The sequence below is a fragment of the Tardiphaga sp. 866_E4_N1_4 genome (genome assembly GCF_052076075.1).
Lineage (GTDB): Bacteria > Pseudomonadota > Alphaproteobacteria > Rhizobiales > Xanthobacteraceae > Tardiphaga > Tardiphaga robiniae.
The window spans coordinates 2,078,357-2,193,699 of record NZ_CP197242.1 but is presented as its reverse complement, the minus strand read 5'-3'; the positions used below and the strand labels follow the sequence as shown (position 1 = coordinate 2,193,699).

At 62.1% G+C, this 115,343-nt stretch carries 102 protein-coding genes, 1 pseudogene and 1 riboswitch (1 of these 104 cut by a window edge); of the genes and pseudogenes, 55 read left to right on the top strand and 48 right to left on the bottom strand.

From position 1 onward, the window contains the following. Both cbiB and AB8B20_RS10850 read right to left on the bottom strand, forming a co-directional pair. A protein-coding gene (gene cbiB, locus AB8B20_RS10855) for an adenosylcobinamide-phosphate synthase CbiB (RefSeq protein ID WP_439072554.1) crosses the window boundary here: on the bottom strand, positions 1–444 show its 5' end (the start). It extends 525 nt beyond the left edge of the window; 444 of the gene's 969 nt are visible here — the first part of the coding sequence; the start codon lies at positions 442–444; the stop codon falls past the left edge of the window. After that, the gene (locus tag AB8B20_RS10850) at positions 444–1,307 is read right to left on the bottom strand and encodes an ABC transporter substrate-binding protein (protein ID WP_439072553.1); all 864 of its coding nucleotides are present in this window, start codon (positions 1,305–1,307) and stop codon (positions 444–446) included. The genes cbiB and AB8B20_RS10850 overlap by 1 nt, the downstream gene beginning before the upstream one ends. A gap of 9 nt (positions 1,308–1,316) precedes the next feature. Here AB8B20_RS10850 and cobD point away from each other — a divergent pair, with 9 nt between their 5' ends. Continuing rightward, complete coding sequence (gene cobD, locus AB8B20_RS10845) at positions 1,317–2,303, top strand: threonine-phosphate decarboxylase CobD (protein WP_439072552.1); 987 nt, start codon at positions 1,317–1,319, stop codon at positions 2,301–2,303. Positions 2,304–2,315: 12 nt separating this feature from the next. Here cobD and AB8B20_RS10840 read toward each other — a convergent pair whose 3' ends face one another. The 5 genes from AB8B20_RS10840 to AB8B20_RS10820 form a co-directional block, all read right to left on the bottom strand. Continuing rightward, a complete protein-coding gene (locus AB8B20_RS10840; RefSeq protein WP_439072551.1) occupies positions 2,316–3,098 on the bottom strand; it encodes an ABC transporter ATP-binding protein in 783 nt (260 codons plus the stop codon). Beyond that, positions 3,095–4,120 carry a FecCD family ABC transporter permease gene (locus AB8B20_RS10835; protein ID WP_439072550.1) on the bottom strand — a complete coding sequence of 342 codons (1,026 nt, stop codon included), beginning with the start codon at positions 4,118–4,120 and terminating at the stop codon, positions 3,095–3,097. The genes AB8B20_RS10840 and AB8B20_RS10835 overlap by 4 nt, the downstream gene beginning before the upstream one ends. Next, positions 4,114–6,090, bottom strand: a complete 1,977-nt coding sequence (locus AB8B20_RS10830) for a TonB-dependent receptor plug domain-containing protein (protein ID WP_439072549.1) — start codon at positions 6,088–6,090, stop codon at positions 4,114–4,116. The genes AB8B20_RS10835 and AB8B20_RS10830 overlap by 7 nt, the downstream gene beginning before the upstream one ends. A gap of 32 nt (positions 6,091–6,122) precedes the next feature. Next, a riboswitch (cobalamin riboswitch) is annotated at positions 6,123–6,326 on the bottom strand. 46 nt (positions 6,327–6,372) lie between these two features. Then, positions 6,373–7,161, bottom strand: coding sequence for an alpha/beta fold hydrolase (locus AB8B20_RS10825; protein WP_439072548.1), 789 nt, complete (start codon positions 7,159–7,161; stop codon positions 6,373–6,375). A 3-nt stretch (positions 7,162–7,164) separates the two neighbouring features. Continuing rightward, on the bottom strand, positions 7,165–8,460 hold the full coding sequence (locus AB8B20_RS10820) for an O-acetylhomoserine aminocarboxypropyltransferase (RefSeq protein WP_439072547.1): 1,296 nt from the start codon (positions 8,458–8,460) through the stop codon (positions 7,165–7,167). Between the two features lie 137 nt (positions 8,461–8,597). Here AB8B20_RS10820 and AB8B20_RS10815 point away from each other — a divergent pair, with 137 nt between their 5' ends. The 6 genes and pseudogenes from AB8B20_RS10815 to AB8B20_RS10790 all read left to right on the top strand — a co-directional run. After that, positions 8,598–8,840, top strand: a complete 243-nt coding sequence (locus tag AB8B20_RS10815; RefSeq protein WP_068734329.1) for a hypothetical protein — start codon at positions 8,598–8,600, stop codon at positions 8,838–8,840. Between the two features lie 219 nt (positions 8,841–9,059). Next, positions 9,060–9,230, top strand: coding sequence for a hypothetical protein (locus AB8B20_RS10810; RefSeq protein ID WP_439072546.1), 171 nt, complete (start codon positions 9,060–9,062; stop codon positions 9,228–9,230). Between the two features lie 925 nt (positions 9,231–10,155). After that, positions 10,156–10,569: a DUF3830 family protein gene (locus AB8B20_RS10805; protein ID WP_439072544.1), complete on the top strand. Its 414-nt coding sequence runs from the start codon at positions 10,156–10,158 to the stop codon at positions 10,567–10,569. Then, the gene (gene puuE, locus AB8B20_RS10800) at positions 10,569–11,504 is read left to right on the top strand and encodes an allantoinase PuuE (protein ID WP_093756689.1); all 936 of its coding nucleotides are present in this window, start codon (positions 10,569–10,571) and stop codon (positions 11,502–11,504) included. Before AB8B20_RS10805 ends, puuE begins: the two co-directional genes overlap by 1 nt. Before the next feature lie 24 nt (positions 11,505–11,528). Continuing rightward, entirely contained in the window at positions 11,529–12,416 is an 888-nt protein-coding gene (uraD, locus tag AB8B20_RS10795) for a 2-oxo-4-hydroxy-4-carboxy-5-ureidoimidazoline decarboxylase (protein ID WP_089265269.1), read from the top strand. A gap of 584 nt (positions 12,417–13,000) precedes the next feature. Then, a pseudogene (locus AB8B20_RS10790) lies at positions 13,001–13,420 on the top strand (substrate-binding domain-containing protein); the annotation flags it as partial. Between the two features lie 172 nt (positions 13,421–13,592). Here AB8B20_RS10790 and AB8B20_RS10785 read toward each other — a convergent pair. Next, a complete protein-coding gene (locus tag AB8B20_RS10785; RefSeq protein ID WP_439072542.1) occupies positions 13,593–14,987 on the bottom strand; it encodes a nucleobase:cation symporter-2 family protein in 1,395 nt (464 codons plus the stop codon). Positions 14,988–15,190: 203 nt separating this feature from the next. Between AB8B20_RS10785 and pucL the strand changes: the two genes are divergently transcribed. Next, on the top strand, positions 15,191–16,030 hold the full coding sequence (gene pucL, locus AB8B20_RS10780) for a factor-independent urate hydroxylase (protein ID WP_439072541.1): 840 nt from the start codon (positions 15,191–15,193) through the stop codon (positions 16,028–16,030). 294 nt (positions 16,031–16,324) lie between these two features. Here the strand turns inward: pucL and AB8B20_RS10775 are convergent, their stop codons facing one another. Together AB8B20_RS10775 and AB8B20_RS10770 are read right to left on the bottom strand one after the other, a co-directional pair. Next, entirely contained in the window at positions 16,325–18,931 is a 2,607-nt protein-coding gene (locus AB8B20_RS10775) for a molybdopterin-dependent oxidoreductase (RefSeq protein ID WP_439072540.1), read from the bottom strand. Beyond that, positions 18,928–19,749 (bottom strand): FAD binding domain-containing protein, encoded by an 822-nt coding sequence (locus AB8B20_RS10770; RefSeq protein WP_439072539.1) that lies wholly within the window; start codon positions 19,747–19,749, stop codon positions 18,928–18,930. Before AB8B20_RS10770 ends, AB8B20_RS10775 begins: the two co-directional genes overlap by 4 nt. Before the next feature lie 157 nt (positions 19,750–19,906). Here AB8B20_RS10770 and AB8B20_RS10765 point away from each other — a divergent pair, with 157 nt between their 5' ends. After that, entirely contained in the window at positions 19,907–21,256 is a 1,350-nt protein-coding gene (locus tag AB8B20_RS10765) for an 8-oxoguanine deaminase (protein WP_439072537.1), read from the top strand. A gap of 184 nt (positions 21,257–21,440) precedes the next feature. Here AB8B20_RS10765 and AB8B20_RS10760 read toward each other — a convergent pair whose 3' ends face one another. The 4 genes from AB8B20_RS10760 to AB8B20_RS10745 are packed head-to-tail and all read right to left on the bottom strand — an operon-like array spanning position 21,441 to position 26,108. Next, a complete protein-coding gene (locus AB8B20_RS10760; RefSeq protein ID WP_439072536.1) occupies positions 21,441–22,520 on the bottom strand; it encodes a BMP family ABC transporter substrate-binding protein in 1,080 nt (359 codons plus the stop codon). A 40-nt stretch (positions 22,521–22,560) separates the two neighbouring features. After that, on the bottom strand, positions 22,561–23,478 hold the full coding sequence (locus AB8B20_RS10755) for an ABC transporter permease (protein WP_175366616.1): 918 nt from the start codon (positions 23,476–23,478) through the stop codon (positions 22,561–22,563). After that, entirely contained in the window at positions 23,465–24,556 is a 1,092-nt protein-coding gene (locus tag AB8B20_RS10750) for an ABC transporter permease (protein ID WP_120291479.1), read from the bottom strand. Before AB8B20_RS10750 ends, AB8B20_RS10755 begins: the two co-directional genes overlap by 14 nt. After that, a complete protein-coding gene (locus tag AB8B20_RS10745) occupies positions 24,540–26,108 on the bottom strand; it encodes an ABC transporter ATP-binding protein (RefSeq protein WP_439072535.1) in 1,569 nt (522 codons plus the stop codon). The genes AB8B20_RS10750 and AB8B20_RS10745 overlap by 17 nt, the downstream gene beginning before the upstream one ends. Before the next feature lie 590 nt (positions 26,109–26,698). Between AB8B20_RS10745 and AB8B20_RS10740 the strand changes: the two genes are divergently transcribed. Then, complete coding sequence (locus tag AB8B20_RS10740) at positions 26,699–27,745, top strand: hypothetical protein (protein WP_439072534.1); 1,047 nt, start codon at positions 26,699–26,701, stop codon at positions 27,743–27,745. A 108-nt stretch (positions 27,746–27,853) separates the two neighbouring features. Here the strand turns inward: AB8B20_RS10740 and AB8B20_RS10735 are convergent, their stop codons facing one another. After that, positions 27,854–28,351 carry a nucleoside deaminase gene (locus AB8B20_RS10735; RefSeq protein ID WP_439072532.1) on the bottom strand — a complete coding sequence of 166 codons (498 nt, stop codon included), beginning with the start codon at positions 28,349–28,351 and terminating at the stop codon, positions 27,854–27,856. A 145-nt stretch (positions 28,352–28,496) separates the two neighbouring features. Between AB8B20_RS10735 and AB8B20_RS10730 the strand changes: the two genes are divergently transcribed. The 4 genes from AB8B20_RS10730 (at position 28,497) to AB8B20_RS10715 (ending at position 34,315) form a co-directional block, all read left to right on the top strand. Continuing rightward, positions 28,497–29,765: an allantoate amidohydrolase gene (locus tag AB8B20_RS10730; protein ID WP_439072531.1), complete on the top strand. Its 1,269-nt coding sequence runs from the start codon at positions 28,497–28,499 to the stop codon at positions 29,763–29,765. 4 nt (positions 29,766–29,769) lie between these two features. Next, entirely contained in the window at positions 29,770–30,645 is an 876-nt protein-coding gene (locus tag AB8B20_RS10725) for a dihydrodipicolinate synthase family protein (RefSeq protein WP_093756675.1), read from the top strand. Between the two features lie 150 nt (positions 30,646–30,795). Further along, entirely contained in the window at positions 30,796–33,123 is a 2,328-nt protein-coding gene (locus AB8B20_RS10720; protein WP_439072530.1) for a xanthine dehydrogenase family protein molybdopterin-binding subunit, read from the top strand. Positions 33,124–33,247: 124 nt separating this feature from the next. Further along, the gene (locus AB8B20_RS10715) at positions 33,248–34,315 is read left to right on the top strand and encodes an alcohol dehydrogenase (RefSeq protein WP_439072529.1); all 1,068 of its coding nucleotides are present in this window, start codon (positions 33,248–33,250) and stop codon (positions 34,313–34,315) included. 67 nt (positions 34,316–34,382) lie between these two features. Here AB8B20_RS10715 and AB8B20_RS10710 read toward each other — a convergent pair whose 3' ends face one another. The 3 genes from AB8B20_RS10710 to AB8B20_RS10700 form a co-directional block, all read right to left on the bottom strand. Beyond that, complete coding sequence (locus AB8B20_RS10710) at positions 34,383–35,705, bottom strand: dicarboxylate/amino acid:cation symporter (RefSeq protein WP_089265252.1); 1,323 nt, start codon at positions 35,703–35,705, stop codon at positions 34,383–34,385. Between the two features lie 164 nt (positions 35,706–35,869). Beyond that, complete coding sequence (locus tag AB8B20_RS10705; RefSeq protein WP_089265251.1) at positions 35,870–36,241, bottom strand: helix-turn-helix domain-containing protein; 372 nt, start codon at positions 36,239–36,241, stop codon at positions 35,870–35,872. A 619-nt stretch (positions 36,242–36,860) separates the two neighbouring features. Continuing rightward, entirely contained in the window at positions 36,861–38,117 is a 1,257-nt protein-coding gene (locus AB8B20_RS10700; protein ID WP_439072528.1) for a serine hydrolase domain-containing protein, read from the bottom strand. Between the two features lie 152 nt (positions 38,118–38,269). Here AB8B20_RS10700 and AB8B20_RS10695 point away from each other — a divergent pair, with 152 nt between their 5' ends. Then, a complete protein-coding gene (locus tag AB8B20_RS10695; RefSeq protein WP_439072527.1) occupies positions 38,270–39,181 on the top strand; it encodes an intradiol ring-cleavage dioxygenase in 912 nt (303 codons plus the stop codon). Positions 39,182–39,208: 27 nt separating this feature from the next. Here the strand turns inward: AB8B20_RS10695 and AB8B20_RS10690 are convergent, their stop codons facing one another. Then, a complete protein-coding gene (locus AB8B20_RS10690; RefSeq protein WP_439072526.1) occupies positions 39,209–39,724 on the bottom strand; it encodes a hypothetical protein in 516 nt (171 codons plus the stop codon). Positions 39,725–40,140: 416 nt separating this feature from the next. On the opposite strand from AB8B20_RS10690, the gene AB8B20_RS10685 reads away from it, so the two are divergent. From AB8B20_RS10685 to AB8B20_RS10655, 7 genes are all read left to right on the top strand, one after another. Further along, positions 40,141–41,448: a CmpA/NrtA family ABC transporter substrate-binding protein gene (locus tag AB8B20_RS10685; protein ID WP_439072525.1), complete on the top strand. Its 1,308-nt coding sequence runs from the start codon at positions 40,141–40,143 to the stop codon at positions 41,446–41,448. A gap of 43 nt (positions 41,449–41,491) precedes the next feature. After that, a complete protein-coding gene (ntrB, locus tag AB8B20_RS10680; RefSeq protein WP_439072523.1) occupies positions 41,492–42,385 on the top strand; it encodes a nitrate ABC transporter permease in 894 nt (297 codons plus the stop codon). Positions 42,386–42,397: 12 nt separating this feature from the next. Beyond that, positions 42,398–43,192, top strand: a complete 795-nt coding sequence (locus tag AB8B20_RS10675; RefSeq protein ID WP_089265245.1) for an ABC transporter ATP-binding protein — start codon at positions 42,398–42,400, stop codon at positions 43,190–43,192. A 74-nt stretch (positions 43,193–43,266) separates the two neighbouring features. Further along, positions 43,267–43,692 carry a globin family protein gene (locus AB8B20_RS10670; protein WP_089265244.1) on the top strand — a complete coding sequence of 142 codons (426 nt, stop codon included), beginning with the start codon at positions 43,267–43,269 and terminating at the stop codon, positions 43,690–43,692. 85 nt (positions 43,693–43,777) lie between these two features. After that, on the top strand, positions 43,778–44,203 hold the full coding sequence (locus AB8B20_RS10665) for a globin family protein (RefSeq protein ID WP_439072522.1): 426 nt from the start codon (positions 43,778–43,780) through the stop codon (positions 44,201–44,203). 9 nt (positions 44,204–44,212) lie between these two features. Further along, positions 44,213–45,430: an NAD(P)/FAD-dependent oxidoreductase gene (locus AB8B20_RS10660; RefSeq protein ID WP_184518887.1), complete on the top strand. Its 1,218-nt coding sequence runs from the start codon at positions 44,213–44,215 to the stop codon at positions 45,428–45,430. Then, positions 45,430–48,135, top strand: coding sequence for a molybdopterin-dependent oxidoreductase (locus tag AB8B20_RS10655; protein WP_439072521.1), 2,706 nt, complete (start codon positions 45,430–45,432; stop codon positions 48,133–48,135). The genes AB8B20_RS10660 and AB8B20_RS10655 overlap by 1 nt, the downstream gene beginning before the upstream one ends. A 4-nt stretch (positions 48,136–48,139) precedes the next feature. Here the strand turns inward: AB8B20_RS10655 and AB8B20_RS10650 are convergent, their stop codons facing one another. From AB8B20_RS10650 to AB8B20_RS10600, 11 genes are all read right to left on the bottom strand, one after another. Then, positions 48,140–48,952, bottom strand: a complete 813-nt coding sequence (locus tag AB8B20_RS10650; RefSeq protein WP_172980293.1) for a carbohydrate ABC transporter permease — start codon at positions 48,950–48,952, stop codon at positions 48,140–48,142. 2 nt (positions 48,953–48,954) lie between these two features. Beyond that, entirely contained in the window at positions 48,955–49,914 is a 960-nt protein-coding gene (locus AB8B20_RS10645) for a carbohydrate ABC transporter permease (RefSeq protein ID WP_439072520.1), read from the bottom strand. Further along, entirely contained in the window at positions 49,911–51,233 is a 1,323-nt protein-coding gene (locus tag AB8B20_RS10640) for an ABC transporter substrate-binding protein (RefSeq protein WP_089265241.1), read from the bottom strand. Before AB8B20_RS10640 ends, AB8B20_RS10645 begins: the two co-directional genes overlap by 4 nt. A gap of 239 nt (positions 51,234–51,472) precedes the next feature. Continuing rightward, positions 51,473–51,898, bottom strand: a complete 426-nt coding sequence (locus tag AB8B20_RS10635) for a helix-turn-helix domain-containing protein (RefSeq protein WP_439072519.1) — start codon at positions 51,896–51,898, stop codon at positions 51,473–51,475. After that, the gene (locus AB8B20_RS10630; protein ID WP_184518879.1) at positions 51,886–52,167 is read right to left on the bottom strand and encodes a type II toxin-antitoxin system HigB family toxin; all 282 of its coding nucleotides are present in this window, start codon (positions 52,165–52,167) and stop codon (positions 51,886–51,888) included. The genes AB8B20_RS10635 and AB8B20_RS10630 overlap by 13 nt, the downstream gene beginning before the upstream one ends. A gap of 55 nt (positions 52,168–52,222) precedes the next feature. Beyond that, entirely contained in the window at positions 52,223–53,008 is a 786-nt protein-coding gene (locus AB8B20_RS10625; RefSeq protein WP_068735508.1) for an IclR family transcriptional regulator, read from the bottom strand. A gap of 27 nt (positions 53,009–53,035) precedes the next feature. Beyond that, on the bottom strand, positions 53,036–53,803 hold the full coding sequence (locus tag AB8B20_RS10620; protein WP_439072518.1) for an SDR family NAD(P)-dependent oxidoreductase: 768 nt from the start codon (positions 53,801–53,803) through the stop codon (positions 53,036–53,038). Then, entirely contained in the window at positions 53,803–55,530 is a 1,728-nt protein-coding gene (locus tag AB8B20_RS10615) for an FAD-dependent oxidoreductase (RefSeq protein ID WP_439072516.1), read from the bottom strand. The genes AB8B20_RS10620 and AB8B20_RS10615 overlap by 1 nt, the downstream gene beginning before the upstream one ends. Before the next feature lie 6 nt (positions 55,531–55,536). Further along, complete coding sequence (locus AB8B20_RS10610) at positions 55,537–56,742, bottom strand: ABC transporter substrate-binding protein (RefSeq protein ID WP_439072514.1); 1,206 nt, start codon at positions 56,740–56,742, stop codon at positions 55,537–55,539. 196 nt (positions 56,743–56,938) lie between these two features. Next, a complete protein-coding gene (locus AB8B20_RS10605; RefSeq protein ID WP_093756660.1) occupies positions 56,939–57,862 on the bottom strand; it encodes a response regulator in 924 nt (307 codons plus the stop codon). Then, positions 57,852–61,226, bottom strand: coding sequence for a hybrid sensor histidine kinase/response regulator (locus AB8B20_RS10600; RefSeq protein ID WP_439072512.1), 3,375 nt, complete (start codon positions 61,224–61,226; stop codon positions 57,852–57,854). Before AB8B20_RS10600 ends, AB8B20_RS10605 begins: the two co-directional genes overlap by 11 nt. Positions 61,227–61,387: 161 nt before the next feature. Between AB8B20_RS10600 and urtA the strand changes: the two genes are divergently transcribed. The 10 genes from urtA (at position 61,388) to AB8B20_RS10550 (ending at position 72,879) form a co-directional block, all read left to right on the top strand. Further along, complete coding sequence (gene urtA, locus AB8B20_RS10595; RefSeq protein ID WP_089265234.1) at positions 61,388–62,647, top strand: urea ABC transporter substrate-binding protein; 1,260 nt, start codon at positions 61,388–61,390, stop codon at positions 62,645–62,647. A gap of 133 nt (positions 62,648–62,780) precedes the next feature. Continuing rightward, complete coding sequence (gene urtB / locus AB8B20_RS10590) at positions 62,781–63,707, top strand: urea ABC transporter permease subunit UrtB (RefSeq protein WP_089265233.1); 927 nt, start codon at positions 62,781–62,783, stop codon at positions 63,705–63,707. Positions 63,708–63,743: 36 nt separating this feature from the next. Next, the gene (urtC, locus tag AB8B20_RS10585; protein WP_439072511.1) at positions 63,744–64,889 is read left to right on the top strand and encodes an urea ABC transporter permease subunit UrtC; all 1,146 of its coding nucleotides are present in this window, start codon (positions 63,744–63,746) and stop codon (positions 64,887–64,889) included. Positions 64,890–64,898: 9 nt separating this feature from the next. Next, positions 64,899–65,654, top strand: coding sequence for an urea ABC transporter ATP-binding protein UrtD (urtD, locus tag AB8B20_RS10580; protein WP_068735525.1), 756 nt, complete (start codon positions 64,899–64,901; stop codon positions 65,652–65,654). Positions 65,655–65,664: 10 nt separating this feature from the next. Beyond that, positions 65,665–66,354 (top strand): urea ABC transporter ATP-binding subunit UrtE, encoded by a 690-nt coding sequence (urtE, locus tag AB8B20_RS10575; protein WP_068735526.1) that lies wholly within the window; start codon positions 65,665–65,667, stop codon positions 66,352–66,354. Positions 66,355–66,403: 49 nt separating this feature from the next. After that, complete coding sequence (gene fmdA, locus AB8B20_RS10570) at positions 66,404–67,633, top strand: formamidase (protein ID WP_093756657.1); 1,230 nt, start codon at positions 66,404–66,406, stop codon at positions 67,631–67,633. 189 nt (positions 67,634–67,822) lie between these two features. Beyond that, positions 67,823–68,164: an FmdB family zinc ribbon protein gene (locus AB8B20_RS10565; RefSeq protein ID WP_184518863.1), complete on the top strand. Its 342-nt coding sequence runs from the start codon at positions 67,823–67,825 to the stop codon at positions 68,162–68,164. 68 nt (positions 68,165–68,232) lie between these two features. Beyond that, entirely contained in the window at positions 68,233–69,072 is an 840-nt protein-coding gene (locus AB8B20_RS10560) for an aldo/keto reductase (RefSeq protein ID WP_184518860.1), read from the top strand. Positions 69,073–69,259: 187 nt separating this feature from the next. Further along, a complete protein-coding gene (locus AB8B20_RS10555; protein ID WP_374725716.1) occupies positions 69,260–70,213 on the top strand; it encodes a DMT family transporter in 954 nt (317 codons plus the stop codon). Between the two features lie 248 nt (positions 70,214–70,461). After that, positions 70,462–72,879, top strand: coding sequence for a bifunctional diguanylate cyclase/phosphodiesterase (locus AB8B20_RS10550; RefSeq protein ID WP_439072510.1), 2,418 nt, complete (start codon positions 70,462–70,464; stop codon positions 72,877–72,879). 10 nt (positions 72,880–72,889) lie between these two features. Here AB8B20_RS10550 and AB8B20_RS10545 read toward each other — a convergent pair whose 3' ends face one another. After that, a complete protein-coding gene (locus AB8B20_RS10545) occupies positions 72,890–73,351 on the bottom strand; it encodes an Lrp/AsnC family transcriptional regulator (RefSeq protein ID WP_089265228.1) in 462 nt (153 codons plus the stop codon). A gap of 152 nt (positions 73,352–73,503) precedes the next feature. Between AB8B20_RS10545 and AB8B20_RS10540 the strand changes: the two genes are divergently transcribed. After that, on the top strand, positions 73,504–75,888 hold the full coding sequence (locus AB8B20_RS10540; protein WP_439072509.1) for a transketolase: 2,385 nt from the start codon (positions 73,504–73,506) through the stop codon (positions 75,886–75,888). A 213-nt stretch (positions 75,889–76,101) separates the two neighbouring features. On the opposite strand, the gene AB8B20_RS10535 is transcribed toward AB8B20_RS10540, so the two are convergent. After that, on the bottom strand, positions 76,102–76,338 hold the full coding sequence (locus AB8B20_RS10535; RefSeq protein ID WP_068735543.1) for an Lrp/AsnC ligand binding domain-containing protein: 237 nt from the start codon (positions 76,336–76,338) through the stop codon (positions 76,102–76,104). 153 nt (positions 76,339–76,491) lie between these two features. On the opposite strand from AB8B20_RS10535, the gene thiD reads away from it, so the two are divergent. Continuing rightward, entirely contained in the window at positions 76,492–77,292 is an 801-nt protein-coding gene (gene thiD, locus AB8B20_RS10530) for a bifunctional hydroxymethylpyrimidine kinase/phosphomethylpyrimidine kinase (RefSeq protein ID WP_439072508.1), read from the top strand. Between the two features lie 113 nt (positions 77,293–77,405). Here thiD and AB8B20_RS10525 read toward each other — a convergent pair whose 3' ends face one another. From AB8B20_RS10525 to AB8B20_RS10510, 4 genes are all read right to left on the bottom strand, one after another. Next, positions 77,406–77,825 carry a DUF6647 family protein gene (locus AB8B20_RS10525; protein WP_439072507.1) on the bottom strand — a complete coding sequence of 140 codons (420 nt, stop codon included), beginning with the start codon at positions 77,823–77,825 and terminating at the stop codon, positions 77,406–77,408. A 69-nt stretch (positions 77,826–77,894) separates the two neighbouring features. After that, positions 77,895–78,074, bottom strand: coding sequence for a hypothetical protein (locus AB8B20_RS10520; protein WP_089265224.1), 180 nt, complete (start codon positions 78,072–78,074; stop codon positions 77,895–77,897). A gap of 31 nt (positions 78,075–78,105) precedes the next feature. Beyond that, positions 78,106–78,465, bottom strand: a complete 360-nt coding sequence (locus AB8B20_RS10515) for a hypothetical protein (protein ID WP_439072506.1) — start codon at positions 78,463–78,465, stop codon at positions 78,106–78,108. 188 nt (positions 78,466–78,653) lie between these two features. Further along, positions 78,654–78,845, bottom strand: coding sequence for a hypothetical protein (locus AB8B20_RS10510; RefSeq protein ID WP_116662864.1), 192 nt, complete (start codon positions 78,843–78,845; stop codon positions 78,654–78,656). Between the two features lie 192 nt (positions 78,846–79,037). Here AB8B20_RS10510 and AB8B20_RS10505 point away from each other — a divergent pair, with 192 nt between their 5' ends. Next, positions 79,038–80,981, top strand: a complete 1,944-nt coding sequence (locus AB8B20_RS10505) for a BTAD domain-containing putative transcriptional regulator (RefSeq protein WP_439072505.1) — start codon at positions 79,038–79,040, stop codon at positions 80,979–80,981. A 3-nt stretch (positions 80,982–80,984) separates the two neighbouring features. On the opposite strand, the gene AB8B20_RS10500 is transcribed toward AB8B20_RS10505, so the two are convergent. Further along, positions 80,985–81,452: an MAPEG family protein gene (locus AB8B20_RS10500; protein ID WP_439072504.1), complete on the bottom strand. Its 468-nt coding sequence runs from the start codon at positions 81,450–81,452 to the stop codon at positions 80,985–80,987. Positions 81,453–81,655: 203 nt separating this feature from the next. Beyond that, on the bottom strand, positions 81,656–81,910 hold the full coding sequence (locus tag AB8B20_RS10495) for a hypothetical protein (protein WP_439072503.1): 255 nt from the start codon (positions 81,908–81,910) through the stop codon (positions 81,656–81,658). A 388-nt stretch (positions 81,911–82,298) separates the two neighbouring features. On the opposite strand from AB8B20_RS10495, the gene AB8B20_RS10490 reads away from it, so the two are divergent. From AB8B20_RS10490 to AB8B20_RS10475, 4 genes are read left to right on the top strand one after another with little or no spacing between them, the layout of a single operon-like run. After that, positions 82,299–82,958, top strand: a complete 660-nt coding sequence (locus tag AB8B20_RS10490; RefSeq protein ID WP_093756645.1) for a class I SAM-dependent methyltransferase — start codon at positions 82,299–82,301, stop codon at positions 82,956–82,958. A 56-nt stretch (positions 82,959–83,014) separates the two neighbouring features. Beyond that, entirely contained in the window at positions 83,015–83,812 is a 798-nt protein-coding gene (locus tag AB8B20_RS10485) for a UDP-2,3-diacylglucosamine diphosphatase (protein ID WP_374725715.1), read from the top strand. Positions 83,813–83,826: 14 nt separating this feature from the next. Beyond that, entirely contained in the window at positions 83,827–84,876 is a 1,050-nt protein-coding gene (locus tag AB8B20_RS10480) for a glycosyltransferase family 4 protein (protein ID WP_439072501.1), read from the top strand. Between the two features lie 53 nt (positions 84,877–84,929). Further along, positions 84,930–85,916 carry a threonine ammonia-lyase gene (locus AB8B20_RS10475; protein WP_439072500.1) on the top strand — a complete coding sequence of 329 codons (987 nt, stop codon included), beginning with the start codon at positions 84,930–84,932 and terminating at the stop codon, positions 85,914–85,916. 10 nt (positions 85,917–85,926) lie between these two features. Here AB8B20_RS10475 and AB8B20_RS10470 read toward each other — a convergent pair whose 3' ends face one another. Next, complete coding sequence (locus tag AB8B20_RS10470; protein ID WP_439072499.1) at positions 85,927–87,168, bottom strand: hypothetical protein; 1,242 nt, start codon at positions 87,166–87,168, stop codon at positions 85,927–85,929. 76 nt (positions 87,169–87,244) lie between these two features. Between AB8B20_RS10470 and AB8B20_RS10465 the strand changes: the two genes are divergently transcribed. Beyond that, positions 87,245–88,462, top strand: coding sequence for an MFS transporter (locus AB8B20_RS10465; protein WP_439072498.1), 1,218 nt, complete (start codon positions 87,245–87,247; stop codon positions 88,460–88,462). Here AB8B20_RS10465 and dgcA read toward each other — a convergent pair. Further along, positions 88,432–89,403 (bottom strand): N-acetyl-D-Glu racemase DgcA, encoded by a 972-nt coding sequence (dgcA, locus tag AB8B20_RS10460; protein ID WP_439073060.1) that lies wholly within the window; start codon positions 89,401–89,403, stop codon positions 88,432–88,434. The two genes, AB8B20_RS10465 and dgcA, sit on opposite strands and share 31 nt — an antisense overlap. A gap of 253 nt (positions 89,404–89,656) precedes the next feature. Here dgcA and AB8B20_RS10455 point away from each other — a divergent pair, with 253 nt between their 5' ends. The 5 genes from AB8B20_RS10455 to AB8B20_RS10435 are packed head-to-tail and all read left to right on the top strand — an operon-like array spanning position 89,657 to position 93,919. Then, positions 89,657–90,787, top strand: coding sequence for an ABC transporter permease (locus AB8B20_RS10455; protein ID WP_089265213.1), 1,131 nt, complete (start codon positions 89,657–89,659; stop codon positions 90,785–90,787). Between the two features lie 5 nt (positions 90,788–90,792). Then, positions 90,793–91,605 (top strand): ABC transporter ATP-binding protein, encoded by an 813-nt coding sequence (locus AB8B20_RS10450; protein ID WP_089265212.1) that lies wholly within the window; start codon positions 90,793–90,795, stop codon positions 91,603–91,605. Between the two features lie 19 nt (positions 91,606–91,624). Beyond that, positions 91,625–92,554, top strand: a complete 930-nt coding sequence (locus AB8B20_RS10445; RefSeq protein ID WP_089265211.1) for an MlaD family protein — start codon at positions 91,625–91,627, stop codon at positions 92,552–92,554. A gap of 31 nt (positions 92,555–92,585) precedes the next feature. After that, entirely contained in the window at positions 92,586–93,461 is an 876-nt protein-coding gene (locus AB8B20_RS10440) for an aldose 1-epimerase family protein (RefSeq protein WP_439072496.1), read from the top strand. A gap of 53 nt (positions 93,462–93,514) precedes the next feature. Then, the gene (locus AB8B20_RS10435; RefSeq protein ID WP_093756638.1) at positions 93,515–93,919 is read left to right on the top strand and encodes a GFA family protein; all 405 of its coding nucleotides are present in this window, start codon (positions 93,515–93,517) and stop codon (positions 93,917–93,919) included. Between the two features lie 108 nt (positions 93,920–94,027). Here the strand turns inward: AB8B20_RS10435 and AB8B20_RS10430 are convergent, their stop codons facing one another. Continuing rightward, positions 94,028–99,442, bottom strand: a complete 5,415-nt coding sequence (locus AB8B20_RS10430) for a hypothetical protein (protein ID WP_439072494.1) — start codon at positions 99,440–99,442, stop codon at positions 94,028–94,030. Between the two features lie 424 nt (positions 99,443–99,866). Between AB8B20_RS10430 and AB8B20_RS10425 the strand changes: the two genes are divergently transcribed. Then, the gene (locus AB8B20_RS10425) at positions 99,867–100,214 is read left to right on the top strand and encodes an Hpt domain-containing protein (RefSeq protein ID WP_414716862.1); all 348 of its coding nucleotides are present in this window, start codon (positions 99,867–99,869) and stop codon (positions 100,212–100,214) included. 167 nt (positions 100,215–100,381) lie between these two features. After that, complete coding sequence (locus AB8B20_RS10420) at positions 100,382–100,702, top strand: 2Fe-2S iron-sulfur cluster-binding protein (RefSeq protein ID WP_089265206.1); 321 nt, start codon at positions 100,382–100,384, stop codon at positions 100,700–100,702. A gap of 40 nt (positions 100,703–100,742) precedes the next feature. Here AB8B20_RS10420 and AB8B20_RS10415 read toward each other — a convergent pair whose 3' ends face one another. After that, positions 100,743–101,195, bottom strand: a complete 453-nt coding sequence (locus tag AB8B20_RS10415) for an acyl-CoA thioesterase (protein WP_092147107.1) — start codon at positions 101,193–101,195, stop codon at positions 100,743–100,745. Between the two features lie 200 nt (positions 101,196–101,395). Between AB8B20_RS10415 and AB8B20_RS10410 the strand changes: the two genes are divergently transcribed. The 3 genes from AB8B20_RS10410 to AB8B20_RS10400 all read left to right on the top strand — a co-directional run bounded on the left by AB8B20_RS10410 (position 101,396) and on the right by AB8B20_RS10400 (position 104,163). Then, complete coding sequence (locus AB8B20_RS10410) at positions 101,396–102,424, top strand: NAD(P)/FAD-dependent oxidoreductase (RefSeq protein WP_089265205.1); 1,029 nt, start codon at positions 101,396–101,398, stop codon at positions 102,422–102,424. 262 nt (positions 102,425–102,686) lie between these two features. Continuing rightward, positions 102,687–103,322, top strand: coding sequence for a DUF2147 domain-containing protein (locus AB8B20_RS10405; protein ID WP_120291400.1), 636 nt, complete (start codon positions 102,687–102,689; stop codon positions 103,320–103,322). Positions 103,323–103,593: 271 nt separating this feature from the next. Beyond that, positions 103,594–104,163 (top strand): DUF4865 family protein, encoded by a 570-nt coding sequence (locus tag AB8B20_RS10400; protein WP_439072492.1) that lies wholly within the window; start codon positions 103,594–103,596, stop codon positions 104,161–104,163. Here AB8B20_RS10400 and AB8B20_RS10395 read toward each other — a convergent pair. Beyond that, entirely contained in the window at positions 104,160–105,017 is an 858-nt protein-coding gene (locus AB8B20_RS10395) for a LysR family transcriptional regulator (protein WP_068735591.1), read from the bottom strand. The genes AB8B20_RS10400 and AB8B20_RS10395 overlap by 4 nt on opposite strands. A gap of 158 nt (positions 105,018–105,175) precedes the next feature. On the opposite strand from AB8B20_RS10395, the gene AB8B20_RS10390 reads away from it, so the two are divergent. Further along, on the top strand, positions 105,176–106,720 hold the full coding sequence (locus AB8B20_RS10390; protein WP_439072491.1) for an MFS transporter: 1,545 nt from the start codon (positions 105,176–105,178) through the stop codon (positions 106,718–106,720). A 53-nt stretch (positions 106,721–106,773) separates the two neighbouring features. Here AB8B20_RS10390 and AB8B20_RS10385 read toward each other — a convergent pair whose 3' ends face one another. After that, positions 106,774–108,678, bottom strand: coding sequence for a hypothetical protein (locus tag AB8B20_RS10385; protein ID WP_439073059.1), 1,905 nt, complete (start codon positions 108,676–108,678; stop codon positions 106,774–106,776). A gap of 134 nt (positions 108,679–108,812) precedes the next feature. After that, on the bottom strand, positions 108,813–109,889 hold the full coding sequence (locus tag AB8B20_RS10380; RefSeq protein WP_439072490.1) for a lysylphosphatidylglycerol synthase transmembrane domain-containing protein: 1,077 nt from the start codon (positions 109,887–109,889) through the stop codon (positions 108,813–108,815). Positions 109,890–110,291: 402 nt separating this feature from the next. Here AB8B20_RS10380 and AB8B20_RS10375 point away from each other — a divergent pair, with 402 nt between their 5' ends. After that, on the top strand, positions 110,292–110,798 hold the full coding sequence (locus AB8B20_RS10375) for a YciE/YciF ferroxidase family protein (RefSeq protein ID WP_093756632.1): 507 nt from the start codon (positions 110,292–110,294) through the stop codon (positions 110,796–110,798). Positions 110,799–110,870: 72 nt separating this feature from the next. On the opposite strand, the gene AB8B20_RS10370 is transcribed toward AB8B20_RS10375, so the two are convergent. After that, entirely contained in the window at positions 110,871–111,305 is a 435-nt protein-coding gene (locus AB8B20_RS10370) for a hypothetical protein (protein WP_089265199.1), read from the bottom strand. Between the two features lie 70 nt (positions 111,306–111,375). Between AB8B20_RS10370 and AB8B20_RS10365 the strand changes: the two genes are divergently transcribed. After that, positions 111,376–111,990 carry a hypothetical protein gene (locus AB8B20_RS10365; protein ID WP_439072489.1) on the top strand — a complete coding sequence of 205 codons (615 nt, stop codon included), beginning with the start codon at positions 111,376–111,378 and terminating at the stop codon, positions 111,988–111,990. Here the strand turns inward: AB8B20_RS10365 and AB8B20_RS10360 are convergent, their stop codons facing one another. Both AB8B20_RS10360 and AB8B20_RS10355 read right to left on the bottom strand, forming a co-directional pair. Further along, positions 111,991–112,416 carry a universal stress protein gene (locus tag AB8B20_RS10360; protein ID WP_093757305.1) on the bottom strand — a complete coding sequence of 142 codons (426 nt, stop codon included), beginning with the start codon at positions 112,414–112,416 and terminating at the stop codon, positions 111,991–111,993. 58 nt (positions 112,417–112,474) lie between these two features. After that, positions 112,475–113,011, bottom strand: a complete 537-nt coding sequence (locus AB8B20_RS10355; RefSeq protein ID WP_439072488.1) for a SixA phosphatase family protein — start codon at positions 113,009–113,011, stop codon at positions 112,475–112,477. A gap of 135 nt (positions 113,012–113,146) precedes the next feature. Between AB8B20_RS10355 and AB8B20_RS10350 the strand changes: the two genes are divergently transcribed. Beyond that, positions 113,147–114,520, top strand: coding sequence for an NAD(P)/FAD-dependent oxidoreductase (locus AB8B20_RS10350; protein WP_439072487.1), 1,374 nt, complete (start codon positions 113,147–113,149; stop codon positions 114,518–114,520). Positions 114,521–114,649: 129 nt separating this feature from the next. Continuing rightward, complete coding sequence (msrB, locus tag AB8B20_RS10345; RefSeq protein ID WP_231079893.1) at positions 114,650–115,156, top strand: peptide-methionine (R)-S-oxide reductase MsrB; 507 nt, start codon at positions 114,650–114,652, stop codon at positions 115,154–115,156. Positions 115,157–115,343: the final 187 nt, after the last annotated feature.

Genomic DNA, 115,343 nt, shown 5'->3' with positions numbered 1-115,343 from the left:
CGCGACGCCGCCTTCATCAAGCCGCTCCGGATCGCGGCCGACGATCATTGCGACGACCTGGCGTGCTGCGGGCAATCCGCCCTCGGTGAAAGCGCGGTGCACGCGGGCCACATGCTGATACAGGCTGCGTTGGGCGATCAGCGTCGAGGCAATCAGGGCTTCGACGCCGAAACCGATCCAGTTGTCGTTGAGAAGATCGGTGAGCAGTCCGCCGACAAGTATTGCGACACTGACCAGCGCGATGATAGTGACGACGCCTGCCAGCTTGCGCTGCCGACGCGACCAGTCTTCAAGATTGAGCCAGCGTTCCAGCCAGCCGATGCCGTTGCCGATCCAGACCACGGGATGCGGTAGTCGTCGCCACAGCCAGTCGGGATCGCCGATCACGGCATCGAGCAGCAGCGCCGCGACCACCAGGAGGAGCGCGTCGCCATCCACCAGCATCAGGGGGCCACGCGGTTGATTTCGGTGGTCAATCGGTCGAGTGCTTCGACCATGGTCGGGCCACCGCAGGCGGTGAGGCGCTCGGGCAGAACCAGTCGCTTCGACGCCGGATAGAATGTCTCCAGTGCGGGATGCAGCAGGAAGGCGCGGCCTTCGTCTTCGGCGAAATCAGTATTGTCGGTGACCAGCAGCAGATCGGGCCGCAGCGTGACGATGGCCTCCAAGGAGGCGAAGCCGCCAGCCTTGAGGCCGAGCTCGCCGCCGGCATTGCGCAGCCCGACCGCTGATAGCAACGATGTGGTCAGATTTTCGCCGCCGGACACCCAGCCGCGCCGCGACACCGCCAGCACGCGCAACGGCTTGCGCTGTACGGCGGCATGGGCCTGCGCGATAGCAGTATCGAGCTTCACGATCTCGGCCTCGGCACGCTCTGGATGCTTCGCCAGCGCGCCCATTTGGCGAAGCTGCTTCTTGACGTCGTCGAGCGAGCGGGCCGGATCGAATTCGGCGACCTTCAGTCCCTTCTCTTTCAGGAGTTCGCGGGTCGCGCGCTTGGTGAAGCGGCCTGCGACGACGACATCCGGCTTCAGCGCCAGCACGTCCTCGGCCTCGCCGGACAGCAGGCGGAACGCCTTAGCCTTGTCCTTATCCCATGAGCGGAACGGATCGCGCGCATAGGGGCTGAGGCCCAAAATCTGCTCGGGATCGGCGAGGGTGACGAGCAGTTGATCGGTGCAGAGATTGATCGAAGCGATACGCGGCAGATCCGCTGCACTGGCCTGCAGCGGCGCGTATGCGAGCAGTGCGAGTGCCGTAGCCGCGAGCGGCCAAAGCCTCTCGCGCTTCGCCCGATATGATGGCATGACACAGGCATGAAACATGGTGGCGATCTCACGCAGGCGATGGCGGAATTCGGCGGCGCGCCGGACCAATGGCTCGATCTCTCGACCGGGATCAATCCATGGCCGTGGCCCATTCCTGCCAACCTGCCGAGTCATCTTTGGGAACGCTTGCCGACGCGCGCCGACGAACAGTCGCTGTTGTCCGCCGCGCGCAGCGCCTACCACGTACCCGATAACGTCGATGTCGTTGCTGCTGCCGGTACGCAGGCTCTGATCCAGTGGCTGCCGCATCTCGCCGTGCCCGGAGCCGTTGCCATCGTCGGGCCGACCTATAACGAGCATGTCGCGGCTTGGCGTGCCGGCGGACATGAGGTTGGCGTGATCGGCAGCCTTAGTGTGTTGCCTGATCATGCCAAGCATGTGGTGATCGTCAATCCCAACAATCCCGACGGGCGTGTCGCCACGCGCGATGAACTCGCCGATGTTGCGGCGATCCTGCAGCGACGCGGCGGCTGGCTGGTGATTGACGAGGCCTTCGCCGATGTCGATCCCGCGATCAGCGTGGCTGGCCTGTGTGCGACACTGCCGGTAGCGATCCTGCGCTCGTTCGGAAAATTCTACGGTCTCGCGGGCGTACGTCTCGGCTTCGCGCTCGCGGCGCCGCTGATCGCGCAGCGTATCGCGGCGGCGGTTGGTCCATGGGCGTGTTCCGGCCCGGCGCAGGTCATCGGCGCGGCCGCTTTGCGCGACGAGCGCTGGGCCACGCAGACTCGCGTCGCGCTGGTCGCGCAGGGCATCAAGCTGGACAATGTGTTGACCGATGCCGGTTTCGAGATCGTCGGCGGCACGCCGCTGTATCGGCTGGCGCGACGTGCCGATGCCTCGAAATGGCATATCGCATTGGCCCGGCAGCAGATCTGGTGTCGACACTTCGACTGGAGCCATGAGCTGCTGCGGTTCGGCCTGCCACCCGATGCGGCTGCTCTGAGCCGGCTTGCTTCTGCGCTGGCGAAATAACCGCCACATCGCTCAGACTCCCGCCCAGGGGAGGATAATCGTTTCGTTCCGGTGTTCGGCGCGATAGGCGCTGATGCGGAACACATTGGCGACGATGTCGTCAGACAGCGCCTGTTGCGGTGCGCCTTGGGCCGCGAGGCGCCCGTCGGACATCACCAGCACCGTATCGGCAAAGCGTGCTGCGAGGCCGAGATCGTGGGTCACCACGATCACCAGCACGCCGCTGTCGGCGACATCGCGGAGGTTCTTCATGACGTCGATCTGGTAACGCGGATCGAGCGATGCGGTCGGCTCATCCGCCAGCACGATCGGCGCCTCGACAGCGAGGACGCGGGCGAGCGCGACGCGGCTGCGTTCGCCGCCGGAGAGTTCGGTCACACGCCGATCGGCAAAGGCGACGACGTCGGTGGCCTGCATGGCGCGTTCGACCGCAGCCTTGTCCGACGATGTCAGCCGCGCCGGATCGGTCGCGCCATGCGGATAGCGGCCAAGGGCGACGACGTCCTTCACGTCGAGCGGCCAATGCACGACATGGCCTTGCGGCAGATAGCCGAAGCGCTTGGCGCGCTCGCGGAGCGACAAGGACGCCAGTGTGTCGCCGGCGACATGGATCGCGCCGGTGGACGATTGCAAGCCTGCCAGCGCGCGCAGCAGCGTCGTCTTGCCGGCGCCGTTCGGGCCAACCAGGGCGACGAGGTGCTGTCGGTGCAGCGAAAGCGAGACTTCGTGCAGCACCTCGCGCCCGGAGAGCGTGACGCTCAGATTGCTCGCGGTCAGTAGCGCCTGATCGGTCATGCGACGCCTCCGCCCAGAGCGCGCCGCTCGCGCATGATGAGATAGAGGAAGAATGGCACGCCGATGATCGAGGTCAACACGCCGACCTTGATGTCGGTGGTCGATGGGATCAGGCGCACGGCGATATCCGCGGCCAGCAACAGCGCCGAGCCGGTCAGGGCGCTCGGGATCAACAGGCGTGCGGGATCATGGCCGATGATCGGGCGCATCAGATGCGGCGCGATGAGGCCGATGAAGCCGATCGTGCCGGTGACGGCGACAGCGCCGCCAACGCCGAGCGCGACGCCGAGGATCACCAGCAGGCGCAGGCGGCTCACATGGACACCGAGGCTCTGTGCGGTTTCTTCGCCGAGGCTCAATGCACGAAAGGCCGAGCGCTGGCTCATCAAAATGATTGCACCGGCGATGATGAATGGCAATGCCAGCGTGACGTGACGGAAGCTGCGGTCTTCCAGCGAGCCGAGCAGCCAGAACGCGATCTCAAGTGCGGCGAAAGGATTTGGCGAGAGGTTCATCACCAGCGCCGTCGCAGCACCTGCGAGACTTGAGATCGCAAGCCCGGCGAGGATCAGCAGCAACAGGCCCGCATTGCGACCGGCGATACCGAGCAGCACGAACACCGACAGGAACGCCATCGTGATGCCGGCAACAGGCAGCGCCCATGAGCGCACATCGGCCCAGCCGAGCGAAATCATCAGCACCGCGCCGAAGGCCGCCGATTGCGGTGCGCCGAACAGTGATGGCGAGGCAAGGGGATTGCGCAGCAGGCCCTGCAGCGCGGCGCCGGACAGACCGAGGATCGCGCCGATGGCCAGCGCAAGGATCGCGCGCGGCAGGCGGATTTCGCGCACGATGATCTGATGCACATCGCTGCTGCCGCCGAACAATGCATCGAGCACCGTCAGCGGCGAGAGTTTGACAGGTCCGGTGCCGAGCGAGCCCAGCGCCAGCAGCGTCACAAGACCGACGAGCGCGATGGTCGCGATCGTCCGGCGGCGTACTGCTGGCGCTGCGGTCACCATGTGGCGTTGAAGCCTGCGTAAGCCGCAGGCCCCGTGGTGCCGAAGTTCAGCACTTCCTGATAATGCTCATTCAGGATGTTCTCGCCTCGGGCGAAGACCTTCCAGTTCGCATCGATCTTGTACTCGGTATAGAGATCGACGCGGGTATAGGCATCGACCTGACCGACCTGATTGGCACTGCTGAAGCGCTTCGACACCGTGGTTACGCGTGGCTCGATCATCCACTTGTCGGTGGGCGTGATGGTGAGCGCGAAGCGGGCGAAGTTCTTGGGCCGCCGTGCCAGCACGGTGTCGGTGCCGAGATCCTGGGCGTGCAGATAGGTGTAGGCCACGTTGAATTTCACCCAGCCCGGAATGACATCGACATTACCACCCACTTCGAGGCCGCTGGTCTCGGCGCGGGCGACGTTGTTATAGCAGCCCGTGGTCTGTCCAGCGGCGCATGCACTAGGTGTAAACGATACAAAATTGATCAGATTTCTATAGTCGCTTGCGAAGCCCGTGACCGAAAGTACCACGCGACCGTTGAACAGGCTCTGATCGATACCGGCATCATAGCCAAAGTTCGTTTCGGGCGAGAGCGACGGGGTGCCGTTGGCCTGTGAATAGAGCTGGAACAGCGTTGGTGCCTTGGCGCCCGTTCCAGCGCTGGCGTGGAATTTCGTCCCGATCTCAGCGATACTGTAGGCGGCAGTCGCGCGCCACGTTTCGAAGCGGGCGACATCGACGACGTCATCTACGCGGCCGCCGAGGGTAACGTTAAGGCGTTCGCCGATCGGTACCGACCACAACGCGAACAACGAATTTGTGTCCTGCCGCTTCGACAACGTAGGGGTCATTGCAGTCGGCGTTTGAAGAATCCCCGTGGTGAAAGTTTGTGCCGTTTCACTCTGGGTCTTGGCACCATAGATCAACGAGCCGAAAGCGCCGAGTTTCAGCGTCGCCTGGTATTCCGCGCCGAGACTATTGCCCCAATAATCCAAGGTCCTCGCGGTCGCGCCCGTTGGCGGCCGCATGCCGAGTGGATAGCTGAGTTCGTTGAACGTGCGCTCGGTATGGGTATTCGAGACAGTTATGTTGTGCGTCAACACGCCACCGAACGAATCGATCCCAACGCGCCCGTAGACGGTTTGCAGCAGGCGGTCAGTGGACGATCCTGTGTCTGGATAGGTACCGCTGGCCGCATCATAGGCCGCACGCGTGAACGAGTGGACGATGCCGGACTCCAGCCGGATGCCTTCGCCGGCATCGTAGCCGATGCGCGCAGAGCCGCCGACGCGATCGAAGCTGTCGTTTTCGAGATTCGGAAAACGTGCTTCGAGGGCAGGGATGCGATAGCCGTAACGCGAGAAGCCGTTGCTGTGCTGACCGCCGCCGGTGAAGGCATAGGACCACGGACCGTTGGAGCCGGTCAGCGATCCCTGCGTCATGACCGTGCCATAGCTGCCGGCTTCGGTGCGGACGTTGAATTGTGCCGGGCCGGAACCCTTCTTGGTGATGATGTTGACCACGCCGCTCATGGCGTCCGATCCATAGAGCGCGCTCTGCGGCCCCTTCAGAACCTCGATGCGCTCGATGGCCGAAGGCGTGAACATCGCGAATTCGAAATCGCCGGACGCCGCCGTGGGATCGTTGACGCGGATGCCGTCGATCATCACCAGCGTCTGGCCGGTGTTGCCGCCGCGCAAGCGCACATTCGCGGTGCCGCCAGGGCCGCCGTTTTCACTGATGTCGAGACCTGGCACAGTGCGCAGCGCATCGACCAGCGAGCCGGGATTGCTGGTCGCAATGGTCTCGCCTGACACCACGCTGATCGAACTGCCAGTGCGATTGAGTTGTTCGGGTGCTCTGTCCGCCGTCACCACGATTTCGGAGAGTTGCTCGGCACTGGACTGCGCATGGGCAGCACTGTGAGAGCAGGACAGAACAACAACGGCCGCAGTGCCTGCGGCCAAATTCCGGATAGTCATATAACCCCTTCCGTCGACCCACCGTCGAACGAGTGTGAAACTCGTTACCGGCCGGTCTCCTGGCTCGCGGTGGTCTCCCGGTCCGCCTTCCCGAATCTGCGATGCAAATTCAGTGGCTTTGTGGACCTGGAATGGCCGCTTACAGTTGCGGGGGCAGCCGCGGCATAGGGGATATTTCCCCGCACCGCATTCCCGTTTCACCTCCTTGCGGAGGCACCGATAACGACAGACAGGAAGCACAGCGCGCCGCGCGGTGCAACAGCCATCGCCGCGTTGTGGACTCTATTGCTCGTGCTGTAGCGCGGCGAGCACGTCGTCGGGGCGCTCGACCATCATCATGTGGCCTGTACCCGGCAGAATCACCGTGCGGGCATTTTTCAATGCGGCCGCCAGGGCCTTGCCGGCTTTGGCGGGAGTCATCATGTCCCGCTCGCCGAGGATGAGCGTGACAGGGATATCAAGCTGGGCCGCAGCAGTCAGCGCATTCTGGTATGTATTGCAGGCGTTGAGATCGGCGAACAGCACGCCCGGCTTTGTGGCTTCCAGCACGCGCTGCGCGCCGCTATGCATCCACAACCCCGGCGCGAGGCTGCCGCCGAGTTCGGCGCGAAAGCCGAGCCCCCAGATCGACACCATGTCGATGGCGGAATGCTGATTGGCTTCGGCGTCCTTGAGCAGATCCGGGCCGACGGTCATCGTCCCCGCCGTGCCCATCAGATCGAGGCGCGTGACTTTACCGGGATGCCGCGCTGCAGCCTCCAGCGCGATCAGCGAGCCCATGGAATGGCCGATCAGTCGCGCAGTCTTTGCGCCTGCAGCCTCGATCAATGCTGCTGTCCAGTCTGCGAGATCGGCGATGGTCGTGAGCGCTTCACCCTTTGAGCGACCATGGCCGGGCAGATCCGGCGCCAGCACGGCGAAGCCATGATGCGCGAACCAGCGCGTATGCAGCGCCCATGTCGAGTGATCGAAGCCGGCGCCGTGGATCATCACGACCACCGGCAGGGAAGGATCGAATGCGCGGCCGCCATTCGCGATATAGGTCTCGTGACCGTTGACGGTGAGTTGCATCGCTCAGCCCTTCTGCGAGATGCGCAGCGCCTGCGCGAGGTCATCGATGATGTCATCGGCGGCTTCGATGCCGACGGAGAGGCGGATCAGCTCCTCGCCGATGCCGGCGGCCTTGAGCTGCTCGGCGTCCATCTGTTGATGCGTGGTGCTTCCGGGATGAATGACCAGTGTCTTGGCGTCACCGACATTGGCAAGATGGCTGGTCAGCTTCAGTGCCTCGATGAATTTGCGACCGGCATTGCGGCCGCCCTTGATGCCGAAGGAGACGATGGAGCCGGCGCCGCGCGGCAGCAGGCGTTTCGCGAGTTCGTAATCCGGATGGTTCTCCAGCGACGGATGCAGCACCCAGTCGACCGCCTTGTTGGCCGTGAGCGCCGCCAGCACCGCATGCGTATTGGCCATATGGCGCTCCATGCGAATGCCCAGCGTCTCGACGCCCTGCAGCAGCTGGAATGCATTGGTCGGCGAAAGACACGCGCCGAAATCGCGCAGGCCTTCGGTGCGGGCGCGCATGATGAAGGCGGCAGTGCCGAACTGCTCGTCGAAGACGATGCCGTGATAGCCGGCATAGGGTTCGGTCAGTTGCGGGAACTTGCCGGAGGCGTGCCAGTCGAAGCGGCCGCCGTCGATAATGACGCCGCCGATAGCGATGCCGTGGCCGCCGATCCATTTGGTGGCCGAGTTCATCACGATGTCCGCGCCGAGCTCGATCGGCCGCGACAGGAACGGCGTCGCGAAGGTATTGTCGATCAGCAGCGGGATCTGTGCGGTATGGGCGATGTCGGCGACGGCGGGAATGTCGAGCACTTCGAGGCCGGGATTGCCGATGGTCTCGCCGATGATCAGTCTGGTGTTCGGCTTGATCGCCGCCTTGAAGGCGTCGAGACCGCGCGGCTTGACGAATGTCGTGGTGATGCCGAAGCGCGGCAGCGTGTGGGCCAGCAAGTTGATGGTGCCGCCATAGAGCGAGGACGACGCCACGATGTGATCGCCGGCATTGAGCAATGTGGCGATGGCGAGATGCAGTGCCGCCATGCCTGACGCGGTGCACACGGCGCCGACGCCGTTTTCGAGTGCAGCGAGGCGCTCTTCCAGCACCGCCGTCGTCGGATTTGAAATGCGCGTATAGATGTGGCCGGCACGTTCGAGATTGAACAGCGCAGCAGCGTGATCCGAATCCTGAAACACATAGGATGTGGTCTGGTAGATCGGCACGGCGCGCGCGCCGGTGATCGCGTCCGGATGCTGGCCGGCATGCAGACTCAGCGTTTCAAAAGCAGGCGGTTTGGGTGCTGGCATGGTCGTTTTATCCCTGGACGCAATTTGCGACATCTATGGCACGAATCGGATGCGAGTGTGAGTCGGCGATATTTCAACTGATGGAACGAAACGCGGGGTGACGACTTGTACGAGGTCGATCACGCGGGAGAGTTATCATGAAGAAATTGCTGCTGTGCACTGCGGTTGCCGGTCTCGCGTTTTCATCGGTTGCGGCCGAGGCGAAAGGCTGTATCAAAGGCGCGATCATTGGCGGAATCGCCGGCCACTATGCAGGACATGGCAAGGTCGGCGTCGTTGCGGGGTGCGTGATCGGACGCCACGAGGCCAACAAGGCCGATGCGGAACGGGCGCAGAAGGCGCAGCACCCACAGCCGCCGAACGAGAATGGTCGCATCTAGATCGGCGTTGTTCTCAACGCTGGACGATGTTGCTAAAATTTGATGGACTAGACCGGTTCAGTAGAGCCTCACCCTCATCAGGTTGGGGTTCTTTTCGTCTCTGTACGATACCGGACGAGATTGGGCGTAGACGTGGTGCTGCATCGGGATGTGTTTTGGCTCGGCAAACAATGGGCCGTTACCGGCTATGGAATTCAGGCTGTCAGCCAGAAGCACAATATGAAGTTCGATATCGAGGTGTCGCAGATCTGGAACGAGGATCTGGATGCGTTGATGCGCGATGAGCCGTGGTTCGATGCGCAGGATTTTGCAGAGGCCGTGGATCGCGCGAGGCAGCGTGCGATGGAATCACCGCTGACGTTCAAGCCACCGCTGAGTGATGAACGATAGCGGCAGCGCATCATTGCAGGATTTAAATTTCAAACAGCCACTGTCCTGAAAACATGCGTTCGCATTCTCGCGGCGCTTGCGCGTCCGAGCTATGAGCATTCCCACCTCGCCCCCTTCAAGAGGGCGTGCGGAACGCCGGGTGCCCGATGCACCCTTGGGCCTGATGCCGATGCGGTCTTCCGCAAGGGGTAATGCATCAGGACTTTCGGAAGCACGAGCGATTGCCCAGCTTTCCGCCTGCGGTGTTTTTTCGGTTGCTTGCACTTTGCCTCAACGAACGCTCCGATCGCGAATTAAAGTCCCAAGGCGATGGGAAGGGAGCCTCAAGCGAATAGGCTGGACACGTTTTGACTTGGTCGTCCGTCACACTGTCCAGGGGTCTTTCCATCCGAAAGCCAGCCGTCTCCTTGCCAGTGGCAGTGCTGGCGCAGATCCGTCCTGCCCGAAGACAGACGTTCCCCCATGAACCGCGTAACGCCGCATCTCCGGCGTCCACCGCATCCAGCCCCGCGAACGTGACGATCGCGCTCGCCCCTCTCATCGGGGCCGGTCAAAAGGGAATATAGTCCATGTAGGGATGTTGTCAATGGAAGATAGGAAAATATGTTTGACGTCTTCCTGCCCCCACACTCGTCATTCCCCGGCAAACCAATTGGTTTGCCTGAGGGCGTGGCCGGCGTAAGCCGGACGCGACCCCGGAATCCCAGCATGTTCAGCAAAACACCTCAAGATTCCGGGTTCGCACTACGCGGCTGTGCCGCTTCGTGCGCCCCGGAATGACGAGCAAGGAGGCCCCGGAATGACAGTGTTGGAGAGGGAACGCAGTCTACAGGCAACGCCGCCGAAAACTGCGGCTTGCTTCTTTCGCCCTCTGCTGCAATCTGGATGGATCACTGTCAGTCACTCCAATTACGAGATTCCACGGATGAGCCAGCTCAAAGTCCATGTCGGCGACTTCACCTTCGACGCGAAATTCGAGGAGAAGGACGCCCCCAAGACCGTCGCCGCCTTCAAGAAGGCGATGCCGTTTGTCAGCCAGGCGATCCATGTGCGCTGGAGCGGCGAGGGCGTCTGGATGCCGCTTGGCGATCTCGATTTCGGCGTGCCCTATGAGAACCACACCAGCTTTCCGGCGCCGGGCCACATCATCCTGTATCCGGGCGGCATCAGCGAGACCGAGATCCTGCTGGCCTATAGCGGCGTGCATTTCGCCAGCAAGATGGGCCAGCTCGCCGGCAACCATTTCATTACGCTGACCTCGAACCTCGAAAATCTGAAAGAGATGGGCAGGACCGTGCTCTGGAAGGGTGCGCAACCCGTTCGTTTCGAGATGGTCTGATGGCCGGGAGCGATTATCCCCGCGACCTCCGCGGCTACGGCCGCAATCCGCCCGATCCGAAATGGCCGGATGGGGCGCGCGTGGCGGTGCAGTTCGTGGTCAATTTCGAAGAGGGCGGCGAGAATAACATTCTGCATGGCGACCGCGCCTCGGAAGCGTTCCTCTCGGACGTACTGGGGGCACAGCCCTGGCCGGGCCAGCGCCACGCCAATATCGAATCCATGTTCGAATATGGATCGCGCGCCGGCTTCTGGCGGCTGTGGCGAATGTTCACCGAGCGCAACATGCCGACAACGGTGTTCGGCGTCGCCACCGCCCTACAGCGCAATCCGGAAATCGTCGCCGCCATGCAGGAGGCGAAGTGGGACATCGCCAGCCACAGTCTGAAGTGGATCGAGCACAAGGATATGTCGGAGCCCGAGGAGCGCTTCGAGATTGCCGAGGCGATCCGCGTGCATACCGAGGCGACCGGCGCGCGCCCGACCGGCTGGTACACCGGCCGCAGTTCGATCAACACCATTCGCCTGCTGATGGAAGCCGGTGGTTTCAAGTATCTGTGCGATAGTTATGCCGACGATCTGCCATACTGGATCAAGGGGCCCAGCGAACCGCAGCTCATCATTCCCTATACGCTCGATGCCAATGACATGCGTTTCGTCAATCCGCAGGGTTTTGGTGGCGGCGACGAGTTCTTCACCTACCTGAAGGATTCGTTCGATGTGCTGTATGCGGAAGGCGCGACGTCGCCGAAGATGATGACCGTGGGCCTGCATTGCCGCGTCGTCGGGCGGCCCGGACGTGCGGCGTCGCTGATGCGGTTCCTCGATTACATCGCGAGCCACGAGCGCGTTTGGGTGCCGACGCGTCTTGATATCGCCGAGCACTGGCACGCCAATCTGAAACATCTCGCCGCCGACGCCCGTGCCATCGGATAGACCAGGATTGGGATAGACCCTGTCATGACAGAGAAGACGCTCGACGAACTCAACGCCTGCAGCAAAGCGGATTTCGTCGCAGCGCTGGCGAATATCTTCGAATATTCGCCGTGGATTGCGGAGAAGGCCGCGGACAGCCGGCCTTTCGCGGGCGTGAAGCAGTTGTTCGCCGCGATGCGTGGGGTGGTCGAGGAGGCGGCTGCAGGCCAGCGGCTGGCCCTGATCAAGGCGCATCCGGATCTCGCCGATAAAACGCAACGCGGCGATCTCCTGACGGCGGAGTCCAATGCCGAGCAGAACAGCGTCGGGCTCGACCGGCTGTCGGAGGCCGAATATGCGGCTTTCGATCGCGTCAACAATGCCTATCGAGCGAAGTTCGGCTTCCCCTACATCGTCTGTGTCCGTCGTCACACCAAGGATTCCATCCTCGCGGATTTCGAGAAGCGGTTGCCCAACGACCCGGCCGCCGAGGTCACCGCATCGGTCGCCGAAATCTGCAAGATCGCGGCATTGCGCACCGATCTGCTGGTCGACGGGCCGGATCGCCTACAGGTGCATGGCCGGCTCTCGACCCATGTGCTGGATACCCATAGCGGCAGACCTGCGGCCGGGATTTCGGTCGAGCTTGTCGAATTGTCGAAGCTTGGCGTCAGCCGCGTGATTGCGCGCACGCTGACCAATCACGACGGCCGCACCGATGTGCCGCTGATCGGCGGCCGCCCGGTGCCGATCGGACGCTATGAATTGACCTTCAAGGTCGGCAGCTATTTTGCGGAGCGGGGCGTGCCGATGTCCGATCCGCCGTTCCTCGACGAGATCCCGCTGCGCTTTTCGGTCTATGAACCCGAAGGCCATCTCCACGTGCCGCTGCTGGTGACGCCGTGGAGCTATGGGACGTATCGGGGAAGCTAAGGTTTCCTTCTCCCCGCTTGCGGGGAGAAGGTGGCGTCGCGAAGCGACGACGGATGAGGGGGAGCCAGCGAGTAAAACACTGGCGGGGCCGCCCCCCCCCCCCCCCCCCCCGCGGGGGGGGGGGGGGGGGGGCCCCCCCCCCCCCCCCCCCCCCCCGCCGCGCATTGCTACGCAATGCTTGAGGGAGGGAGACTCCTGTGCGCCGTTGCTGATGTGAATTTCAAACAGCCAGTGCTTTTCAGACATGCGTCATCACCCCAATTGTTTGCGGCGCGGGGGCGCCGTCGTTGCTTGCATTCCCGCCCCCTGAGAGAGGGCGTGCGGAACGCCGGGTGCCCGTTGCACCCTTGGGCCTGATGCGATGCGGTCTTCCGCAATCTAGAGTGCATCAGGACTTTCGGATGCGCCGAGCAAGTGCCCGACGTTCCGCATGCGGTGTTTTTTCGGTTGCTTGCGCTTCGCCATGGCGAACGATCCCATCACCAAAATTACAGTCCCAAGGCGAAGGGACAGGGTGCCTCAAGCGAGTAAGCCGAACGCGTTTTGACTTGGTCGTCCGTCACACTGTCCGGGGGTCTTTCCATCCGAAGCCGGACCTGTCCTCGGCGGATACGCTGAAGGTGGCGCTGTTGAAGACCAGGACCGTGGCCTATTCGGACAGCGCCAGCGGTGTGTATGTCAGCAAGGAGATGTTCGAGAAGCTCGGCATTGCCGACGCCATGAAGGACAAGGCGCGCAAGATCCCGGCGACGCCGGTCGGCGAGATCGTTGCGAGGGGCGAGGCGGAGATCGGTTTTCAGCAGATCAGCGAATTGAAGCCGGTCAAGGGCATCGAGATCGTCGGCCCGCTGCCGGCGGAGCTGCAGAAGATCACCGTGTTCTCGGCGGGGCTCGCGAGCAATGCGCCGCAACCCGATGCGGGCAAGGCGCTGATCGCGTTTCTGTCCTCGAAACAGGCAGCGCCGGTGATCGTGGCCAGCGGGCTCGAGCCCAAGGTGAAGTGAGGCGGCTGTTTGCCTTCTCCCCGCTTGCGGGGAGAAGGTGGCGTCGCGAAGCGACGACGGATGAGGGGGACTCTCCGTGGCGTTCGCGGAGAGTCCCCCTCACCCGACGCCCACATGCTTCGCATGCGGACGTCGACCTCTCCCCGCAAGCGGGGAGAGGTTAAGAGGCAAACTAATGCGTCGCAGCCGCAGCCACGCCCGCTGCTTCAGCCTTTGCCGTTTCCGCGCTGCTCACGCCGTTGAAGAACGCGTTCAGGATCACGGCCACCAGCGCACAGAGCAGGATGCCCGACTCCAGCAGCGGGTGCAGGTCGTGCGGCAGCGCCTTGAAGAAATTCGGCGACACCAGCGGGATCATGCCGAAGCCGACCGAGATGGCGACCACGAACAGGTTGCGCTGGTTGGTCTTGAAGTCCACCGCGGTGAGGATGCGTGCGCCGGTGGCCGCGACCATGCCGAACATCACGAGGCCGGCGCCGCCGAGCACGACCTGCGGCACGGACTCTACCAGCGCGGCCATCTTCGGCAGCAGACCGAGCACCAGCATGATGCCGCCGCCGGCAATGGTGACCCAGCGCGAGCGCACGCCGGTGACGCCGACAAGGCCGACATTCTGCGAGAACGACGTATAGGGAAAGGTGTTGAAGATGCCGCCGAGGAACGTGCCGACGCCATCGGCGCGCAGGCCCTTGGTCAGTGCGTCCCTGTCGACTTTCCGGTCGGTCATTTCGCCGAGCGCCAGGAACATGCCGAGCGACTCGATCATCACCACGATCATCACGATGCACATGGTGACAATGGGGACGAGATGGAATTGCGGCATGCCGAAATGGAACGGCAGCACGATGTCGACCCAGCCGGCGGTGCCGACCTTGTCGAAATGCATCACGCCGAGCACGCTGGCAAGGATCGCGCCCGCGATGATGCCGAGCAGCACCGAGACGTTGGACAGAAAGCCGGTGCCCCATTTGATCAAAGCAAGGATCACGACCAGCACGAACAGCGCGATGCCGAGCCCCTGCAACTGGCCGTAAGCCGGATTGGGGAACGTGTGCGGAACGCCATCGATCATCTTTGTGAACATGGGTAGTCCGCCACCAGCCCAGTTGATACCAACGCGCATCAGGGAGATGCCGATCACCATGATGATGGTGCCGGTGACCACCGGTGGAAACAGCGGCAGCAGCCGGCTGATGAAAGGCGCGACAACGATGCCGAAGATTCCGGCAGCGATGACCGAGCCATAGATGCCGAGCAGGCCGATATCCGGGGCGGCGGCCATCGACAGCATCGGGCCGACCGAGGCGAAAGTGACGCCCATCATGACCGGCAGGCGGATGCCGACGCCGGGAAAGCCGATACACTGGACCAGGGTCGCAAGGCCGCAGGCGAACAGGTCGGCGGAGATCAGGAAGGCGACGTCCTGCGGTGGCAGCTTCAGGGCGCGGCCGATAATGAGCGGCACGGCGACCGCGCCGGCATACATGACCAGAACGTGCTGCAGGCCCAGCGCGAGCAGGCGCGGCATCGGCAGCATCTCGTCGACGGGATGGACGCTCACTGTCATTGATCTAGCCCCTTGCTTCGGTGATGAAATATCGTGGCAATATGATCGTCAGATACAAACCTCGTGCCAGACGCCGCTGAAAGCCATTTCGCCCCGGTGGTGTGGCGACCGGTGGCACGAAGGTTGCTCAAAAGTGAGCATTGCTCAATATATTGCCCGGCGACCGAAGTTCCGCGGTTGCCACTACAGACCGGAGGTCGTGCGTGCCGCTCATCAAGAACAGATATGGAAAAGGCCGTGTCCGCATCATGCGGATCCATCGCGACGGCGACAAGCAGGATGTCAGCCAGCTCAGCATCAAGGCGATGCTGGAAGGCGATTTTGGCCGGGCCTATACCGACGCCGACAACTCCACCTCGACCTCCACGGACACGATCAAGAACATCGTCAATGTGGTGGCGCGCGAGAATACTGCGCTGTCGACGGAGGAGTTCTGCCAGGTGCTGGCGAAGCGCTATCTCGACCTGTATCCGCAGGCCAGTTCCGTCAGCATCACCGCGCATGAGACCAAGTGGGCGCGCCTCGCTGTCGACGGCGAACTACACCCGCACGCATTCCTGCTCGACAGCAACGGCAAGCCGACCGTCGAGATCCATGCCACGCGCGACGGCACGGTCATGAGCTCGGGCCTCGACGGTTTCACCTTCATGAAGTCGACCCAGTCGGGCTGGGAGAATTACTACACCGACAAATATTCGACGATCCAGCCGACCAGTGATCGCATCTGCGCGACATCGATGGTGGCATCGTGGACATGGTCCGGCAAGCCGGCGAGCTATCCCGCGACCAACAAGACAATTCTGGACACGCTGCTGAAGGAATTCGCGACGACCTATAGTCCGAGCGTGCAGAACAGCCTGTATCGTATGGGTGAGAAGGTGCTGGCCGCGGTGCCGGAGATTTCCGAGATCAGCATGGCCTGTCCCAACATCCACTACATACTGATGAATCTCTCGGCGTTCGGTCTCGATAACAACAACGACGTGTTCCTGCCGACCGACGAGCCGCACGGGCAGATCGAATGCACGGTGGGGCGGGGGTAGTTCGCGGCGAAGACAAGAGCGCCGAGCGTTCTTAACCTCTCCCCGCCCTCATGCGAAGCGAAGCTTCGCTAGGCGGGGAGAGGTCGGATCGCCCTTGCGATCCGGGTGAGGGGCGGGGCACTGCCGTCTCAGGTGTCATCCCCGCCTAGCACGCCGAAGGCGTGCGCGGGGCGGGGATCCATAAACACCAGGGATCTGTTTAAAGCGATGTGGTCGTGGCTCTGCCGCTCTTACCTTGATGATCGTGGTTATGGGTCCCCGCCTTCGCGGGGACGACACGTCTACTGACGTCGACTACTTCCCAAACTTCCTCTGCAACTCCGGAAAAATCCGATCGGGCTTGAACGGCACTTGCGTGAATCGAATCCCCGTTGCGTCGAACAGCGCGTTGCCCAAGGCGGCTGCAACGGGATTATACGGGCTTTCGCTCATCGATTTCGCACCCAATGGCCCGATCGCATCATAGGTGTCGGCGAAATACACGTCGGTGCGCGGCACATCCGCGAATGACGGCAGATGATAGTCGCGGAATTTCGGATTGACGACGCGGCCGCGGTCGTCGATCACCATCTCCTCATAGAGCGTCGCCCCCAGCGATTGCGCGACGCCGCCTTCGATCTGGCCGCGCAGCTGCATCGGATTGGCGACAGCGCCAGCGTCCGCGGCCTGCACGCTCTTGAGAACCTTGATCGCGCCGGTCCCCTTGTTCACCGCCACGCGAAATCCCTGGACGTTGAAGGCGACCGAACGCGGGGTGCCGCCTGAAGTTCCAGTAGCGCTGCGTGCGTTGCTGTCCGCCTTCATCGCCGCTACCAGCTTTTGCGCCGCGTCATGGGTGGCTTTGCCAGCGACGAATGTGCCGGCGCTGCCATAGGCGCCGGTGTCGTGACCGCCGTTCCTCGTATCGGACTGGCGCAGATGAATCTGCTCGACGCTGCAGCCAAGTGTCGTGGCCGCGATCTGTCGATGCACCGTCGCGGTGCCGTTGCCGAATTCGGCGGTGCCGACCGTGAGATCGTAGTCGTCGTCGTCGCGTTTGGCGATGACGACTTCGGCGATGTGGCCTTGCGGCGGTACGGTGTCGATCATGGTGAGCGCGATGCCGTCGCCGATCAGCCAGTCGTCATCGAGGTCGTGTTTCGTCTCCGCCTGCATCGCCTGCTCGACGAGGTCGAGGCACTGGTCGAGGCCGTAGCTGCCGATTGTCACATCGTCATAATGCGTGCCAGCGGGCGACAGCATGGGATCGCCGGGTTTGATGACGTTGTTCCGGCGGAAATCATACGGGCTGATGCCGAGCTGCGCGGCGAGATCGTCGACGGCGGCTTCCACCGCGAACAGGGTTTGCGGCAGGCCGTAGCCGCGAAACGCGCCCGCAGGCACCGTGTTGGTATAGGCGACGACGGCATCGACCTTCTTGTTGGCGCAGTTATAGACGCCGAGCGATTCACCGCAGGCGTGAAACAGCACCGGGCCCGCGTGATTGCCATAGGCGCCGGTGTTGGAGAGTACGTCGAGCTGCAGCGCGGTGAGTTTGCCGTCCTTGTCCGCACCGGCCTTCACGGCGACGCGCATTGGATGCCGCGTCGATGTGGCGATGAATTGCTCCTCGCGGGTCAGTTCCCATTTCACCGGGCGGCCGGTCTTGAGCGCGGCCAGCGCCAGAATGTCCTCGACGAACATTTCCTGCTTGCCACCGAACCCGCCGCCAACGCGTTCGCAGAACACGCGGATTTTGTCGGAGGGAAGGTCATACAGTTGAGCCAGCGCGCGGCGTGTCAGGAATGGCGTCTGCGTGCTCGAGCGGACGTTCAGCACACCGTCTGCATCGAGCCAGGCCATGCCGCCATGGGTCTCGAGATGGCCGTGCTGCACGCGTTGCGTCGTGAAAGTGCCCTCATAGGTGACAGCCGACGCCGCTAGCGCCGTTGCGACATTGCCGAATTCGCCGTGGGTTTCGGCAACGATGTTGCTGATAGCATTGCTGACGCGATGCACGGGCGTCTTGTCGGGGTGAATGACCGGCGCGCCGGGCGCGATGGCGATGGCGGGATCGAACACCGCGGGCAGGATGTCATAGACGACGTCGATGCGGCGGCAGGCTTCCTCCGCGATCGCCTCGCTCTCCGCGACGACGGCGGCGACTTTCTGGCCAATGAAACGCACGGTGTCGTCGAGGATCCGCGTATCCTCGGGATCCATTGCATCGATCTCGTGACGCGCGGTCGAGAACAATGTGGCCGGCGCATCGGCATGTGTCAGTACCGCATGTACGCCCGGCATCGCCTGCGCAGCTGACGTATCGATCGACACGATGCGGGCATGCGGATGCGGCGAGCGCAGCATCTTGACATGCAGCAGGCCGTCCATGGCGATGTCGAATGTGTAGCGCGCCTTCCCTGTCACCACCTGAGGACCAGCGGGCGCGGGCAGGCTGCGGCCGAAGGCGGTGCCGGGCTCGGCGTCTTGCACATTGGACTTGCCGTCGAGTGCGTCCTCTATCGTGCGATAGCCTGTGCAGCGACACAGATTTCCCTTCAACGACGCTCCGAGATCGGCGCGCTGTGCCTGATTGAGCGACGCGCAGGTCACGATCATGCCGGATGTGCAGAAGCCGCACTGGAATCCCTGTGCGTCCAGGAACGCCTGCTGCATCGGATGGATGCCGCCTTCCGACGCGAGACCTTCGATGGTGGTGACGGCATGACCTGCGGCGCGAAATGCCGGGATGATACAGCTATGTACAGGCTCGCCATCGAGCAACACGGTGCAGGCACCGCAGTCGCCGGCATCGCAGCCCTTTTTGACGCCGAAATGGCCGAGCTGGCGCAGGAAGGTACGCAGGCATTGGCCGGCTTGCGGCTGCTCCGAAAAGCTGTGGCCGTTGATCTCGAAGCTCATGGCCTGAAGCTCCGCAGCTCGGCGCGGATTTCTTCCGCGAGCCGCAGCGTCATCTGCTTGCGCCAGGCCGGTTTGCCGTGAACATCGTCGTGATAGAGATTGTCAGGGATCCGGTCGAGGATCGCTTCCTCAAGCGTATCGGCATCGGGAAGTGCCGGAAGCACAATGCGGACAGGACGCTTCGTCGATGCGGTGATCGTCAGCCGCAAACCATCGTCATCGCTGCTTCCGATCAGCAATGCCGCCGATCGCCCGACCGGCGTCAGCGAGATCTGCCGGAACGCGGAGCGGCGTTTGAAGGAGGCAAGCGGAATGGCAATGCTGCGCAGGAGATCGCCTGAGTGCAGCACATTGCTCTGATCGCCGGTGACGAAGTCCACGACGTCGACTGTATCTACGCTGCCATCCGCCTTCCAGATCGTGCAGATGCCATCGAGCGCGGCGGTGAGCGCGATCATCGGGCCGGCCGGCAGCGACATGCAGAGATTGCCGCCGACCGTTGCCGTCTTCCAGATCTTGAAGGAGGCGAGGAAGGCGCGGCAACATTGATTGATGAGCGGCGATGCGATCCAGTCGGGCGGGCAGGCCAGCGCGTCGAGCTGTGCGACTGTGCAGGTCGCAGCGATCTGTAATTCGCTGTCGGTGACGGTGAGGGCCGGCCATTTGAGATCGGTGAGGTCGATCAGCCGCGTCAGGTGGGTCTGCGGTTCGGAAAAAAGCCAGGTGCCCCCGGCGAGCCATGCATCCCCGGCACTCCATGTCGGCAGCTGTTCCCGCGTCGTAGGGCGGGCAACGGACGTGACCGTATTCAAATCCATAGGGCGGTTATGCTTTCACTCGGCAATGACCCCTTGAAGTATCATTGTGAACCTTGCAAGACCGACGCCAAGTCGCCGACAATTGCAGAACAAATTGAAGTATTCGTGGCTGGTCCCTGAATTGCAAGGTCGGGTCCGTGACCGAAGGAGATGAGCCATGACAGAAACGCAGGCCACATGGATCAAGGATCCCCTCGGCATTTTCGCCGAAGGGGCCGAGCGCGGCATTGTCGTCAGGAATGGCCGGATTGTCGAACTGGTGCCGGCCGGCGGCCAGCCGGCCACGGCGGATATCGCGACCTATGATGCCAGCGCCCATGTGGTGCTGCCAGGGCTGATCAATACGCATCACCATTTCTATCAGACGCTGACGCGCGCCTTGCCAGCGGCGCTGGATCGCGAGCTGTTTCCCTGGCTGCAGGCGCTCTATCCGGTCTGGGCGCGGCTGACGCCCGAGAATCTCCATCTCGGCGTCAGCGTGGCGATGTCGGAATTGTTGCTGTCGGGCTGCACCACGACCACCGATCACCACTATGTCTTTCCCGCCGGCCTCGAAGCGTCGGTCGATATCGAAGTGGCGGTGGCGCAGCGGCTCGGCATGCGCGTGCTGCTGACGCGGGGATCGATGAACCGCTCGGTGAAAGACGGCGGTCTGCCCCCGGACAGTGTAGTGCAGGACGAGGACACGATCCTGGCCGACAGCGAACGGGTGGTGGCGACATTCCACCAGCGCGGCGAAGACGCCATGGTGCAGATCGCGCTGGCGCCGTGTTCGCCGTTCTCGGTGACGACATCCTTGATGACCTCGACCGCGGCGCTTGCGGACAAGCTCGATGTCCGGCTGCATACGCATCTCGGCGAGACCGAGGACGAGAACCGCTATTGCGAGGAGATTTATGGCTGCCGTCCCTTGGATTATCTGGAGCAGACCGGCTGGCTGAACAGGCGCACATGGCTGGCGCATGGCATCCATTTCAACGGGGCGGAGATGCTGCGGCTCGGCAAGGCCGGGACCACCATCAGTCATTGCTCTTGCAGCAATCAGCTATTGGCCTCTGGCTGCTGTCCGGTCTGCGAAATGGAAGACGCGGGCGTCGGTATCGGCCTCGGTGTCGATGGTTCGGCATCGAATGATGGATCGAATTTGATACAGGAAGTGCGCGCGGCATTTCTGTTGCAGCGGGCGCGTTACGGCGTCGGACGCGTCAGCCACAAGGATGCACTGCGCTGGGCGACGAAGGGCTCGGCGGCTTGTGTGGGGCGGCCGGAGCTGGGTGAGATCGCGGTCGGCAAGATGGCGGATCTCGCGCTGTTCAAGCTCGACGAGTTGCGCTTCTCCGGCCATGGCGATCCCCTGGCAGCACTCGTGCTGTGCGGTGCACATCGCGCGGACCGGGTGATGGTGGGCGGCGCGTGGCGCGTGATCGACGGCGCCATTCCGGGGCTGGATGTCGGCGATCTGATCCGCCGGCATAGCGCGGCGGCGAAGACGATGCAGGCGGGGTGATAACTTCCGCAGAGGTATTGCGCGAACGCTTCAACGCGCGGCGGCCTGCCCTCTCCCCCCTTGCGGGGGAGAGTTGGAGAGGGGGGTGCCACAAACTCTGAACGCACCTGCTGCCGCCCCCTCCCTAACCCTCCCCCGCAAGGGGGGAGGGGACGACGGCGTTCATTGTGCGGCTATTCGCTCGTTACTTCCCCGGAATCTTGTCGTCGATGCCCTTCACATAGAAGTTCATGCCGAGCACCTGGCCGGGGTCCAGCGCGTCGCCACCCTTGCATTCCACTTCCTTGCCGTCCTGTCCCATGATCGGGCATTTGAACGGCTTCAGCGTGCCGGCGATGATGGCGGCTTCGGTGTCCATCGCCATCTTCTTCACGTCATCCGGCATGTTGGTATAGGGCGCCATCACGACCATCTTCTCTTTCAGGCCCGCCCAGGTGTCTTCCGACTTCCAGGTGCCGTCGAGGGCCGCCTTGACGCGCTCGACGTAATACGGGCCCCAGTTGTTGGTGACCGCAGTGAGCTGCGTCTTCGGACCGAACTTGATCATGTCGGAGTCCTGGCCGAAGGCGAGCGCGCCGCGCTCGGAGGCGACCTGCATCGCGGCCGGCGAATCCGTGTGCTGCATGATCACGTCGGCGCCCTGATCGAGCAGCGCCTTGGCGGCATCGGCTTCCTTGCCGGGATCGAACCAGGTGTTGACCCAGATGATCTTGATCTTGATGTCCGGATTGATCTTCTGCGCGGCGAGCATGGTCGCATTGATGCCCGAGATCACTTCCGGGATCGGGAACGAGCCGATATAGCCCAGCACGCCCTTCTTCGACATCTTGGCGGCGATCAGGCCCTGGATGTAGCGGCCTTCAAAGAACCGGCCGGAATAGCTCGACATGTTCTTGTCGCGCTTGAAGCCGGTGGCGTGTTCGAACATCACCTTGGGATTGCGCTTGGCGACCTTCAGCGTCGGATCCATATAGCCGAACGATGTAGTGAAGATGAGCTGATTGCCGGCCCGGGCGAGCTGTTCGATGGAGCGCTCGGAGTCCGGGCCTTCGCTGACGTTTTCGAGATAGGTGGTCTCGATCTTGTCGCCAAATTCCTTGACGATCGTCTGGCGGCCGACTTCGTGCTGATAGGTCCAGCCGAAATCTCCGACCGGGCCGATATAGACGAAGCCGACTTTCAGCTTGTCGGCGGCGACGGCTGCACCCAATCCGAGGCCGGTGGCCAGCAGTAGGGCGGCGGCTGCAAGTGCTTTCCTGTTCATACGCGTCTCCTGTTTGCGAGATAGTCTTGCGAGAATGTCTTTAGCGGTCGGGCACGAATACCGTGCCCAATGCTGCCGGCGCCGTGGAGCCGCCGCTGCGGGTGCGCGAGATCAGCACCAGCACGACGACGGTTGCGAGATAGGGCAGTGCGGACATCAGTTGCGAGGGCACGCCGACGCCCCAGCCTTGCGCGTGCAGTTGCAAGATTGAGACCGCGCCGAACAGATAGGCGCCGATCACGAGGCGCCCCGGCAGCCATGAGGCGAACACCACCAGCGCCAGCGCGATCCAGCCGCGGCCGGCGGTCATGCCGGGGACGAAGAAGGGTGTGTAGGCCAGCGGCAGATAGGCGCCGGCCAGACCCGCGCAGCCGCCGCCGAACATCACCGCGAACATGCGGATCTTGAGCACGGGATAACCGAGCGCATGGGCGGAGACGTGATTGTCGCCGATGGCGCGGAGGACCAGCCCCGCCCGGGTGCGATAGAGGAACCAGGACATGCCGATGATCAGCGCAAGCGAGACATAGACGAAGGCGTCTTCGCCGAACAGGATCTTGCCGACAAAGGGGAGCGTGGTCAGGCCGGGAATGTACAGCCGCGGCGCAGTGGCGATACGCTCACCGACGAAGCCGGCGCCGATCAGGCCGGAGACGCCGATGCCCAGGATTGTGAGCGCGAGACCCGTGGCGACCTGATTGACGGCGAGGCCGAGCGTCATCAGTGCAAACACCAGCGATAGCGCGACGCCCGCGAGAATTCCGCACAGCGCGCCGATGAACGTCGAGCCGGTGGCCCAGGCGCCAGCAAAGCCGCAGGCTGCGCCGACGATCATCATGCCTTCGACGCCGAGATTGAGCACGCCGGCGCGCTCCACCAGTAGCTCGCCGGAGGCGGCGAGCAGCAGCGGTGTCGACGCCGCGAGTACGGCAAGGATGATAGCTTCAAGCAGCTCCATCGGCGACCTTTCGCTGCGGCATGATGAGCTTGATCCGGTACAGGATCAGGCTGTCGCAGGCGAGCACATAGAACAGCAGGATGCCCTGAAACACCTTGGTGATATCGAGTGGGATCTTCATGGCGATCTGCGCTTGCTCCCCGCCGATAAATGTCAGCGCCAGGAAAAGCCCTGCAATTAGTATTCCAACCGGGTTGAGCCGTCCGAGAAATGCAACGATGATCGCGGTGAAGCCATAGCCGGGCGAGATGCCGGGCTGCAGATGACCAACGGGGCCGGCGACCTCGATGATCCCCGCAAGGCCGGCCAGCGCGCCGGATATCGCGAAAGTCAGCAGCACGAGCTGGTTCGACGAGAAGCCGCCGAAGCGCGCCGCCCGCGGCGCCGCGCCAACCACGCGAATTTCAAAGCCCTTGATGGTGCGGCCGAGCAGGACAGCAGCGGCAACAACGATCACCAGCGCGATGACCGCGCCGAGATGCAGCCGTCCACCCTCGAACAGCAGGGGCACGGTGGCGACCGGATCGAATTCGGCCGTGGTCGGGAAGTTGAACCCTTTGGGATCGCGCCACGGGCCGCGGACGAGATAGTCCAGCAGCAGGTCGGCCACATAGACCAGCATCAGGCTGACCAGAATTTCACTGGCGCCGAAGCGCACCTTGCAGAAGGCCGGGATCAACGCATAGAGCGCGCCCGCGATGGCACCGAGCAGCAGCATCGCCGGCAAGACCCAGACGCCGGCATCGGTGCCGTTGGTCTTCACCGCAAGCCAACTGCCCGCCACGGCACCGACGAGGAACTGTCCCTCCGCGCCGATATTCCAGACATTGGCGAGGTAACAAAGCGACAGGCCAATGGCGATCATCACCAAAGGCGCGGCTTTCACCGCGAGCTCCTGCAGCGAATAGGCGTCGGTCAGCGGCGTGATGAAATAGACGTTGAGCGCGGCGATCGGATTCTTGCCGATGATCACGAACAGGATGCTCATGGTCACGATGGTGAGCCCGATGGCGATAACGGGCGATACCAGCGCGATGATGGTCGATCGCTCCGCGCGCTTCTCAAGCACCAACTGCATCGGGCACGTCCTTTGGCGTGAGTGCGCTGCCACCCATCAACAAGCCCAGCGTTTCCCTGTCGGCATCCGCCGTCATTAACGGCTCGGACAGACGACCGTGGAACATCACAGCGATGCGATCGGCAATGTCAGCGAGTTCGTCAAGGTCCTGGCTGGTGACGAGGATGGCAGCGCCCGCAGCGGCAAGATCGAGCAGCGCCTGACGGATGACGGCGGCTGCACCCGCATCGACGCCCCATGTCGGCTGGCTGACCACGAGCACGATGGGATTACGCAGAATCTCGCGGCCGACGATGAATTTCTGCAGGTTGCCGCCGGAAAGGCTGGCGGCTTCCGGATCGCGCTTGGCCTTGCGCACGTCGAAGCTCGCGGTGGCGCGATCGACAGTCGCGAGCGTCACCGCCGTATTGATGAAACCATTGTGCACCATGCCGGAAGCGGCGTGGCCGGTGAGCAGCGCGTTTTCCGACAATCTCATGCGCGGCGCGGTGCCGTGGCCGAGCCGTTCTTCGGGAACGAAGGCCGCGCCGAGCTTGCGGCGCGCGGTAATCGACAGATGTCCGGCGGCGTGACCGTCGATGACGATGGTGCCGGGATCCTTGGCGAGACGCTCGCCGGAGAGCGCCGCGAAGAACTCGTCCTGGCCGTTGCCAGCGACGCCGGCGATCCCCAGGATCTCGCCGCCCTTCAGTTCCAGCGAGATGTTTTTCAGATGCACGCCATGTGGTTCGTCGGGCGCGAGGCTGAGATCGTTGACCACGAGCCGTGGCACGGTGGTTTGCCGATTGGCGGCGGCTTTCACCTGCTTGATCTCGGTGCCGACCATCGTGCGCGCCAATGATGCGGCAGTTTCTTCGCGTGGCAGACAGGTCGAGATCTTCTTGCCGCCGCGCAGGATGGTGGCGGTGTCGCAGAGTCGCTTCACCTCGTCGAGCTTGTGGCTGATGTAAAGGATCGCGCGGCCTTCCGACTTCAGGCGCTCCAGCACGACGAAGAGCTGATCGGCCTCCTGCGGCGTCAGCACGGCGGTGGGCTCGTCGAGGATCAGGAATTTCGGATTCTGCATCAGCACACGCACGATCTCGATGCGCTGACGTTCGCCGACGGAGAGCTGCCAGACCTCGCGCTTCGGATCGAGCGGCAAGCCATATTGCTGCGACACCTGTTCGAGCCGCGCCGACATCGCCTTGAAGGATTCCTTGCCGTCGAGACCAAGCGCGACGTTCTCGGCGACAGTGAGATTGTCGAACAGCGAGAAATGCTGGAACACCATGCCGATGCCGCGCGCGCGCGCATCATGCGGGCCGGCAAGCACCATCTTTTCGCCCTGCCAGAGCATCTCGCCTTCGCTCGGCTGGATCAGGCCGTAAATAGTTTTGACGAGCGTGGATTTGCCGGCGCCATTCTCGCCGAGCAGCGCGTGGATTTCCTGCGGACGGATCGCGATGTCGATGGCGTCATTGGCAAGAAAGCTGCCGTAGCGCTTGGTCAGACCGATGGTCTGCAGAAGCACTGTCCCCGAACGCGCGTGTCCCGATCCCGAATCCAACATTCGCTACTCACGCGTGAAAGGATGTTTGCGGCAAGTGTGTGCCGGATTGGAATGCAGCGTAAATCTCGAATAAGCGCCAGCGTCTGCCTTATTTTTGGACTGGATCGCTTTCTTGGGCGATTCCTGTCGACGCAACGCGTGAGGCTCGGCTTTTCATTGATTGAATGATGTTTATTCGACTTTCGCATTGTATACTTGGTCTGAAGTGTTGCAGTTCTGGTACACGTGCAACGAATTCGGGATCCGGATTTTCTCGTGTGTTGAGAAGTTGGGCAGTGATTTTCTTGCGGTGCAAACACGGAATCGCGGCGTGAATTCACCATCGGAGCTTCGCTCGGAAACCTGCGACAGAACGTCGCAAAATACCAATCTTTACAGTCTCTAAGCGCGTATCTTACACGCGCTCGCATGGTGTCATTTCACCATCCCGAAAACACGATGCTTCAAGCATAAAATACTGATTTCACTGGGCATCCCTGATGAAATCCGTGGCAACTATTGGAAAAAGTTGAGGCTTCTCACCCGGACTGATTGCAACAACTCTCTCGCGAGAGGCACGCAATCATTGTCAACAGGTGGGGGTAAATCCAATGGCCAATCGTTTCCGCGCAATCGCAGCCGCGACGTTGCTGTCGCTAACAGCCATGGTGCCGACAGGCTCGGCAAGCGCCGCCGACATGGCGGCCATGCCGGTCAAGGCAAAGCCGATCCCAGATCTGCCGTTCTTCCTGTTGATCGATAACCGCTTCACCTATGCCTATCAGTGGGGGGCGGTCGATCCCGGCGTCACCGCCAAGACCACCAAGCAGGTCTTCGCCTTCACCCACTTCGACGTGTGGACCTACGGCACCAACTTCTTCAACATCGGCCTCGAGAAGGCGGGCAAGAGCAGCCCGGCTAATCCGTGCGCCGATCCGCTGCGTCCGATCACGGGCTGCGAAGGCGCAACAGAAATCTACGGCCTGATCCGCAGCACGATCGGCTTCAACGAGGTCTTCAACACCAAGGCCTTCTCGATGGGCCCGCTGCGCAACGTGTCGTTCGTCATCGGTGCGGATGGCAGCACTGAAAACCGGTTCTTCTCCGCATCCAAGCGCGACGTCGTGACCGGTCTGCAATTCGCTTTCGACCTGCCTTACAAGGGCTTCTTCAACGTCAATCCGTTGTTCTATTACGAATTCGCCAACCGCAGCACCTTTACGCAGTGCGGTTACGCCGGCGCTCCCGGTCAAATCCCGGGCGTCTCGTGCAACATCGATGGCAACCGCCAGTTCAACCCGACCTGGGCCGTTGAACTCAATTACTACATGGATCTCGGCTTCCTGCCACCGAGCATGGATTATTTCGCGATCAGCGGCCGCGCAGGCTTCTACGGGCCGAAAGGTTCGGAGAACGGCCAGATCATCGGCACGGCAACCAAGATGGAGATCAACGCCGAACCGATCCGTCTGACCTTCGACGCCAGCAAGGCGATCTGGGGACCGAAATACACTCACAATGTCGACGTGTGGGTGGCCTATCGGCTCTGGCGGAACAAGTTCGGCTTGGATGAGAATGCCAGCCTGCCGTGCACCACGTTTGCGCCGGGATCGTGCCGCGAGGACTCGCTCTATTCCGGCGTCACCGTCAAGTTCTGATCTGAGCTGACTTCCGGGGCTAATTCTCCAAGGCCAATCTCCAGGCTGATGGCGTCGCGATGTCCTCGCGGCGCCTTCAGTTTTTTGCAAGCTCCAGCGCGCGTGCCGCTAACGCAGCTGCGCCCAGAAATTCTCGTGCTGCGCGGCTGCCTCGTCTTCCAGCAGTGGTCCGACGACCTCGATGCTCTTCTGCCCTGCTGCAAACACGTCGCGGCAAGGCAGATCCAGCGTGGGATTTTCCGGATGGTCGCCGGTGATTGCCTTGAGCCTCGCTTCGCCGAGCCCATAAACCAGCCGGCCAATGCCGACCCAATAGATCGCGCCGGCGCACATGGCGCAGGGTTCTGCCGACGAATACAGCGTGAAAGTCTTTAGTTCGCTCTCGTCATAGGCAATCGAGGCTTCGCTGCAGAGCAGCCGTTCGGCATGGGCGGTGCCGTCATGGGACGGCATGAAGGCGTTACCGGCTTCCATCAGGACCTTGCCGTGTGCATCGACCAGGATCGCGCCGAACGGATGGTTGCCGCGCTCCATGGCTTTGCGGGCGGCGTCGAAAGAAAGTCTGAGAAGGGCCTCATCTCTACTCGACGAGTCTTGCTTGGCCATCGGGGGGCTCCTGTCGTCCGGGTGTCGAAATCTGCTAGTTTCCCGCGAGGCCGAGCGCGGATTCGCTTTGCCCTGCTGGCCGCACTAGTATTTACGAGCTGGATCATTCAAGTCTCAGCCGGGCCAGTGGTCTGAACAAAGAAGCATGATTGCGATGGAAGAGAAAGTCGTCGGAGCTTCCGGCCAATCGCTCGGCGGCGAGATCGTCGAACGCATCAACGCGCTGGCTGCTATTTCGGAAGCGCCGGACAACATCACGCGAATATTCCTTACACCGGAACATCGTGCTGCCGCCGAACTGATCATCGGCTGGATGCAGGCAGCCGGCATGCGGGCGCGTATCGATGCGATCGGCAATGTCTGCGGACGCTATGAAGGCGACCGGCCCGGTCTGCCGTGCCTAATGCTGGGCTCACATTACGACACCGTCCGCGATGCCGGCCGCTGGGACGGACCGCTCGGGATCATCACGGCGATTTCCTGCGTCGGCGATCTCAACCGTCGCGGCCTTCGTTTGCCCTTCGCCATCGAGATCGCTGCTTTCGCCGACGAGGAGGGCGTGCGCTTTGCGTCGACGCTGCTCGGCAGCCGTGCGGTGGCCGGGACTTTTGTCGAGAGTGTGCTCGGTGGCCGCGACAAAGCGGGTATCTCGATGCGCGAGGCGATGATCACCTTCGGCCTCGATCCCGATCACATCGGCGCCGCAGCGCGCGCGCCCGGCGAATTGCTTGCCTATCTCGAATTGCATATCGAGCAGGGGCCCGTGCTTGAAGCGCAGAAGCTTCCGGTGGGTGTCGTGACTGCTATTTCGGGTGCAACGCGGCTAGCCGTCGAATTGCACGGCATGGCTGGCCATGCCGGCACGGTGCCCATGGCGATGCGGCGCGATGCATTGGTGGGCGGCGCCGAATGTATCGTTGCGATCGAGGAGTTCTGCCAGTCGGACCGCGGCGGTCTTGTCGGCACCGTCGGTTATATCAATGCGATGCCGGGTGCGACCAATGTCATTCCCGGGCTGGTATCGTTCACCATGGATATCCGGTCGCCAAAGGATTCCTATCGCAAGCTCGCAATCACCGACATGGTGCGTGAGATCGAGTCGATCGCCAAAGCGCGCAAGCTCGATCTGCAGATCAACATCACCCATGAGAATCGCACAGTGCCGTGCGCGCCCTGGCTGCAGAAGCAGATCGCCGATGCAATTACTGCCGAGGGTTATCGCGCTTTCGAGCTGCCGAGCGGCGCCGGCCACGATGGCATGGCGATGACCGATATTGCCGATGTGGCGATGCTGTTCGTACGCTGTCGCGGCGGCATCAGCCACAATCCCGCCGAGCATGTGGACGATGCGGATGTCGAGGTCGGCGCGCGCGTGTTGTTGCGCGTGATCGAGAATTTTAAGCCGAAGGCCTGATGCGATGGCAGATTTCCACGGCGTGTTTCCCTATCTCGTCTCGCCTGCTGATGACGAGGGGCGTATCCGCACCGATGTGCTGGGCCGCCTGTGCGGGGATCTCATCGGCGCGGGCGTGCATGGTCTGACGCCGCTCGGCTCGACCGGCGAATTCGCCTATCTCAATCGCGAGCAGCGCAGGACGGTGGTGCAGGCCACGATCGATGCGGCAGGCGGGCGCGTGCCGGTGGTGGCGGGCGTGGCCTCGACCTCGACGGTGGATGCGGTGGCGCAGGCTAAGTCGTATCAGAAGCTCGGTGCTAACGGCATCCTGGCCATTCTCGAAGCGTATTTCCCGCTCAAGGATGCGCAGATCGAATCCTATTTCCGCGCCATCGCGGATGCCGTCGATATTCCCGTGGTGATCTATACCAATCCGCAATTCCAGCGTTCGGATCTGACGCTCGACGTTGTGGCGCGGCTCGCCGAACATCCGCGCATCCAGTATATCAAGGATGCCTCCACCAATACCGGGCGGTTGCTGTCGATCATCAATCGCTGCGGCGACAGACTGAAAGTGTTTGCCGCCTCGGCGCATATTCCGTCAGCTGTCATGCTGATCGGTGGCGTCGGCTGGATGGCAGGCCCGGCCTGCGTCGTGCCGAAGCAGAGCGTCGAACTCTACAATCTCTGCAAGGCGCATCGCTGGGACGAGGCCATGGTCCTGCAACGGCGGATGTGGCGGCTCAACGAGGCCTTTGCGCGCTATAATCTGGCGGCCTGCATCAAGACGGGCCTCGCGATCCAGGGCTACGAGGTCGGCGACCCCGTGGCGCCGCAGCCGGCTTTGACCGCCGACGAGCGCAAGGTGATCGAAGCCGTTTTGCGGGATGTCGGCTGATCGATATCGTTGCCGCCAGACGCGCAAACGAGCAGCGCTCATGCACATTCTGTCGCTCAGCCTTGTGCGGCTGGCCTGTTGGCTCACGCGGTCTTTCTGGGCTAGAAACCATACAGCCCGCCCGTAAGGCTCGCCATTGAAGGACGTCTGATGAACATTCTGCCCGGCAATCTGCGCTTCGGCGCCGGTCTTTCTCCCAAGCGCCTTGAAGATCAAAGACTTCTCACCGGGCAGGGCAAATTCATCGACGACAGACCGGAAGACGGCGCGCTGTGGCTGCATCTGCTGCGCTCGCCGCATGCCCATGCGAAGATCACCGCCATCGACGTCACCGCCGCGAAGGCGATGCCCGGTGTCGAGGCGATCTATACCGGCGCGGATCTCGTGGCCGACGATGTCGGCACGCTGCCGACGCTGCCGATCTTCAAGCGTCCCGACGGCTCGGCGGCGACCTTTCCGCCGCGCCGGCTGCTCGCGCATGAAGTCGTGCGGTTCGCTGGCGAAGCGGTGGCGGCGATCGTCGCCACGTCGCGCGCCGCTGCCCAGCTCGCGGCCGAGGCGATCGACATCAGCTATAACGTCCTGCCTGCGGTGGTCGATCCCGTCGAGGCGATGAAGCCCGGTGCGGCGGTGGTCTGGCCGGATGCACCGGACAATATCGTTGCGGCCACCAGCTATGGCGATCCTGCCAAGGTGGAGGCTGCTTTTGCCGCTGCCAAGCATACGGTGTCGCTGGATATCGTGAGTCAGCGTCTCGTGCCATCGGCCATGGAGCCGCGCTCGACCATCGCTGAAGTCGACAAGAAGTCCGGCAAGCTGACCCTGTACGTGCAGTCGCAGACCCCGGCATCGACCCGCGATATCCTTGCCGACGCGGTGCTCAAGCGTCCGAAGGAATCGATCCGCGTGGTGGTGGGCGATATCGGCGGCGGGTTCGGCCAGAAGACGAGCCTGTATCCCGAAGACGGCGTCGTCGCCTATGTAGCCGTGAAGCTGAACAAGACGATCCGCTGGCGCGGCGATCGTACCGACGAATTTGTCGGCGGGACGCATGGTCGCGATCTGACGTCGACGGCAGAACTCGCGCTCGATGCCAAGGGTCGGATCTTGGCCTATCGCGTCCGTTCGATCGGCGGCACCGGTGCCTATATGTCGGCCACCGCTGTCATCATTCCGCTGGTGCTGGGGCCGTTCGTGCAGACCGGCGTCTACGACCTGCAGAACGTGCATTACGACATCAAGGCGGTCATCACGAACACCGCACCCGTGGGCGCCTATCGTGGTGCCGGGCGTCCGGAAGCCGTTTTCATCATCGAGCGTTTGATGGACGCCGCCGCACGGCAGATGGGCATGGACCCGCGCGCGATCCGCAAGGTCAACTACATCAAGCCGACGCAATTTCCCTATAAGAACGCCGTTGGCCAGACCTATGACAGTGGCGCCTTCGCGCACATGCTCGACCGTGCCACCGAACTGTCGGATTGGGACGGCTTCGCCGCGCGCAAGAAGGCGGCGAAGAAGAAAGGCCTGCTCTACGGCCGCGGGCTCACCAGCTATATCGAATGGACCGGCGGTCCGGGCACCACGGAGAAGGTTCGCCTGCGCGCCACGGCCAATGGCCGCGTCATCCTGCATTCCGGCACCATGGCGATGGGGCAGGGCCTGCAGACCGCCTATTCGCAGCTCGTCTCTGAAGCGCTTGGCATTGGCATCGACAAGATCGATGTGATCCAGGGCGATACCGACGTCATCGTCGGCATGGGCAGTGTCGGTTCGCGTTCGCTGTTCGTTGGCGGCACTGCCGCGGTGGTGTCGGCCGCCGACATGATCGCCAAGGCGCGCGAGAAGGCGGCCAACATGCTCGAAGCTTCGGTGGAGGACATCGAGTATTCCGCGGGTTTCCTCACCGTCGTCGGCACCGACAAGCGCGTTGGCCTGTTCGAGATCGCGAAAGCCGAAGACGGCGAACAGCTCAGCGTCGAGTCGACCGGCGTGGCGGACGGCCCGACCTGGCCGAACGGAACGCATATCTGCGAGGTCGAGATCGATCCGGAGACCGGCATCACCAATGTCGTTCGCTACACCACGGTCGACGATGTCGGCGTGGCGGTGAATCCGATGCTGGTGACCGGCCAGATCCACGGCGGCGTGGCGCAGGGCATCGGCCAAGCGCTGTTCGAGAACGTTCATTACGACGAGGATGGCCAGCTCATCACCGCCAGCTATCAGGATTACTGCATTCCGCGCGCGGGTGACCTGCCACCTCTGTCAGTGACATTGGATGGTTCGGCACCCTGCGTCACCAACCCGATCGGCTCGAAGGGCTGCGGAGAATCCGGCGCGATCGGTGGTCCGCCCTGCATCGTCAATGGCGTGCTGGATGCTCTGCAACCACTGGGCATCACGCAGCTCAATACGCCGCTGTCGCCCATCAAGGTTTGGGAAGCAATCAGGAGCGCAAGCGCAGCGCATGGCTGAGACCCTGCAGGATGGGTAGAGCGTCGTCGCGAAACCCATCATGATCGGGTTCTATGCGATGGGTTTCGCTTCGCTCTACCCATCTTGCGGATAACAAGAAACTTCAACCGGGAGAGAAAACACAATGAAGAGCTTCAAGGTTCTCGAATTCAACGAACCGCTCGGCGAGGTCGACGAGCAGACCCCGCAGCCGACCGGCACGCAGGTGCTGATCCGCGTGAAGGCTGCGGGCGTCTGCCATAGCGACCTGCACATCTGGGAAGGCGGCTATGAACTCGGCCACGGCCGCAAGAAGCTGTCGCTGAAGGACCGCGGCATCACGCTGCCGCGCACCATGGGTCACGAGACCGTCGGCGAAGTCATTGCCTTTGGTCCGGATGCGCAGCAGGAAGCCGGCGGCGTCAAGATTGGCGATATCGCATTGGCCTATCCATGGATCGGCTGCGGCAAATGTGTGGTCTGTCTTGCCGGTGATGAGAATCTCTGTCTTGCGCCGCGCTGCCTCGGCGTGCATTGCGATGGTGGCTATTCGGATCACCTCCTGGTGCCGCATCCGCGCTACTTGATCGACCTCAAGGGCATGGATCCGGTCATCGCCGCGCCCTACGCCTGCTCGGGCGTCACGACCTATAGCGCGCTGAAGAAGATCGAGAGCGATCTCGGCAATCCGATCGTGATCTTCGGGGCCGGTGGCCTCGGCCTGATGGCGCTTGAACTGTTGAAGGCGATGGGCGGCAAGGGCGCCATCGTTGTCGATATCGATGCGCGAAAGCGCGAGGCGGCGATCAAGGCCGGCGCTCTGGCGGCCGTGGACGGCAATGCGCCCGACGCGCTTGAGCAGCTTGCCAAGGCCGCCGGTCAGCCGATCCTGTCGGTGATCGATCTGGTCGGCACTCCGTCGACGACGCAGCTCGGCTTCGACGTGCTCTCCAAGGGCGGCAAGCTGATCATGGTCGGCCTGTTCGGTGGCGGCGCCACCTGGGCGCTGCCGCTGATCGCCATGAAGGCGCTGACCATCCAGGGCAGCTATGTCGGCAATCTCCGCGAGACCAAGGAACTGCTGGAGCTGGTGCGCACCAAGAAGGTGCAGCCGATCCCGACGAGCCCGATGCCGCTTGCAAAGGCCAATGCGGCGCTGAACGATCTGAAAGACGGCAAGCTGGTCGGCCGCGCGATCCTCACGCCGGCGTAGGGTTGAAGCATTCGTTCTGACACCGAGAAGCGGCCTTCGGGCCGCTTCTTTTTTGCCTCGAAGGCAATTAGCCGGCCGTCACGTCCACGAGCTCTTCGCCATCCAACACACGCTTCGCCTTGGCATGGTCGAGATCGCCTTCCCATGCACCGACCACGACGGTGGCAACGCAGTTGCCGATCAGGTTGCCGAGCGCGCGGGCCATGCCGATGAACCAGTCTACCGACAGCACCAGCACGAGACCGATGGCGGGAATGCTCGGCACGGCATTCAGCGTCGCGGCAAGGATCACGATCGCTGAGCCCGGTACGCCGTGGGCGCCCTTCGACGTCACCAGCGAGACGCCCAGCACCAGCATGAGGTCGCCGAAGGACAGCGGTGTATTCGTGGCCTGCGCGATGAACACGACGGCCAGCGTCAGATAGATCGAGAATGCATCGAGGTTGAACGAGTATCCGGTCGGGATCACGAGGCCGACCACGTTGTCCTTGACGCCGAGCCGTTCGAGTTTGCGCATGACCTGGGGCAGCACTGCATCCGATGACGCGGTGGCGAGCACGATGGTGAGTTCTTCGCGCAGATAGTTCAGGAATTTGATGATGTTCAGCCCGGCCAGCGCCATCACGCCGCCGAGTACGCCGAAGACGAAGATCGCGACCGAGACATAGAACAGCACCACCAGCGAGACGAGTTGCTTCAGCGATCCGACACCGTAGCGTCCGACCGTATAGGCGACAGCGCCGAGCACGCCGATCGGGGCGAGGCGAACGATCAGTCCCATGGCGCGGAACAGAACGGTCGATACGGCTTCGATGAAGCTCGAAATCCGCTCGCCCTTCTCGCCACCGACCAGCGCCAGGCTGGTGCCGAACAGGATGGCGAAGAACAGCACCTGCAGGACGTCGTTGCGCGCCAGAGCGTCGAACGAGGTGGTCGGAATGATGTTGAGCAGGAAACTACCGATGCCGCCGCCCTGCAGCTTGTGAGCGTTGTCTGCGACCGTCGTGAGTGCCTTGCCGTCGAGCGAGGCCGGATTGATGTTCATGCCGTGGCCCGGGCCGAACAGATAGGCCAGCACCAGGCCGACAACGAGCGCCAGCGTGGTCATGGCCTCGAAATAGATCAGCGCCTTGACCCCAACCCTGCCGACCTTCTTGAGGTCGCCGGCACCCGCAATGCCATGCACCACCACACAGAACACGATGGGGGCCACAATCATGGAGATGAGTTTGAGGAAGGCGTCGCTGAAGACCTTCAGGCCGACCGCGAAGTCCGGCACGGCGATGCCAAGGACGATGCCGAGCAGCAGGGCGACAAGCACCTGCACGAAGAGCGACTGATAGAGAGGCTTGCGGATTGGTTCGACGGCGGTAATCGTAGCTGTAGACATGGTTCGCTCCCCCTGAGGTTCACGAATATTCCAGCAACAACTGTGCCACCGCTAGGTGCAGATGCGTAAAGTCTCGCCGCGGTTACGGCGAGTTCTTTTCGTGTCGAGGGGGGATTGAAATCGAGCCGATCAGCGGCCGGGTCGCTCCGGCGGCCATGCGACGATTACTTTTCTTCGTCGGCGATCGCTTCCATCAGGACGACCATCTGGCGCTGGACCGTCTGGCTCTTGATGCGGCTGTAAGCACGAAGCAAGCGGAGGCTGAAAGCGCTATCGAGGAATAGCAAGCTTTCCACTTCGCGGCTCTTGCCATCGCCATCGTAGAAGAAGGTGACCGGCACATCGAGCGCCGTCGCAATCTGCTGAAGACGCGCAGCGCCAACGCGATTGACACCCTTTTCGTACTTCTGAACCTGCTGGAAGCTGACGCCCAGCTTTTCGCCTAAATCCGCCTGCGAAATTTTCTGCTCAACACGACGCAGACGGATCCTCTTGCCCATCTCAATGTCGGGTTTGCCGGCGCTACGTTGCTTCATTCGTCACCATTCAGTTTGTTTGAATAAGGGAGTTTGGTTTTATTTTCTTGTTAGAGCTTCTTAGCCCGAGAGCCCTTAAAGCTAACTTTCAAAGGCATCTCTGTTATACACATCGTCATGACGATTGGGATGGCTGAAATCGTCGCGATACTCGAATTGATCGACACGTAATCGCGAGGGTCATCCAATCGTACAAAAAACCTTGCGGTATTCTGTTGCTACTTCGCATTGCTTGCAAAACTTCCAACGAATACCGGAACTCAACTTTCTATCGATACGGGCCTTGCAGCGGAAGCGAAAGTACAAGTTGGTCATCATGCTATACACATGTGACTTGCCTGACGCACGCAGGATAACTGAGAGTCGTTCGCATTCGTAAGCTGCAAATCTCTGGCATGCAGCATTCCATGCGATTTCCAGCTGCAATTTCGCACTTTACGATCTCCTGTGTAGCACCGACGTAATATCACAATTCCGTGGGTGGTTGTTGCTACGTCCCATGCGCACCGGAAGTTTCATTCCAAATTCTCACTGAGAGAGAATTTCATTTGATTCGTGCTGAGCGCGATGTGCCCGCTGGCGCGCACCGACTGAGCAATATTGATCATACCGTTCGTTACTAAACATTGCTGTCGGTAATCGCGGAGTAGATCATGGTACGCAGCTCGCGCCGAACCGGATAAGCGCTCGATGGCAACAGCTGCGTCATGAAGATTGCGATCAGCTGTTCAGCCGGGTCTATCCAGAACACCGTGCTCGCCGCGCCGCCCCATCCATACTCACCGGCGCTGCCGGGGATCATGGTCTTGACCGGATTCATCATCACCGAAAATCCAAGTCCGAAGCCGACGCCGGCATAGCTCGTTTCGCTGAACATCGACGTCGACATGTCGGCGACGTAGGCCCCGCCGGGCAGATGATTGTTGGTCATCAGCGCGATCGTCTTCGGAGCGAGCAGGCGCACGTCGCCGAGCGCACCGCCATTGAGCAGGGCGCGACAGAAGGTGAGATAGTCCGCGGCGGTGGAGCATAGGCCGCCGCCGCCGGAAATCATCTTAGGCGGCGACAGGAATGAACTCGTCGCGGGATCGTCCTGAAGAACAAAGCCGCCCTTGCCGTCGGCGGCGTAGCAGGCGGCGAAGCGATGCGCCTTGTCGGAAGGCACAAAGAAGCTGGTGTCAGTCATGCCGAGCGGATTGAAGATGCGCTCCTGCAGAAATTGTTCGAACGGTTTCCCGCCGATCTTCTCGATGAGATAGCCGACCACATCGGTCGAGACCGAATAATTCCACGCGTCGCCTGGCGAGAACTCCAGAGGGATTTTGGCGAGATCTGAAATCATTGACGCCAGCGTACCGGATTTCTCGACCTCGCCGATCTTGAGCGCACGATAGGCGGCATCGACATTGGTACGTTGCTGGAATCCGTAAGTGAGTCCGGATGTGTGACGCAGCAGGTCGACGATCTGCATCGGACGGGCCGGTGGCTTCGTCAGGAATGGTGCCGTCACGCCAGCCTGAAATACGCCGAGATTTGCCCATTCGGGAATATATTTATGAACGGGTTCATCGAGCGCGACACGTCCTTCCTCCACAAGCATCATGAAGGCGACTGTCGTGATCGGCTTGGTCATCGAATAGATGCGGAAGATCGTATCGTCCTTGACGGGGGCTTTGCGCTCCACATCGGCAAAGCCCTGCGCCGTGCTATGCGCGATCTCGCCGCGGCGATAGACGAGCAGCCGTGTGCCGGGAAAGCGGCCCGCATCGATATAGCGCTGTTTGAGATGCGCTTCGACGCGGGCCAGTGCCATGGTCGACATGCCGACCTGTTCGGGTGACGCAGACGAAGGGCTCAGGCTTTGGGACGACGGCATTGCAACATCACTCCGATGTGTGGACGCGGTTCATTTCTATTGATGAAAATCAGCGGTTGTCCATATGGGTTTGTAGCGCGGCGAGCTTACGTGAAGCTCTGTTTGGTGTATCCTTAAAGATGTAATCGCGTCGCGTTGCTCAGGATGGAATTATGACCCAATTCAATGACACTGAACTCACTGCGGCGGTGATCCATAGCTTTGACAAGACGCCCGATCCGCGCACGAGATTTCTGCTGCAAGAACTCGTGAAGTCTTTGCACGACTATGTCCGCAGAACTGATCTCACCTTCGGTGAATGGGAAGTGGCGATCGACTTCCTAACCCGCACGGGCCAGAAATGCACGCCGATCCGGCAGGAGTTCATCTTGCTCTCTGACGTGCTGGGCGTCTCGATGCTGGTCGATGCCGTCAACCACAGGGAGCGTGAGGGGGCCACACAGACGACGGTGCTCGGACCGTTCTATGTCGGCGAGCATCCCGTCATGGCGCATGGTGCCGATATCTCTCCGGGCCTCACGGGGGAGCGCATGTTCGTGCAGAGCCGCGTCACCGATCTCGATGGCAAGCCGCTGGCCGGCGTGCCGGTCGATATCTGGCATGCCGATGATGACGGTTTCTACGACTCGCAGAAAGCCAGCTATGCCACGCAGGGCCCGTCGTCGCGTGCGCGCTTCATCACCGACAGCGATGGCCGGCTGTTTTTCCGAACCATTCTGCCCTGCAGCTATCCGATCCCGACCGACGGTCCGGCCGGAGATCTTGTGCTGAAGACGGGACGCCATCCGATGCGTCCGGCGCATGTGCATTTCCTAGTCGCCGCGCCCGGTTATGAGCCGCTGATTACCCACGTCTTCATCGAGGGTGACGAATATCTCGACTCCGATGTCGTGTTCGGCGTGAAGGACGATCTGATCGCCACCGTCGAGAAGCGCAGCGATGCCTTTATGCCTGATGGTCAGCCTGCCACGGGGCCGTGGCATCTGATGACCTATAATTTCCGGATGAAGCCGGGCGAGGGCACGGTGCCGCAGCCGATGATGCCGGAAAAGGCCGAGGCGTAAGCGATCTCGGCCGTCTGCTATCTGCGATCAGGTCGCGCTCCAGTCGCGTTGCGAGAGTTCCTGCAGCGACTCCAGGAAGAACTGATCGAACAGGAACGGTGCGTCGCCGTGTGCGGCCGATGGCGCGATGAGGGTGACCATGCCTAACAGCGCATGGCCGAGTTCGCCGATGCACTCGGCAAAGGCCTCGAGCCCGCTGCGATCAGAACTCTCGACGACTGCGTGGAGTGCGCCTTTGGTTTGTGCGATCTGTAGATCTATATCGTCGACGGCGCGATCGAGGGCATCGATATCGACATCCACAGTGACAGTGTTGTCTTTGGTCGGTATCAGCGCGTCCTCAAGGGCGCTCTTTCGGAACATATGAAGTTGCCGTGAGACATCCTCGAAATGACCGAACGCTGCCGCCGCATTCGCTTCGAGATCGCTTTTGCCCTGAGACAGGATCGCCGCCGCGGAGACCACGGTCGCCGCCTTCAGGGTGCTCATCACCTTCCGGAGCGATGCGAGGGCAGGTTCGGTGATCACCGGAATGGTCGGCATGAAGCGGTCCGTTCGTTAGAAATTGGACCCGGTTGATAGCACCGATCCGCGGGTCGGCACGCCGACGAAGTCGGCAAAATAATACCTCGCAATTCGCTGCCTATTCCGCGTGCGTCGCACAATAAATGAGCGTCCCGCAAATTTTCGATGCGCGTGGTTCTCCGCGCTGGTCTTGTTGCCTTTAGGTAAGTGACTGCAATTTATCGAAATTTCCGTCAGGCAGCGGTTGGCATGAACTTTGAATAGTTCTTAGCGACGCCATTGTAGCCGTCACAATCAATCACCAGCCAGCATTGCCATCATGGGGCCTCCCCCAGACGCGCCGCTATGTCCGTACGCCTTCGACCGAGGTGCGCAGTGACGAGGGGCCAATGACGGTGCAGGCGATCCGAGGCGCGAAAGGACGACAGCAGCACATGACGAAGTCAGAGACCAACAAGCCGGGCCGCAAGATCAGCCGCCGTCAGCTTCTGAAAGCCGGCGCGGGAACCGCTGCCTTGCTCGCGGCGGCCAAGCTCAACTTCCCCGCCGGGACGTTCGCACAGGGGGCTGGTCCTGAAGTGAAGGGCGCCAAGCTCGGCTTCATCGCACTGACCGATGCGGCGCCGCTGTTTATCGCCAAGGAGAAGGGCATCTTCGCCAAATACGGACTGCCGGACACAGAAGTCTTGAAGCAGGCGTCGTGGGGCACCACGCGCGATAACCTCGTCCTCGGCTCCGAAGGCAATGGTATCGATGGCGCGCATATCCTGACGCCGATGCCGTACCTGATCTCGTCCGGCAAGGTGACGCAGAACAACGTGCCGACGCCGATGTATATTCTGGCGCGCCTCAACCTGAACGGCCAGAGCATCTCGGTCGGCAAGGAATATGCGGATCTCAAGATCGGTCTCGACACCAAGCCGTTCAAGGATGCGATCGACAAGAAGAAAGCCTCCGGCAAGTCCGTGAAGGCCGCGATGACTTTCCCAGGCGGTACCCACGATCTCTGGATTCGATACTGGCTCGCTGCCGGCGGCATCGATCCCGACAAGGACATCGAAACCATCGTGGTGCCGCCGCCGCAGATGGTCGCCAACATGAAGGTTGGCACCATGGATTGCTTCTGCGTCTGCGAGCCATGGAATCTGCAGCTCATCCACCAGAACATCGGCTACACCGCGCTGACCACCGGCGAACTCTGGAACAAGCATCCCGAGAAGTCGCTCGGCATGCGCGCCGCCTGGGTCGACAAGAATCCGAAGGCTGCCAAGGCGCTGCTGATGGCCGTCATGGAAGCGCAACAGTTCTGCGAGAAGGCCGAGAACCGCGACGAGGTTGCCGCCATCAATGCCAAGCGCCAGTGGATCAACTGCCCTGTGGAAGACGTCACCGACCGCGTCAAAGGCAAGTTTGATTACGGCACCGGTCGCGTGGTCGAGAACTCGCCGCATATCATGAAGTTCTGGGACGACTTCGCCTCCTATCCCTATCAGAGCCACGATCTCTGGTTCATGACCGAAGACATTCGTTGGGGCAAATACGAAGCGGGCTTCGACAGCAAGGCGCTGATCGCGAAGGTCAATCGCGAAGACCTCTGGAAGGAAGCCGCCAAGGAGATGGGCGCTGCGCTGCCGACCTCGACCTCGCGCGGCAAGGAGACCTTCTTCGATGGCAAGGTGTTCGATCCCGAGAACCCCGCCGCCTATCTGAAATCGCTCGCCATCAAGCGCGTCGAAGTCTGAGATCGACTAACGCGGGCTGGCTGACATGACGGAGATCAGTGCGATGAACATGCAAGTTATCAAGACCGAGCCGGCAACGGCACTGGCGAAGCCGCCGGTGGCCAGCGTCGCACTGGCTCCGAAACAAGCGCCGAACTACGACAAGTACATCAAGTCAGCCAAGGACGTGGCAGCGCGCGTGATCCCGCCGCTGGTCGTCTTTGCGCTGCTGATGGTGTTCTGGGAGCTCGTGTGCCGGCGCGCGGGGTCGACCCTGCCGCCACCATCCAAGGTCTATCAGGACACCAAGGAACTGATCTTCGATCCGTTCTTCGATCGCGGTGGCATCGACAAGGGCCTGTTCTGGCATCTGTCGGCCAGCTTGCAGCGCGTCGCCCTCGGCTACTCGCTGGCGGCCGTGGTTGGCATCGCGCTTGGCACGCTGGTCGGTCAATCGGTCTGGGCGATGCGCGGCCTCGATCCGATCTTCCAGGTGCTGCGCACGATCCCGCCGCTGGCATGGCTGCCGCTGGCGTTGGCTGCGTTTCGCGATGGCCAGCCTTCCGCGATCTTCGTGATCTTCATCACCTCGATCTGGCCGATCATCATCAATACCGCTGTCGGCATCCGCAACATCCCGCAGGACTACCGGAACGTTGCCGCGGTGGTGCAGCTCAATCCGGTGGAGTTTTTCTGGAAGGTCATGCTCCCCTCCGCTGCGCCTTATATCTTCACGGGCCTGCGTATCGGCATCGGCCTGTCCTGGCTCGCCATCATCGCGGCTGAAATGCTGATCGGCGGCGTCGGCATCGGCTTCTTCATCTGGGACGCCTGGAATTCCAGCCATATCAGCGAGATCATTCTCTCGCTGTTCTATGTCGGCATCATCGGCTTCGTGCTCGATCGCATGATCGCGGGCCTCGGTAAGCTCGTCACCCACGGCACTTCGGTCTCTTAAGGGGAACATGTCATGAAGGCATATCTGAAGCTCGACCACGTCGACAAGGTGTTCACCCGCGGTAAGGTCTCGTCCGAAGTATTGAAGGACATCAACCTCAGCCTCGGCAAGGGTGAGTATATCTCGATCATCGGCCATTCCGGTTGCGGCAAGTCGACGATGCTCAACATCATCGCCGGCCTGACGCGCGCAACGATGGGCGGCGTGATCCTTGAGGATCGCGAAGTCAATTCGCCCGGCCCCGATCGCGCCGTGGTGTTCCAGAACCACAGCCTGCTGCCGTGGCTGACGGTTTATCAGAACGTCCGTCTTGGCGTGGACAAGGTGTTCGCCAAGACCAAGTCCCGCGCCGAGCGCGACGAATGGACAATGCACAATCTCAATCTCGTGCAGATGACCCATGCCAAGGACAAGCGCCCCTCGGAAATCTCCGGCGGCATGAAGCAGCGCGTCGGCATTGCCCGTGCGCTCGCGATGGAGCCGAAGGTGCTGCTGCTCGACGAGCCGTTCGGTGCATTGGACGCGCTGACCCGCGCGCATCTGCAGGACTCGGTGATGGCGCTGCATCAGAAGCTCGGCAACACCATTGTCATGATCACCCATGACGTGGACGAGGCCGTGCTGCTGTCGGACCGCATCGTGATGATGACCAACGGGCCATCAGCGACCATCGGCGAAGTGCTCGATGTGCCGCTCGCACGACCGCGTCAGCGTCTCGAACTGGCGAGTAACCCGGTCTATCTCGACTGCCGCAAGCGCGTGCTCGAATTCCTGTATGAGCGCCACAAGTTCGTCGAAGCCGCGTAAGCATCTCGTTACCTCTTGACTTCCGAGGATAAACCGAATGAATGCGGCTCAGACTTTCCGGATAGCTGCAAATCATGAGTCGTTCGATAGGCCTGACGCGCGAAGAAATCATGCGCGTGCAATCGTCATTCGATCAGATGTGGCCGAACTCCTCGGTCATGGTGGATCTGTTTTATGCGCGGCTGTTCGAGACATTGCCGGAAACGCGCCCGCTGTTTCGCGGCGACATGGCGCAGCTCAAGCACAAGTTCATCGCAACGCTTGCGGTGATCGTCGGCAGTCTCGACAATATCACAGGTCTGTTGTCGGTGATCGGCAAGCTCGCGAAAGACCATGTGCATTATGGCGTGGAAGCCGCGCACTACGAGTCTGTCGGCGAGGCACTGTTCTGGAGTCTGGGGCAGGGGCTTGGCGAGCGCTGGACGCCCGAGGTCGAAGCCTCGTGGCACAAGGTCTACAATTTCCTGGCGGCGCGCATGATTTCTGCGGCCTATCACTAGAACCACATCGCATTTTATCGCGCGCTGAACATTTGCTCACGCGGCGCGACACACAAGCTCACCTTCCACTCCAAGGAGAGTTAGCATGAATGCGTCCGACGTCGCTCTGGTTCAGGATAGTTTCAAGAAAGTCGCGCCGATTTCCGATGTGGCTGCGGAATTGTTCTACGGTCGTCTCTTCGAGGTTGCCCCGCAAGTGAAGCCGATGTTTCGCGGTGACATGAAGGAGCAGGGTCGCAAATTGATGGCGACGCTTGGTGTCGTCGTCACGGGCCTGACGCGGCTCGAAACTGTACTGCCTGCAGCGAGCGCGCTTGCCAAACAGCACGTGGCCTATGGCGTAAAGGCCGAACATTATCCGATCGTCGGCGGTGCGCTGCTGTGGACCCTGGAGAAGGGCCTCGGCGACGCATGGACGCCCGAACTCGCCGCAGCCTGGGCCGCAGCCTATGGCACGCTGTCCGGCTACATGATTTCTGAAGCCTACGGCACAGCGCAGGCGGCCGAGTAAGGATATGACGTGAGCGAGCCGCTGGTCATCATTGGTAACGGAATGGCAGCGGCTCGGCTCGTGGACGAGCTGGCGAAATGCGCGCTCGGTCGATACGCCATCGCCGTCATCGGAGACGAACCGCGGCTCGCCTACAATCGCGTCTTGCTGTCGTCGGTATTGGCGGGTGAGGCGACATCCCAGGAGATCGAGCTGAAGCCCGCTGCCTGGTGGCGCGACCGCGGCGTCACGCTGAAATACGGCGCAACGGCGACGGCCATCGATATGGCCGCGCGCGAGGTCACGACATCCACCGGCAAACATGTGCCGTTCTCAAAACTCGTCATCGCCACCGGTTCATCTGCACTGCGGCTGCCGGTGCCCGGTGGTGATCTCAAGGGCGTGCATGTGTTCCGCGACAGCCGCGACGTGGACCTGCTGCTCGAACTCGCCGCGCAGAAGAAGCGTGTCGTCGTGGTCGGTGGCGGCCTGCTTGGTCTCGAAGCTGCCTATGGTCTCGCCAAGGCGGGCGCTGACGTCACGCTGATCCATCTGATGGACCGGCTGATGGAACGCCAGCTCGATGCACCTGCAGCGAACCTCCTGAAAACGCTGGTCGAGCGGAAGGGCGTCAGGATTTTGCTCAATGCCAATACGGCGCGTATTCATGGCAGCGATTGTGTCGAGAGCGTCGAACTGGCCGATGGGCGCACGCTTGATGCGGATGCGGTGATCTTTGCGGCCGGTATCCGGCCCAACACGTCGCTCGCCAAGGAAGCGGAAATCCCGGTCAATCGCGGCATTGTCGTCAACGACCAGATGGCAACCGGCACCGACAACGTCTTCGCACTCGGCGAATGCGCCGAGCATCGCGGCACCTGCTATGGCCTCGTCGAACCCGCTTACGAACAGGCCAGGGTTTTGGCGCGCCATCTCGCGGGCAAGGCCGCTGCTTATACGGGCAGTGTGCTCTCTACCAATCTCAAGGTCTCCGGCGTCAGCGTTTTCTCCGCTGGAGATTTCATGGCGGGCGAAGGCAGCGAGACGCTGCTGCTCAACGATGTCCGCCGTGGCACCTATAAGAAGCTGGTGATCGCAGATGGCGCGCTCACGGGCGCCGTGCTGGTCGGCGATACGCAGGATGCGTTGTGGTATCTCGAACTGATCCGCAGTGGCGCTGATATTTCCGATATCCGCGCCGAGATGATGTTCGGCCGCGCACTTGCCGTCCGCGCGGAGGCGGCGTGATGAACGCGGTTGATCCGCATTTGCACGCCACGCGCACGACATGCCCTTACTGCGGCGTCGGTTGCGGCGTGCTGGCGACGCCGGACGGCAACGGCGGCGCAGCGATTGCGGGCGATTCCGCGCATCCCGCCAATCTCGGGCGGCTCTGCTCGAAGGGATCGGCACTCGGCGAAACGCTGAGCCTCGACGAGCGTCTGCTGCATCCGATGATGCGGGGCGACGACGGCGAGATGGTGCAGGTCGCCTGGAGCGATGCGCTGGATCATATCGCCGAAGGATTTCAGAAGGTCGCCGCCGAACATGGCCCCGGTGCCGTAGCCTTTTATCTCTCCGGCCAACTGCTGACCGAGGATTACTACGTCGCCAACAAGCTGATGAAGGGCTTTCTCGGCAGTGCCAATGTCGATACCAATTCGCGGCTCTGCATGGCCTCATCCGTGGTTGGCCACAAGCGTGCGTTTGGCGCCGATACGGTGCCGGGGTGCTACGAGGACCTCGACCAGGCAGATCTGCTGGTGCTGGTCGGCTCCAATGCCGCCTGGTGCCATCCGGTGCTGTATCAGCGCATGCTGGCCAACAAGCAGACGCGGGGCGCACGGATCGTCGTGATCGATCCACGCCGCACCGACACGGTCGGCGATGATGATCTGTTTCTCGGCCTGAAGCCCGGCACTGATACCGCGTTGTTCAGCGGGCTGTTCGCCTATCTCGCCGATAATGGGGCGCTCGATCGCAGCTATATCGATGAGCATACGTCAGGCTTTGACGACGCGCTGGCGCGGGCTAGAACCATCGCCGGCAGCGTGGCGGCGACAGCAAAGGCGACCGGACTCGACGAGATCGATGTCGCGACCTTCTTCCAGATGTTCAAGGCGACGCCGCGTGTGGTCACGCTGTATTCGCAGGGCGTGAATCAGTCGGCGCAGGGCACCGACAAGGTCAATGCGATCCTCAACTGCCATCTGGCCACCGGCCGCATCGGTAAGACCGGCGCGTCGCCGTTCTCGCTGACCGGCCAGCCGAATGCCATGGGCGGCCGCGAGGTTGGCGGCCTCGCCAACCAGCTCGCAGCCCATATGGGCTTCACGCCTGTCGATATCGACCGTGTGCGCCGGTTCTGGAAGGCTCCGCATATCGCCACCCATGAAGGCCTCAAGGCTGTGCAGATGTTCGAAGCCATCGGCCGTGGCGAGATCAAGGCGTTGTGGGTGATGGGCACCAATCCCGCGGTGTCGCTCCCGGACGCCGATGCCGTACGCGCGGCGCTGAGCAAGCTCGATCTGTTCGTGGTGTCGGAGAATGTGCGCTCCAATGACACCGTGAATGCCGGTGCGCATGTGTTGCTGCCCGCACTGGCCTGGGGCGAGAAGTCCGGCACGGTGACCAATTCCGAACGCCGCGTGTCGCGGCAGCGCTCGTTCCTCCGCGCGCCTGGCGAGGCGCGACCGGACTGGTGGGCGCTGAGCGAAGTCGCCAAGCGCCTGGGTTATGGCGCGTCATTTGCCTACACGTCGGCCGCCGAGATTTTTCGCGAGCACGCGGCCCTTTCGGCCTTCGAGAACAACGGCCATCGCGACTTCGATATCGGCGGATTGATGAAGGTCTCGGACGAGGCCTTCGACACCATGGCCCCGGTGCAATGGCCGGTGCGTCAGGGCACGACGAAGCCGCAGGCGCGCTTCTTCGCCGACGGCCAATTCTACGCCAATGACCGGCGCGCGCGTTTCATCGCGCCGGAGGCGCCGGAGCTGCGCACGCAGGTGTCGATCGAGCGCCCGCTACGTTTGAACACTGGCCGCGTTCGCGATCAGTGGCACACGATGACGCGCACGGGCCTCAGCCCGCGGCTCGGCCAGCATATTCCGGAGCCCTTCGTCGAGATCCATCCGGACGATGCCGCGACGTTCGCCATCGTCGATGGCGGCCATGCGCGGCTGACGACCGACTATGGCGAATGCGTGCTCAAAGTTATTGTCAGCGAGCGCCAGCAGCGCGGCATGCTGTTCGCGCCAATCCACTGGAACGACGAGACCGCGGGCTTCGCGCGTGTCGGTGGACTTGTCGCGCCGATCACCGACCCGTTCTCCGGTCAGCCCGAGAACAAGGCCACGCCGGTGGCGATCGCACCTGCGGTGTTTGCACAGCGTGGCTTCGTGCTGTCGCGTAGTCCGCTGGAGATGCCATTCGGCGTGCAATGGGCGCGCGTCGCAGTCACGGGCGGCGTCGGCTATCTGCTCTCGGACAATACCGATGTCGAGACCTGGCAGAACTGGCTGAAGCCGTTGCTGGGCGATGATGCCGCTGAGTATGAAGATATCGGTCGTGGCGTTTATCGTGCTGTGTCGTTCAAGGATGACGGGATCGAGATCTGTCTGTTCATCGGCCCGACGGAGGGGGCGCTCTCCTGGGACGCCGTGAAGGAATTGTTCGCCGCCGAGACCGTGAGCGACGACCAGCGCCGCATGCTGCTCTCCGGAAAGTCCGCCGATGGTGCTGCGAGTGCAGGGCCCATCGTCTGCGCCTGTTTCGGCGTCGGCCGCAACACCATCTGCGATGCCATTGCAGCCGGTGCGGGGACAGCGGCGGAGATCGGTGCGACGCTCAAGGCCGGCACCAATTGCGGCTCATGCATTCCGGAGCTCAAGCGCCTGATCGGAGCGAGCGAAACGGCGCCGGATGAGCAGCGCAAGGTTGCTGCAAGTTAACTCGTCACTTCACCGCGCCCGCGGTCAGTCCCGCCACAATCTGCCTTTGTGCAAACATCGTCAGCAGCAGCACCGGCAGTGTCACGATCAGGGCGGCCGCCGCCAGCGGCCCCCAGCTCAACTGATCGAATGAGATCATGTTGTAGACCGCGACCGGCAGTGTCCGCGTTTCCCGTCCCGCCAGCACGATGCCGAACACGAAATTGTTCCAGGAGAAGATCACCGAGAGGATGAAGGCAACGGCGATGCCGGAGCGCGCGATCGGCAGGGCGACGTGGCGGAACACCTGCCAGCGGGTGGCGCCGTCGATGATGGCGGATTCTTCGAGCTCCATCGGCGTCGTCTCGAAATAGCCGATCATGATCCAGATCACGATCGGCACGGTGACCACGAGATGGATGATGATCTGCGGCCACAGCGTGCCGAGCAAGCCAAGCCACTGGAACAGCAGGAATAGCGGGATCAGATAGGACAGGCCGGGGGTGATGCGCGCGATCAGGATCACGATGGCCGATTTGCGCGCGCGCATGCGTGCGATCCCGTAACCGGCAGGCACGCCGATGATGAGAGCGAACAAGGTCGCCGAGCCGGTGACGATCAGCGTGTTGAAGAAATAGGTCATGAACCGCTTGGATTCGATGACGGCAGCGTAATTGCCCCAATTGATGCGGTCGGGGATGAAGACCGGCGGATAGGAGGCGTTGTCGATCTCGAATTTCAGCGATAGCGACAGCATCCAGAGGAAGAACAACACCGCCGGCGAGACGATGACGATGAAGGCGAAGGTCAGGCCGAGTTTGTTGAGAAAGTCCCGCATGATCAGGCACTGCCTCCGGCTTCGTTCCAGTGGGTGCGCTGACGCAGATGCAAGAGAGCACCGGCGAGGGCGACGATAAGCGCGAAGAATACGACCACGATCGCGGAGGCGTAGCCGACGTCGTAATAGACGAAAGCGACGCTGTAGAGATACAGGTTGATGGTTTCCGAGGCGCTGCCGGGGCCGCCTTGCGTGATCGCGAAGATGATGTCGAAACTCTTCACGGCGTCGATCATGCGGATCATCGCCGCGATGAACAGGAACGGCATGATCATCGGCAGCGAGATGTAGCGGAAGGTCTGCCACGGTGTCGCGCCGTCGATCTGGGCGCTTTCATAGGGCTCGGTCGGAATGGCGCTGAGGCCGCCGAGCACGATCAGCATGACCAGCGGCGTCCATTGCCACGTTTCCACAAGCACCAGCGACGGGATTGCGGTGGCGGGATGGAACACCCAGAGCGATGGCGGCAGGCCGAACAGCGACAGCAGATAGTTCAAAACGCCGAGCTGCGGGTGGAACATCATCGTCCACACCAACGCGATAGCGACCGGCGTTGCCATCATCGGCAGGATGAAGAGCCCGCGGAAGAAGCCGCGCAGCGGAAACTTGTTGTTGAAGATCACCGCCGCCAGCGTGCCAAGGATCAGCGGCAGCGCGACCGATAGCGCCGTATAGACCAGGGTGTGCCCCACGGATTCCACAAAACGCGCATCGCTCGGCAATCTGAGATAATTGGCGAAGCCGACGAAGGTCGGCGCTTGGCCGACCTTCCATTCGTGCAGGCTCATCCAGATCGTATAGACCCACGGGAAGATGATGACCGCCATGACGACGATCATCGCTGGGATCACGAACGGCCAATAGGAAATTGGCCGCCACTCGTTCTTTTGCGCAGTCGCCGTTTCGACCGCGACCGTTGCGGTCGTTTTGGCGGCTGCCTTTCCCGCTGTCAGTTCGCTCACGATTTTTCGCTGCGCTCCAGAATCGGCCGGAACTGTTCGTGGGCTTTCTTCAGCTCGGTGGCCGGATCTGCTCCTGCCAAAGTCGCAGTCACAGCGGCGCCGACAAGGTCGCGGAATTCGGCGACAGGAACGATGACCGGAAGGCCGAGCTTGCTGATCTTGGCCGAGGCGATCACCGAATCCAGCCATTCCTGGTTCTTCACGCCCTTGCGCACCGTCTCGTCATTGAGGATCGAGTTGCGGAACGGCACGCCGCCACCGCTCTGCAACAGCCGGGCGCCCATGGTCTTCGACACCGCCCATTGGCAATAGAGATAGGCGGCTTCCTTCTTGGTCGAGGTTTTGGCGATGCCGATGCCGTCGCCATAGGCGGCGGAGAATTGCCCCTTCGGCCCGGCCGGCACGACGGTGTAGCCGATCTTGCCCACCACGCGCGACGCATTGGGATCCTCGATCGGCGGTGCCCAGCCGACGCCGTCGATCCACATGGCCGCGCGGCCCTGCGTCAGCGACGCCATCGACTCCATCCAGTTGAAACCGGCGACGCCCGGAGGTGCCGTCTTGGTGAGGAGGCGCTGATACATCTTGGTCGCTTCGATCGCCTCGGGCCCATCGGTCAGGATATTGCCCTTGGCATCGAGGAACTCGCCGCCATAGTTCAGGAAGAAGTTGGTCCACAGCGTCATGTTGGCGTTGCGTAAGCCCCGGCCGGTGAAGCCGTAGATGCCGTTGGCGGGATCGTTGAGCTTCTCGGCGGCGGCTGCCATCTCATCCATGGTCTTCGGAACCGCGACGCCCTTCTTCGCGAACATCTCCTTGTTGTAGTACAGGATGAAATAGTCGACCGACCACGGCAGCGAGTGCATCTCGCCCTTGTCGTTCTGGGCGAATTGCAGGCCGCCGGCGGAGAAGTCTTCCACTTTCAGGTCCGGCGCGGTCAGGTTCGGATCCTTCATGAATCCGGTGAGATCGGCGAGCCAGCCGGCCTTTTCGAACTGGCGCTTCTGGACGTGGTAGCTGACATGCACGACGTCGAAGCTAGGCTTGCCGGAGGTGAGCTCGATCACTGCCTTCTGGCGCTGCTGTTGCTCGGGGATCACTTCGGATTCGACCTTGATGCCGGTCAATTCCGTGAATTCGGAGGCGTATTTCTGCAGCAGCTCGCCGCGCGGACCCTTGATCAGATTGGCTTCAATCGTGGTGCCTGCATATTTCTTCCAGGCGGGATCGGCGAAAGCTGGAATGCCGGTGAGGCCAAGCGCGCTGGTGGCGAGCGCCCCCTGCACAAAGGCACGACGTGTCGGGCCGTAAAGAGCCATGTGTCATCCTCCCTCGAGCCGCCTTGACCGGCGGTGATTTTATGGTCGCTCCCCGTGGACCGGAGATGCGCCTAAAGGGATCGTAACACGATGGACTGGGGCGACAAGGCCACGCGTCGGGTTGTCAGACAACTTTGCACCCGTTGTCCTCGCCGGCTTGACCTGCGTTCCCGGTCGGCACCGACGCGCTGGCTCAAGGCAGGGTGGTGACGGCGAGGCCGGACGTGATACCTCAGTCGTTAGACGAATGCCTGCGGTCCAACGCCAAAACGCTCGGATAGGAGCCTGATCTGACGCACATTCAGGTCACGTTTCCCACTGAGGATTTCTGACACAACGCCCTGGCTTCCAACTTCGGGCAAGTCGCCCTGGCTGAGGCCGTGCTGATCCATCAGAAAACGCAACATGTCGGCTGGCGATATTGTTTTGGGCGAAGAATGCGCGTCTTCATAATCGGCAATCAGTTCGCCGAGGAGGCTAACGAGTGCCGACAGCGGATTGCTCTCATCGGCGCCGCCTGCATCGAGGAGTGCATTCATCGCAGCCGTCGCTGTCTTGTAGGCACGCTTTGATCTGATGGTTTGAAGCGGAATGCGCGCTGAAATGGCGCTCAGATGCTCGGCGAGATCATCGACGTCCGCACGGGTCAGCGTCATGGTTTCCATGCGTCGTACTCCTTGTGTGTGAACACGTGCCTGACATACAGGCGTTGTTTATCGAAATGGATGGCGGCAACGATCCGGAATTTATTGCCCCCGATATCGAAAACGTAATATGGGCCGACACGATCGATGGCGTTAAAAGTCGCCTTCATCTCAGCGAAATTCTTGAATAAGCGCGATTCCACGATCTTGCGCCACGCCTGCAGCGGTATCGATGCCGCGGAATGCGTGGCGGAGAAGCTCACCAATGCGCTGTTTGAGATAACCCGCATGCAGCTCCTCAATATCTCAAATTGAGATATTTTGCAAGGCCGTCTGCTGCGCTGCTCAGTCCTTGACGTCGCGGCCGAGGCGGCGGGAGATTGCATTGGTGCAATCGAGCAGAGCCTTGGCGATCGGGCTGTTCCAGTTGACGTCGAAGGTGCCCACCGCGCCCATGGCGGTCACGGCCAGAACCACCGCGCCGCTATGATCGAACACCGGTGCGGAGAAGGCATTGACGCCGCGCAGGGGTTCGCCAACGGCGCGGGCCAACCCGCGCGTGCGAATGTCGGCGAGGATCTTGTCGATGGCCGGGCCTTTTATCTTCCGGTTCGGGTCGTAGCCGATCGAGAGCCGATCGAGATCCTCGGTGAGCGCGGCATTGATGGTTGCGGGTGGCATGAATGCCGCGAATATCCGCCCTGTCGCGGTTTCGAGCAACGATACCGTGGAGCCCACGCGCATGGCGATATGTACGGGATGACTGGGCTCCTCCATGCGCACTACGGTGGGTCCATGGGTACCCCAGATCGCCAGCGAGACGGCGTGGTCGATGGTACCGGCCAATGCCGTGATGGCCGGCGTTGCGACGCGAACCGCCGACAGGCGCCGCAGCGTGACGATGCCGAGTTCGAGGGCGAGTGCACCAAATTCATAGCGCCCGGTGGACGGGTCCTGCTCGATCAGGCCGATACGGGAGAAGCTGGCAAGATAGGGATGCGCCTTGGCCGGTGACATTCCGGCCTCGCGGGCCAGATCCCGCAGCATCATCGGTTCCCCATTGCGCACCAGCGCTTGCAGCAATTCACCTCCGACCTCGATCGATTGAATGCCGCGACTCTCTTTAGCCATGCTTGCCCCAAACCAGTGCCGCAGACACTACACGGCCAGGAAGCCTCCATCCACTGGCAAGGTCACGCCCGTGACATAGGACGCCATGGGGGAGGCGAGGAAGACCACGGGGCCGATCAGCTCATCGGGCTGGCCAACGCGCCCCAGTGGCGTGCGACCGAGGAAGCCGGCCAGCCGCGCGGGATCGTTGCGCGTCGCTTCGGTCATCGCCGTCTCGATCACGCCCGGCGCAATGGCGTTGACGCGCACGCCGTCTTTGGCAACTTCGCGCGCCAGCGCTTGCGTCAGAAGCTTCACGCCGCCCTTGGAGGGCGAATAGCCGAGCGTATCGGCGACCCCGACGAAAGAGGCGATGGAAGCAAGATTGATCACGCTGCCACGCCGGGCGCGCAAGGCCGGCAGGAAGGCATGGGTGACGTTAAACACGCCGTTGAGGTTGACGTCGAGCACGCGCCGCCAGTTCTCAACCGCGCGCTCGGAGTCGATGCCCTCGCGAATGATGATGCCGGCATTATTGATCAAGCTCGAAATGTCGCCGGCACTCGCTTTGACGGTCTGTGCGAGCTGTCGGCAGGCATCGACATCCGTGACGTCGAGATGGTGATGCCACGATCGCCGCCCTGTGGCCGCAATATCGCTCGCGGTGCGCGCAGCGCCATCGCGGTCGATGTCGGTCACAACGACATCGGCGCCATGTGCAGCCAGACCCAGCGCAATCGCGCGACCGTTGCCAGCGGCAGCGCCGGTGACAAGCGCCAATTGACCCTTCAGCAGATCGGGTGCGAAGCTGGCCATCATGCCGCCTTTACCGGTATGCCGGCGAGGTGGCGGCCGGCGATATAGCCGAAGGTGAGCGCGGGGCCGAGCGTGATACCGGCGCCGGGATAATTACCGCCCATGATGCTCGCCATATCATTGCCGGCCGCATAGAGGCCGTTGATCACCTGACCGCCGGCATCGAGCGCGCGTGCCTGCGCATCGGTCCTGATGCCGGCATAAGTGCCGAGATCGCCGATCACCATCTTGATGGCATAGAACGGCCCCTGTTCGATCGGTGCAACGCAGGGGTTCGGCCCATGATTGGCGTCGCCCTGATAGCGATTATAGGCGCGTGAGCCCTTGCCATAGGCGGGATCGCGGCCTTCGGCGGCGGTGTTGTTGAATTGCGCGACAGTGGTGACAAAGCTGCCAGCGTCGATGCCGGCCTTGCCCGCGAGTTCCTCGAGCGTATTACCTTTGATGAGATAACCGGAATTCAGATACTGGCCGATCGGCATCGGGAATGGCGGCACGGCGCCGAGCCCATATTGCCGCAGCGCGCGATGATCGCAGACGAGCCAGGCCGCGATCTCCTCGCCGGGCTTCGCTGCCTTCATCATCTGCTGGACGAAGGCGTGATAGGAATTGCCTTCATTGGCGAAGCGGGCGCCGTCGCGCATCACGGCGATCACGCCTGGTTTGGCGCGGTCGATGAAGTGCGGCATCACACCCTTGCTACCGTCCTTGCGATGGGTGACCGAGACCGGCACCCAGGCAGCGGCATTCGGCAATGAATCCTCGACACGGCCGCCCACGGACTCGGCAAGACGAAGACCGTCGCCGGTATTGCCGGTCGGGCCGGGCGAATAGTGCTCTCGGCCGGTCGGCGCATGCGGAAACATCGCCTTGCGCCGTTCGATGTCGTGCGGGAAGCCGCCGCATGCGAGCACCACGCCGCGGCGTGCAAAGATGCGGATGCGCTTGCCGTTGCGCTCGACGATGGCACCGCGGACCGCCCCATTCTCGATGATCAGTTCGCGCACCGGCGATGACAGCCAGAGCGGGATCTTGAGGTCGAAGGCGGATTTGGCGAGCCGGCCGGCGAGTGCGTTGCCGTTGGTCAGCGTCATGCCGCGGCCATAGCGCAGCACATTCATGAAGTGCTTCGAGAGCCGCTTGGCCACATAGATCGCCGAGGTCAGCGACTTCGTCGCGCGCATGAAATGGATGATGTCCTTGCCGGAGCCAAGCATGATTCCGAACACCGTCAGTTCGGGCAGGGGCGCGCCGATATCTTTGATATGTTCGCCGAGCTCACGCCCGTCGAACGGCCGGGCCACCATGGAACGGCCGCCCTGTTTGCCGCCGGGCGCTTCGGCGTCGTAGTCGGGAAAAGTCAGCGGCATGTCGAAGCGCACCGCCGTCTTGCTTGTGAAGAAATCAATCGCTTCGGGCCCTGCGGCGAGAAACGCATCGACGCGTGCGGCGTCGTAACTGTTGCCGGCCTCGTGGCGCAGATAGGTGCGCGCCTCGTCAGGGCCTTCATTGATGCCCCAGGCGCGCGCCAGCGATGTGCCGGGAATCCAGAGCCAGCCGCCGGAGCGCGCGGTCGTGCCACCGAACCGCGGCTCCTTTTCGACGATCAGGACATCGAGCCCGCTATGTTTGGCGGTAATCGCAGCCGACATGCCGGAGCAGCCGGAGCCGGCGACCAACACGTCGCATTCATAGAGCTCGATATTCGCTTTGGGATCAGCAGCCATGAGACCTTACTTCTTCAGCAATGGGCATTTCGATTCAGAGATGGGCCGGAACGCGTCATCGCCCTTCACGGTCTTGACGATGTCCAGATAGTCCCAAGGCTCCTTGGACTCCGATGGCTTCTTGACGCGGGCCAGATACATGTCGCGGATGACGCGGCCGTCCTCGCGCAGCTTGCCGCCATGCACGAAGGTGTCCTCGATGGGCAGTTCGCGCATCTTGGCCATCACCTTGGCCGGATCGTCGGTGCCGGCAGCCTTGATGGCCTGGAGATAGTGCAGCACCGAGCCATAAACGCCGGTCTGGATCATGGTCGGCATCACCTTGGTGCGGTCGAAGAACTTCTTCGACCAGGCGCGCGTCTTGTCGTCCATGTTCCAGTAGGACGCGGTTGTCAGGTATGTGCCCTGAGCCGCTTCCAGCCCGATGGCATGCACGTCCGTGTCGAACATCAACAGGCCGACCAGTTTCTGTCCGCCCTTGACGAGACCGAACTCGCCGGACTGCTTGATCGAATTGTCAGTGTCCTGGCCGGCATTGGCGAAGGCGACGACTTCGGCCTTCGAGTTCTGCGCCTGCAGCGCAAAGGACGAGAAATCGGCGGTGTTGGTCGGATGGCGAACGCCGCCCAGCACCGTGCCGCCGCTCGCCTTGATGAAGCGCGTCGCGTCCTGTTCAAGCTGATTGCCGAAGGCGTAGTCGGCCGTGATGAAGAACCATGACTTTCCACCGCCGGCGACCACAGCAGAGGCCGTCACCTTCGCAAGCGCGTAGGTGTCGTAGGTGAAGTGGACCGTGTTGGGGCTGCACAGTTCATCCGTGAGCGTGCTTGCGCCGGGGCCGGACAGCAGTGCGATTTTGTTGCGGTCCTTCGCCAGATTATGAACCGCGATGGCGATGGCGGAGTTCGGGATATCGACAACGGCATCGACCTTGCCGGCGTCGAACCAGTTGCGCGCGATCTGGATGCCGACGTCAGACTTCATCTGATGATCGGCGCTGATGATCTCGATCGGTTTCCCTAGAACGGTCGGGCCGAATTCCTCGAGCGCCATCTTCGCGGCTTCAACCGATCCGGGGCCGCTGTTGTCGCGCCCCCAGCTTGAGAGATCGGTAAGGACGCCGATGCGAACGACGTCGTCGGAGACCTGAGCGGAGGCGGTGGATGTCCAAAGCGTGAGCGCGGCTGCGCACACCAGGAACTGGCGTGTCATGTGTTTCTCTCCCCAATGCGGCCTCGTGTCGGGCCATTCATTCTCTGTTTTTCGACAAATTAGATATTGGCGAAAAGGTTTGTCAATAGCGAATTCTCGCGTGGAAAGGTGCGAGCACGCGCCGCGATGCCGCGCGTGCGGTGCAGTATCAGACTGATCGAAGCAGCGGTCGAACTACGCGACGATCACGTCGCGGCTATTGCCGTCTGTGGCTCGCATTCACCGCAATTGCCGCAGCCGCGGTACGGTTCTCGACGCCAAGTTTGGCGTAGATCTGCTCGAGATGCTTGTCGACGGTGCGCGGTGAGAGGCCGAGTATCTGCGCGATATCGCGGTTGCTCTTGCCCTTGCTGAGCCAGGACAGCACTTCGCCCTCGCGGCCGGTGAGGCCAAGCTCCTTGCTGAATTCGGCGGGAGCAGTCGGCGCGTTTTCCTTGGCGAGCCGCAGCAGGAATTCGTCGGAACCGACTTTCCCCATATATTGCAGACGCAGCAGCTCGTTGCTCGGAAAGCCCGATGACGGTGCCGGTTTGGCGCCCGGCCGCTGCATCTGTTCGAGCCACTGCATCATGACTGGTGGCAGCAGCAATTCATCATTGGGGGCGGCGATCAGGTGATCCCCGAGCAATTTCTGCGCCTGCGGCGTGGCCCACAGGATATTGCCCTTGTTGCTCACGGCAAGGAGGAAGCGTCCGGAGACATCGAGCGCGGTGCGCGCGCTCTGCGTCAGCCGCGCATTGGCGAGATGCACGCGGATCCGCGCCAGCATTTCCTCGATGATGATCGGCTTGGTGACGTAATCGACGCCGCCTGCCTCGAGGCCGCGCACGATGTGTTCGGTCTCGGAGAGCCCGGTCATGAAGATCACCGGCACGTCGCCGAGACCCGCATCGCGCTTCAGGCGGCGGCAGGTCTCGAAGCCGTCGATTCCCGGCATGACGGCATCCAGCAGGATGATGTCCGGCGTGATCTGTTCGACGATCCGCATCGCAGCGGCGCCGTCCATGGCCACCATCACGGTCATGCCGGCGCCATCGAGCGCGTCGGTCAGTAGCCGCAATGTTTCCGGTGAGTCGTCGACCACCAGCGCGACGTCGCGTTTTTTCGATTCAGTGGTCATAGGTGTACAGCGTCTTCAAAGTGGCCATGTATTGATCGAGGTCGAAGCGATCGATCAGCGAACGCATCTGGGCGACGAAGTCGGCATGTTCGGGGTGTTCATTGCCGATCTCGTCGAGCTTCAACTGGATGGCGCGAATGTGCCCCATCTGCCCGAGGCTAATGAGTTCCTCTACATGATGCACGGGCGGCCGGGCGCCGCTATTCGGCGTCCATTGCGGCAGCGGTGCCACTTCGTCGCGTTCGTATTGCCATTCGATCTTCAGGAGTTGTCCGATCTGTTCCAGCAGCCGCGGCAGTTCGATCGGCTTCATGAGGTAGCCGTCGTGGAATGGCTGGGCGAGCGGCGTGCCATGGGCTTCCAGCGCACTGGCCGAGACCATCAGGATACGCGCTTGATGGTGGCCCGACGACCGTAGCTTCTCCGCGACGGTCCAGCCGTCCATGCCGGCCATGGAAATATCCAGCAGAAACAGATCGGGCCGGCAATGCTGGGCGAGGCTGAGGCAGGCCTGGCCATCGGGCGCGCTCAGAAGAATGAAGCCCAGCGGCGTCAGCACCTGACGCAAGAGGTCGCGCTGCGTCGGATCGTCGTCGGTGACCAGAATGGTCTTTCTGATACCGTGATAGCCATAGATCGGCGCATCCACCGGCGCGATGCGGGTGGGATTGGTCACCTCGGAGAGCAGCATCTTGACGCGGAAGGTGCTGCCGGTGCCGACCTGGCTGCTAACACGGATATCGCCGCCCATCACGCCGGCGAGCAGTTTGGAAATCGTGAGGCCCAAACCGGTGCCAGTGTGGGGCTGCGCAGCGCCAAGCGCGCCGCGTTCGAAGGGGGCGAAGATGCGTTCCAGATCGTCGGGACGAATGCCAGGTCCGGTATCGATGATCTCGAATTCGGCGACCGGGCTGCGATAATGGATCACGAACTGGACGCTGCCGGCCTGCGTGAACTTGATGGCGTTGGAGAGCAGGTTGATCAGGATCTGCCGCAACCGCTTCTCATCGGCATAGACGACGGTGGGCAGGATGTTCGGCCGCCGGAACACGAAGTCGATGCCCTTGGCTGCGGCCTGCAGGCGGAACATGCCGACGAGCTGATCAAGGAAGTCGGTGAGGCGCACTTCGTCACGCGAGAGATACAGGCGCCCCGCCTCGATCTTGGAAATATCCAGAATGCCGTCGATCAGTCCGGAGAGATGATCGGCACTGCGCTTGACGACGCGCACCTGATCGCGCGGGCGGGTCTGCAGGCTCTCATCCTGCTCCAGCAATTGTGCGTAGCCGCTAATGGCATTGAGTGGCGATCGCAGCTCGTGGCTGAGGCCGACCACATAGCGGCTCTTGGCGAGATTGGCGGATTCTGCGACCTCCTTGGCGCGCTGCAGCTCGGCATCGGTGCGCTTGTGGGCGTCGATTTCCTGCATCAACAGGGTGGTCTGCCGCTTGGTCTCGGCTTCGGCGGCGCGACGGCTTTGCTTGGCCAGCACGAATAGCCATGCCACCACGCCGATGATGATCGCCAGCGCGAAGAACACTTTCCACAGCACTTCCGAGACCTGCGCACTGTCTCCCGGCGATGCGGCGGAGGTCTGCAGATAGATCAGTCCCAGCGTCAGGCCGACAAGGCCGGCAGCGATCATGAACACGCCAAGATAATGGCCGAGCTGCGAATTGAGCCGGGCCAGGATCGGCTCCGGCAGCAATTTGCCGAACGTCGCCGACATCTGTGCGTCGATCCGCGCATGAGGCTTGCAGAGATCGTGGCAACGCGCATCGAGCGAGCAGCACAGTGAGCAGATCGGGCCGGCATAGGCCGGGCAGTGGGCCATGTCCTCGGGCTCGAACGAATGTTCGCAGATACAGCACTGGATCGCTGCCATGTTCTGCCAGGCGCGCTTCGGCTTGCGGGCGATGTAATATTTTCCGCCAGTCGCGAAGGCGATGATGGGGGCGGTCACAAGCGCGGTAAGCAAGGCTACGAACGGCGACAGTGCCTTGGCTGTGGGGCCGAACAGGCCGTAGAAGGCGCTGACCGACATCACGGTGGCGGCCAGCATGGCGCCGACGCCGACCGGGTTGATGTCGTAGAGATGTGCGCGCTTGAATTCCATCTGCTGCGGACGCAGCCCGAGCGGCTTGTTGATGACGAGATCGGCGACCAGCGCGCCGACCCATGCAATCGCAACGTTCGAGTACAGCGCCAGCGTCTGCTCCAGCGCCTTGTAGACGCCGATTTCCATCAGCAGCAGCGCGACCAGCACATTGAACACCAGCCAGACGACGCGGCCGGGATGGCTGTGGGTGAGGCGAGAGAAGAAGTTCGACCAGGCGATGGAGCCCGCATAGGCGTTGGTGACGTTGATCTTGAGCTGCGACAGGATCACGAAGGTTCCTGTCAAAGCGAGCGCCAGATCAGGCTGCGACAGCACATAGCGAAACGCTTCGAGATACATATGCGCGGGCTCGGCGGCGTGCTCGGCCGAAACGCCGTGGGTCAGTGCGAAATAAGCGAGGAACGAGCCGGCCAGCAGCTTGATCGCGCCGACAATGATCCAGCCCGGGCCCGCGCACAGCAGCGCCACCCACCAGCTCGCACGCGAGCTGCGGCGGTCGCGCGGCAGGAAGCGCAGGAAGTCGACCTGTTCGCCGATCTGCGCGACCAGCGAGAATACGACCGAAGCGGCCGTGCCAAACAGCAGGAGATCGAGATGGCCGGCGGCGCTGCCGTGGTCGCCCGGAAATTTGGTCCAGGCCACGAAGGAGTCGCGACTGGCATAGGCGATGGCCGCGAAAGGCAGCAGGTTGAGCACCAGCCAGATCGGCTGGGTCCAGAGCTGGAAACGACTGATCAGCGTGATGCCATGGGTCACCAAGGGGATGATGACCACGGCCGATATCAGGTAGCCGATGGGGCGCGGAATATCGAAACACATCTCCAGTGCCGAGGCGAGGATGACCGCCTCGATGGCGAAGAAGATGAAGGTGAAAGACGCATAGATCAGCGAGGTAACAGTCGAGCCGATATAGCCGAAACCGGCACCGCGGGTGAGGAGATCGATATCAATGCCGCATTTTGCGGCATAATACGCGATCGGCAATCCGCAGCAGAAGATGATGACGCTGACCACCAGGATCGCTGCCGTGGCGTTGGTCATGCCGTAATTGATGGTGATGGTGCCGCCGATGGCCTCGAGGGCGAGAAACGAAATGGCGCCTAATGCCGTGTTGGCGACCCGCGCGGCGGACCAGCGCCTGGCGCTCTTCGCCGTAAAGCGGAGTGCGTAATCCTCCAGGGTCTGGTTGGCGACCCATTGATTGTACTGGCGTCTCACGCGGTCGATACGCTGCCGCCCTGCCACTACTCCGCTCCTGACCCTGTCAAACTACGCATGTTTGCGTGATGCAAAAACCTACGTCGGCATTTTGCGGTGCAGTATACGCGATCTCGCGTATCCGTGCACCGCACAAGTTCAGCAATGCTTGCCTCACCAATAGGCGTACTCGAACCAGTGGGGTTGAAATGTCAGACGAGAAGAAACCGGGCTTGCACTCGCCATTGCGGCGTAAACTGCTGATGGGCATGGCGGCTTTGCCGGCAATGTCACTGCTTCCGCGCACATCTTTTGCGCAGGCGCCGGCCACCTCGGCCATCAATACCACCGGGCTTGCGGTTACCGATACGGAAGTCACCGTCGGCATTCTGCATTCCGTCACCGGTACGATGGCGATCTCGGAAACCGGCTCGGTTCAGGCTGAAAAGCTCGCCATCGACCAGATCAACGCCATGGGCGGCGTGCTCGGCCGCAAGATCAAGTTCATCCAGGAAGACGGTGCCTCGGACTGGCCGACCTTCGCTGAAAAGGCCAAGAAGCTGCTGGTCAACGACAAGGTCGCTGCCATCATGGGCTGCTGGACCTCGGCCTCCCGCAAGGCGGTGCTGCCGGTCATGGAGCAGTACAATGGCATGCTCTACTACCCGACCTTCTATGAAGGCCTCGAGCAGTCCAAGAATGTCATCTACACCGGTCAGGAAGCCACCCAGCAGATCCTCGCCGGCCTCGACTGGGTCTCCAAGACCAAGAACGGCAAGAGCTTCTATCTGATCGGCTCGGACTATATCTGGCCGCGCACATCGATGAAGATCGCCCGCAAGCACATCGAGGGCAAGCTCGGCGGCAAGGTGTCGGGCGAAGAATACTTCCCGCTCGGCCACACCCAGTTCAACTCGGTGATCAACAAGATCAAGCTGACCAAGCCGGACGTGATCTATGCGGCAGTTGTCGGCGGCTCCAACGTCGCCTTCTACAAGCAGCTCAAGGCGGCCGGCATCGACCTGTCGAAGCAGACCATGCTGACGATCTCGGTCACCGAGGACGAGATCGACGGTATCGGTGGTGAAAACATCGCGGGCGCCTATGCCTGTATGAAGTACTTCCAGTCGCTCGATAATCCGAACAACAAGGAATTTGTCGCCGCCTTCAAGAAGATGTGGGGCGAGAAGACCGTGATCGGCGACGTGACGCAGGCCGCCTATCTCGGCCCGTGGCTCTGGAAAATGACGGTCGAGAAGGCCGGCAGCTTCGATATCGACAAGATCGCGCCTGCGTCTGCGGGTATCGAATTCACCAAGGCGCCGGAAGGTTACGTCAAGGTCCATCCGAACCACCATTTGTGGTCCAAGGCCCGCGTCGGCCAGGCGCAGCTCGATGGCCAGTTCAAGGTGGTCTACGAGACGCCCGAACTGATCGAGCCGGATCCGTTCCCGAAGGGCTATCAGTAAGCCTTGCTCGTCAAGTGCGGAGCTTGTCTCCGCGCAGCTTCTCCCTGGCGCGGACGACCTATCCGCGCACGACAACCCCGCGTCGCGTCTCATCGCGCGGCGCGGGACCCTTTCCCTGACGGAGGACGGATCGATGTTCGGCGACTATTCGATTGGCGATCTTGGCGCCATCTTTGCAATGCAGGGCTTTGCCGGCCTGATCCTGTTCTCGGTCTATGTGCTGATGGCGCTCGGCCTCGCAATCATCTTCGGCCAGATGGGCGTCATCAACATGGCGCATGGCGAATTCATGATCCTCGGCGCTTACGTCACCTGGCTGACGTCGAGCTTCTTCCAGTCGCATCTGCCGTCGCTGTTTTCCGGCTACTTCTTCGTCGCCATGATCCTCGCCTTCATCGCCTCCGGTGCGCTGGGGATGTTGGTCGAATGGGGGCTGATACGGCATCTCTACAAGCGCCCGCTCGATACGTTGCTGGCGACATGGGGTCTCAGCCTGATCCTGCAGCAGGCCTATCGTTCGGTGTTCGGTGCGCGCGAAGTTGGTGTCGAGCTGCCGCAATGGATGATGGGCTCCAAGCAGGTCACCGATACGATCGAAGTGCCGATCAACGGCATCTTCGTGATGGTGTTGACGCTGGGGATCACCATGGTGGTCGCCTACATCATGTACAAGTCGCGTTGGGGTCGTCAGGTTCGCGCCGTGGTGCAGAACCGCGTGATGGCCGGCGCCGTCGGCATCAATACCGAGAAGGTTGACCGCTACACCTTCGGCCTCGGCTGCGGCATCGCGGGGATCGCGGGCTCCGCCTTCACCATGATCGGTTCGACCGGCCCGACCTCCGGCCAGCTCTACATCGTCGACACGTTCCTCGTCGTGGTGTTCGGCGGCGCGGCCAGCCTGTTCGGCACCATTGCCTCGGCCTTCACCATCTCCCAGGCGCAGTCGACCATGGAGTTCTTCATGTCCGGGTCGATGGCCAAAGTGCTGACGCTGCTCACCATCGTCGCGATCCTGATGATCCGGCCGCAGGGCCTGTTCGCCCTCAAGGTCCGCAAGTAAGCGCGTGCAGTACAGACAGAGCAGGGCAATCATCACATGATCAATTCACGCTTCTTCAACCGCTCGGAGCTTCTCGGTTTCCTGTCGCTGCTGCTGCTGCTCGCGGTGATCCTGCCGCTGTTTCTCGATGTGTTTCGTCTCAACCTCGTCGCCAAATATCTGACCTATGCCTTCGTCGCCTTGGGCCTTGTGATGTGCTGGGGTTATGGCGGCATCCTAAGCCTCGGGCAGGGCGTGTTCTTCGGCCTTGGCGGCTACTGCATGGCCATGTTCCTGAAGCTGGAAGCCTCCAGCGTCGCCAACACCAAGATCCAGTCGACCCCCGGCATTCCGGATTTCATGGACTGGAACCAGATCACGTCGCTGCCGATGTTCTGGAAGCCGTTTCACTCGCTGACGCTGACGATCATCGCCATTCTCGTGGTGCCAACGCTGCTGGCCTTCATCATCGGCGCTGCGATGTTCAAACGGCGTGTCGGCGGCGTCTATTTCGCCATCATCACCCAGGCCATCGCGGCGATCGCAACCATCCTGATCATCGGCCAGCAGGGCTATACCGGCGGCATCAACGGCATGACCGACCTGCGCACGCTGAACAGCTGGGACATCCGCACCGATCACGCCAAGGTCATTCTCTACTTCTTCGAAGTCTTCGTGCTGTTCGCCTGTATCATCACCGCGCAGTTCATCCGCCTGACCAAGCTCGGCCGCATCCTGGTGGCGATGCGCGAACAGGAGGATCGCGTCCGCTTCTCCGGCTACAGCGTGGCCAACTTCAAGATCTTCGCCTTCTGTGCCGCGGCAATGTTTGCGGCGATCGGTGGCGCCATGTTCACGCTGCAGATCGGCTTCATGTCGCCGTCCTTCGTCGGCATCGTGCCGTCGATCGAGATGGTGATCTACACCGCCGTGGGCGGCCGGATGTCGATCTTCGGCGCGGTCTACGGCACGCTGCTGGTGAACTACGCCAAGACGATGCTGTCGGAATCCTTCCCCGAGCTCTGGCTGTTCGGCCTCGGCGGCTTGTTCATCGCCGTGGTGCTGTTCTTCCCCAATGGCCTGTCCGGCATCTGGCGCGATCACGTGGCGCGCCACATCGATCGCCTGATCGCCATGCGCTCGTCTAAATCCAAGAAGGCTTGGGCCATCAAATCCGCCGCCGACGGCGCGCCGGCCGAGTAAGGGGACATCATGCTCATCGGACATCAGCCCAAAGAGTTTTTGCTCGCGGTCGAAGGGCTCACCGTTTCCTTCGACGGCTTCAAGGCGGTCAACGATCTCTCCTTCTACGTCGAGGAGAACGAGATCCGCGTCATTATCGGCCCCAACGGCGCCGGCAAGACCACCGTCCTCGATCTGATCTGCGGCAAGACCAAAGCCACGTCGGGCTCGGTGCAGTTCCGTGGCACGGAGCTGACCAAGCTGAAGGAAAACCAGATCGTGCAGGCCGGCGTCGGCCGCAAATTCCAGACGCCGTCTGTTTATGACGATCTTACGGTGTTCGAGAATCTCGAGATCTCCTATCCGCGTGGTCGCTCGGTGTTCGGCTCGCTGATGTTCAAGCGGGACGCCGCAGTGCGCGAGCGCGTCGAGGAAGTTGCCGAGATGATCTTCCTCAAGGATCGGCTCAACATGTATGCCGATGTGCTCTCGCACGGCCAGAAGCAGTGGCTCGAGATCGGCATGCTGCTGATCCAGGATCCGGACCTGCTGATGCTCGACGAGCCCGTCGCCGGCATGAGCGTCAGCGAGCGCGTCAAGACGGCGGAGCTGCTCAATACGATCATCAAGAACCGCTCGGTGCTGGTGATCGAGCACGACATGAAATTCGTCGAGGACATCGCCCACAAGGTGACCGTGCTGCATCAGGGACAGATCCTGTCCGAAGGCACCATGGAGAAGGTTCAGAACGATCCCAAGGTCATCGAAGTCTATCTGGGTCATTGAGGAGATCATCATGCTCGCGATCAACGATCTCCACGTCGCTTACGGCCAGAGCGAAGTCCTGCATGGCCTGAATGTCTCGGTGCAGCCGAACGAAATCGTGGCCATCATGGGCCGCAACGGCATGGGCAAGACCACACTGATGAAATCGCTGATGGGAATCGTGCCGACCAAGTCCGGCTCGGTGACCATGGAGGGCAAGGAGCTCGGTGCACTGAAGAGTTATGAGCGCGTCGCGCGCGGCCTCGCTTATGTGCCGCAGGGCCGGATGATCTTCTCCCATATGACGGTGAAGGAGAATATCGAGACCGGCCTTGTCGCTTCTGGCGAGAAGGAAGTGCCCGGCGATCTTTATGAACTCTTTCCGGTGCTGCTCGAAATGAAGGGCCGCCGCGGCGGCAATCTCTCCGGTGGCCAGCAGCAGCAGCTTGCCATCGCCCGTGCGCTCGCCACCAAGCCGAAGGTGTTGCTGCTGGACGAGCCGACGGAAGGCATCCAGCCGTCGATCATCAAGGACATGGCGCGGACCCTGAAGCACATCCGCGACACCAAGGGCCTGTCGATCATCGTCTCCGAACAGGTGTTGAGCTTTGCGCTCGACGTCGCCGACCGCGTGCTGGTGATCGAGAACGGTGAGATCGTTCGCGACGAAGCCCGCGAGGGCATCGATGCCGCGCAGATCGCCAAATACCTGTCCGTCTGACCAGTCTTACGTTCAACCACCAAGACCAGTAACCGAAGGGGAGCATTGAATGCCAGATACACTGATCAAGGTCGACCTTACGCAATCGGCCTACGACAACGACATGATTCACAACCGCTGGCATTCGGACATTCCCATGGTCGCATGGGTCAATCCCGGCGATGACTTTATCGTCGAGACCTATGACTGGACCGGCGGCTTCATCAAGAACAACGACAGCGCCGACGACGTGCGCGACATCGATCTGTCGATCGTGCACTTTCTGTCCGGCCCGATCGGCGTCAAGGGCGCGGAGCCCGGCGATCTTCTGGTTGTCGATCTGCTCGATGTCGGCCCGATGAAAGATTCGCTGTGGGGCTTCAACGGCTTCTTCTCCAAGCAGAATGGCGGCGGCTTTCTCACCGATCACTTCCCGGAAGCGCAGAAGTCGATCTGGGACTTCAAGGGCATGTACACCTCGTCGCGCCACATCCCGGGCGTGAATTTCGCCGGCCTGATCCATCCCGGCCTGATCGGCTGTCTGCCCGACCCGAAACTGCTCGCCACCTGGAACGAGCGCGAGACCGCGCTGATCGCGACGAACCCGACCCGCGTGCCCGGCCTTGCCAATCCGCCGTTCGGCCCGACTGCCCATATGGGTCGGCTGAAGGGTGAGGCGAAGGAGAAGGCTGCGGCCGAAGGCGCGCGCACCGTGCCGCCGCGCGAGCATGGCGGCAATTGCGACATCAAGGATCTGTCGCGCGGCTCGAAGGTCTATTTCCCGGTCTATGTCCCCGGTGGCGGTCTCTCCATGGGCGACCTGCACTTCTCGCAGGGCGACGGCGAAATCACCTTCTGCGGCGCTATCGAGATGGCCGGCTGGCTGCACATCAAGGTTGATGTCATCAAGGACGGCGTGTCGAAATACGGCATCAAGAACCCCGTGTTCAAGCCGTCACCGATGACGCCGAACTACAACGACTTCCTGATCTTCGAAGGCATCTCTGTCGACGAGCAGGGCAAGCAGCATTATCTCGATGTGCACATCGCCTATCGTCAGGCCTGTCTGAATGCCATCGAATATCTGAAGAAGTTCGGCTATTCCGGCGCGCAGGCCTATTCGATCCTCGGCACCGCGCCGGTGCAGGGCCACATCTCCGGCGTCGTCGACGTGCCCAATGCCTGCGCCACACTGTGGCTGCCGACGCAGATCTTCGACTTCGACATCAATCCGTCGTCGGCGGGCCCGATCAAGCACATCAAGGGCGACATCCAGATGCCGCTCTCGCCGGACAAGTAACGCGGTCAACTCGGCTGCGGGGTTGGCGTCACGACCCCGCAGCCCCTTTTTCTTTCGCTCACTCTCCGCCGTCATTGCGAGGAGCGAAGCGACGAAGCAATCCAGTCTTCCCTCGCTTGCGGCTTTCTGGATTGCTTCGCTTCGCTCGCAATGACGGGGAGAGGGCATTGCCTCACAATGGATCATCCCATGCCGGTCTATGAATATCTCTGCGACGATTGCGGCCCGTTCACCGACATGCGGCCGATGGCCGAATGCGATGACCCGCAGAACTGTCCGCATTGCGCGACGCAGGCGCCACGCGTAATCCTGACCGCACCGGCGTTCTTCTGCATGCCCTCCGACAAGCGCAAGGCCCACGCCACTAACGAACGCAGCCGCAATGCGCCGAAGACATCGGCGGAGTACAAGGCCGCGCATGGGGCTGGCTGTGGCTGCTGTTCCGGCAAGAAGCCGTCGCGACTGGTGAAGCAGACCCGCTCGGGCGCCAAGAGCTTCCCGACAGCGCGGCCGTGGATGATCAGCCACTGACTCCTCTGAATTGATGCGCTAAAGTCCACTCCCGTGTGCCTCATTGCCGCGGGAGGCGGAGGCGCACCATGCGACACAATCCATTCGGCCAAACCAAGCGCGACGTCTCAGTCATCGGGCAGGGCACCTGGTATATCGACCACAGTGACCGTGCTGCGGCGGTCAGGGCGCTGCAGGCCGGCCTCGATGCCGGCATGAGCCATATCGACACGGCCGAAATGTATGGTGACGCGGAACTCGTGATTGCAGAGGCCATCGCCCGCCGTCGCGACGAGGTGTTCCTGGTCTCCAAGGTGCTGCCGAGCAACGCGTCGCGGAAGGGCACCATCGCCGCCTGCGAGCGCTCGTTGAAGCGGCTGGGTACCGACCGGCTCGATTGCTACCTGCTGCACTGGCGCGGTCAGGTTCCGCTCGCCGAGACCGTCGCTGCCTTCGGAGAGTTGAAGGCCGCCGGCAAGATTGCCTCCTGGGGCGTCAGCAATTTCGATGTCGACGATCTCAACGAGCTGTCGAAACTCGCAGGCAAGGGCGCCATCGCCTGCAATCAGGTGCTCTATCATTTGCAGGAGCGCGCCATCGAACACCGCGTGATCCCGTGGTGCGAGAGCCATGGCGTCGCCGTCGTGGCCTATTCGCCGTTCGGTCATAATGATTTCCCGTCGACGCGCTCGCCGGGCGGCAAAATCCTGCAGCAGATCGCCGATGCCCATCTGGCCACGCCGCGGCAGGTGGCGCTGGCCTTCCTGATCCGTCAGCCAACGGTCTTCGCAATTCCGAAGGCGTCTTCGGCCGCCCATGCGGCGGACAACGCGGCGGCGAGTGCATTGACGCTCAGCGCGGCCGAACTGGCTGATATTGGAAAGGTATTCCCGCTCGGCCGGGAGCCTTCCAGTCTACCGATGCTGTAGGGATGCGGTAAAATCGATGCTGCGCTGCACGCTGGCCGCTGATGCATCGGCCGGCATAGGCTTTTTTGCCTGCCTGCATATCCGTGTCCTGATATCGGCAGTTGTCCCGGCCTCGTGATCGTCGTTTTGTGAGCCGTATTCGATTCGGCTCGCATGCACCGACGAGCCCGCATATTGGTCCCCGCTCGTGACAAGCCATGTTCCGCCGCCGAAGACTGCTGCCCCTGTATCGGCGCATCGCCATACCGACCGGCCGCTGCGCGGCATTCTGATGATCATTTGTTCGACGGCGTTTCTGGCGTCATCGGACGCGATGGCGAAGTATCTGTCGCGCACGGGCATGCCATCGGTGGAGATCGCCTGGATCCGCTTTTTGGTGTTCGTCGTGATCCTGCTGCCGATCGTGTTGGCGCCGGCCTCGGGCAATCCGATGCGCTCGACGCGGCCGCTGCTGCAGGTATTTCGCGGGCTGGGCCTGTTGTGTTCGTCGATCTTCTTCATCATGGCGCTCGGTTATCTGCCGATCGCGGAGGCGACGGCAACCGGCTTCATCTCGCCGCTATTCGTCACCGGGCTATCGGTTCTCTTCCTCGGCGAAAAGGTCGGTCTGCGCCGCTGGACCGCCACCATCGCCGGGCTTCTGGGCGTATTGATCATCGTGCGGCCGGGCACCGCGGCGTTTCAGCCCGGTACGATCTTTCCGATCATTTCGGCGCTGGGCTGGGCGACCGCATTGGTGCTGACGCGCAAAATCAGCGGGGCCGACCGCGCCATCACCACGATGGCGTTCTCGGCGATCACCGGCTTCCTCGTGCTCAGTGTCATCGTGCCGTTCTACTGGATCGTGCCGAGCTGGACTCAGATCGCGCTCGGTGTTGGTATTGGCGTCGCCGCTACTGTCGGCCACTGGATTGTCGTATTGGCCTTCCGCTATGCGGATGCATCGGTACTGGCACCGTTCTCCTATGTGCAGCTGGTGTGGGTGACGCTGATCGGCTTCTTCCTGTTTGGCGAAGTGCCCGATGCTGTCACTTTCGCCGGTGCTGCAATCATCATCGCCAGCGGTGTCTACACCGCACATCGCGAACGCGTGCGCCGCGCGCAGGTCACCGCACCGGCGGAACCTTATCCGAGCGCCTAATGATGAGCTGTTGATAGAGACAGGTCGTCCCCCTTGCTCGATTTTCCCCTGAGCCACGGCGCTTGCGGTGGGTACATCCGAATGTGTTGCATATCTTTCCGCAAACATGGACGATGATACCCGGCATATTTCGGGCTTTATCGCGGCTTAAGAATAACTGCTCTTCTGTGCAATTTTTCCGTGAGTTTTAAACATGCCGAACGTTGCACGCGCTATGCTTCGATATCTCGTCATATGTTGGTATCTTTATGCTACGAGTCTGGAATTGCATCGAGTTGCAGCATGACTGGCGGCAGATTCTGCTGGCGGCAGCGGTGTGTTTTCTCTCCAGCCTTGCTGCCGTCAACCTGTTCACGCGTGCGCGCACCGCATTGCCCGATACGCGCCTTGCGTGGTTGATTACCGCAGGCGCGGTCACCGGATTCGGCACGTGGGCGACGCATTTCATCGCGATGCTCGCATACACGCCTGGTTTCGAACTCCACTACGACCTCATCATCACCGCCTGTTCGCTCGTCGCCTCTGCAGTGATGACCACGGCCGGCTTCGCCATCGCGCTGTTCAATCGTACCAAACGGAACGCGCTGGCCGGCGGCGCGGTGATCGGCCTCGGCATCGCCTGCATGCACTATATGGGCATGGCGTCGCTGCGCATCCCCGCCATCATCCAGTGGATGCCGGACCTCGTGACGGTGTCGGTCGTCGGCGGCATGGTGATTGCCGCCTTGGCGATCCTCGTCGCCCAGACTGCCGACCGGTCCGGCAAGCTGCTCGTTGCCGCACTGCTTCTGACGCTCGCGATCTGCGTACATCACTTCGTCGCCATGGGCGCGATCGATCTGACCTACAATGCCGCAGCCGCTGAAAACCAAAGTCTGCTGTCGCCGATCGAACTGTCGCTGGCCATTGCGGCCTTTACCGCCGCCGTGGTGATCGCGGGCCTCGTCGTTGCCGTAACAGATCAGCGCACCCGCCGCAGCATGAGCAAGCGCAATCTGCAGCTCGATGCGGCGCTCAACAATATGGAGCAGGGCCTGTGCATGTATAGCGCCGATGGCCTGCTCGAATTGTGGAACGAAAGCTACATGCGCATGTACAACATCCCGCCGGCGAAAATGTTCGCCGGCACGACTGAGGATCAGGTGCTGGCAATTCGTGCGGCGGCTGGCACGCTGTTCGTCGATATGGATAGTTATGAGATGAAGATGCGGACGGCGCTCGCGGATCGCGTGCCGAGCAGCCAGACCGCCGAGCTGCCGGACGGGCGCGCCATCAACGTGCGCTACCGGCCGATGAAGAATGGCGGCTGGGTCGCGACCCACGCCGACATCACCGACCGCAAACTCAGCGAAGCGCGGATCGTGCATCTCGCGCGGCACGATCCGATCACCGATCTGCCCAATCGTGTTGCCTTCAACGAACATCTGGCCCGCGTCTTCAAGGAGGCCTCGGCGGGACACGGCTCGTTTGCGATCGCGCGGATCGATATCGACCGTTTCAGAGAAACAAATGATGTATACGGCCAGGCCACCGGCGATGCCGTACTGGCCGAGCTGGCGAAGCGGCTGTCGCAAGCCTGCAACGGTGCATTTCTGGCACGGCCGAGTGGCGATATCTTCTCGATCGTGTCTCATCTCGGCGCGGAGCCGCAAACAGCGGAAGATCTCTGTGCGCGGTTGTCGAGCATTCTCGATAATACGTTTCAGATCGACGGCCAGAACGTCAATGTTCGCTGTAGTATCGGCATCTCGGTCTATCCGCAGGACGGCCAGGATATCGAAGCTCTCATTGCGCATGCAGATCTGGCGCTTGATCGCGCCAAGGCCGAGGAACGCGGTACCATCCGCTTCTTCGAGGCTGCGATGGATCAGCACATCCGCGAGAAGCGACTGCTGCAACGTGATCTCGTGGTGGCGGTCGAGAACAAGCAATTCCAGCTCTATTTTCAGCCGCAGGCGACCACCGAGGGCGCTGTGGTCGCCTTCGAGGTTCTGCTGCGCTGGCGGCATCCCGAGCGCGGCATCATCTCGCCGACGGTGTTCATTCCGCTGGCGGAGGAGAGCGGTCTGATAGGCGCCATCGACGAGTGGGTGGTGCGCGAGGCCTGTCGCGAGGCGGCGACCTGGGTCAATCCGCTGTCGATCGCCATCAACCTGTCGCCAGTCAACTTTCAGCGCGGCGATGTGCCCGGGATGCTCGCCGCCGTTCTGGCGGAAACCGGTCTCTGCCCAAAGCGTGTCGAGATCGAGATCACCGAAGGCGTGCTGATTGACGATTTTGCTGGTGCCATCGCGATCCTGCACGCCGTCAAGGAACTGGGCGTTCGCGTCGCCATGGACGATTTCGGCACGGGTTATTCGAGCCTGAGCTATCTGCAGGCTTTCCCCTTCGACAAGATCAAGATCGACCAGACCTTCGTGGCCAATCTCGAGGACAATCCGCAGTCCGCGGCTATTGTTCACGCCATCATCGGGCTCGGCCGCTCGTTGAAGCTCCCGGTGATCGCCGAGGGCGTCGAGACCGTCGCCCAAATGTCGTTTCTTGCCGCCGAGGGCTGTGCGGAGATCCAAGGCTTCCTGATCGGCCGTCCGCAGCCGATTGCGCATTATCAAAGCGTCGTCAGCGCCCCGGGTGGTACCGCCGCCGCGGTGAAGCGAGCCAGCTAGCTCTGTGCCCTTACACCGGCAGTGCGATCGAATACTTCACCTGGCTGAGGGCGAAGCTGGATTCGATCGAGGCGATGCCGTCGAGCCGGGTCAGCTTGTTCTTCAGGAATGCCTCATAGGACGACAGATCCGCCGCGACGACGCGTAAGAGATAGTCGCGGTTGCCGGTCATCAGATAGCATTCCAGCACTTCCTCCCATTTCGAGATCGCTTTCGCGAAACGGTTGAGGTCTTCCTCCTTCTGCCGGACAAGCTTGATGGAAATGAAGACGCTGACCGGAAGTCCGATTGCCTTCTGGTCGACCAGCGCCATGTAGCGGGTGATGACGCCGCGCTCTTCCAGCAATTTCACCCTGCGATGGCACGGCGAGATCGATAGCCCGACCTTTTCAGCGAGCTCCTGCATGGTGATGCGACTGTCGATCTGCAGTGCGGCGAGAATCTTGCGGTCGATTGCGTCGAGGGCTGACATTGGGAAAATTCCATGAAATCTGAACCAGAACAATTCATTTATCCCAATATGGCCGTGGTTGTCGCGATGAATTGAGAAAATCCCTTTGAGGCGCCTGCTAGAATGGCGACCTCATCACGAACCAGCGCAGCTGGCCGACGCGGGAGCCCACCATGCCGATCGATCATCATCGCCTGCAGACCCTGACCGCCTTGGCGCGCAAGGTGCTCTGGCTCTCGTCATGGACGATCCACAACGCCAATCACATCCGCCCCAATACCGACGGCCTCAAGGTCGGCGGCCATCAGGCGTCATCCGCCTCGCTGGCGACGATCATGTCGGCGCTGTATTTCGCCGTCCTGAAGCCGGAAGACCGCGTCGCGGTGAAGCCGCATGCGAGTCCGGTGTTCCACGCCATTCAGTATCTGTTCGGCAACCAGACGCGCGAGAAGCTCGAGAACTTCCGCGGCTTCAAGGGGGCGCAAAGCTATCCGTCGCGCACCAAGGATATCGACGATGTCGATTTCTCCACCGGCTCGGTCGGCCTCGGCGTCGCGCAGACGCTGTTCTCGTCGCTGGTGCAGGACTACGTCTCGGCTCACGGCTGGATGAAGGACCGCCGCGAGGGCCGCATGATCGCGCTGGTCGGCGATGCCGAGATGGACGAGGGCAATATCTTCGAAGCTTTGCTTGAAGGCTGGAAGCACGGGCTGCGCAACACCTGGTGGATCGTCGACTACAACCGCCAGAGCCTTGACGCCGTGGTGCGCGAGGGTCTGTGGGAGAAGTTCGAATCCATGTTCCGCAACTTTGGCTGGGATGTGGTGATCGTGAAGTATGGCCGGCTGATGCAGACGGCTTTTGCCGAGCCCGGCGGCGCCGCGCTGAAGACCTGGATCGACAACTGTCCGAACCAGATCTATTCGGCTTTGTGTTTCCAGGGCGGCGCAGCGTTCCGCAAGCGGCTCAACGACGAGATCGGCGATCAGGGTCCGGTGTCGCGCCTGATCGAGGCGCGCAGCGACGAGGAACTGCTGGCACTGATGTCCAATTTGGGCGGCCACGACATGGCCAGCATGGTCGAGGCTTTCGAAGCCATCGATCACGATCGTCCGGTCTGCTTCATCGCCTATACGATCAAGGGCATCGGCCTGCCGTTCCAGGGCCATAAGGACAATCACGCCGGCCTGATGACGCCGACGCAGATGGAGACCTGGCGCGCGGCGCAGAACATCCGGCCCGGCCATGAATGGGACAGATATGAGGGCTTGACGCAGGACGCTTTGATGCTCGATGCGTTCCTCAAGGATGTGCCCTTCGTGCAGCAGGGCACGCGGCGCCTCAGCGCCGACGTGATCGAGGTTCCCGGGCATCTGTCGTTCAAGCCGTCGCCGGAAATGTCGACGCAGCAGGGTTTCGGCCTCGTCCTGCATGAGCTGGCACGCGGCGATACCGAACTGGCGTCGCGCATTGTCACGGCGTCGCCTGATGTCACCGTGTCCACCAATCTCGGCGCCTGGGTCAATCGCCGCGGATTGTTCGCGCGCGCGGAGAAGGCCGATCACTTCCGCAGCGAGAAGATTCCGTCCACCTTCAACTGGGACTTTTCGCCGAAGGGCCAGCATCTCGAACTCGGCATTGCCGAGGCCAACCTGTTCATCCTGATGTCAGCCCTGGGCCTGTCGAGCAGCATCAACGGCGTCCGTCTGCTGCCGGTCGCGACGCTGTACGATCCCTTCATCGAGCGTGGTCTCGATCAGCTCAACTATGCCTGTTATCAGGATGCCCGTTTCATGGTGGCGGCGACGCCGTCGGGCATCACGCTGGCGCCGGAAGGCGGCGCGCATCAGTCGATCGCGACGCCGCTGATCGGCATGGCGCAGGACGGGCTCGCATCGTTCGAGCCGGCTTTCGTCGATGAGCTCGCCGTCATCATGGGTTGGGGCTTCCAGCACATGCAGCGCGACGCGGGCACTGATGACAGCGGCCAGCGCGCCGGCGGCTCGGTCTATCTGCGGCTCTCCACGCGCACCATCGAACAGCCGCAGCGCATGATGACGCCGGAGCTGCAGCAGGGCATCACTGACGGCGCCTACTGGCTGCGCAAGCCGGGCGCCAATTGCGATCTGGTGATCGCCTATACCGGCACGCTGGCGCCGGAAGCGATCGAGGCAACGGGATTGCTCGGCGACAGTCATCGCGACATCGGCCTGTTGGCGATCACGTCAGCCGATCGTCTCTATGCCGGCTGGACATCGGCGCGAAAGATCCGCCGCGACAGGCGCAACCCGCAGCATCTCAGCCACATCGAGAAGCTCCTGCAGCCGCTGCCGCGCGACTGCGGCATCGTCACCGTGCTCGACGGCCATCCGGCGACGCTCGGATGGATCGGCAGCGTGTGCGGTCATCGTATGGAAGCGCTGGGCGTCGAACAGTTCGGCCAGACCGGCACCATCGGCGATCTCTATCGCCATCACGGCATCGACGCGAATGCGATCGTCGATGCGGCGGAGGAGCTGAGCGGGGTGCCCGTGCTGCATCGGAAGATGGCGGTGTAGGTCTCTTAACCTCTCCCCGCTTGCGGGGAGAGGTCGCCGCGTCTTCGCGGCGGGTGAGGGGCATGGCACGACGTCGCCATATACTCGCAATTCGCGGATCGGAATCTGTGCGACATGCCCAGGGTGAATTGGAACGGCTATTGTGCCTCGCCCCTCATCCCACCCTTCTCCCCGCGCAGAGCGGGGAGAAGGAGCGCACGGCCGGTGCGTTTCTCAAAACGCCTTGAACGTAATGATCGTATGCGTGTCCTGGATGCCCGGGATGGTCTGAACCTTCTCGTTCACGAAATGGCCGATGTCGGTGGCGTTATCGACGTAGAACTTCACCAGCAGGTCGTAATGCCCAGCGGTGGAATAGATCTCCGAGGCGATTTCGGCTTCGGCCAGCGCGTTGGCGACGGCGTAGGACTGGCCAAGCTTGCACTTGAACTGGACAAAGAAGGGGACCATCGGGATTCTCCGGAAACGGGCGATTTTAGAGATCATCAAGCCCAAAACAGGGTGCGGCGCAAGCCGCCAGCATGTCGCCGCCTTGTCGGTCCGGCAATAGAGGGCTAGGACTGAGGTGCCCGCTTATCCCTTGATCTCGCGCGAGTTTTTCCGATGCCCACACCCATTGCCCTGACCATTGCCGGGTCGGATTCCTCAGGCGGCGCCGGCATCCAGGCCGACCTCAAGACCTTCGCGGCGCTGGGCGTCTACGGCGCCTCGGTGATCGCCGCGCTGACCGCGCAGAACACCAAGGGCGTCACCGGCATCCATCAGGTGCCTGCGGAGTTCGTGAGCGAGCAGATCAATGCCGTGTTCGTCGATCTCGCGGTTGGCGCGGTGAAGATCGGCATGGTCGCGCAGCGCGATGTGATCGAGGCTATCGCCGCGGGCCTCGCGACATGGCAGCCGAAACATGTGGTGCTCGATCCCGTGATGGTCGCAACATCAGGCGATCGCCTGCTGGCGCCGGAGGCCATCGCCGCGCTGCGCAGCACGTTGATCCCGCTTGCCGATATCATCACGCCAAACCTACCGGAGGCGGCCGCGTTGCTGGATGAGCCAATGGCGGAGGGCGATGCGGCCATCGAGGCGCATGGCAAGCGTCTGCTCGCGCTCGGCTGCAAGGCTGTGCTGATCAAGGGCGGCCACGGGACCGGCCCGGAGAGCACTGACTATTTTATCACCGCAGACCGCGCCATTGCATTGCCGGCAGAGCGCGTGTCCACGAAGAATACGCACGGTACCGGCTGCACGCTGTCATCAGCGATCGCGGCGGGCCTAGCCAAGGGGCAGGACATGGAAGCCGCGGTGCGTGCGGCGAAAGCCTATGTCACGGCTGCGATCGCTGCGGCGGATCGTTTTACGGTCGGTCACGGCCACGGCCCGGTGCATCATTTCCACGCATCCTATTAGGCGTATCAAGGTTGGTTCAAACCAACCCCGCCGCGCGCTCAATCGCCTGAGCATCGGCCGCGCACGAGCCTGCTGCATCTCATGGCATATGACGAAGGAGTGTCGTGTGCCGCTTACGAACCGTCGCGACAGACGCTCACCATGTAGATTGTGAGTTCATTCGTGCCGATGAGGCTGTAGGGATCCTCGACCCCCTGTTCGCGGAGCCATTTCATCTGAAGGTCATAGGCTTGGCGTTCGTGGGCTGCCACACACGGAGCTTCGACGTTGTTGGCTCGTTGCACGTGATGCACGAGCTCGTGCAGCAGCGCGCTCTTCTGCCGCAAATTGACCGGTTGCCATTCGTGGGGAAGGTAGATCGCGCCTTGTTCGCGGCTGTAGAGGGCTTGAAATTCGAGCCCGCTATTTTCCGGCGCACCACTTAGCATAGCCATTTCTGCTGACGTCGCGAAATGGATTGGCGGGTGAGCCGGAGGGACGAAGCCGGTCTGGGCGATGATCCATGCGATATAGGTGGCGATCAGAGCGTTCACGTGATGACCTCGTGCGGATATGACCTGCGGGGGAACTGGACGCTTCAGTTTGCGCAACCGTGGCGCGGATCAGAAAAGTCCCGGACTCAGATCCAGGCCGTAAGTGAGCGAGAGCACGAACACCAGAATTCCGGCTCCGCAGAAAAACAGAAAATGCTTGAGCACATCGGCTCCAGTGATCGAACGAATCGCGCGGGACATCGCGCTCGCGATTGCAGTCATGTCAGCCTCACGATTGTTGCCATCCATTGATGATTGATGTCGTCTTCGCCTGCCGCGATCAGTCGCCCCAGGCCGCTATATTCACAGGGCGACTGTGCTCGGGCGCCGCCCGTGCCAGGAGGACGCCGCCAATCACATGCACAATGCCGAAGCCGATAAGGATCAGGATGATCAGGTGTGTTTCGCTCAGTCGGCTCACGTTTCTTTTCCCTTCACTGTTCTGTATCTGACGAACGCGCATTTTCGCGTCTGGCGATGGAATGGGCTTGCCAGGATTGGTTTCGATGCGGTCGGAGATGAGATGCTGGTAGCGATGAATGATGTTGATTGCCTGCCGGCGACGGGATTCATGAAGTGCGCTGACGATCATCGAAGCCCCCACAGGTGCTGGAGACGGCGCCGGAAAGTCGCTCTTCATCACTCTTTTCCTGATGCTTCACGGGATGATGCAGGTGAGCTTGCTGACCGCTCGGTCGCCTGACACTCTTAAGATTTGCATTGAAACTTCGCTGCGCTTGCTGGCATTGGCCGCGATGCTGCCGTGGCGCTGGCTTTGTCGCTTACGGTAGCGGCGGGTTTGATGGCTACTTCGAAATCGAACTGAGATCAGTCGCCTCCGAAAAGGAGGGGTGAGACGGGAGGCGTGGTGTGCGAAGCCGCCCTGGCTTTCGGAGCGGCCAAGGAAGTCAGCGCCACATCAACTCCGGCGAGGATCACGGTCAGGGTAACGACGACTGCAATGATGTGACGCGTGCGCATGACGGCTTCCGGGTGAAGTTGCTCTGCGCCGAATGCCATTCGCATCTCGTCGCATTTTGACTTGAACCCGCCGCCGTCTCGCCGGCGTTAGTCAGCCGTCATCGCTGCGTTAATACTGCTCGCAAAGTTGCCAATCTGAGTTAAATGTATATTCAGAGGACGCATTTGTTCAAAACTTGGAAGTAGCCGACAGTGTGCCCAAAATTTAGTCTTTCGCTTTTGGGACGCGTCGTGCTCACCGGGCCGAACGGCGTGGTCGGCTTGCCAAACAAGAAGCTCTCGGGATTGCTTGCTTATCTGGCTTGCACGGCACCGGAGCCTCAGCCGCGCGAAAAACTGTCGACCCTGTTCTGGGGGTCTTATTTCGACGCGCAAGCAAGGCAGAACCTCCGTCAGTCACTGTTCAAGCTACGTCAAATTCTGGGTCGGGATGCTCTCAAGAGCGATGGCGAGTTCGTATCGCTGAATACGACGGTGATCCTGTGCGATATCAGCCGGTTCGAGGCCCTGGTGCGGGAGGGCGGCCGTGATGCGCTGGGTGAGGCAGCGGATCTCTATCGAGGGCGCTTCGTCGATGACATCGGTGTTAGCGAAGAAGGCTGGAGCGATTGGCTGGCTGGCGAACGCCAGCGATTTCAGGAGCTGGCTCTGACTGCGATGGTCGGGCTCGGCGAAAAAGAACTGGTCGCCGGTCGCGCCGATCACGCATTGAAGGCCGGGCACCGTGCCAGCGCACTGAACAACATGCGTGAGGATGCGCACAGGCTGATCATGCAAGCTCTGTCTGCAACTGGGCGTAAAGCTGAAGCGCTCAAATACTATCAAGAGGTCGTTGGGCTTCTGAAGCGAGAGCTCAACACAGAGCCGGACGAGGCAACCAGAGCGCTCGTCGCTGAACTACGCAGAGCCCAGACACTGATCGAATCGGTGGCTGTCAGCGAGATCGAAATATCGACTCCACTTGCGCCTGCTCTGATGATGGTCATGGATCAACCATCCATCGTGGTTCTGCCGTTTCGGAACATGAGCGACGACCCGGAGCAGGAATACTTCGCTGATGGCGTCACCGAGGACATCATCACCGCTTTGTCGCGCTTTCGCGAATTCGTGGTCATCGCACGCGGATCGAGCTTCGCCTTCAAGGATAGAAGGCTGACCAGCCGGCAAATCGCGCAACAACTCGGTGTTCAATACGTCCTGAGCGGCAACATCCGCAAAGCGGGCAACCGCATTCGTGTATCGGCCGAACTGACCCATGCCCGCGATGAGGTTCAGGTCTGGTCTGATCGCTACGATCGCGCCATCGTCGATGTTTTCGATCTGCAGGATGACATCAGCGCGAGCGTCGCTGCAGTGATTGATCCGGCCGTGCGGAGCGCCGAGGTCGAGCGCGCAAGGCGCAAGCCGCTCTCTGATCTTTCGGCTTACGACATCTACCTGCGAGCGCTTCCCCATCTATGGAACGGAACCCGTGACGGGATCACGAGGGCGATCGTATTGTTGCGACAGTCTCTCAACCGCGATCAGCTGCGCCCAGCCACGCTGGCGTCCCTTGCTTGGGCACTTGTCATGGCGTCGCCTCTGGGGGCGGCGGCTTTGCCGGAAACGTTGGTCGAAGCCCTCGTCTTGGCGCGCCGCGCCGTCGAGCAAGATGGCGCAGATGCTTTCGCCCATGCGGTCTATGGCTTCACATTGTTTGGTCCGGTCGGCAACAACGATCAGGGGCGCATCCACTGCAAGGAAGCTGTACGCCTCAATCCAAGCTCCGCCTTCGCCTGGGGCATTCTTGGAATGATCGACAGCATGGGTGGAGACTATGAGCATGCTGTCACATGTCTTCACCGGTCGATCGCCCTCAGTCCCTATGACAATATGCTCCATTTTTGGATGACGGGCCTGGCTGCATCATGCTTTGCGCTCGAGCGCCCTGAGGATGGTATCTTGTGGGCCCGCAACTCGATCCAGCAGAATCCGGCCAACGGTACGGGCCATCGTATGCTGGTGGCCAATCTTGTAACCGCCAGGCGATTGGAAGAGGCACGTGACGTGACGCGCCAGCGCGATGCCGTGCAAAAGACAACTATCGCGGAGCTTCGTGCCATGCGCTATTTCAAGCAGGACGATGCTCTTGAACGTTACCTGTCGGCTCAGCACGAGGCCGGCGTTGCGGACTGAGCTTCACGCGCCGACTGCAGATATCAACGTACGGATGGTCATGAAAATCAGGATGAGCGAGCCAACAGTCCAAAAGGTCGCGCGTATCTCATGAATCTGTCCGGTGAGATAGGCGATGAAGTGAAGCAGACGTGAGGCGACGTAGCCATATAGCAGCCATTGGGCGAGCAGCAGGGATGGTTGCGTGAGAATGTAGAGCAAACCCGCAACCAGGAAGTAGGGCAGGCTCTCGAGGTCGTTCATCTGGATCCGGCGAATCCGCTCGACGCGCTCGTTGGGCAAGAGTTGCGCCGGGTCGGGCGCGGGGTTCATCGGTGTCTTCTTGATATCCTCGGGTGAACGGTAGCCGCCTTTGACGTCGACCATACGGACGACGGTCAGCCACGACATCGCCACAGCCTTGAGGATCGTCAGGCTCGCAGCAATGACGTAGGTAGCGAATAGCGGATCGTTCAGTGTGAGTTTGTCCAATGTGCCGTCCCCCACAGGTCATAGATCGCATCTATGATCCAGCGCGTTTCCGAGTGAAATGCAATGTCTGTTTGTGCGATCGTCCGATCAGCCGCCGTCGAAAGGGACAAATGCGTGTCATGGAAATGCTCCACCCGAAGATTCTTGATCTTCTGGTGGATCTCGGAGACATCGATACTTGCGCTCTCGGTCGAGTCCGCTGTCTACCGCAGCAATCGGATTGCGATCTTGGGCTGGCGACGCTTCAATAGCCAGGGTTCCCAGAAAAACCGTGACGCTTCGGCGTGCGCTTCGTACAGGCCGATGCCGATATCGTGGAGAAAATCGGGCCTGTCTCTGATATCCGCGCGCAACTCTGCCCTGAAACGGGCTCGCTGCCGCCACGTGGCAGGCAGGCTGAAGATCGCACCGAGACGCATATGATCGTCGCATGATACAAACTGTGCGTAGGCGCGCATGGTGGTGCTCCGATTTTTGCGACCGGGATATCCCGGCATATCGCTGCGTGACAGCCATTGAAGCCTGTTGACGTAGTCGCCGACGTCAGTCAGGCGTCAGAGCAGCGTTATTTTCGCTTAAGGCGCCGCGAAGAGGCGGCCAAGCGTGTCGAACGCGTTCAGGAAGGGCTTCGTCTTGCAAATTCCGCGCGTCAGCACCGGATTCGCGATCCACGTGCGGCAGCCGCTCTGTGGGTACATATCAATTACGGTAGTCCCCGGGGCTCTTGGCGTATCCAGCGGTACTTCTCATGCGACACTCTGTCGTCGATCTGTCATCCCGGCTTGATATCAGCCGAACAGCAAATGGGTTGTCCGATTCTTTCGGACACGCTGGGCGGAACCTTCGATGACGACGCTGGATCTCGAAAAGTCCATTGTTGAAACGGCCTATGCGCGGTGGGCTCCGATCTATGATGCGGTGTGCGGTCCGGTGATGCTGAAGGGGCGCCGTGCGGCTGCGGAAGCGGCGCGCGCTGTTGGCGGCAAGGTGCTTGAAGTTGGTGTCGGCACTGGCCTGTCATTCGATGACTATGATGCGACAACCGAGATCACCGGTATCGATCTCAGCGCGCCCATGCTGGCCAAGGCGCGCGCCAAGATGGCAACCGGCCGCTATCCATGGGTCAAGGACATCAGGGAGATGGACGCCCATGCCATGACATTTTCTGACGCGACCTTCGACTGTGTCGTCGCACAGTTCGTGATTACGCTGGTCGAGAATCCCGAGCAGGTATTGTCCGAGTGCCACCGCGTGGTGAAGCCGGGCGGCCGCATCATTCTCGTCAATCATCTGTATTCGGAGACTGGTCTGGCAGCCGCCGTCGAGCGCTGGGCCGCGGTGAAGACCCGTTCCCTTGGTCTACGCCCGGAATTCCCGTTCGCGCGGCTGCAGGCGTGGTCGCAGGCGAATGCTGAATCGATCCTCGTCGAACGCCGCAAGGTGGCGCCGTTCGGCATCTACACATTGGTTACTTTTGAGCGAACCGCGGCGGCGCTGGCGGCGTAAATCGTCATCGCCGTGTCATGCAAATCAGTTAGCTGCTCGACATGGAAAGAGACGTGATGAGTGAAGGCAACGAAAAGCGCTTTCGCACCTTGTTTATCTCCGACGTCCACCTTGGCGCCCGCGGATCGCAGGCTGACCGGCTGCTGGACTTCCTCCGTACCCATGATGCCGATACCATCTATCTCGTCGGCGACATCGTCGATGGTTGGGCGCTGAAATCCGGCTGGCACTGGCCGCAGTCCCATAACGACTTCGTCCAGAAGATGCTGCGCAAGGTGCGCAAGGGCGCCAAGGTCGTTTACATTCCCGGCAATCACGACGAGTTTTTGCGCAGCTATTACGGCACGCATTTCGGCGGTATCGAGGTCGTCGAGACTGCGACGCATGAAGGCGCGGACGGCAAGAAGTATCTTGTCATCCATGGCGACATTTTCGACCTCGTGGTGCAGAACGCGCGCTGGCTCGCCCATCTCGGCGACAAGGCTTATGACTTCGCGATCCAGATGAATCGTCTGGTCAATGCGCTGCGCAAATTGTTCGGCTTCCCCTACTGGTCGCTGTCGAAATGGGCCAAGATGAAGGTGAAGAACGCCGTCAACTATATCGGCGCATTCGAAGAGACGCTGGCCGGCGAGGCACGGCGTCACGGCGCTGATGGCGTGATCTGCGGCCACATCCACTACGCGACAATCCGCGACGAGCACGGCATCCGCTACATGAATTGCGGCGACTGGGTCGAAAGCTGTACGGCGCTGGTCGAACACGAGGATGGCCGCTTCGAGATCATTACCTGGACCGATCCGGTCCGCCGCGGCATGCCGGTGCAGGCGCTCGCACCGGCCAAGGCGGCGTGAAGGATGGCGGCCTGATGCGCATTCTTGTCGCTACCGATGCCTGGCATCCCCAAGTCAACGGTGTCGTACGCACGCTGACAATGATGGCGGAGGCGGCCAAGGGCTTGGGTGTCGGTGTGAGTTTTCTCACGCCGGAATCGTTTCGTACGGTCGGGCTGCCGAGCTACGCTGATTTGCGCGTTGCGATCCCGAGCCGCCGCAAGATTGCGCAACTGATCGACGAGGCGAAGCCCGACAACATCCACATCGCGACCGAAGGCCCGATCGGATTTTCGGTGCGTGCCTATTGCCGCCGCCGGAGCATTCCCTTCACCACCAGTTTCCACACGCGCTTTCCCGAATATATCTCGGCGCGTTTTCCGATTCCGGAATCCTGGGTCTGGGCCGGCCTGCGCCGCTTCCATGGCGCCAGCTCTGCCGTGATGGCGGCTACGCCGGCGCTAGCGACCGAGTTACGTGACCGCGGCTTCCGCAATGTCGTGCTGTGGCCGCGCGGCGTCGACGCCAATCTGTTTCATCCGCGCCAGGTCGATCTCGGCAAGCCGAAGCCCATTTTCCTCTCGGTCGGCCGCGTCGCCGTCGAGAAAAATCTCGAAGCCTTCCTCGATCTCGATCTGCCCGGCACCAAGGTCGTGATCGGCGACGGCCCGGCGCGTGCTGCGCTCGAAGCGAAATACCCGGATGCACTGTTCATGGGCGGGCTGCAGGGCGAGGCTCTGGCCGTTGCCTATGCCTCAGCCGATGTCTTCGTGTTTCCGAGCAAGACCGACACCTATGGTCTCGTGCTGCTCGAGGCGTTGGCGAGCGGCGTGCCGGTGGCTGCCTTCCCGGTAACGGGTCCGAAGGACGTGATCGGCGCGTCGCCGGTCGGTGTGTTGTCGGATGACTTGCGGCAAGCCTGTCTCAAGGCGCTCGAGATTTCGCCGCAGGATTGTCTCAAGTTTGCTGCCGGTCACACTTGGGAAGCGTCGGCACGCGCTTTCGTCAACAATATCAGCCATGTGCGGGCCGAAATCGCCGCCCGTGCACCGTCCGCAACGAAGCATCCGCGTTTTGCTGCCTGATCTGCGATTGGTATAGCTTGCCCGCTGGTTGTGCCGCGCGATAAAATGCGCGCATGACAAACACTCCATTGCCGATCACATCCGCCGATATTGATGCCGCCGCGCGCGTCATCGCCCCTTATGCAGCGCGAACGCCGTTGCTCCGGTCGCCTGCGCTCGATGCGCTGACCGGCGCGAAAGTGTTCTTGAAGCCCGAAGTGCTGCAGCGAACCGGCTCGTTCAAGTTTCGCGGCGCCTTCAACAAGATTTCCTCGATCCCCGAGGGTGAGCGCGGCAGGGGCGTCGTCGCATTCTCCTCCGGCAATCATGCACAGGGCGTAGCCGCTGCAGCGCAGATCCTCGGCATGAAGGCGACCATCGTGATGCCGTCCGATGCGCCGGTCTCGAAAGTCGAGCGCACCAGGGGCTATGGCGCCGAAGTCGTGCTCTATGATCGCGACAAGGAAGACCGCGAAGCCATCGCCCGCGACATCGCCGGCAAGAGCGGCGCCACGGTCGTGCCGCCCTATGACGATCCGTTCGTGATGGCCGGGCAGGGCACTGTCGGCCGCGAGATCGCCGAAGACATGGCCGCCTTGGGCATCGTGCCGGACATCGTGTCTGCGCAGGCCTCCGGCGGCGGCTTGATCGGCGGCATTGCCACAGCGGTGAAGGCGCGATTCCCCGAGACCTCGATCATCGTCGCAGAGCCCGCGGGCTTTGACGATCACGGCCTCTCATTGCGCGCCGGCAAACGTGTGGCCCATAGCAATGCGGGCCGCACGATCTGCGATGCGCTGATGGCCCTGACGCCCGGCGAAATCACCTTCGCCGTCAATCAGCACCTGCTGTCGGGTGCCGTCACCGCCACCGAGGAGGAAGTTGGCAAGGCAATGGCCTTTGCGTTTCGCGATTTGAAGCTGGTGGTCGAGCCCGGCGGTGCCGTGGCGCTGGCCGCCCTGATGCAGGGGCGCTTCGATGCGCGCGGCAAGACGGTGGTGATCGTTTTGTCCGGCGGCAATGTAGATGCGGATCTCTACGCCAGGATCATCAACGCCTGAGCTGAAGCGCTTACGAGAAGAACGCGATCTTCTCGGCCTGCGTCATCTTGCGGATCGGCGCCAGCGGGTCCGATGCCGGCGCGTTCGGATCCGCGATCACGCCGCCAGCAATCAGCGCTGCGCCGAGTGATGGCGCAGCCGCTTCCACCTGAGGCACCAGGTCCGGCTGCGGCGGCTCGGGTGCCAGTGCAACCTCGGCGATCTGCGCCAGCGTCATCAGATCGGGATTGAGGGCTTCGGGTTCGGCTGGCTGAACAGCGACAGCTTCAACCTGCATCACCTCAGGCTCAACGTATTGAGGCTCGGCAAGCTGAGGCTCAATAACGTCCGGCTCGCTCAGATCGAGCGCGCCCATCTCTGCGGCGACCATATCGAGCACGGCGAGGTCATGTTCGTCCTCAGCAATGCCCGCCGTTTCAGACGCCTGCGGGACATCGTCTGCGGCGATAGCCAAGGAGGCCTCAGCCATCGTCGCGGCAAGCTCCGCGGTGGCTTCTGCGACAGGCGCGGCGGTCTCAGCGACGACCGTCTCTGCGAGGGCCGGCTGTACAGCGGCGCGCGGCGGTTCGACGCTTGAGATTGTGACCGTTTCAGCCAGCACTTCGCTCGCCTGCGACTTGAACAGCGGCGTCACGGATGCTTCGCGCGCCTCTGCGACAACGGGCTCGACCTTTTCGGCAGCCGGAGTCGGTTCGGCCTGCGCAGTCGTTGCCGCGCTGCCATCGACCATCTGCTCGATCCGCTGCATCAGCAAGTCGTAGCTTGCCAACACGTCTTCGCGGCCATTGCCGTTGAGCGCCTGCTGGCCGGCCTCGATGGCCTTCACCTGCGTGTCCAGGAGATCGCAGATGCGCGTGTCGGCACCGCATTCGCGCAGCGTCCAGGCGATCTCGCGAATGATACGGGTGCCGTTGCGGGCACCGGTCAAAACCTCGTCGGTGTCGACGCGCGGCATCGCTTCGATGGCGCTCGCCTTGGCCTGACGGACGGCAGAACGGATCGCGCCGAGCGCGGCGATCAGGCTGAGCGCCGGCGCCTGCTTCTGGGCGGCGAGATTGGCTTCCAGCCGCGTGACGGCTTCGAGCACCAGGCTGGTATCGGCCGTGCGGTTGCGCTTGGCATATTCGGCGAGAAACCAGCGGCCGCGCGCGGTCTCCATGAAGGCTTCGCGGATCGCGTCATAGTCTGCCTCGCCCGGCAGGGTGGGGCGGGCGGAGATCGGCGACAGGGCAAATGCTTCTTCGGCCATCATGATAACTCGTGGCGCGCACAGGGATGCGCGGTATGTAACCATCTCCACGATCCCGTGGCGAATCGCAGTTCACCTCATGATAGCCGAATCCGCCCCCCATAGCGCCCCGCAAATCCGCCGCAAATTCGCGCAGCGGCTGGCGATGTTCTACGGCACCGTGTTCGGCTCCAGCGGTTTCTATCTGCCGTTCTTCCCCGTCTGGCTGAAGGCGATCGGCATCGATCCGACCTGGATCGGCACCATCCTTGCTGTGCCGTCGATGACGCGCTTCACCACGCTGCCCTTCATCACGGCGTTTGCCGAGCGCCGTCATGCCCTACGCCAGACGATGATTGTCTGTGCCTTTCTCACCATGATCGGCTTTGCGACGGTGGGCACGCTACGCGAACCGCTCGCCGTGCTCCTGGTGTTCGCGCTGACGGCCGTGGTCTGGACGCCGCTCACGGCGTTGACCGATGGCTATGCGCTGAAAGGCGTGGTGCGCTTCGGCTTCAGTTACGGTCCGCTACGGCTGTGGGGCTCGGCGGCTTTCGTGGTTGGCGCGCTCGCCTGCGGTCTGGTCGTCAATTGGCTCGACGGCGAGCATCTGATCTGGGTGATTGTTGCAGCGATGGTACTGTCGGCTGTCGTCAGCCTTGGTCTGCAGCCACTGGGCGCGCCGACAGGCGACGGCACGGTGCTGTCGAAGGCAAGCGCGTTGCTGCGCGATCCCGGCTTCCTCGCCATAGCGGTCTCAGCCGCACTGATCCAGGGCAGCCATGCCGGCTACTACACCTTCGCGTCGATCACCTGGCAGGCGTCCGGCCTCGACGGCCTCACCATCGCTGGTCTATGGACCCTCGGTGTGCTCGCCGAAATCATCCTGTTCGCAGTGTCGCCACGCCTGACTTTGTCACCTGCAACCATGGTCATCCTCGGTGGCCTTGGCGCATTGCTGCGCTGGACGCTGACCGCGCAAACGCTTCCCCTCCCGATTCTCGTGGTTGTGCAATTGCTGCACGGCGCGACCTACGGTCTGACGCAACTCGGAACAATGGGCCTGCTGCTGCATCACGTGCCGCCGCACGTCATGGCGCGGGCACAGGGCTATGTCACCGCCTGCACCGGCCTGGTGATGAGCAGCATGGCGGTTCTGTCAGGCGCGATCTATGCGCGTTACGGCGAGGGCGTTTATTACGTGATGGCCGTGCTTGGCCTTGCCGGCGCGACCGTCATATGGTTCGGCCGGCATCGCGCCGGGCAGCCGCCGGACGTTGCGGGCGATCAGCCCCAGAGCGCCGCGTCGGGCGGATAGACCGTGCTTTCGTCATAGCGCAGACCGCCGTCGCGATCTCCGGCGAGCAATAGCGGGCCATCAAGATCGACGAAGCGTGCATATTGCGCAATCAGCATCGCGGGCGCCATCGCCAGCGACGTCGCCACCATGCAGCCGACCATGATGTCGAGATTCATGGCGCGCGCGGCATCGGCCATCGCCAGCGCTTCGGTCAGGCCACCGGCCTTGTCGAGCTTAATATTGATCGCATCATAGCGCCCGCGCAGCGCCTCGAGCGAAGCGAGGCCATGCACGCTCTCGTCGGCGCAGACCATGATCGGCCGATGCACATGCATCAGCGCATCATCCTTGCCTGCCGGCAGCGGCTGCTCAATTAGCGTGACGCCGGCGTTATGGCAGGCATCGAGATTGGCTTTCAGGTTGTCCGGCGTCCACGCCTCATTGGCATCGACGATCAACTCGGATTCCGGTGCGGCCTGGCGCACGGCCTTGATGCGGCTGATGTCGTCGTCACTGCCGAGCTTGATCTTCAGCAGCGGCCGGTAGGCGGCCTTTGCGGTGGCGGAGGCCATCGCCTCGGGTGTACCAAGCGAGATCGTATAGGCGGTGGTGCAGGCGCGCGGTGCCGGCCGCTGCAGCATGTCCCAGACGCGCTGGCCCTGGCTCTTGGCTTCGAGGTCGAGCAGGGCGCAATCCACCGCGTTGCGGGCGGCACCGGCGGGCATGGCCGATTGCAAGGCGTCACGGCCGAGGCCTGCGGCAAATCGGTCCTGCATCGCCAGAATGGCGGCCAGCGTAGCCTCCGGGGTCTCGCCATAGCGCGCATAGGGCACGCATTCGCCGCGGCCAGTTACGCCGCCGCGGCTGATCTCGGCGACCACGACGACGGCCTCGGTCTTGGCGCCGCGGCTGATGGTGAAGGCGCCAGCGATCGGCCATTGCTCGATCCGGGCGGTCATTAGGGCGGGGGCAGCGTCGGATGCGGACAATGCGGCGTCTTTCGGGCTGTGCCGGCAACGGCGGGTAATGACGTGTCTATAAGTTTACGTGATCGCCGTGAACTTGTTTGCGACGCAATGCCGGTGTCTGACAGGGCGGATTAAGGCTATATTAACCATAGCAACGTGTTGGCTTCACTTGGCTTCTCAGAAACGTATTTGGGCGTGTTAATACTTTGTTCATGCACAGACTGAACGCCCGCGGGAGCCTGTTTTGAGCGGCCCGACCTTGGAACAGATCGCGAAAGGCGACGGCTTGGCGCTGTGCGCGGCTGGGTCGTGGACGGCGCGTTTTGCCCCCGCGCTCGAAAAACTCGTCGGCGAGGCCGAAAAGCTGACCGGTAGCCGCCCCAACATCTTCATCGACGTGTCGCAGGTCTCCAAGCTGGACACATTCGGCGCCTGGCTGATCGAGCGGTTGCGTCGGGCGCTGACCAATGGCGGCCACGAGGCGCAAATCGCGGGCCTTTCGGCGAATTACGCGACCCTGGTCGACGAGGTCCGCCGCGTGAAGCCTGCGGTCCCGTTACCGGCAAGCGGTAGCGCCCTGACTGCCGTGCTCGATGGCATCGGCCGCAATATCTATGGCATCGGGGAAACCCTCGTCGCGCTGGTCGATATGATCGGTGCCGTGATCGCGGCCTGGTTCCGCGTCTGGCGGCATCCGTCGAAATTCCGGCTCACCTCGGTGGTGCATCACCTGGAGCAGGTGTGCTGGAACGCAGTACCGATCGTGGTCCTGATTACGTTCCTGATCGGCTGTATCGTTGCCCAGCAGGGCCTGTTCCATTTCCGCCGCTTTGGCGCCGACGTCTTCGTGGTCGACATGCTCGGCGTGCTGGTGCTGCGTGAGCTCGGCGTGCTCTTGGTGGCGATCATGGTCGCCGGGCGCTCCGGCAGCGCCTATACCGCCGAGCTTGGTTCCATGAAGATGCGCGAGGAGATCGATGCGCTTCGCACGATGGGTTTCGATGCCATCGAAGTTCTGATCTTGCCGCGGATGGTGGCGCTGGTACTGGCGCTGCCTATTCTCGCATTTCTCGGCGCGATGGCTGCGCTCTATGGCGGTGGTCTGGTCGCCTGGCTCTATGGCGGCGTCGATCCGTCGTCGTTCCTCTCGCGGCTGCGCGAGGCGATTTCGATCAACCACTTCATCGTCGGCATGGTGAAAGCGCCTGTGATGGCCATGGTGATCGGCATCGTGGCCTGTGTCGAAGGCCTGGCCGTGCAGGGCAGCGCGGAGTCGCTGGGGCAGCACACCACCTCGTCAGTGGTGAAGGGGATCTTCTTCGTGATCGTGATGGATGGCGTATTCGCGATCTTCTTCGCAACGATCGGGATCTGACGGCCATGACCTCGACGACTGCGACGCCCATTACTGAGACGCCGACGGCTGCCGCCTCCACCTCTGCCGATGCGATCATCAGCGTGCGCGATCTTACCGTGGCATTCGGCAGCCGCCGTGTGCTCGACGGCCTCAACCTGAACGTGGCGCGCGGCGAAATCCTCGGTTTCGTCGGCGCGTCCGGCGCCGGCAAGTCCGTGCTGATGCGCACGATCATTGGCCTCGTGCCAAAGGTCTCCGGCACGATCGAAGTGTTCGGCACCGATCTCGACAGCGGCGACAAGGAACGCCGCGAAGTCGAGCGGCGTTGGGGTATCCTGTTTCAACACGGGGCGCTGTTCTCGTCGCTCAACGTGCGACAGAACATCCAGTTTCCGGTGCGCGAATATCTCAAGGTCTCGGAACGTCTGCTCGACGAGATCACCATGGCCAAGCTTACCATGGTCGGTCTCAAGCCGGAGGTCGCCGATCGCTATCCGTCGGAACTCTCGGGCGGCATGATCAAGCGCGTGGCGCTGGCGCGGGCGCTCGCGCTCGATCCGGAGATCGTGTTCCTGGACGAGCCAACATCGGGTCTCGATCCGATCGGCGCCGGCGATTTCGACGAATTGGTGCGCACGCTGCAGCGAACTTTGGGGCTGACCGTTTTCATGGTAACTCATGATCTCGACAGCCTGCATACAGCCTGCGACCGGATCGCCGTTCTCGGTAATGGCAAGATCATCGCGCAGGGAACGATGGCCGACATGCTGGCCTCGCAGCATCCCTGGCTTCGGGAATATTTCCACGGCAAGCGCGCACGCGCTGTTATCGGCTAGTTGTACTGGAGTTGGTTTGATGGAAACGCGGGCGAACTTCGTCCTGATCGGAATTTTCACGCTGGCGGTGATCGCCGCAGCGTTCGGCTTCGTGTTGTGGTTCCAGAATCTGCATTCGACCACGCAGCGCACGCCGCTGCGCATCATCTTCGAAGGCGCGGCGTCCGGGTTGCGCAACGGCGGCAACGTCAACTTCAATGGTATCCGGGTCGGTGAAGTCGTCTCGGTGAAGCTCGACAATCCCAAGCGCGTCGTTGCGCTGGCGATGGTCGAGAATATCGCGCCCATTCGCAAGGACACGCAGGTCGGCCTGGAATTTCAGGGGCTCACCGGTGTAGCTGCGATCGCGCTGAAGGGCGGCGATGAAGCTGCGCCCGCGGTCCCGCTGGACACCGACGGCGTGCCGGTGCTGACGGCCGATCCGGAGCTGCTGCGGGATATCTCTGAATCGATCCGGGCAACGCTGAACAACGTCAATCGTCTGGTCGCCGACAATCAGGATACTCTCAAGGGCGCCATGAAGAATGTCGAAACCTTCACGGCGACGCTGGCGAAAAATTCCGAAGTGATCGACGGCATCATGCTGAAGATCGACAGCGTGATGGGCAAGGCCGATGGTGTCATGGGCAAAGCCGATAGCGTCGTCGCGCGGACCGACAATATCCTGCTCGGTCTTGATGCGCTCGCGGGCGGCAAAGATGGCGGCGAACTCACGGCGGCCGTGAAGTCGTTCCATGAGCTGACCGAGAACCTCGACAAGCGCTCGGGCGCTCTGATCCTCGACGGTCGCCGTACCCTCGCCGATATCAGCCGCGCTGTGAACAATCTTGACCGCAACCCGACGCGCCTGTTGTTTGGCGCCAGCAGCGGCACACCCGCGGCTGCGCCTGCACCGGCGGCGCCTCCGGCATCTGTCGCTCCGCCGCGTCGTCGCCAGCAGGCTCAATAGACACCAGTCCCGATATACATGGAGAGCGCTGATGGAGACCCAAGATAGCTTCACCATCAGCAATGGCCGCGTCACGGCGACGATCAAGGCCGCTGGTGCCGAACTCTGCTCATTGAAGGATGCGCATGGGCATGAAGTGCTCTGGCAGGCCGGTGAGGAATGGCCTCGCCACGCGCCGCTGCTGTTTCCGATCGTCGGCAAGCTAAAGGACGATGTGCTGCGCCATCGTGGCCAGGTCTATGCAATGACCCAACACGGTTTTGCGCGCGACCAGCGCTTCAGCTGGACCGGGCAGGGACCTGCGTCCTGCGCGCTGTCGCTGGCAGACAATGACGCCAGCCGGGCGAAATATCCGTTCGCGTTCCGGCTTGACGTCACCTATGTGATCGAGGGCGATGAACTGGTGATCGGTTATGCCGTCACCAATACTGGCGACGAGATGCTGCCGGCCTCGATCGGTGCGCATCCGGCATTTCACTGGCCGCTGACGGATGGCGCCGACAAGCGCGCGCATACGATCATCTTCTCCGATGCTGAACCGGCGCCGATCAGACGGCTCGAGGGTGGACTGTTGCTGAGGGAGCCGGAACCGTCGCCGGTACAGGGCGGCGCACTGGCGTTGTCGGAATCGCTGTTCGTTAAGGATGCGATGATCTTCGATCATCTCGCCAGCAGGTCGCTGAGTTATAGCGCGCCTGGCGGACCGACGATCACCTTCGCCTGGGAAGGCTTTCGCGAACTTGGCATCTGGTCGAAACCATCCGGCGCTGCATTCCTCTGCATCGAACCGTGGTACGGCTATGCCAGCCCGGTGGATTTTGACGGCGAGTTCGCCGACAAGCCGGGCGTGATGCACATCGCGGTGGGCGAGACGCGCAGCTTCACCCAACGCATCGGGTTCGCATAAGGTTACTGTCGCGGCCCGTGATCCAGCAGACCGCTGCATCGAGGAGGTCCGTCATGTCGAGAACTGCGTCCTGTTCGTGCGGTCAGCTGTCCATCGTGCTCGAAGGCGAGCCGAGGGGCGTCGGTATATGCCACTGTTTCGCCTGCCAGCGCCGGACCGGCAGCGTCTTCGCAGCGCTCGCGGGGTTCGGGCCAAGTTACAATGTGAGCGGCATCGCGACCGAGTATGTCCGCACAGGGGATCAGGGGGCGCGCTTCCGATTCCGGTTCTGTCCCGTCTGCGGCACCAATCTCTTCCACACCGAAGAAGGATATGAAGCGCGTTCCGTGGCCGTGGCGGTCGGCTGCTTTGCCGATCCGGATTTTCCGCCTCCGGAGATCTCCGTCTATCATTGCCGGCGGCATGCCTGGGTGTCCTTGCCATTCGGCGTCAACATTCACGACAAGGATCCCGCGTGATGACGGCACCGGCCCGGCCCCGCGTCTAGCGCTCCGGCACAACAGCAGGCCCAACAAAAAAGCGGAGGCATCGCTGCCTCCGCTTTTCGCGTTCGTATTTAATCTTGCTTAGCCCAGCCGACCTGCTGCATGCGCGAGCAGGGTGTAGACCAGACCCGTTTCCGAGGTCAGATGGCTGCGCAGCGCTGCCGGGCCGCGTTCATCGCGGGCGACTTCGTCAAGCAGGCGTTCGAACTCGGTGATGTAGCGATCCACCGTACCCTTGAAGTTGCGATCCGACCGATACTTGCGGGCGACTTCATCGAAAGCCTTCTGGCCGGCGGGCGTATAGAGCCGCTTGCTGAAGGCCTTGCTCTCGCCGCGCTGATAGCGATCCCACATTTCAGCGGCGAGCGTCCGATCCATCAAGCGGCCGATGTCGAGCGACAGCGACTCCAGCGGATTGGCCGAGGCTGCAGGCTGCTGCGGAGCCGGTGCGCGGCGCGGCGGCGTGCGATCTTCCTCGACGTGATCGGCGCGGCCGAGCAGATCCGACAGCCAGCCGTCACGGCCCTGGTCGGAGTTGGCCGGAGCAACCGACGGCGCTTCGGTGCGACGCGGCGCAGGACCACCGATATCGGGCATCGGCAAGTTCGTTGCGCTACGGGCCGGCGGCTCCTCGCGGCGCGGGGCCGGACGCGGAGCCTCGTGGCGCGCTTCACTACGGCTGCTGGCGATCGCCATCGCCGGCTCCTCGTCACGCTGCACGCTGGTGGTGCGGCTGGTCGAGACCACGTCGAGGCCGCGGCCGTGGCGGGCCACGATGCGGTTCAGCTCGGCGAGCGCCTCGATCTGGTCGACGATCACCTTGCGCATCTGCGCAGTACTCTCGGCGGCTTCCTGCGGCATGTCGAGAACGCCACGGCGCAGTTCGGTGCGGGTGCTCTCGAGCTCGTTGTGCATTTCGGCAGCCATCTGCTTCATGCTGGCGACCATCGACGAGAACTTGTCGGCCGACTGCTTGAACATGGCATCGGCTTCGTGCGTGCCCTGCTGGTAGATTTCGCTCATGGCTTGCGTTGTCGCGCGGCGTTCTTCTTCCGCGGCGGTGCGGACGGCTTCGAACTGCCGGCTGATCGCTGCCGAGCCCTGACCTGCGGTCTCCGCGACGACGCGGGCGATGTCTCGGGCACGCTCTTCGGCGGCTGCCAGCGATTCGTCGAGCAGGCCGGTGAAGCGGGTGAGGCGCTGATCGAGATCGGTGGTGCGCAGATCGATGGTGGTGACCAGCGATTCCAGCGCCGCCTTGCGTTCGCCGACCGACGACATCGTGGTGCGGTTGCTCTGTTCGACCAGAGCCGCGGCATCCACGAGGGCATGGCCATGGGTTTCGAACTGGCCCGAGAGCGAGCCGAGATCTTCCAGGGCCTTGGAGGTCTTGGAGGTGAACACGGTGAGCTGTTCTTCCAGCGTCTGGGTAGCCAGGCCGTTGCGCGACGTCACGTCGTTCATGGTGGACACGAAGTCCGCCACGCGGGTGACCAGAGCGCGCTCCAGCGAGTTGAGGTTGTCGTGGGCGCCGGTGAGGACTTCCTGCAGCAGGATGTTGCCTTCACGCAGGCGTTCGAACAGCGCCACGGTATCGGTGCGCAGGATCTTGCTGGTTTCCTGCATCTCCGTGACCGCAGTGATCGAGACCTGACGCGACTGCTCGATGGCGGTGCGCGAGCTCTGCTCGAGATCCTTCAGCGACTTGTTGACCGCACCGGTGGCGAGTTCACCAGCCGTGGTGATGGCGCGAGCCACGTCCGTGCTGTTGGTGACCATGGTCTGCGAGAAGGTTTGGCCGCGGCTTTCGATCGCCTTGAGCGCGTCGGCGGTGACGCGGTCGATGTCGACCGTGAGCTGATTGGCCTTGGTGCCCAGCGCATCGACCAGCGAACCGCGCTTGGCGTCGACCATCTGCGACAGACGGTCAGTCTGCTGCTGCACATAGGTGACGATTTCGTCGGTCTTGCCGGTCATCGTGGTGCCGAAGCTGCCCGAAGCGGCGAACACCGACCGCTCGATCTCCGACGAGGTGGTCTTGATCTTGGTGGTGATCTCGTTCGAGGCGGCGACCAGCGAGTTGTGCGCATTCTGCGCACTGGTCTGGATGTTGTCGGTGGTGTTGGCAGTGACGTTCGAGAGCGAACGCTCGATGTCGGCGGAGATCACCTTGATCTGGTTCGCGGCATCCGCCGAGGAGGTTGCCAGCGAGGTCTGCACTTCGCGAGCGCTCGAGAGAATCGCAGCCGCCGTATCGGCGCCGACCGCGGTGAGTGTGCGCTGCACGTCGATGGAGAGCGACTTCACGTGGCTTGATGCCTCGGAAGACGCCGTGACCAGCGTGCTCTGGGCTTCGCGGGCGCCGGCGACGATCGACTCGGCAGTTGCGGTGCCGGCCGTCGTGAGGCTGCGCTCCATATCGGCTGCGAGGTTGCGGACATGGTTCGACGCTTCGGTCGAGGCGTCGATCAGCGAGGACTGGACGTTGCGCGTGCTGGCCAGGATCGAATCCGCGCTGGCGGTGCCGGCGGCGATCAGTGTGCGCTCCACGTCGGCCGCAAGGGTGCGGACCTGCTGCGAGGCGTCTGTCGATGCGGCGACCAGCGTGCTCTGCGCGGCGCGGGCGCCGGACAGGACCGAGTCGGCCGTCGCCGTGCCTGCGGCAGTGAGTGTGCGTTCGATATCGGCCGAGAGCGACTGGATCTGGCTGGCAACTTCCGAAGAGGTGGCGACCAGGGTCGACTGGGCGTCGCGGGCACCCGACAGCATCGAGGCTGCGGTGGCGGAGCCGGCCGCGGTGAGGGTGCGCTCGACATCGGCCGACAGTGACTTCACCTGTAGCGAGGCTTCGGAAGACGCATTGACCAGCGTGGCTTGCGCATCGCGGGCACTGTTGACGATGGCCGTGGCGGCAGTGGTGCCGACAGCGGTCAGCGAGTTCTCGATATCGGACGCCGTCAGCTTGAGCTGCGCGCCGACATCGGTCGAGACCGACACGAGGGATTCCTGCGCGGCGCGGGCGCCGGCCTGAATGGTCTCGCTCGTATTGACCATGAGATGCGTGAGCGAACGTTCGGCGTCCTCGACATTGGTCTTGATGCCGATCGAGAGTTCTTCGGCGCGGGCCATGAGCGAGTCGCTGGCCGTGCGGCCGGAGGTTTCGATACGGCCGGCAACAGCCTCAATGCGCGAGCCGAGCAGTTCCTCGAACTGTTCGACGCGGGTTTCGATCCCGCCGGCGACGATGCCGATACGACCTTCCATGCCTTCGTGGATCGTCTGGAAGCGCGCAGTGATGGTATCCGCGAACTGTGTGCTGCGGCTGTCGATGGCATCGGTGACGTTGTTGATGCGGCTGTCGATGGCCGTGATCGCCTGCGTCGTGCCTTCGGTGAGCGAGCTCGTGAAGTAGGAAAGGCGGTCGTCGATCGAGTGGATCGCCTGCACGGCGCCTTCCGTGAGCGCGGTGGTCAGGTGGGTCAGGCGGTCGTCGACCGAGCTGACTGCGAGGTTCGCGCCTTCGGTCAGGGCGGTGGTCAGATGCGTCAGGCGCGAATCGACCGACTGGACGGCCTGGTTGGCACCTTCCGAGAGCGTCGATGCGAGGTTTTCAAGACGCGTATCGATGGTCGCGGTGACCGACTGCGCCCGAGCGTCAAACGTTTCTTCAAGGCTCTTGAGACGTCCATCGACGGTCTCGTCGAACGATTTGATCCTGCTGTCGAGCGACGCATCGAGATTGACAACGCGGCCTTCGAATTTGGTCTCGAATTCTGCGAGGCGGGTGTCGAGCGACGACGTGATGCCGCCGACATTGGACGCGACGCGGGTGTCGAAATTATCGACATAGGTCTTCAGCGTTTCCGAGATGTCCTGCGTGCGCTGACCCAGGCGATCGACGACTTCGCCGCCGAAGGTCTTCACGGTGCGGTCGAATTCCGAGATGTGCTTGGTGATCAGTGCGCCCAGCGTGCCGCTGTCGCGCGAGAAGCGCTCGGCCAGCTCAGAGCCCTGTTCCTTCACCAGTTCGTCGAAGGCGTTCATCTGCAGGCTGAGGGTGTCGTGCGCGGTTTCGGTCTGGCTCGCGACCTTGGCGACCAGTGCGTTGACGGTGGCGTCGAGGGACTCGCCTGCCTTGTCACCTGACGTGAGGATCTGGTTGGCGAGGCGGTTGCCGGCATCGTCGATCTTGCTGACGAGGTCGCCGCTGCGCAGCTCGAGTTCGAGCAGCAAGCTATCGCTGGAATTCTTAAGCGAGTCGTGGACCTGCTCGGTGCGATCCGACACGCGATCGACGATGGTCGAGGAGCGCTGTTCGAATTCGCTGGTGATGCGGTCGATACGCTCGTTGAGCATTTCGTGGACGCGGTCGGCGAGATCGACGAATTCGTCGTGCACGTGGCCGGTCTTGAAGTTGAGGCTCGTCGTCAGACGCTCGCTGGCGTCGAGCACCGCACGGGTCGTCTCGGCGCTGGCCTCTTCGAGGCGGTCGAGCAGGTCGCCGCCGCGCTCGCCGAGTGCGAGGATCATGTTGTCGCCGGCATTGCCGAGCGCGCGGGTGATGTGTTCGCCGCGCTCTTCGAGGGCGCCGGTGATGCTCTTGGCGACTTCGTCGACGCGCGATGCGATGGCGTCCGAAATCAGCGCGATGTCGTGGCGAAGATCGATCTGCACGCCCGAAATGGCGGAGCGAACCTGCTCGGCCTGACCGACCAGGTTGTCGCGCTGATGCGCGATGTCCTGCAGAAGCGCGCGGATGCGGACTTCGTTGTCAGAGTAAGCGCGCTCGAGCGCGGAAACTTCGTTGGCGACGAGGGTTTCGAGTTCGCCGGCACGCGCAATCGCGCGCTCGACGCCGTCGCCCATCGCGGCGACTTCGCGGCGGATCGCCTGGCCGACCGTGACCATCGAGTCGCTGGCAGTGCTTTCGGGCTCGGAGAAGCGGATCGCAACCTGTGCCATCGACTGGGCGATCAGGCGCATTTCCTGGCCGCGCCAGGCGAGGCTGGCGAGGAAGTAAAACAGCAGGATCGGGGCGAACAGCAGCGCGGCGAGACCGGCCAGCGCCAGCGTGCCGCCGGAGCCCTGACCGATCAGGGCCTGCAGCGACGGCAGGAACGCAACGGTCAACAGGCCTGCGCCGACGATCCACAAGCCGGCGAACAGGGTGGCGAGTGTATAGACGTTGCGGGCGGGGCGGTTCTTCTGCAGCGCCTGCAGGATCTGGCCGATGGTTTCGCGGTCATCGTTCGCGGGACGGCGCGCAAAGCGCTGATCGTCCTGCGGCTCGAAGCTCGGGCGATCATTGGCGATGCGTGCGTCGAAGGCGTTGTCGTCGAGGTCGACGGGGGAAGATGGATTGGTGGGAGCGTTGTCGGCACGGATCGCGGGTTGATCGCGATCGACATGCGCGGGGTCGCTGATGTTGAGTGCTTCCTGGATGGCAGAGAGCGCGACTTCGGTCGGATCCTTGGCCTTTTTGGTGTTGTTTGCCATGCTCGTTCCACGCCCCCTGATTACGCAACTGACAGAAGTCCCCACGATTCGTTCCCGCCTGCAGCATGGCGACTGGCCATGTGCACCCCGCGGGACGAATTTCGGACTGCCGGTCGCTCGGCTTGTCCGCTACTTCCGCAAACATCCTATTGGCTTGGTCGTGCGAATGAAATGGTTCTGGTTAAGACATTCTTAATGATAGTTAACGGCTTCCCCCGGTAACTTCTTGTAGCGCCTCAAATAAACGGAATGGCCCCTCAATCGTGGCGAGTTTGCGTCAAAACTGCGTCAACCCGGCGGATTGTACCTAGAACGTTCCGTTAACCAATTCCGTGTTTGGCTGCAAAAAATCGCAGCCGGATCGTTCGGTTGGCGGGAACTTGGGCCATCATCAATGCCGCTTCACCTCGAACGGATTCAATGGATGCCGTCACCGCCGCTGGTTCCCGATGACGGACCGATCGATTTCCCCCACCTTCAACGTATGACTATGGGCGATAGCAGCCTGGAACGTGAAGTTCTGGCGATGTTCGCGGCCCAGTCGAGCGAGTTGATCGAGAAGATCGTCAAAATGCCGGCGGATGCGGCTGAACTCACGCACAAGCTGAAGGGCTCCGCGCAGGCGGTCGGCGCGTTCCGCATCACGGAAGCCGCCGAATGGCTGGAAACGACGCTGCGCGACAGCAGCGATACCGCGGAGGCCCTGATGACGCTCACCGACGCCGTTCTCGAGGCGCGGGCGGAGATCGACGTCCTTCTGAAACGGTCCTGATCCCCAAGGGATCAGCTTTGATCCCAAAGGGACCGTTTTTAATCCCCCAAAAGGGGTCATGCTTGGTCCTGCTTTTCTAGATGACGGTTTTGCTGCGGAGCGCTGGCGCGATCCGGATCGACCCGTTATAGGACAGCCGGTATCTTCCTTTCGGCAGCGCGAGCATCATGGCCAAGATAAACTTTGTCGATCACTCCGGTGAGACCCGCAGCATTGACGCCGAGATCGGCTCCACGGTGATGGAGGCGGCCATTCGCAATGCCATCCCGGGTATCGAAGCCGAATGTGGCGGCGCCTGCGCCTGTGCCACCTGCCACGTCTATGTCGACGAAGCCTGGCAGGAGCGCGTCGGTGCGCCGACGCCGATGGAAGAGGACATGCTGGACTTCGGTTACGACATCAAGCCGAACTCCCGGCTGTCGTGCCAGATCAAGATCACCGATGCGCTCGATGGTCTTGTTGTGATCACGCCGGAACGCCAGGCCTGAGCTTCCCAAGACTTGTTCTGAGCTTTTCAAGCCCTGTTATTTACTGCGCGTTCAAGCCGCGCAGCATCCATGGCTGAAACCGGTCGACGACGTCGGGCGGGATCGGCGTTGGTTGACGGCTGGTGAGGCCGACCATCACGGTCGTTGCAATCGCCGAGGCCATGCACTTGCCTTCCGAAAACACCACCTGCGAATAGGTCACCGAGGTCCGGCCGATCTTGGTAACGCCGAGCCCGAGTTCGATCTTGCCGGGCCAGTGCAATTCGGCGCGAAAGTGAATATCGAGCCGCGCTAGCACCCAGCTTTGCCCCGGCGCGATCAGCCCGCATGCCGGGTCCCGCATCAGCAACACGCGGCTGGTTTCGAAATAGCTCGAATACACCGCGTTGTTGACGTGGTTGTTCGGATCGAGATCCGCAAAGCGCACATTGTCCGACAGGCGATAGGGATAGTCGTCGAGGACGGGCGCCGGGGCGCGGGCAGGGGCGTTCACGAAATTGATCTCCAGCAATGCTTGGCAGGTTTGCGCCTGTTACAGCGCAGTTGCACAGCCCAGGCAAGGGCGGGGCACATGCTGATTTCAGGCCGAGCCGCTGTGGCTTTCCCCGTGTGGCGCCGCTAGGCTGGACGCAATTGCCGGATGGCGCCGGGCTCTGCGATCTCGCAGGGCTGGTTCAACCGAGAAAAAACACTATGGGCGAAACGATCAAGACGGACGTGCTGATCATCGGCGCCGGCCCCTGCGGACTGTTCGCCGTTTTTGAACTTGGTCTGCTCGATATGAAGGTCCACCTCGTCGATATCTTGGACAAGATCGGTGGCCAATGTGCCGAGCTCTATCCAGAAAAACCGATCTACGACATTCCTGCGATTCCGCTGGTCACCGGTCAGGGGCTGACCGAAGCACTGCTGGAGCAGATCAAGCCGTTCCATCCGACCTTTCATCTGAATGAAATGATCGAGACCATCGAGAAAATCGGCGATCCCTTGTTTCGTGTCACGACGGATGCCGGCCAGGTGTTCGAAACCAAAGTGGTGGTGATCTCCGCCGGCGGCGGCTCGTTCCAACCGAAGCGTCCGCCGGTGCCGGGCATCGAGGCCTATGAAGGCACGTCGGTGTTCTACGCGGTGCGCAAGATGGAGCAATTCCGCGACAAGGATCTGCTAATCGTCGGCGGCGGCGATAGTGCGCTGGACTGGACGCTTAACCTGCATCCGGTCGCGCGGCGCGTCACGCTGTTGCATCGGCGCGATGATTTTCGTGCTGCGCCTCACAGTGTCGAGCAGATGCGCAAGCTCGTGGCAGCCGGTCAGATGGACCTGCAGATCGGTCAGGTCACCGCGCTCGAAGGCGAGGGAGGCCATCTCACTGGGGCTGTCATCAAGGGCAATGACAACGAAAGTGTCCGGATCGACTGCAATACGATCCTGCCGTTCTTCGGCCTGACCATGAAGCTCGGTCCGGTCGCCAACTGGGGCGTCACGCTGGAGAACAACCTGATCCCGGTGGAGACGGCGTCGTTCGAAACCAATGTCCCCGGCATCTTCGCCATCGGAGATATCAATACATATCCCGGCAAGCTGAAACTCATCCTGTCCGGCTTCCACGAGGGCGCGCTGATGGCACAGAAGGCATATCACTACGTCTATCCGGACAAGCGCCTAGTGTTTCAATACACGACGTCCTCCTCCAGCCTGCAGAAGAAGCTCGGCGTTAACTAACTTCGGCTAGTTGTTGGAATCATCTTGTGTGACGGAGATGCAAAGGCGGTTCGGATCGCCGGTAACCGCGTCGGGTTCGGTGGGGCAGCTTGTGGCAAAGCTGTGGCCGCTGACACAATCGGACATCCGGCGCGCGATCGGCAATCTTGCAAAAGCCATCAACCGCGGTCACTCTCTCGTCGCGGAAGATTGATAGTCTATGCAATCGGATCGAGTGCGGACTCGGCGGATGCCTGGACGACGAACTGCACTGGGGAAGGCGATGGCACAACTTCGATCCCGACGTCTGGCGCTCACAGTCGCCTCAGGTCTGGCCGCATGCGCGATGTTCGCCGGCCCTCTCCACGCCGCTGAGCCGACTGCTGCCGGGCTTTGGCAGAAGGTCGAGAATAACAAGCCTGTCGTCTGGGTTCTGGTGGTTGACCATGGCGGCGGCGTATTCGAAGGCGCGATCGCCAAGACGTTTCCGAGCCCCGATGACAAGCCGGGCGACGACTTCTGCGGCAAGTGCGTCGATGACCGGAAGGGCCAGCCAGTGCTAGGCATCTCCTTCATCCGCAACATGCAGCAGCAGGGACTGAAATACGAGAACGGCAACATTCTCGATCCGCGCGACGGCAAGGTCTACAAAGCCAAGATGAGCGTCAGCGCCGATGGTCGGGCGCTCACCGTGCGTGGCTATTGGGGCATTGCGCTGCTCGGCAAGGACGAGACCTGGTACCGTCTGCCCGACACCGAAATGGCCTCGCTCGATCCAACCGTGATCGCGAAATATGTGCCGACCCTCGCGGCAGCAGCCGTGAAGCCGCCAACCGTCGGTAATGCCGCCGCGAAGGCCCCCGTCGCGCCGATGAAGAAGGCCAGTAACGTGACCCCGGGTAGCAACGTCGCGCGCTGATCGCCGCCAACTTGCTTGTGGCTCCCCCACAAGCGAAGACTGTCCAACACCCCCCACACATTCTGGAAGCCGACGCCATGGCGCGTCGGCCATTTCGTTGCCAATTCAATCGTGGCGCGCCAGCTTCCAACGTTGCTTGTCGGCTCTCTCCGGACGTCATTTATTTGAATACCGGATCATAGAAATATGATTCCACGTCTGTTCTTCGCGGCCCGTCGATCGATATCGTGCATCGATCCAATGACAATGGCTGCTGAAGGAGCCCATCACGATGATCGTTGCGCATTACGAGCATCGCTTGCCCGCCGACTATGATCTCGGCCGGATCCGCTCACGCGCACAGGAGCGTGGGCCGCTCTGGGATGCAAAGCCGGAGCTTTATTTCAAGGGATTTCTCTTGCGAGAGAGCGGGCGCTTCGGGGCAACGACGTCCAGCTATTCCTCGCTTTATCTGTGGCGGCACGACGAGGCATTTCGCGATTTTCTCGTGAACGGCGGATATAAGATCGTCGTCGATATGTTCGGTCGGGCGCTGATCGAAACACGCGTTGCCCTCGATGCCCGGAAGGGGCGTAGCCGGAAAGCTCGCTTCGCCTATCGGCAAGACATCGCCATTCCGCCCGACGCCGATCTTGAAACAACGATAAGAGGGGAGATCGAGCGCAACGCGGATCTCTCGGTTCGCGCCGGAATTGTTGCAGCCGTCGTCGGTCTGGATGCCGAGACGTGGGTCTTCACCCGCGTTCTGCTGTCAGAGAATGAACAGACCGATGCTGGCGCTTGCTACCAGATCCTGCATCTGGCGCAGCCGCTGCTGGATCGCCTTCCATACGCTACCTAGCTCGTATGCGCGCGGTGTTCGCGGAACGCAGCCGCGAGGGTTCGCAGCGCTTGGCGAGACTGCATATCCGACAGTGTCGAGAGAAGTACGATTTCCGATGACGCCAGCGGTGGCAGGCCAAATTTCTGGCTGACTTCGATGGTGCCGGCCGGTGCAAGCCGGCAGGAGAAGACCGCGGTGGCAAGGCCCGCCGAGACAGCGTCCGACACGACTGAAGAGCCGCCACCGAGAAACACCTCCGTCCATGCGATGCCGGCCGCGTCCAGCGCATGAATGGCAACGTCGTGCACGCCACATACTGGCGTTAGCGCCGCCAGTCGCAATGCCTCGCCCGGCCGGTGCACAAAGCCTGGTGCTGCGAACCAGCCGAAATGCTCGGGTGCAAGCACTTCGCCGTCGCGTCGGTCATCCTCACGCCGGACGATGGCCGCATCGATTTCGCCGCGGTCGAATGCGTCCAGCAAATTGCGTGAATTATCGAGGCGAACCTCGATCGTGAGCGTGGGGTCATGGGCATTCAGGCGAGCCAGCAGCGTCGGAACCTCCGGCCCGGCCACATGGGCCGCAATGCCGAGTGCGAAACGGCGACGGGTCGCAGACAAAGCTGCGACAGCGCGATCATGCGCGGCCAGGAAGTCGCGGGCTGAATCGACGAATAGCGCGCCTTGCGCCGAGAGGCGCACCATTCGCGGGGTTCGTTCGATCAATTTATGGCCGAGGCGGTCTTCCAGCCGCTTCAGCTTCACGCTGATCGCGCCCTGGGTCGTGCCAAGCGCTTCCGCCGCACGCGTGAAGCTCTGAAGATTGGCGATGGTCACGAATGCCTGCACGGCATCCACGTCCAGGGCACTCATTTGAATTATCCAGATTTGTTGTCTCTGAAATATTCAATCATCCAATTCTGAAATGGTCAACCTCTGCCTATGTTGCGTTCATCACAACGCAGACCGGGTGGACCTCGTTCTCTGTCGTCGGGCTTCACTGTGGTGCGTTATTATCCCGAAAGGCTCCCATGCTCGCCGAATCGACACGACAAAGCACATTGGCTTTGGCGGCTGCCTGTCTCACCTCCCTGATGTTCGGTCTGGAGATTTCCAGCATTCCCGCGGTCCTGCCGACGCTGGAGCGAGTGCTTCATGCCGATTTCAGGCAGCTCCAATGGGTCATGAATGCGTATACGATCGCGGTGACGACGGTGCTGATGGCAACCGGCACGCTCGCGGATCGCTATGGGCGCAAGCGCGTCTATCTGATTGCGATCGTCGCGTTTGCCGCTGCATCGCTGCTTTGCGGCCTGACCGAAAATATATTGGTGCTGATCGTTGCCAGATTTCTCCAGGGCATGAGCGGCGGGGCGATGCTGATCTGCCAGGTCGCGGTGCTATCCCATCAATTTCCGGAAGGGCGGCAACGCGCCGTTGCATTCGGCTGGTGGGGGATCATCTTTGGCATCGGTCTGGGCTTCGGCCCGATCATCGGCGGCGCAATCGTGGCTTTGTCGAGCTGGGAATGGGCCTTCCTCATCCATGTCCCGCTTGCCGTGATCGCGCTGATCCTTGCCGGGAGCGGAGTTCGCGAGTCGCGCGATCCGGAGGCCAGCAGCCTGGATCTTGCAGGGATCATCACGCTCTCGCTTGCAGTCTTCTGCCTCGCATTCTTCATTACGCAAGGCCCGGATATCGGCTTCGACAGCTGGACGGCGTTTGCGGTCGTCGGCGTGTTCGCTGCAAGCCTGATCGGCTTTGTCTTCGCCGAGCGTCTCAGCCCGAGGCCGATGTTCGACTTCACCGTCTTCCGGATCCGTAATTTTTCCGGCGCGCTGGTCGGCTCGATGGCCATGAACTTCAGCTTCTGGCCGTTCATGATCTATCTGCCGATCTATTTCCAGGCAGGGTTGGGTTATGGCAGCGTCGGCGCCGGACTGTCGCTTCTGGCCTATACGTTGCCGACGCTGGTCGTGCCGCCGGTGGCCGAACGGCTCGTGCTACGTTTCCATCCGGGTCTGGTCATCCCGCTCGGCCTGTTCACGATCGGAGCAGGGTTCTTTGCCATGAAGATCGGCAGCTCGGTCGCGCATGCGAGCTGGCTGACGATGCTGCCGGGATGTGTCCTTGCCGGCATCGGATTGGGTCTGACCAACACACCCGTGACCAATACGACGACCGGATCGGTGCCGCAGGAACGCGCCGGCATGGCGTCCGGCATTGACATGAGTGCCCGCATGATTGCGCTTGCCATCAACATCGCACTCATGGGCCTCATTCTCGTCGAGGGAGTTCGTGCGTCTTTGAAGGCCGCGCTACCAAGCGGTACCAGTGTCGAGCTCTTACGCTCGCTGGCAGAAAGCGTCGCAGCCGGCACGGCGCTCGCGTCCGAATACCATCCCGGCGGAGCCGTCATTCAAGACGCGCTGACCCAAGGGTTCGGTTGGGTCATGCTCTATGGCGGAATGAGCGTGTGGATTCTCGCGGGCATCAGCTTTGTTGTCTTCGGCCATGGACTGCCGAGACGCGCGCCACATGGTCAAAGCTGTGTCGAAGGCGACGGTCGGGCGTAGTCCGGACCGCTTCGCTTCTGCCGGGACCGCGATGGATAGCTGAGCTGATCGTCCTATCGCGCGGCTGGCTGCAGCACCATCGGTGCCAGCGGCTCCTGCGTGACATCAGCTTCCGCGCCCAGCCGCAATACGCTCGCCGCTGCCGGCACGACGGCATCGGCCATTGCTGCATGACCTTCGCCGGTGGGATGGATCGCGCCGCCATAAACGGCCGAGAGAATGCCCCAGGTCGCATCGTGGATATCGGCCGGCTGGATCGCCGCCGAATAGCCCTGCGGATAGGTCATCGCCGCGAAGTAGCTGTCATTGGCGTCGCGGATCCAGCGGCCACGCGGCAAATAGGGGCGGAATTCGCTGGCGCCGCGACCGCACACCATCGGCTGCGCCGCCGCTTCGACGAGACTGGTCTCGAAGCTTTCGCCCTTGGGCGAGAAGCAGGCGCGATCGAATTCGGGATCGGATGAGGAGCGTGCGCAGAAGCCGTGATTGGCGAAACTCGCCTGATGCTGATCGACGAAGGTCATACGGTCGGCTTCGGGATTGCGGCACAGTACGCCGCCCTGGCACAGCGCGATGGACTTCAGTTGCGGCAGGAATTCGGACTCGACAAAATTCGCGACATTGGCCAGCCGCTGCGGATCGGCTGAGAATGACGGGTGCACGTCGAAGCCGGCCGGGCCGCCGGGGCAGGGTGCGCCATTGGCGAAAGTCGGGTTGGCGTAAGCGGCAAACACCACGCGTGACATGTCTCCGCCGAGCAGCGGCTTCAGGGCTTCGCGCACCTTGCCGAAGCTGGAGGGCAGTTCGCGTACCAGCGCGCTGCGGGAGTCCTCGACCGAGCCGAGGATGCCGCCGCGCTTGAACAGTGCGCGTTCGGTGGCGTTCTCGACGATGACGTCGGCAACGAGCCCGGAGAAGTTGATGTCGTTGGCGCCGATCGACAGCAGCACGAGATCGAGCCGGCGTGCCGGCTGACGGCGCTTGGCGGCAGTGATGGCTTCGCGCAGTTCGGCGATCTGCGCGTTGACGCTGCCTGCGCAGGTGCTCGCATTCTTCGTGGTGAGGCACTCACGCGCGCGCTGTCCACCCAGCAATCCGTCGGCGATGGTCGCGCCCGAACAGGCCAGCGGCAGATAGGTGACGGCGATATGCGGATACTGCACGGCAAGCGCCAGCGCGGCGCGGGTCTGGTAGCTATAGAGCGAGCGGTGGCACGCGGCGTTGAACCACTGCGCGCCCGCGCGCTGCCAGGCCTGCAGCGACTCATAGGAGTCGCAGGAACGGCCGCCTTTGAAGCCCGCGCGGCTTGGCCGGTAGAACTGCCCGCTGGGGCCGCCGAGATAAGAGCGGAAGCAGAAGCCGTCATCGGACAGCGCGACCGGACGATCCGGATTGCCCTCGCCCGACGCAATGGAATCGCCGAGGCCCGCAATCAGGATGTCGCGCACGGCGATGTCGGCACTGACCCGCACAGGAGCCTCGGCGCCGCTGGTGACCTCCACGGTCGCGACCGTGCGGCGACCATAGATGGCGCGGAAATTGATCGGCTCGGCGCAGTCGAGGGTGGATTGCCGCGGGCCCTCGCCGTCATCGAAGGTCCAGGCGCAGATCGCGCCGACCGGCACTTCGCCGGTGAGGCGGACTGTGATCGGATGTTCGGTCGGCGTCAGGTAGCTTTCCTTGACGGTGTCACGGGTGCAGGGCTCGCTGACCTTTCCGGCCAGATCGATGCACAGCCGGTTGACGGTGTTGCGCGCCCAGCCGCGGCCATCGCTCTGCACGCCCAAAGCCTGTTCGGCACCCAGCACGCTGCGGTTGCGCATGGCGTCGACATGGAGCTGGAAGTCACGTTCTTCGCGGAACAGCCGGAAGCGGTTGCGCACTTCCCAGGAAATCTGGATCGAACTGTTGGCCACGCCCTGCGCGGCGGCCGGTTCAACCGGCAGCGCGCCCAGCATGCCGAGCAGCAAGGCGAAGTTGATCAATGAACGTCTGAAATAAATGGGGGCCATGGCGGTGTTGAACGTCACGTATGGGGCGGAAGTAAGAAATCGATTGGCCGGACGCGCGATGTGGCGCGCCCGGGACTGATTCAACCCTGTGACTGACGCTTCAATGGCTGCTCATGCACCGCGACCGGGGCGGGCTCGGTCTCGCGACGTTCATTGCGGTCATCCAGGCGGCGCCTGTGCCATGGCTGGATGACGCTGAGCCAGATTTCGCGGCTGCCCATGATGCAGATCGAGATGGCGAACGGGATCATGAAATACAGGATCCGGAACATGACCACGGTGGCGACCAGCTCCTCCTGGCGGAACTGCGGCAGCGCCACCAGCAAGGCCGCGTCGAATACGCCAAGGCTGCCGGGGGCATGGCTGGCGAAGCCCAGCAGGGTGGCGAGGATGAACACCACAGCCAGCGAGACGAAATCGATAGTGGGCTGATCTGGCATCAGCAGATACATGGCCAGCGCGCAGAAGCCGAGATCGACAACGCCGATGGCGATCTGTAGCAGCGTCAACTGGGCGGAAGGCAGGACGACCTTCCAGCCGTTCTGACCGAGCTCGCGGCGTTGCTTGCCGACCGACAGCCAGACCAGATAGCCGATGATGCCGGCCAGACAGCCGAAGCCGATGAGCCGATTGATGGCATTGGGCAGGAGATCGATGGCCGAGGCGGCCTGCGGATGCCAGACCATGCCGATGCCCAGCACGAACAGATTGCCGAGCCAGAAGGTCAGTCCGGAGATGAAGCAGATCTTGGCGACGTCAATGGCATTCAATCCGTAGTCCGAATAGATGCGGAAGCGGATGGCGCCGCCAGTGAACACGGTGGCCCCGATATTGTGGCCGATGGTGTAGCTGGTGAAGCCCGACAGCGCCGCGATCCGATACGGCACATGTTTCTTGCCGATCGTTCTGAGCGCGAAGTAATCGTAGAAGGTGAGGGTGCAGAAGGCGCCGATCACGCACAGCGTCGCCATGGCGATTTGCATCGTCGATTTTGCGGCCATCGCCGCCAGGATCTTGGCGGTATCGAGGCCCTTCAGCGTATGCACCAGATGGGAGATGGCGAGGGCGATGACGATCAGGCTTGCAACAACACCCAGCCGTTTCCAGCCGACGTGTTGCTTGAAGCCGCGCCCGAGCGCGGTCAGCAATCGTTGCATTCGTCCTCCCGGCGGAGCGCGAACAGGTGGAAAGCCGATCGGGGTAACAGGCGGCAAGCGGCGACCAATTCACTCATACGCGAAGTTCACTCATCAAGCCCAAACCCTTACGGCAAAAACGTTCCGTTGTGCAGTCCTTGACAGCGCCAGCGTTAATGCCGCGCCGCAAGGTCGCCACATACCCGCGCCGGCTGCAAAGCCCTGACCCTGCACGACAATCGCACAGACAATTCCGAGCCATTCGTCCCGCATTTCATATAGGCGGGCAAGTCGAATGTTCCATGCGGCAAATCAAGACGGTCCCGGAACACGTCCCAATATCGATGGTTACCGGCCTATCGCAACCGAGCGGGACAATGCGCCGCAGCGGCCACCCCGTTCCAGAACACCGGGATTGAAACGATGGGACTGTTCACCAAGGACATCAAGACGATGGATGACCTGTTTGTGCACCAGCTGCAGGACATTTATTACGCGGAGAAGCAGCTTCTGAAGGCGCTGCCGAAGATGGCTGACAAGGCGACCGAACCGCTGTTGAAACAGGGCTTCATGACGCATTTGCAAGAAACCGAAGTGCATGTGCAGCGGCTTGAGCAGGTCTTCGCCATGCACGGCGCCGAGGTAAAGGCGGTTACCTGCCCGGCAATCGACGGTATCATCAAGGAAGCCGACGAGACCGCCGGGGAGGTCGAGGACAAGAAGGTACTCGACGCCGCACTGATCAATGCGGCTCAGGCCGCCGAGCACTATGAGATCGCACGGTACGGTAGTCTGATCGCCTGGGCGCGCCAGCTTGGCCGCAACGATTGCGCGGCCGTGCTGCAGAAGACGCTCGATGAGGAAAAGACCACCGACAAGAAGCTGACGTCATTGGCCGAAGGCAAGGTCAATATGCGCGCCGCAAGCTGATCGCGGTACCAGCGATCACACGGCACAGAACAATCGCGCGGGCGAAAGCCTGCGCGATTTTTTGGGCTTCGCCTATGCCTTTCGCAGCGCAAAATGGGCGCCGCAGAACGCCATGACGCCGCCGAGGCCGAGGGCGGCAAGACTGGCCAGAACACCCGATGCCGTCGGTATAGCGTTGGGCGCCGAGGCCGCCTGACCGGCGCCGGCCAGAAACAGCACGCCAATGGTGATCAGAAACTGCCGCATGCGCTGCGGGATGCGACCGGATGCTGCGCTGTGCAGCAGGTTAGCGGTCACATAGCCGCCGACAAAGGCCATCGCCGCGATCAGCCACCAGGCGAAGGCGGATCCGATCGGCATGAAATTGTCGGGATCGTTGCGCCAGAGGCCACCGAGGTCGAGGCCGAAGCGCTGGCCGAGCATGTGTACGGCCAGCGCCAGCAGCAATCCTGAAATCATCGCGCCAGCCAGAATCAGGCGGCGCGGAAAAGTGGTCGTCTCGGCCATGGCAAGCTTGTAAGGGACATGCAGGCGATCGCGCAAGCAAGCGAGGTCGAACAGTGCAGGGGACTTCTGTTTGCTCAAGATCCTCTTCAGGCGCAGGGACGCATCGTCTGCCGCGGAAGCGGCAGGGCCCGGGCACACTTATGCCTACAAGGCTTCCCTGATTGGCGCCGCGCATCGCTATGAATTGACCGATGAAGGTTTGCTATGGCGCACTGGTCGTCGCTCTGGTGTCTGGGCCTATGCGGATATCGCGGCGATCCGGCTGTCCTATCGGCCGATGGGTATGCAGCACCGCCGCTTTCGCGCCGATATCGATCATGCCGACGGTCGTCACATCACGATCTTCTCGACGTCGAAACAAACCGTCGCGCTGATGGAGCCGCAGTCGGGCTACAGCGCGTTTATCCTGGAGCTACATCGACGTCTCGCTGCGGCAGGTAGTCTGGCCAGGCTGAGCGCTGGCCTGCGACCAGGCATCTACACAATGATTGTTGTGGCACTGGCCTTTGTCGGTCTCGCAATGACCGCGCTGCTCCTGCGCGCGTTGCTCACCGGGGAGTTTGCTGGCGTGGTCTTCATCATTGGCTTCGCAATATTCTTCGGCTGGCAGATCAGCGGTTTCATCCGCCGCAACAAACCGCGCAACTACACATTCAGCAGCGTGCCGCAGGAGCTGTTGCCGTAGTCACGGCCGCACGACGAGTACCGAACATTTCGCATAGCGCACCACATGGCCGGCATTGGAGCCGAGGAAGTAAGTGCGCATCGCCGGGCGGTGCGAGGTCATCACAATGAGATCGGCCTTGATCGCCGAGGCTTCTTCGAGAATCTCGTGATAGATGCCGCCCTGTCGCACCACGCTGGAGACGCGGCTACTGTCGATGCCGCAATCGCGTGCCACCGCCGCAAGAGCGGCCTGCGACGATTCCAGTTGCTGAGTATCGAAATCCGCCGGGACATATTCGGCCAGCATCACCGGCGTCATCGGCATTATGTTGAGCAGCCGGACGGTGGCACCGAAGGTTTGCGACAGCGTCGCGGCCTGGGCAATCGCGGGTTTGGCCACATCGGTTTCGGCCAGATCGATCGGGACCAGAATGGATTTGTACATGCGCACCTCCATCGTCGTCCGGTGAAGGATAGCACAAACCGGTTCCGATGGGCGCGGCTTATTCGCCCGCGGCGCCCTTCAGCAGTTTCGGGCTGACGAATTGCATGAGTTTTCCATCGCGGAAGGCAACGTCGTGCCAGTCCTCGATGGGAAAGTCGATCACCACGATGCTGCCGGTTGGCAGGTTGTCGGCGACGGCTTTCCTGCCTGCGGCATCGCCGCCGCCAATCAGGCTGAGCGCCATTTCATGCAGGCCGGGATTGTGGCCGACCAGCATCAGCTGCTCTGGATCTTCCACGGCTGCGCCGCGGATCACCGCCAGCAATTCGGAGAGCCCGGCGCCATAGAGTTCATCAAGGCTGGCGACTGTCGGTTTCGCCGCCGGCATCGCCGCGGCCACGAGGCTCCAGGTCTGCTGCGCGCGGACCGCCGTGGAGACGCAGACCAGGTCGGGCAGGGGCGGATTTCTGCTGAGCCAGGCGCCCATGAGAGCTGCATCCAGCCGGCCGCGGTCATCCAGCCTGCGATCGAAATCCTTGCCGCTCGGTGCGTCCGTTTCAGTCTTGGCGTGACGCAGCAGCAGTAAACGGCGCATGGCGCGATCTCGATTCGGCAAGAGGTAGTAGCGAGGCGGGCGGCGCGGTCGCGCCAGACGTCAGGTCTGCGGATTAATGGACATGAACCGTGAGGACAAGGTGACAAGCGCCCCACCTGTCCGTAAGAAAACGTCATGACTGCCCCTTCCGCAAGCGTGACATTTGGACCTGAGGTCGCCGACGCCGACCGCGCGCGGCTGACCTTCAGCCTCGATGTCGATGTCTGCGTGGTCGGGGCCGGGCTCGCCGGGCTCAGCATTGCGCTGGAAGCGGCGCGTTTGGGTGCAAGCGTCGCGGTGCTCGAAGGGCGCCATGTCGGCTGGAACGCGTCCGGCAACCAGTTGGGAACCGTGATGCCGGGCTTTGGCCTGCCGCTCGCCGATCTGATTGCGCGTGTTGGCCTGGAGGACGCTCGTGAGTTGTGGGCGCTGTCGAAGCAGGGCGCAGAGTATGTCCGGACCCAGGCGTCAGACGACCTGATCCCCGGTCTCGGCCTGTCCGAGGGGGCGCTGGAAGTCTCCAATGTCGATGTCGGTGATCGCCTGATCGCCCGCCTGCAGATGCTCGGCGAAGATTTCGATACTGAAGTGGACGGCTGGCAGATCGACCGCGTCCGCGACGTGCTGAAAACGAAACGCTACTTTCACGGCGTGCATTATCCGAAGGCGTTCCAGATCGATGGCCGCAAATATCTGCTGGGTCTCGCAGCGCTGGCGAAACAGGCCGGTGTGCGGATCTTCGAGGATACGCCGGTGGTCAGCATCGATGCCGGCGGCATCCGCAAGCGTATCGTAACGCCGTCAGCGCGAATGCGTGCCACACACATCGTGCTGGCCGGCAATATCCATCTCGGTGCGCCTGCCCAAAAGCTGTCGGACACGCTGTTGCCGGTGTGGCGCTATGCAGGCATCACCGAACCGCTTGGTGAGCGTCTCGCCGAGGCGGTGACGTTTCAGGGCTCGGTGAGTGATAGCGACGGCGTCGACCATTTCCGTATTGTCGATGGCGATCGGCTGATGTGGTCGAGCCCGGAAACGACATGGGCCGGGCAGCCGGAGCGCTATGCCGGCGCCATCGCGCGCCGCATCCGCACCGTGTTTCCAGCGCTGGGCAAGGTCGCCATCGCCGAGACCTTCGGCGGCGCGCTCGGCCAGACCGTCCACGGCATGCCGCAGATCGGGCAACTCCGTCAGGGATTATGGGTCGCCAGCGGCTTCAGCCATCGGGGCCTGAACACGACGGCCATGGCTGGGCAACTGATCGCCCGTGGCATGTATGCCTATGACGATCGCTTCAAGCTGTTTGCGCCGTTCGAACTGGTCTGGGCTGGTGGCACGACCGGACGGGCCGTCGGCTACGCGGTCGGGCTATGGGAGCGGCAGGGCTCGGCGCTGGCCGGCACGCTGGCGCGGTACCGCGAACGGGCCGGGGCACGGGAGCGAATCCGCGAGGCGCGGCTGGCCGAGGCCAATCTGCGCGCGGGAACGCGGGGCCCGCGGCCGGGCTAGGCCGATCCCCACGGTTTTGGCGCGCAACAAAACGTGAGTAATATTTCGGAACCGGCGTGTAACTTCCGGCTCGTCCGCCCGTATCTCAAGCGAACGAGATGATTGTCTCGATTGTCAGGGAGACCAACCATGATCGACCGCCGCTTTCTGTTGACGACCGCTGCTGGCCTGGGAGGATTGCTGTCGCTGAAATGGCTGACGGCTTCGCCGGCGCGGGCTGCCTCGGACGAGAAGTTCGAAGTCGTGAAGACCGACGAGGAATGGCGCAAGCAGCTCACGCCGCAGCAATACGAGATCCTGCGCAAGGAAGGCACCGAGCGGCCGTATTCGAGCCCGCTGAACAAGGAAAAGCGCAAGGGCACCTTTGCCTGCGCCGGCTGCGACAATCCGCTGTTCTCGTCGGAGACCAAGTTCGAGAGCGGTACCGGCTGGCCGAGTTTCTGGCAGCCGCTGCAGAATGCCGTGGGTGAACGCAAGGATTCGACGCTCGGCATGGTTCGCACCGAGATCCACTGCCGTCGCTGTGGCGGCCATCTTGGTCATGTCTTCGATGACGGCCCGAAGCCGACCGGCCTGCGCTACTGCATGGACGGCTTCGCGATGATCTTCAAACCGGCTGCGCCGTCGGCGACCTGAACAACTACGCAGAACCCGGCGAAATCAGGCGCCGATCCGGCAATTATTTCCCTGCTAGGCAATTGTGCCCCGGTCCATGGACCGGGGTTCTTTGTTTAGTGCGTTGAATTCGTTGAATTTATCCCCTTGGCACGGGGCTTGCGACATCTCCTCCGACAGCGGCTGTGAATTTGGCACCATCCGGCGG

Excerpts from the sequence above, each read along its gene's own strand:
- AB8B20_RS10850 (WP_439072553.1), bottom strand. The coding sequence starts at position 1,307 with ATGCCATCATATCGGGCGAAGCGCGAGAGGCTTTGGCCGCTCGCGGCT.
- cobD (WP_439072552.1), top strand. The coding sequence starts at position 1,317 with ATGAAACATGGTGGCGATCTCACGCAGGCGATGGCGGAATTCGGCGGC.
- AB8B20_RS10840 (WP_439072551.1), bottom strand. The coding sequence starts at position 3,098 with ATGACCGATCAGGCGCTACTGACCGCGAGCAATCTGAGCGTCACGCTC.
- AB8B20_RS10835 (WP_439072550.1), bottom strand. The coding sequence starts at position 4,120 with ATGGTGACCGCAGCGCCAGCAGTACGCCGCCGGACGATCGCGACCATC.
- AB8B20_RS10830 (WP_439072549.1), bottom strand. The coding sequence starts at position 6,090 with ATGACTATCCGGAATTTGGCCGCAGGCACTGCGGCCGTTGTTGTTCTG.
- AB8B20_RS10825 (WP_439072548.1), bottom strand. The coding sequence starts at position 7,161 with ATGCAACTCACCGTCAACGGTCACGAGACCTATATCGCGAATGGCGGC.
- AB8B20_RS10820 (WP_439072547.1), bottom strand. The coding sequence starts at position 8,460 with ATGCCAGCACCCAAACCGCCTGCTTTTGAAACGCTGAGTCTGCATGCC.
- AB8B20_RS10815 (WP_068734329.1), top strand. The coding sequence starts at position 8,598 with ATGAAGAAATTGCTGCTGTGCACTGCGGTTGCCGGTCTCGCGTTTTCA.
- AB8B20_RS10810 (WP_439072546.1), top strand. The coding sequence starts at position 9,060 with ATGAAGTTCGATATCGAGGTGTCGCAGATCTGGAACGAGGATCTGGAT.
- AB8B20_RS10805 (WP_439072544.1), top strand. The coding sequence starts at position 10,156 with ATGAGCCAGCTCAAAGTCCATGTCGGCGACTTCACCTTCGACGCGAAA.
- puuE (WP_093756689.1), top strand. The coding sequence starts at position 10,569 with ATGGCCGGGAGCGATTATCCCCGCGACCTCCGCGGCTACGGCCGCAAT.
- uraD (WP_089265269.1), top strand. The coding sequence starts at position 11,529 with ATGACAGAGAAGACGCTCGACGAACTCAACGCCTGCAGCAAAGCGGAT.
- AB8B20_RS10785 (WP_439072542.1), bottom strand. The coding sequence starts at position 14,987 with ATGACAGTGAGCGTCCATCCCGTCGACGAGATGCTGCCGATGCCGCGC.
- AB8B20_RS10775 (WP_439072540.1), bottom strand. The coding sequence starts at position 18,931 with ATGAGCTTCGAGATCAACGGCCACAGCTTTTCGGAGCAGCCGCAAGCC.
- AB8B20_RS10770 (WP_439072539.1), bottom strand. The coding sequence starts at position 19,749 with ATGGATTTGAATACGGTCACGTCCGTTGCCCGCCCTACGACGCGGGAA.
- AB8B20_RS10765 (WP_439072537.1), top strand. The coding sequence starts at position 19,907 with ATGACAGAAACGCAGGCCACATGGATCAAGGATCCCCTCGGCATTTTC.
- AB8B20_RS10760 (WP_439072536.1), bottom strand. The coding sequence starts at position 22,520 with ATGAACAGGAAAGCACTTGCAGCCGCCGCCCTACTGCTGGCCACCGGC.
- AB8B20_RS10755 (WP_175366616.1), bottom strand. The coding sequence starts at position 23,478 with ATGGAGCTGCTTGAAGCTATCATCCTTGCCGTACTCGCGGCGTCGACA.
- AB8B20_RS10750 (WP_120291479.1), bottom strand. The coding sequence starts at position 24,556 with ATGCAGTTGGTGCTTGAGAAGCGCGCGGAGCGATCGACCATCATCGCG.
- AB8B20_RS10745 (WP_439072535.1), bottom strand. The coding sequence starts at position 26,108 with ATGTTGGATTCGGGATCGGGACACGCGCGTTCGGGGACAGTGCTTCTG.
- AB8B20_RS10740 (WP_439072534.1), top strand. The coding sequence starts at position 26,699 with ATGGCCAATCGTTTCCGCGCAATCGCAGCCGCGACGTTGCTGTCGCTA.
- AB8B20_RS10735 (WP_439072532.1), bottom strand. The coding sequence starts at position 28,351 with ATGGCCAAGCAAGACTCGTCGAGTAGAGATGAGGCCCTTCTCAGACTT.
- AB8B20_RS10730 (WP_439072531.1), top strand. The coding sequence starts at position 28,497 with ATGATTGCGATGGAAGAGAAAGTCGTCGGAGCTTCCGGCCAATCGCTC.
- AB8B20_RS10725 (WP_093756675.1), top strand. The coding sequence starts at position 29,770 with ATGGCAGATTTCCACGGCGTGTTTCCCTATCTCGTCTCGCCTGCTGAT.
- AB8B20_RS10720 (WP_439072530.1), top strand. The coding sequence starts at position 30,796 with ATGAACATTCTGCCCGGCAATCTGCGCTTCGGCGCCGGTCTTTCTCCC.
- AB8B20_RS10715 (WP_439072529.1), top strand. The coding sequence starts at position 33,248 with ATGAAGAGCTTCAAGGTTCTCGAATTCAACGAACCGCTCGGCGAGGTC.
- AB8B20_RS10710 (WP_089265252.1), bottom strand. The coding sequence starts at position 35,705 with ATGTCTACAGCTACGATTACCGCCGTCGAACCAATCCGCAAGCCTCTC.
- AB8B20_RS10705 (WP_089265251.1), bottom strand. The coding sequence starts at position 36,241 with ATGAAGCAACGTAGCGCCGGCAAACCCGACATTGAGATGGGCAAGAGG.
- AB8B20_RS10700 (WP_439072528.1), bottom strand. The coding sequence starts at position 38,117 with ATGCCGTCGTCCCAAAGCCTGAGCCCTTCGTCTGCGTCACCCGAACAG.
- AB8B20_RS10695 (WP_439072527.1), top strand. The coding sequence starts at position 38,270 with ATGACCCAATTCAATGACACTGAACTCACTGCGGCGGTGATCCATAGC.
- AB8B20_RS10690 (WP_439072526.1), bottom strand. The coding sequence starts at position 39,724 with ATGCCGACCATTCCGGTGATCACCGAACCTGCCCTCGCATCGCTCCGG.
- AB8B20_RS10685 (WP_439072525.1), top strand. The coding sequence starts at position 40,141 with ATGACGAAGTCAGAGACCAACAAGCCGGGCCGCAAGATCAGCCGCCGT.
- ntrB (WP_439072523.1), top strand. The coding sequence starts at position 41,492 with ATGAACATGCAAGTTATCAAGACCGAGCCGGCAACGGCACTGGCGAAG.
- AB8B20_RS10675 (WP_089265245.1), top strand. The coding sequence starts at position 42,398 with ATGAAGGCATATCTGAAGCTCGACCACGTCGACAAGGTGTTCACCCGC.
- AB8B20_RS10670 (WP_089265244.1), top strand. The coding sequence starts at position 43,267 with ATGAGTCGTTCGATAGGCCTGACGCGCGAAGAAATCATGCGCGTGCAA.
- AB8B20_RS10665 (WP_439072522.1), top strand. The coding sequence starts at position 43,778 with ATGAATGCGTCCGACGTCGCTCTGGTTCAGGATAGTTTCAAGAAAGTC.
- AB8B20_RS10655 (WP_439072521.1), top strand. The coding sequence starts at position 45,430 with ATGAACGCGGTTGATCCGCATTTGCACGCCACGCGCACGACATGCCCT.
- AB8B20_RS10650 (WP_172980293.1), bottom strand. The coding sequence starts at position 48,952 with ATGCGGGACTTTCTCAACAAACTCGGCCTGACCTTCGCCTTCATCGTC.
- AB8B20_RS10640 (WP_089265241.1), bottom strand. The coding sequence starts at position 51,233 with ATGGCTCTTTACGGCCCGACACGTCGTGCCTTTGTGCAGGGGGCGCTC.
- AB8B20_RS10635 (WP_439072519.1), bottom strand. The coding sequence starts at position 51,898 with ATGGAAACCATGACGCTGACCCGTGCGGACGTCGATGATCTCGCCGAG.
- AB8B20_RS10630 (WP_184518879.1), bottom strand. The coding sequence starts at position 52,167 with ATGCGGGTTATCTCAAACAGCGCATTGGTGAGCTTCTCCGCCACGCAT.
- AB8B20_RS10625 (WP_068735508.1), bottom strand. The coding sequence starts at position 53,008 with ATGGCTAAAGAGAGTCGCGGCATTCAATCGATCGAGGTCGGAGGTGAA.
- AB8B20_RS10620 (WP_439072518.1), bottom strand. The coding sequence starts at position 53,803 with ATGGCCAGCTTCGCACCCGATCTGCTGAAGGGTCAATTGGCGCTTGTC.
- AB8B20_RS10615 (WP_439072516.1), bottom strand. The coding sequence starts at position 55,530 with ATGGCTGCTGATCCCAAAGCGAATATCGAGCTCTATGAATGCGACGTG.
- AB8B20_RS10610 (WP_439072514.1), bottom strand. The coding sequence starts at position 56,742 with ATGACACGCCAGTTCCTGGTGTGCGCAGCCGCGCTCACGCTTTGGACA.
- AB8B20_RS10605 (WP_093756660.1), bottom strand. The coding sequence starts at position 57,862 with ATGACCACTGAATCGAAAAAACGCGACGTCGCGCTGGTGGTCGACGAC.
- urtA (WP_089265234.1), top strand. The coding sequence starts at position 61,388 with ATGTCAGACGAGAAGAAACCGGGCTTGCACTCGCCATTGCGGCGTAAA.
- urtB (WP_089265233.1), top strand. The coding sequence starts at position 62,781 with ATGTTCGGCGACTATTCGATTGGCGATCTTGGCGCCATCTTTGCAATG.
- urtC (WP_439072511.1), top strand. The coding sequence starts at position 63,744 with ATGATCAATTCACGCTTCTTCAACCGCTCGGAGCTTCTCGGTTTCCTG.
- urtD (WP_068735525.1), top strand. The coding sequence starts at position 64,899 with ATGCTCATCGGACATCAGCCCAAAGAGTTTTTGCTCGCGGTCGAAGGG.
- urtE (WP_068735526.1), top strand. The coding sequence starts at position 65,665 with ATGCTCGCGATCAACGATCTCCACGTCGCTTACGGCCAGAGCGAAGTC.
- fmdA (WP_093756657.1), top strand. The coding sequence starts at position 66,404 with ATGCCAGATACACTGATCAAGGTCGACCTTACGCAATCGGCCTACGAC.
- AB8B20_RS10565 (WP_184518863.1), top strand. The coding sequence starts at position 67,823 with ATGCCGGTCTATGAATATCTCTGCGACGATTGCGGCCCGTTCACCGAC.
- AB8B20_RS10560 (WP_184518860.1), top strand. The coding sequence starts at position 68,233 with ATGCGACACAATCCATTCGGCCAAACCAAGCGCGACGTCTCAGTCATC.
- AB8B20_RS10550 (WP_439072510.1), top strand. The coding sequence starts at position 70,462 with ATGCTACGAGTCTGGAATTGCATCGAGTTGCAGCATGACTGGCGGCAG.
- AB8B20_RS10545 (WP_089265228.1), bottom strand. The coding sequence starts at position 73,351 with ATGTCAGCCCTCGACGCAATCGACCGCAAGATTCTCGCCGCACTGCAG.
- AB8B20_RS10540 (WP_439072509.1), top strand. The coding sequence starts at position 73,504 with ATGCCGATCGATCATCATCGCCTGCAGACCCTGACCGCCTTGGCGCGC.
- AB8B20_RS10535 (WP_068735543.1), bottom strand. The coding sequence starts at position 76,338 with ATGGTCCCCTTCTTTGTCCAGTTCAAGTGCAAGCTTGGCCAGTCCTAC.
- thiD (WP_439072508.1), top strand. The coding sequence starts at position 76,492 with ATGCCCACACCCATTGCCCTGACCATTGCCGGGTCGGATTCCTCAGGC.
- AB8B20_RS10520 (WP_089265224.1), bottom strand. The coding sequence starts at position 78,074 with ATGGATGGCAACAATCGTGAGGCTGACATGACTGCAATCGCGAGCGCG.
- AB8B20_RS10515 (WP_439072506.1), bottom strand. The coding sequence starts at position 78,465 with ATGAAGAGCGACTTTCCGGCGCCGTCTCCAGCACCTGTGGGGGCTTCG.
- AB8B20_RS10510 (WP_116662864.1), bottom strand. The coding sequence starts at position 78,845 with ATGGCATTCGGCGCAGAGCAACTTCACCCGGAAGCCGTCATGCGCACG.
- AB8B20_RS10495 (WP_439072503.1), bottom strand. The coding sequence starts at position 81,910 with ATGCGCGCCTACGCACAGTTTGTATCATGCGACGATCATATGCGTCTC.
- AB8B20_RS10490 (WP_093756645.1), top strand. The coding sequence starts at position 82,299 with ATGACGACGCTGGATCTCGAAAAGTCCATTGTTGAAACGGCCTATGCG.
- AB8B20_RS10485 (WP_374725715.1), top strand. The coding sequence starts at position 83,015 with ATGAGTGAAGGCAACGAAAAGCGCTTTCGCACCTTGTTTATCTCCGAC.
- AB8B20_RS10480 (WP_439072501.1), top strand. The coding sequence starts at position 83,827 with ATGCGCATTCTTGTCGCTACCGATGCCTGGCATCCCCAAGTCAACGGT.
- AB8B20_RS10475 (WP_439072500.1), top strand. The coding sequence starts at position 84,930 with ATGACAAACACTCCATTGCCGATCACATCCGCCGATATTGATGCCGCC.
- AB8B20_RS10470 (WP_439072499.1), bottom strand. The coding sequence starts at position 87,168 with ATGATGGCCGAAGAAGCATTTGCCCTGTCGCCGATCTCCGCCCGCCCC.
- AB8B20_RS10465 (WP_439072498.1), top strand. The coding sequence starts at position 87,245 with ATGATAGCCGAATCCGCCCCCCATAGCGCCCCGCAAATCCGCCGCAAA.
- dgcA (WP_439073060.1), bottom strand. The coding sequence starts at position 89,403 with ATGACCGCCCGGATCGAGCAATGGCCGATCGCTGGCGCCTTCACCATC.
- AB8B20_RS10450 (WP_089265212.1), top strand. The coding sequence starts at position 90,793 with ATGACCTCGACGACTGCGACGCCCATTACTGAGACGCCGACGGCTGCC.
- AB8B20_RS10445 (WP_089265211.1), top strand. The coding sequence starts at position 91,625 with ATGGAAACGCGGGCGAACTTCGTCCTGATCGGAATTTTCACGCTGGCG.
- AB8B20_RS10440 (WP_439072496.1), top strand. The coding sequence starts at position 92,586 with ATGGAGACCCAAGATAGCTTCACCATCAGCAATGGCCGCGTCACGGCG.
- AB8B20_RS10435 (WP_093756638.1), top strand. The coding sequence starts at position 93,515 with ATGTCGAGAACTGCGTCCTGTTCGTGCGGTCAGCTGTCCATCGTGCTC.
- AB8B20_RS10430 (WP_439072494.1), bottom strand. The coding sequence starts at position 99,442 with ATGGCAAACAACACCAAAAAGGCCAAGGATCCGACCGAAGTCGCGCTC.
- AB8B20_RS10425 (WP_414716862.1), top strand. The coding sequence starts at position 99,867 with ATGCCGTCACCGCCGCTGGTTCCCGATGACGGACCGATCGATTTCCCC.
- AB8B20_RS10420 (WP_089265206.1), top strand. The coding sequence starts at position 100,382 with ATGGCCAAGATAAACTTTGTCGATCACTCCGGTGAGACCCGCAGCATT.
- AB8B20_RS10410 (WP_089265205.1), top strand. The coding sequence starts at position 101,396 with ATGGGCGAAACGATCAAGACGGACGTGCTGATCATCGGCGCCGGCCCC.
- AB8B20_RS10405 (WP_120291400.1), top strand. The coding sequence starts at position 102,687 with ATGGCACAACTTCGATCCCGACGTCTGGCGCTCACAGTCGCCTCAGGT.
- AB8B20_RS10400 (WP_439072492.1), top strand. The coding sequence starts at position 103,594 with ATGATCGTTGCGCATTACGAGCATCGCTTGCCCGCCGACTATGATCTC.
- AB8B20_RS10395 (WP_068735591.1), bottom strand. The coding sequence starts at position 105,017 with ATGAGTGCCCTGGACGTGGATGCCGTGCAGGCATTCGTGACCATCGCC.
- AB8B20_RS10390 (WP_439072491.1), top strand. The coding sequence starts at position 105,176 with ATGCTCGCCGAATCGACACGACAAAGCACATTGGCTTTGGCGGCTGCC.
- AB8B20_RS10385 (WP_439073059.1), bottom strand. The coding sequence starts at position 108,678 with ATGCTGGGCGCGCTGCCGGTTGAACCGGCCGCCGCGCAGGGCGTGGCC.
- AB8B20_RS10380 (WP_439072490.1), bottom strand. The coding sequence starts at position 109,889 with ATGCAACGATTGCTGACCGCGCTCGGGCGCGGCTTCAAGCAACACGTC.
- AB8B20_RS10375 (WP_093756632.1), top strand. The coding sequence starts at position 110,292 with ATGGGACTGTTCACCAAGGACATCAAGACGATGGATGACCTGTTTGTG.
- AB8B20_RS10370 (WP_089265199.1), bottom strand. The coding sequence starts at position 111,305 with ATGGCCGAGACGACCACTTTTCCGCGCCGCCTGATTCTGGCTGGCGCG.
- AB8B20_RS10360 (WP_093757305.1), bottom strand. The coding sequence starts at position 112,416 with ATGTACAAATCCATTCTGGTCCCGATCGATCTGGCCGAAACCGATGTG.
- AB8B20_RS10355 (WP_439072488.1), bottom strand. The coding sequence starts at position 113,011 with ATGCGCCGTTTACTGCTGCTGCGTCACGCCAAGACTGAAACGGACGCA.
- AB8B20_RS10350 (WP_439072487.1), top strand. The coding sequence starts at position 113,147 with ATGACTGCCCCTTCCGCAAGCGTGACATTTGGACCTGAGGTCGCCGAC.
- msrB (WP_231079893.1), top strand. The coding sequence starts at position 114,650 with ATGATCGACCGCCGCTTTCTGTTGACGACCGCTGCTGGCCTGGGAGGA.